Source organism: Streptomyces sp. NPDC002884 (assembly GCF_040295245.1).
GTDB lineage: Bacteria > Actinomycetota > Actinomycetes > Streptomycetales > Streptomycetaceae > Streptomyces.
On the sequence record NZ_JBEOVB010000001.1, the window covers coordinates 400,020 to 513,174 of the forward strand.

A 113,155-nucleotide genomic window follows, 5' to 3' on the forward strand; every position below is an offset into this window, starting at 1 on the left:
GGCCCGTGTCCAGGCGCTGCGCGGGGTGGATCTCACCGTCGTGCCCGGCGAGACCGTCGCCCTCATGGGCCGCAACGGCGCCGGCAAGTCGACGCTGCTCAACACGTTCGTAGGCCTCGTCGAGCCGTCGGCGGGGACGGTCCACGTGGGCGGTCTCGTGCCGCACCGCACCCCGCCCCGGGACCTGGTCCGGCGCGCCGGTCTGGTCCCGCAGGAGCCGCGCGACCTGCTGTACGCCGACACGGTCGCCGCCGAGTGCGCGGCCGCCGACCGGGACGCGGGGGCCGCCCCCGGCACCTGCCGGGCCCTGGTCTCGGACCTCCTCCCCGGCATCACGGACGACATCCACCCCCGCGACCTCTCCGAGGGCCAGCGCCTCACCCTCGCGCTGGCGGTCGTCCTCACCGCCCGCCCGCCTCTGCTCCTCCTGGACGAGCCGACCCGCGGCCTGGACTACGCGGCGAAGGCGCGCCTGGTCGCCGTCCTGCGCGGGCTGGCCGCCGCCGGGCACGCGATCGTCCTGGCCACCCACGATGTGGAGCTGGCCGCGGAACTGGCCCACCGGGTGGTGCTGCTCGCGGAGGGCGAGGTGATCGCCGACGGCCCGACGGCGGAGGTGGTGGTCTCCTCCCCCTCCTTCGCCCCACAGGTGACGAAGATCCTCGCCCCGCAGGAGTGGCTCACGGTCGCGCAGGTGCGCGAGGCCTTGCGGGAGGCGCTGCGATGACGAGGCCCAGGTGGCGCCCCGTACCTCTGGGTCCCCGTTCGCTCGCCGCGTTGGCGCTGGTCAGCGCGGTGGGCGTGATCGCGTTCGGCTGGCCTTTCCTCGCCCCGCCCACCTCCGCGCTGAACGCGCACGCCCAGGACGCTCCCTGGCTGTTCGCGGGCCTGCTGGTGCTGCTGGTCGCGGTCGTGGCGGCGACGATCTCCGAGTCGGGGCTCGGCGCGAAGGCGGTGGCGATGCTGGGCGTGCTGGCGGCGACGGGCGCGGCCCTGCGTCCGATCGGCGCGGGGACGGCGGGCATCGAGCCGATGTTCTTCCTGATGGTGCTGAGCGGCCGGGTGCTCGGTCCGGGCTTCGGCTTCGTCCTCGGCTCGGTCACGATGTTCGCGTCCGCGCTGCTGACGGGCGGGGTGGGCCCGTGGATGCCGTTCCAGATGCTGGCCATGGGCTGGTTCACGATGGGCGCGGGCCTGCTGCCGGGCGCCGACCGGCTGCGCGGCCGCGCCGAACCGGCCCTCCTCGCGGCCTACGGCTTCGCGGCCTCCTTCGCGTACGGGACGGCGATGAACATGGCCGGGTGGCCCTTCATGGGCGCGCTGGCCTCGGGGGTCGCCTTCGATCCGGACGGGACGGTGCCCGCGAACCTGGCCCGCTTCGCCGCGTACTGCGTGGCGACCTCGCTGGGCTGGGACCTCGGGCGGGCGGTGGTCACGGTCCTGCTGACCCTGACGCTCGGCCCGGCGGTGCTCAAGGCACTACGCAGAGCCACCCGCCGCGCGGCTTTCGAGACCGCGGTCACATTCGAGGCCCCGCCGAAGGCCCCCGAAGGCCGTTGACCGGTGAACCACCCCACATGACTCACATCACCTACTACCCGACCTAGTCGGACAAAACGGACGCCATGCCCATGCCATTATGAGCTCTGACCTGGGCATTGAGAGCCAGCTCACACGAAGCGCCGACTCCCCGAATACGACCACAACTAGCAAAAGGGGTCTTTGCGGACGGCGCTCGATCCTGTTTCTCTGGATGACGTCGCAGGGTGCCGACGAGCCCACGGGCCTCGGCACCACGGCATGCAGCCACCCACCGCAACCACACGGTGCGGCCACGCACCGCGTGACTCCGGCATGCAAGCGACCGCCATCGTCCCCGAAGAAAAAAGGTTCTCCGTGTCCGTCTCCGTCATCCGTCGCATCGCTTCCCCGAAGAAGGCCCTCACCGGCATCGCCGTCGCCGCCGCCACCGCGGGGATGGCGCTGTCCGCCGCCCCCGCCCACGCCGCGACGACGTCCTCCGCCTCCCAGGCCCAGGCGATCGCGCACAAGATGATCCCGGACGCGGCTCAGTACAAGGCCTTCTCCAACATCGTGAAGCACGAGAGCGGCTGGAACGTCAGCGCCACCAACGCCTCCTCCGGCGCCTACGGCCTCGTCCAGGCCCTGCCCGCCTCCAAGATGGCCTCGGCCGGTTCCGACTGGAAGAGCAACGCCAAGACCCAGATCAAGTGGGGTCTGGACTACATGAACTCCCGCTACGGCAGCCCGGTCGCCGCGTGGAACTTCTGGCAGGCCAACGGCTGGTACTGAGCCACGCCACCGCGCTGAACAAGCGCCCCCGTACCGTCGAAGGCGGCGGCCCCCGATCCCCGGGGCCGCCGCCTTCGGCGTTTCCTCACCTCGCCGTGCTCCACTGAGCGGATGACCGGCACCGACCGCCCGACCGAGCCCCCGGAGCCCCCGGAGCGCCCGGAACCCCCAAAACCCTCGGAGCCCTCGGAGCCCTCAGAACCCTCCCGGGCCCCGGAGGCACGCGGGGTCCGCCTGGTCCCCGTCCTCCTCGTACTGACCGCCATGAGCGGCCTGATCGACGCGGTCACCTATCTCGGCCTGGGGCATGTCTTCACCGCCAACATGACCGGCAACGTCGTCGTCCTCGGTTTCGCCGCCGCCGGCGCCCCGGGTTTCTCGGTCCCCCACACAGCGACCTCGCTCGCCTGCTTCCTGGTGGGCGCGGCCACCGGCGGCCGGATCGCACGGCGGACGGGCGACACCTCACCGCGTACACCGGCCCGCGTCATGCTGACCGCCGAGGCGCTCCTCCTGGCCGTAGCCGCGGCCGTGGCGTCCGTCACCGCGGACGACGCCCCGGCCACGGTCTACACGATCATCGCCCTGACCGCTTTCGCGATGGGCCTGCGCAACGCGACCGTCCGCAGACTGGCGGTGCGCGACCTCACCACGACCACCGTCGTGACGATGACCCTGACCGGCCTGGCCTCCGACTCCCGGGCGGGCGGCGGCACGGGCCGGCGCTCGCCACGCCGTACGGCGGCCGTGGCCGCGATGTTCTCGGGCGCGGTGCTGGGCGCGGTCCTGGTCCTCCACAACGACCTGGCGATCCCGCTGCTGCTGGCCGCGACGACATCGGCGGTCCTGGCCCTGACGGTGTCCGGCAAGGAGTGATCAGAGTGATCAGGCGGCCGGCGGAGTGATCGGGTGCGGCGCTACTCGCTGTAGTTCTTCCCGATGGGCCTCCCGGGGATCGGCTTGGCGATGAGCGCGACCGGGACGAACAGGCTGAAGTGGCCGATCGCCATGGTGAGCGTCCAGAGCTGCTCCTCGTCGTAGAGTGCGGACGCCTTGGCGAACAGCTCGTCGGAAACGCGTTCCGCGTACGGGTTCGGGGTGAGGACCGCCTCCACGAGCTCCAGTGCGATCCGTTCGGCGTCGGTGAAGTAGGGGGCGCCCTGCCAGGTGGCCACCGCGGTGATGCGTTGCTCGGTCTCCCCCGCCTTACGGAGTTGGCCGGTCAACGCCACTGCGTGGTAGGTGCTGCCGACGATCTGCGCGGCGCGGTACAGCATCAGGCCGATGGTGGTCTTCGGAACCGGCCCGTTCCAGACGGCGCCGCGCACGGCTCCGGAGAGCTTGGACAGCTCGGGGAAGAGGTGGGTGAGGTCGGGCAGCCGCGACCGGATGCCGCCCTGCTCCCCCGCCGCACCGTCCGTCGTCGCGTCGGTCGGCGTCGCGTCACTCGTCGAGTCGGTCGGCGTCGCGGCCGTCGTCGCGTCGGTCGCCGTCGCGGCACCCACCGCATCGGTCGGCGCGCCGGTCGTCGGGTCGGTCGTCGTCGGGTCGGTCGTCGTCGTGTCGGTCGTCGTAGACGTGGACATGGCGAGGTCGTCCTTCCTTCGTCCTGATGGATGTCTCACCGGTCCGACAACGCAGGCGCTCGGAATGTGAGGTGGGGTGCCGATGTCACGTTCGGGGGCGCTGTCTTGTCTTAGTGGTGAGGACAGACGCGACCGAGGGAGCCGGCGACACCATGACCACACCGCCCCAGCCGGAAGACGGCCGGTCCGACCCGTGCCTGAGCGCGATCACGGGCGAGCGGCGGCAGCTGATCAACCTCGCCTACCGGCTCCTCGGCTCCCTCGCCGAAGCCGAGGACGCCGTGCAGGAGACCTACGTCCGCTGGTACACCCTGTCCCCGCGGCAGCAGCGAGCCATCGAATCCCCCGGCGCCTGGCTGACCAGGGTCACCGGCCGCATCTGCCTCAACCTGCTCAACTCGGCACGGGCCCGACGCGAGAACTACGTCGGCCACTGGCTCCCCGAGCCCCTGCCCGAACCCACGGAGTGGTCAGGCGGCCGGTCGGGCGGCACGACCGTCGACCCGGCCGACCGCGTCACCCTCGACGAGTCGATCGACATGGCCTTCCTCGTCGTACTCGAATCCATGACCCCGGCCGAGCGCGTCGCGTTCGTCCTGCACGACGTCTTCCGCTACCCGTTCGCCGAAGTCGCCGACATCGTCGGCCGCACACCGGCGGCCTGCCGTCAGCTGGCCTCCTCGGCCCGCCGGCGCATCCGCGCCGCGCAGCCGCCCACACCTCCGACCGGCCGGCAGGCCGGCATCGTCAGGAACTTCAAGCGGGCCTGGGAAGCCAAGGACATCGAGGCCCTCATCGGCCTCCTCGACCCGGACGTCATGGCGACCGGCGACGGCGGGGGCCTCGCCACCACCGTGCGCCGCCCGCTCGAAGACGCCGGGCAGCTCGCGCGCGGCCTCGTCGATCTCGTCGACAGGCTGGCCGACCTGACGATCCTGGAGCGGACCGTCAACGGCCGGCCCGGCCTGGTCGCCCGGCAGGACGGCGTCGTCGTGACCGTCTACGCGTTCGACATCGCGGACGACCGGATCACGCACATCTGGGCCGTACGCAACCCCGAGAAGCTCCGCCCGTGGAGGTGAGCCGTGGCGTCGGGACCGATCGAGCCGCGACCCACCTCCCCCGGCGGCTCTCACCCCGCGCTGACCCGCAGCTCCTTCACCCCGTTGATCCAGGCCGACCGCAGCCGCCGGGGATCGCTCACGAGCCTCAGGTCGGGCAGGGCGTCGGCGATGGCGTTGAAGATGAGGTTGATCTCGAGCACGGCGAGTGACTTGCCGAGGCAGAAGTGGGGCCCGCCGCCGCCGAACCCGAGGTGCGGATTCGGATCCCGGGTGACGTCGAACTCGTCGGGCCGCTCGAACACCTCGGGGTCGCGGTTGGCGGAGGAGTAGAAGAGCCCGACCCGGTCACCCTTCCTGATCAGCTTCCCGCCGAGTTCGGTGTCCTGGGTGGCGGTCCGCTGGAAGGCGATGACGGGCGTGGCCCAGCGCACGATCTCCTCGGCGGCGGTGTCCGGCCGCTCCCGCTTGTACAACTCCCACTGCTCGGGATGGGTGAGGAAGGCGTGCATCCCGTGGGTGGTGGCGTTCCGGGTGGTCTCGTTCCCGGCCACGGCCAGCATCAGCACGAAGAACCCGAACTCGTCGGAGTTGAGGTTGCCCTCGTTCTCGGCGGCCACGAGCGTGGAGACGATGTCGTGAGCGGGGCACTGCTTCCGCTCGGCGGCCATGTTCATGGCGTACGCGAGAATCTCGGCGGCGGACTGCTGCCCGACCTCCGCCGTGATGGCGAACTCGGGATCGTCGTACCCGATCATCTTGTTGGACCAGTCGAAGATCTTGGAACGGTCGTCCTGGGGTACGCCGATCAGCTCGGCGATGGCCTGCAGGGGCAGCTCCGAGGCGATGGACGTGACGAAGTCGAAGGAGCCGTCCTGCGCACGGGCGCGGTCGACGATCGCCGTGGCCCGGTCGCGCAGCCGCTCCTCCAGCGCCCGGATGGCCCGGGGTGTGAACCCGCGCTGCACGATCTGCCGCACCCGCGTGTGCTCGGGCGGATCCATGTTCAACAGGATGAGCCGCTGAGCGTCTATCGAATCCCGCTCGATGTGCTCGTTGAACCGGATGATCGCGGTGTTGAGGTAGGAGGAGAAGATCTCGGGGTGGGTCGATACGTACCGGACGTCGGCGTGCCGGGTCACCGCCCAGTAGCCGTCGTCCTGGAAACCGGCCACATTGCCCGTCTGAGGGATCCAGCGGACCGGTTCTGCGAGCCGCGACTCGGCGAACTCCGGCAGCGGCACATGGTGTTGCAGCAGGTCGGGATCGGTGAAGTCGAACCCGTCGGGAAGCGCTGGACAGGGCATCGGCGGCTCCAGCCATCTGACGATGCGATCTGACGGTTCATCAGAAATAGATGCGGTGAAGGTAGTTCAGGACCCTCGAGCCTGCAAGACCCTTGCGGTGACGCACATCACGTAAGCAGACTGCACACAGCGAAGAACTAGAACACGTACTAGTTCCGAAGGGATCCGCACCCATGGCCGCCGAACCCGTGATCGTGGAAGCAGTCCGCACACCCATCGGCAAGCGCGGCGGCGCGCTCGCCAACCTGCACCCCGCCTACCTCCTGGGCGAGACCTACCGCGAACTCCTCGGCCGCACCGGCATCCCCGCCGACGCGGTCGAGCAAATCGTCGGCGGCACGGTGACCCACGCCGGCGAACAGTCCATGAACCCCGCCCGCACCGCCTGGCTGACCGTGGGCCTCCCGTACGAGACGGCCGCGACGACGGTCGACTGCCAGTGCGGCTCCTCGCAGCAGGCCTCGCACATGACAGCGAACATGATCGCGGCCGGTGCCATCGACGTGGGCATCAGCTGCGGAGTCGAAGCGATGTCCCGCGTCCCCCTCGGCTCGGGCTCGAAGCACGGCCCCGGCAAACCGTTCCCGGACGAGTGGAACGTGGACCTCCCGAACCAGTTCGAGGCGGCGGAACGCATCGCGCGCCACCGGGGGCTGAGCCGGTCGGACGTAGACGACCTGGGCGTGCTGTCACAGTCTCGGGCGGCGACAGCCTGGTCGGAGGAACGCTTCAAGCGCGAGACGTTCGCCGTCCAGGTCCCGACGACGGAGGAGGAACAGGCGGCCGGCCAGGGCATGTGGCGCCTGGTCGACCGCGACGAGGGCCTGCGCGACACCTCGCTCGACGCCCTGTCCCGCCTGAAGCCGGTCATGCCGACGGCGATCCACACGGCCGGCAACTCGTCCCAGATATCGGACGGCGCGGCGGCGATCATGTGGGCGTCGAAACGCATGGCCCGCGCGCTGAAACTGAAGCCGAGGGCGAGGATCGTCGCCCAGGCCCTGGTGGGCGCGAACCCGCACTTCCACCTCGACGGCCCCATCGACGCGACCCGCGCCGTCCTCGGCAAGGCGAGCATGTCCCTGAAGGACATCGACATCGTCGAGATCAACGAGGCCTTCGCGTCCGTGGTGTTGAGCTGGACCAAGGTCTTCGACCAGGACCTGTCGAAAGTCAACGTCAACGGCGGAGCGATAGCCCTCGGCCACCCCGTCGGCGCGACGGGCGCCCGCCTCATCACGACGGCCCTCCACGAACTGGAGCGCACGGACAAGGAGTTCGCCCTAATCACCATGTGCGCAGGCGGCGCACTGGCAACCGGCACGATCATTCAGCGCCTGTAGCGCCACCACCGGCCCAGGCAAGGAACGTCGAGAACGCGGCGGGCTCGATCGTGAAGATCGGGCCCGCCGGGGTCTTGGAGTCGCGGACGGCGACGGTGGCGAGGGTCCCGGCGAGTGTGGTTCGAGTGCGCTGCTCCGCACTTCAGGGCAACAACCCCCGACAACTGCGAGCAAGTTCCTCGCCGATCTCCCTGACCTCCGCATCGTCGCTCCGACCGGCCTGGGCGATCAGTTCACCGAGAGCCGGCCAAGCTTCGATGTGGGTCAGCGAGAAAGTTTCTGTATCAGCCAGGAAGTCGCGCAGGTAATCGCCAGGAGCCCGGCCCCGAAAGCGGGAGACCACAGCCAGCCCCTTGGAATGTCCTGAAGAGGAGCTATCAGCCAGAACATCCCCGAGGTGACCACCCACGCGCCGAGCATCCGCAGACTCATCGCGCGCCGCGAGAGAGGCTTTGCCTGTTGCGCCTTCTGCCGTACCTCCTCGTACCTGCCCGTCCTCGCGTAATGGGCATGCAGCCATCGGGCATTACGGCACACCGCCCATCCGAGCAGCCCCAGCCCCGCACCGATCAGGGCCGCCTGAGACAGAATCACGGGATCGTCGAAGCCGGACAAGGCCGCAGCGATCACCAGCGCCATCAGAGTTCCGCTCGCTGCCCCGACGCGCACGGGATGGCGAGCCGCCGCCACTTCCAGCCGGGAAGGAGGCTCACCTGTCCCCAAGACCCGGTCGACCGTCAGTAACGCCTTCTCCCAGCGACGCATGTCCACCCCCATGGAATCCCGTGGAATCCCGCAGCATCCATCAGGAGGACGGCCCGGCTGATGTGCGAGAACCTCAGCCTTCGTTGATACGCGGCGACCCGCAGCCCACGAACCCGTCCCCCGCCCCGTCCGTGACGACCAGCTTGGCTTACCTGGACCCGTGATGTCCCGGGATCCCCACGACCGACCCTCGCCCCGCCCCGGACGGCTCAGCGCAGCGGAGTCGGGCGGGCGCCTGAGCGGTAGCGGGTGATCGCCCTCAGGGCAGCGGCGGTCAGCAGGCACACGCCGGCGATCAGGGAGCCCACGGCGAGGAGCGCCAGAACGACCAGGGTGGGGTTGATCCAGGCCGGAACGAGGTCGTACGAGGCGTTGCACTTGTTGTGCAGCGGGAAGACCTGTGACGGCTCGCGCCAGTGCTCCGTGCGGTAGGCGTCGTCGTACTTCTGGCCCTTCAGGAGCGCGCAGGTCTCGGCCACGTCCAGGCCGCCGGACCACGCTCCCCAGAACCACGTGAGGAACAGCCCCACGCACGACAGTGCCGAGAGCGTCAGCCAGAAGACCGGCGTCCGCCGCATGATCCACGTCTTCGCGTTCCCGAACCTCGCGTTCCCGATCATCGTGTTCCCGGCCCTCGTACTCTCGGTCCTCGTACTCTCGGTCCTCGTACTCCCGGCCGTCGTGCTCCCGAGCCTCGTGTTGCCGAACCTCGTGTTGCCGCCCATCCTGTGATTCTCCCCTCCCGGTGATCAGAACGCTCCGTTGCCCCCAACTGCCGTCTGTACCATGCGTTTTGTCCCGTGCGCGCACTCAGCGGGCCGGGGTGGCGGTGGCCACGGGGAGGGGACGGAACATGCTGAGCGAGGCGTTGACCGCGGCTGCGGCCGGTGGGGGGATGGCCGTCGTGCAGTCGGCCGGGTCGGACGGCTGGACCTGGTTCAGGGCTCGGTGCGCCCGGCTCGTCGGACGGGGGAACGTCGACGCCGAGCGGGAGACGATCGAGCGGCTCGACCGGACCGCCGCCGCGCTGGACGCCGTCGCCGAGGGCGACCGGGAACGGGTGCGGGCGGTGCACGCGGTGTTGTGGCAAGGGGAGTTCGCCTCGCTGCTCGAAGCCCTGGCGCAGGAGGAGCGGGACCAGCTGGTCGAGCAACTCGTCCAGCTGACCCGGGAGTTCGGCGCCGGTGACGGGGCCAAGGGCGGATCCGTGGGCGGGAACACCTTCCACGGGCCCACCGCTGTCCAGACCGGCGATCACAACCGGCAGGAGAACCATTTCGGGTCCGGCGGATGACCGACCCCGATCCCGGCGGCGTCGCGCCGGGCCCCGGCGACAGAGATGCACGTGACACGGATTCCCGTGGCACGAGTTCCGGTGACGGGGAATCCGGCCACAGACACTCCGTCTCCGGCAACGTCTTCCATGGGCCCACCGCCTTTCAGGTCGGCGACCACAACACCCAGCACATTCATCACCACCTCGCTCCGGCCGCCCCCGAGGACGCCCTCGACACCACAGCCGACGAACTCGCCCGTGTCGTCGGCGCCCAGTGGCAGGAGGAGGCCGGGCTGCGGCGACTGCTCGAACCCGCGCCGCTGCCCGTGCGGTGGCGGGTGAGTGAGCGGAAGGTGGCGGGTCGGGTCGTCGGGGCGACGGGTGAGGGAGCGGGGCGGGCGCGGTTCGAGCCGTTGCCGGGGCTCGGGACGGCCACCCGGGACCGGATTCGTGGGGGTGGCGGGCTGCCCGAACTGCATGCCGTCTACGGCGGGTTGGCTTCGGGTCGACTGCTGCTCGTCGGGCCGCCGGCCGCCGGGAAGACCGCCGCCGCCGTGCTGCTGCTCCTCGACGCGCTCGCCCATCGGGCCGCGCGGGCCGCACCCGCGGACCGGGCCCGCGTGCCCGTCCCCGTGCTGCTCTCCCTCGACGGGTGGAACCCGGGCGAGGACACCGCCGCCGACTGGGCCGCCGACCGGCTCAGCCGCGAGTACACGCTGTTCCACGGGAAGGGCGGACGCGCCCGTGCCCGGCAGCTGCTCGAACAGGGGCGTATCTCCCTCTTCCTCGACGGCCTCGACGAGGTCACCGGGAGACTGCGCGGGGCCATGGTCGGCGCGCTGGAGACGGCGCCCTTCCGGCTGGTGCTGGTGTCGCGGGCCAGGGAAGCGGTGCTCACCGCGAAGAAGGCGCGGCTGGGCGGCGCCCTCGCGGTGGAGATCCAGCCGGTCCGGCCCGCCGACGCGGCCGGATATCTGCTGAACCGGCTGCCCTCCGCTCCGTCCCCGGCCTGGCAGGAGCTCACCGGGCGGCTCCTCACGGAGACCGGACCGCTCGCCGCCGCCCTCGCCGGACCGCTCGCCATCGCCCTGCTCCGCGACGTCTACGGCGACGACGACCCCGTCGACGAACTGCTCGACACCGCCCGCTTCCCCACCGCCGCGGCCGTCGAGAACCATCTCCTGGACCACGCGGTCGTCGCCGCCTACACCCGGCGCCCGGGGCACCCCCGTCCGCGCTACTCCGTCAGGACGGCCGAACGCACGCTCCGGTACATCGCCGCCCGGCTCACCCTGGAGGGGACGCGCGATCTGCGCTGGTGGCACATTCCCGGGTGGACGGGCCACCGGCCGCGGATGATCGCCGTGTGGATCGTCTCCACGGTGGTGTGCGGGCCACCAGGCGTGATCATGGCCTGGAGCCTGACTCCGTCCCTCCCGACAGTGCTGCTCGGTGCCGCCGCGGCAATCGTGGGCGGCTACATGATGGCCGTCCAGTTCGTCGCGCGCAGTGTCCCGCAACCGCTGTCGAGCGCCGGCTGGCGCGACATCTTCACCCGGAGGACGGTCAGGGCGGGCATCACCCAGTGGCTGTTCGTGGGCACCGGTCTCGTCTGGGTGATACCACTGGTGGTCGACAACGCCCCGCCGTACTGGTTCTGGTATCTGGTCACGCTGCCGCTCGGCTTCAGCGAGGTGCTGGTCACGGGGCGGGGCTACGAGATCATCGCCTTCACGCCTTTCCTCTCCGCGGGCGCGGGACTCTACGACAAGGTGCGTGAGGACTTCGCCCGGCCTCCGGTCGTGGACACCCGGTCGGTGAGCCCACGTGACGTGTGGCGGCACCACATAGGGCTGCGCCTCTTCCTCGGGCTGCTCACCGGCCTCGCCCTCGCGCTGTACATCGGCCCCATGGTGGCCTGGTCCACATTCTGGCTGCGGGGGGCGGAGTTCGGGCTGACGGCCTTCCTGTGGACCGGCGCGACCTCGGCCATGGTCGGCAACCTCGCCGTCGCCACCGCCCTCACCGCCGTACAGCTCCACCACGAGGAGGGCACCCCCGTACGGCTGATGCACTTCCTGGAGGACGCCCGTCGCCGCAATCTGCTGCGGGCGACGGGCCCCGTCTACCAGTTCCGGCACGCGCGGCTCCAGGAGCGGCTGGCCGCGAGAAGCACGCCGGAGTGATCCGCTCCTACCGGCCGGGCGCCGGCATGGGAACGGTCTCGCTCCATCGGAACGTCATCGACAACGGTTTCTGGCCGCCGGGGAAGACCGCGCGGGCGGCGTTGGAGATGCCCGACGCCATCGGGTCCTTCGCTCCGCTCTCGTACCCTTCCTTCGACACGCCACGGGTCAGTGACTCGACGGTCATCTTCTGTGTGATCTCGAACTGCACCGTTCCGCGCCGGTTCAGCCTGTTGTAGCCGGTCACGGTCGCCTTCATGTTGAAGGAGCCGAGCACCGCGCGGGTGGCGCCCGCCGCCGTGTCCGGGTCGTTGTCACCGGCGAGCTGCATGAGGGCGTCGGACACTTCGCCCACCATCATTCCCTTGAGGGGAAGGTCGTTCATGGCCGCGCCGTACTTGGTCTTGTAGTCGAGCCCCTTGATGGTCTGCCCTATCTTCGTGTTCTTGCGGTGCGAGAGGAACGTGCGCACGACCTGCATCCAGATGTGATCCTGGACGGCCCGGGTCATCTTGTCGTTCTCGTCGAAGTAGTAGGCGGACGGCGTGACGCCCATGAACCACATGGCCGTGAGCTGGGTGGCGTTGGGGTTGAGGATGACCTCCGGGTTGAGAACCAGCTGCTCGCGGTAGGCGGCCGCGGCCCGACGGCCCAACTCGTCCTGTCGCGTCCACGTGTCGCCGTTGGCCGTGCCGCAGTTGCTGTTGCACGGGTGGGGAGTCTGCGGCTTGGAATAGTCGACGGCTTCGTTGGGGCGCCCGTTGCCGGGGGTGCCGTCGGGGCGGGTCGGGCAGGGCGTGTCGTCGCCGTTGCCGCCGCAGGCGAGGCCCAGGCCGGTGGGGTCGCTGTGGGTGAGCGGGTTCTGCACCGCGTACGTGTAGCCGTTCATGGCTTGGAGTTCGCCGGCTTCCAGGAGCGGGTCGACGCTGATGAACTGGCCGATGGACGTGTCGTACTCACGGGCGCCGATGTGGGTCAGGCCCGAGGTGGCGTCCCGTGTCTTGCCCAGGAAGCCCTTGTCGTCCGGCCAGGGTCCGTTCGACGTCGTGCCGCGGTCGGCGCCGAAGGGGGTCGTGTAGCGCTTGGTGAAGGTCTGGCCGGTGTCCGGGTTGAGCGCCAGCGTCGAGGTCTGGTGCTGGTCACCCGTGAGGTAGGTGAGCTTGTTGGTGCCCGACTGGTTGGAGCGGACGGCGACCGTCAGTTCCTCGGCACCGTAGTAACGCTGGGACCAGGTCGTGCCGTTGGCGCGGAGGTGGAGTTCGGTGGCGCCTGTGTACAGAACGCGTTCTCCGTTCTGCGTGCTGCGGATCAGCAGGGTTCCGTCCGTGGTGTAGAGGTAGTCGGTCGCCACCCCGCCCTCGGTGAGCTTGCTCAGCTTGCCGTCGGCCGACCACTCCAGGGTCTGGGTCCCGCTCGCGCCGGGCCGGTGCCATGTGTTGCCGGACTTGTCGTAGTTGTAGGAACGCTCCGGGGTGGCGCAGTCCGTCTTGGTCGTGGTGCCGGTCAGGGTGTGCGGCTGGGCGGTGAGGGTGGTGGGGTAGCAGTACGTCGTCCTGGTGTCGCCGGTGCTCTTGTGGACCGTCTCACTGGTCCGCTGGCCCGCGTTGTTGTACTCGTAGGTCGACCAGTACGGGGCCGGCCCCGACAGGCTCGACGCGCTCTTGGTGTCGGTGCACTTCTGCGAGGCGGGCGTCCAGGCCTCGGTCAGGCGCTGGTGGCCGTCGTAGGTGAAGCACTGGGTGTCCGCGGAGCCCGTGCCGCCCAGGAGGGTCGGGTCGCTGATCGCGGTGACGTTGCCGGTCTGGTCGTAGGTGTAAGTGAGGTCCTGCAACATGTAGCCGTGGGTCTGGTCGGTGACATGGCTGCCGGTCAGGCGGCCCGTGCCCTCCTCATAGGTGTTCGCCACGTAGACGTTCTTGTTGCCGGTGCCGCCGGTCCCCAGGGTGAACTGCTGCGGCTGTGCCAGCGCCGAGTAGTCCGCGTCCAGCAGGTACCCGGTCGCGCCGCCGACCGAGGTCACGTCGCCCACGTCGTCGTACCCGTAGTCGACGATCTCGGACGACAGTCCGCCCACGGCCGGCTCACGGCTGAACTTCTTGCTGCCGTCGACGTTGTAGCCCGTCTCGTACTCCAGCGTGGCGGGTGCGCCCGCCTTCACGAACGGGTCGCTGTCCGGCAGCTGCAGCTGGGTGCCCGTGGGGCGGTTCAGGCTGTCGTAGGCGGTGACGGCCTGTGTGTAGGACGCGCCCGCCTTGCCGTCGACGTAGCGGGTGGAGGAGGTGAGCTGACCCTTGAGGAGGGTGTCGTAGACGAAACCGGTGAGCTGGTTGGCATCGGTCTTGGAGCTCTTCCAGGTACCGGTGATGCGGCCCAGAACGTCGTACTCGGTCACGACGGCCGTGCCGCGCGCGTCCGTCGTCCTGACCGGACGGTCGAGGGCGTCGAACTCGGTGAGCGTCACGCCCTTGTCCGGGTCCGTGCTGATGCCCTCACGGCCGAACAGATCGTAGACGTAGGACCACTTGGCGCCGTCGGGACCGGTGAGCGTCAGCTTCTTGCCGTCCAGGGCGAAGTCCGTCTTCGTGGACGTGTACGAGGCGCCGGCGCTGCCGCCGTAGGAGGCGTCGGCCGGGCTCGTGCTCGCGTACTCGCGGGTCTCCGTCGCCTGGCCGCGGACGTCGGTGATCGTACGCTGCGCCGAACCGCCCTCCAGGGCCGTGGTCGCGACCGAGTCACCCGTGTAACTCGTTCCCGTGGCCCACTTCTTGATGCCGTAGATGTACAGGGTGCTCGTCGCCACGCGGCCCGCCCCGTCGAACACCGTCCCCGTCTGCTGAGGCGCCTCGCCGTACTCGGCCCGCGTGTACGTGCCGTTGGGCGTGCTGGTGGTGTCGAAGATGTCGGCGTACGTCTCGTAGGCCAGGCCCCGTGTGTCGTAGCGCGTGTCCGTCAGCAGCCGGCCGCCCTCGGGTGTGGGCGACTGGGTCTGCAGGGGGCGCAGGAGCGCGTCGTAGATCGTGTAGGTGGTCTTGTAGGTCTCGCCGTCCTTCTTCAGCGTCGAGGTCGACACCCAGGACGGCTTGGCGTCGTCCGTGTGGTACGCGTACTTCTGGTTGGGGGTCTGGCTGCCGCTCGTCCGGTTCGGCAGCCACACGTCGGTGAGCCGGCCGAGGGCGTCGTAGGCCATCTCGGTCTTCTTCAGACCGACGTCATAGGTGCGCAGTGGCACCGCGCGACGCGGGTCGAGGAAGGTGACCGTGTTGTACGTCTTGGCGTCCGTGGTGATGGTCTTGGTCAGCGGTCCCGCGTCCACGGGCGTGTAGGCGGTGCTGGTGGGGTTCCCCACCGAGTCGATGACCTTGAGGGTGCGGCCCAGGGTGTCGTACGTCGTGGTGGTGGCCGTCTGCCAGCCGGACGGGATCCGGTCGCCGGCCGCGTCGGCGGTGGCGGTGTAGCCGGTGGGGCGGCCGGTCCAGGTCGCCAGGCCCCTGGTGGGCTTCTGGGTCGCCGACCAGGTGGTGGCGTTCGCGGTGTCGTAGACGGTGCCCACGTCGGAGAGCACGCTGCCCCGCTCGGGGGCGGCCGGGTTCATCGTCGCGGGCAGGGCGAGGGAGGCGTCCGCGGTCGCGCAGCCGCGGGCCACCGTGCGGGTGCGGGAGGTCAGGCCGGTGAGGCCGATGTCGGCGTTGCGGGCGTACCAGGTGCGGGTGCAGGTCTCGTCCGAGGCCTTGCCGACCTGCCCGGAGTCGTCGACCGTGACGGGCATGCCGTAGCTGTCGTAGGAGGTGTTCGTCAGCCGCTCGCGCCACGTCTGCGAGGCCGTCAGGTAGGTGTAGGTGTGCACCTTCTGCGGGCGGACGAAGCGGGCGACGTGGTCACCGGCGCCGGGCACGCTCTGGCGGGCGGTCTCCTGCGACCAGGGGTCGTTCACCGTCGCCGAGATCGCCGTGGATCCGTCATAGGTGACCTGCTCGCGCAACTGCCCCGAGTACGGGTCGCTGTCGGTGATGGCGGGGGCCCCGAGAGCGGGCGTCGACAGGGGGGCGACGGAGACGGACTTGTGGGTGCCGTCGCTCTTCTCGTCACCGTCCATGCCCTGGAGGTAGAGGGAGACCGTCCGGGAACGGGTCACGCCCGTCGCACCGGTCCACGCGGTCACCTGGGCGTAGCCGCGCCACTCCGACCAGGTCCGCTCGGCCTTCGGAGCGAACGGGTCGTCGCTGTGGTGCCAGGCGGCACCGCTGTAGGAGTAGGCGTGCTCGACCGCCTCGTTGTTGCCTGTCGGGTCGGACACGCCGACGGCCAGCACCCGGTACTTCTGGAACCAGTCGATCGAGGCGTCCTCGCCACCGTTGATGTGCCAGAACTGGGGATAGCACGAGCGGGTGTTGCTGTCCGGGGCGGCGCCCAGCACCTGGCTGCGCACGCACTCCGCCGCCGACAGCGTCACCGTGGTGATCGCACCGGTCTCCGAGACGAGGGTGGAGATCCGCGGCCGGGTCAGGGGCAGGATGTCGTCCGTGCCGTCGACGCGGTTCGGCCGCATCTGGTAGGTGAACGCCACCGGGTTCAGCGCGACGCTCGTGGCACCCGCCTTCGCTGTCCGCTTGAGCGACTTCAGGGTCAGCACCTGGTCGGAGCTGTCGCCGATGTCTCCGCCGTCCAGGTACTGCCCGACCATGTCCCAGGAGTCCACCGCGTCGTACGCGGCGGAGGTGGCGTTGTAGGAGAAGGTGTCGATCCCGGTCAGCCGCTTGCGGGAGAAGAAGGCCGGGCCGACCGCCTTGCACTCGTCGTCGTCCTTGGCGCAGATCGCGTCGAACGGCACGTCCGGCCAGTTGTCGGCGGTGTCCTTGGTCAGGCTGGAGCAGTCAGCGGCGGTGCAGCGCTCGGCGTAGCCGAAGGTGACCTTCGCGTCCGCCTTGTCGGTGAACAGGGCGCCCTTGCGCAGGCCGTACTCGATCCGGCCCAGGTAACCGCCGCGAATGTAGGAGGCGTTGGCGGTCTCGGCCTTGTTCTTCTTGTAGTAGTTCGATTCCTTCGTGTACCAGTAGGTGGCCGCGTTGCCGCGCAGGTCCTCGACGTAGTCGAGGCTCCACCGCCAGCCCTGGGTGAGCGCGCGGTCCCCGAAGGCGTCGCCCTTGTCGTAGCCCGGCTCACCCGAGTCGTCGCCGAACACCGGGACCGTCGCCACGGAGTCGGTGCGCTGCGTGTCCGCGCCGTCCAGCTTGTTCTGACCGAACACGTACTTCGTGCCGTCGCCGGTGACGACGGTCCAGTACTCGCCGTTGTCGTCGCCGTTGTCCGCGCCGGTGGACCGCGTCACCTTCGAGGCGTCGTCGCCCTCCAGCCGCCACTGACCGTCGTCGTCGTCCTTGACCAGCCGCGTCGACCTGCCGTTCAGCACCAGCCGCGCGTTGTCGTACTTCCAGCAGAGGTCCGAGATGTCCTCGTGGCCGTCCTCGTCGCACGAGCCGTAGGTGCGCTCGATGTAGGACTCGGTGAGCGAGAACCCCTCACCGACCGACGTGCCCTGGTTGTTGGACGTGGCCGTGCGGCCGTCGACGCTGCCCGAGTCGTACGACAGCGACAGCGGTGGCAGCGGACCCGCCGCCGCGGGCGGCAGCGTGAAGTCGTACGACCAGGTGAACGCGCCCGAACTGCCGCCCCCTTCCCAGGACGAGGAATCCGACAACGGGGTGGCCGAGTAGTTGCCGGTGCCCTTGGGCGACTCCCCCGACCCGGCCGCGGTGGCGGTGACGGCCAGTACGGTGGCGGCCGGGGCCGCACTGCCCGCGGCCTTCATGAGCTGGGTCGACGCACCGTCCGCGGACTCGGTGATGCTGACCTTCGCCGAGACCGACCGGTGCGCGAGGTCGTTTTCCGACACGAGCGGACGCTGGGTGCGGCACTCGCTCTTCCCAGGGGTCGTCAGGGCGCACGCGGGAAGCTGCACCAGACGCAGCCGCTGCGACCAGCCGCCGCCCAGGGCCGAGGCGAAACCGCTGTAGTCCACGCTTACTTCGGCCTTGCCTGCGGTGTCCGCCCCGGCCGTCAGCAGCACACCCGTGACGCCTGCCGCGCGAGCGGCCTTCTGATCCAGCACGGTGACGCGCGCGGTGCCCGCCACGGCGGGCTTGTCCCCGGACGACGGCGCCAACGTGACCGGGACTCCGCCCGGTTCGGCCTTCCCCGGCTTGCCGCCCGTGAGGACGAGCTTCGCCTCGCCCCGGCCGGGCCAGGCCGCCTTCCGCTCCGTGAGGGCCCGGTCGGCCTGCGCCTTGTTGGCCTTGTTTTCCTGGGCGACCCGCTTCCGGGCTTCCTTCGCGCCGAGGCCGTCGACCGTCTCGACCTTGCTCACCCGGGACTTGGGCACGTCGGGCCGCCCCAGGCCGGAGGTCTCCGCGGCCTGGGCCAGCTGCGCCGCGCCCAGCGGTGCGACGAGCGCGAGGGCCAGCGACTGCATCAGCAGCCGACCGGCGTGGTGCCGGCCGGCACCACCCCCTCGCCAATATGAGGTGCCCCTGCCAAAGATCATCGTTTTTCCCCGGTCCTGTCGAAAAAGGTCTCGAAAGAGGTCTCAAGAAAGGTCTTGAGGAAGATGTCGAGAAGGGTTCGGAGCCGTGCGCAGACGTCGGGGCAGGGGCAGCCCGTCGAGCGAGCTGCCCCTGCCCCTCCTCGTCAGTCGCCTACGGTCTCCTCGATCTGCTCGGATCCGGCCATCGCGCCCGCCCACAGCCGAACGTCCGCGACACGGCCGGGCAGGTAGTGCCCCCATGCGTTGCCGGCGAAGTCCTTGCCGACCGCGAAGTCGCCCGAGCCGATCTTGGCCGTGAACGCCTCGTCGTCGCCGTTCTGGACGGCTCCCAGGTAGAGGCCGATCGTGCCGTCCTGGGCGTTGAAGACGCCGGTCATCCTGACCGTGCCGTCCACCATGGCGGCCTCGTCGGACGCCACCGCGCTGAACGTGCCGTTGGCGTCGAGCCGGCCGAAGCGCCAGAAGCCCACCGGAACGGTCTTCTCCTCCAGCGTCTCCTCGTCCAGCACGGTCTGCTTGTCCGTCAGCTCGTACCAGAAGCCCCAGGCGGACCCGTCGGCCGTCCGCTGTCCCACCACCTGGCCGGTGTAGCCGACGCTCTTGCCGACCAGCGCGGTGGCGTCCAGGGACGCCAGCGTCGTGACCGTGAACGACCCCGTGTCGTCCACCACCGGACCGGCCGTGGTGGCCGCGTCGTCCACCCCGTCCAGGACGATCGACTCACCGTTCAGCGAGGCCCCGCCGCCGAGGGTCAGCGACCGGCCGTAGCCCGACGTGGTGTCGGCGACCGTGGTGTCGACGCCCCGGTCGGCCGACCAGTCGGCGACCAGCTCCACCCCGGCGTACCCCTGCGACGTCAGCGTCCGCGCGTCGTCCTCGATCTCCTCGGCGGACAGGGCCCGCTGCCAGGCCGTGGGCTCGTCGATGCTGCCCTTGAAGTGGTCCACGTAGTTGTCCGCGTACAGCAGGCGGCCGATCTGGAAGGCGCCGTCCGCGTGCCAGGCGGGGCCCGCGTCGACCGAGGCCTGCAGCTTGCCGTTCACATAGAGGTGGACCTTCTTGGCGACGGCGTCATGGACACCGGCCACATACGTCCACACTCCCTTGGGCGACGTGTTCGGCGCCGCCGCCTCGTGGAAGGCGCCGTCCGTGCCCAGCACGCGCATGCTCCACCGGCCGCCGTACGAGATGATGAACGGGCTGTACTTCGCGGTGAACGGGCTCGTCGTCGCCGTGGACTGGCTGAGGACCGTGACGGTCTTCGTGGAGGCCGGGTCGACCCGTACCCAGGCGGCGACCGTGTACGACCCCGCCGTGTCCAGCACCGTGCCGGCCGTGGCCGCATAGCCGGTGCTGCCGTCGAGGGCCAGCCCCTTGTCCGTCACCGGCGTCGCCAGCGGCACGCCGGAGGCGTCACGCGTGATCAGTCCGCGACGGCCGCGGTCGTCGCGGAGCGCACCGGCGCTGAGGGTCGCGTTGTCCGCGCCGTCCCAGGTCGCGGAGTCCACCGCCGCTCCGTCGGCCTCGGCGAACTGCCACTGGCCGACCGGCTTCTCACCGTCGGCGACCACGAAGTCGACGACGGACTGCGCACCGTAGCGGCCGATGGTGTCCTTGGCCCGCACGTACAGGCGGTACGTGCCGGCCTTCGAGGGCGTGATGCCGACCGACACCGAAGCTCCCTTCTGGTCCGGCGACCACGCGGCCGTCGAGGAGAGCTTGTACTGGTAGGCGACGTTGGTGTCGCCGGTGGCGGGCGCGAACTTGAACGTGCCCTTCACCGCGGGCCCGCCGTGAGCGGTGCAGTCGTTGGCCGTGCACGCCGTGTAGGGGCTGCCGACGGTGATGCCGGGCGCCTTGGGCGCGCTGGAGTCCACCTTGAAGTAGCACCAGCCGGTGGTGGTGGCGTTCGACGGGCCGGGCAGATTGCTGGCACCGCCGTTGTAGTACGACCGCACCCAGGCCCGGTACCGGTAGAGCGTGCCGTCCGTGAGGGTGGACCAGGTCAGCGTCACCTTGGTGTTGTCGCCGACGTAGCCGGTCGACGGACGTGCGTCGCCGTTGCCCGGCGTGGTGTCCACCCAGGTGCTGCCGCTCTTGCTGTCGAGGTCGTAGGCGATCCGCAGCTGGGCGTCCTTCTCGCCACCGGCCTTGGTCTGCGCGGTCGCGGCCAGCGCCGGGGTGGGGTCGGAGACGACAGCCGGGTCGCTCTCGGCGGTCTCGCAGACCGTGCCGGAGCCGGTGACGAGGCCGACGGCGCTCGGCTTGTCGGGCAGGCCGACGAAGTTCACGGCGAGCACGGCGTCGTTCTTGAACCGCTTCCAGGCCGACGGGTCGGACTCGTCGTGCGCCTTGATCTCCAGCGTCAGCCGGGAGAACTTGCCCGCCGCGAAGTTCGCCATCGTCGAGGTGAGGTTCTCGTTCGTCTCCTCCGCGTTGTCGTTGAACTCGATCGGCGCGTCCGGAGAGTCCGGGTCGCACAACGAGCCACGCCCGGCCGAGACGTTCCGGTCCACCATCAGGTCCAGCTCCGCGGGCCGCGAGGACCACGTGGTCGCGGACGAGATGTTGTTCGTACGGACGAGGTCCACCCAGCGCGGATCGCACTGGAACGCCCAGGGCTCGGTCACCCGGAACGTCGCGTCCAGGACCTTCTTGCCCTTCAGGCTCGCCGGTGAGAACTCGAAGTACAGCTTCTGCACATAGCCCGGGCCGCAGTAATAGCCGTTCCAGGTACCGCACTTCCCGGCACCCTTGCCCTGGTCGTCATCGCCGTTGCCCCAGCCGTACGACTCGTAGCCGTCACTGCGCAGCAGGGTCCGCTCCGACTCGCCCCAGGTCACCGTCGGGTCGATGAAGAGCGGGAACGCCGAGGCGTCGGTCTTCGTGAGCATCGCCGGGTCCGGCACGACCGACAGGGAGTCCTTGGTGACGGCCACGTCCATCCTGGCGACCTTGTCGCCCTGGCCGGGCTCCAGCCCCGAACCGGACGGCGCCACCTCGGCGGGGTCGGCGGGCTCCACCGGCCCCTCACCCAGCGCCTGCACCCGCACCGACTGCGGCTGAGCCCCGGCGGTCTCGGAGGCCCCGGCGGTCTCTGAGGCCGCGACGGTCTCGGAGGCCGCGACGGTCTCTGAAGCCTCCGGTGTCACGGCCGCCTTGGACGTCTCCGGCGTCTCCGGCGTCTCTGGTGTTTCCGGCGTCTCGGCTGCCCCCGGCGTCCCGGCAGTCTCGCCGGCCGAGTCCCACATCCGTGCCGGCGGGGCCTTGAACACCGTGCGTCCGCTGCCGTCGACGGCCACGAGATTGCCCGCCGCACCCTCGCGAACGTCCAGCCCCTGAGCCTTCAGCCCGAAGGTGAGCTTCTTCAGCTCCTCGTTCGCCGCCGCTTCGGCCGTCTTCACCACGAACACCGGCTGGAAACTCTCCGGTGTGGCCGTCACCTGAAGGTCGACGCCCGGCAGCACATCCGCGTACACGGCGCTCGGGCCGTCCAGCCGCGGGGCCGGAAGACTGCCCGGCCACTCCAGTTCCAGTGAGTTGCCCTGGTTCTCGATCCGCGCCAGCGGCGCCTTTTCGCCCCCCGCGGAGAACGCGATCGACACAGCGGCGGCCTTCGGCCCCACCGAACCATCAGAGCGTTTCTCCAGAGTCGCGTCGGGCGCCTGCCAGCCGCCGTCCGGCTTGGCCACGCGCACCGGAACGACCGACTGCTCCAGCGTGAAAGTGAACCCGTCGGGGTTGGCGTAGACCGTGGTCCGGTCCGTACGCTCCCCCAGCACCTCCACCCGCCGGCCGGACTCCTCGGCCTTCGCCAGCGCCTGCTGCCCCTCCGTCAGGGGCGCGGAATCCTCCGCCGGAGCAGCGGAAGCCTGCTGCACGGGCAGCACCAGCATGCCCAGCAACACGGCCAACGCGGCCGTCGTCGCTCCCGTCCCCCCGCCTCTGCCGCGTCTACGACGTCCGAACGCGCCTGAACCACCCCGTGCCGAAAGCACTGAACTCCGCCCCCCAGAGTCAGAAGACCTCGAAAAAGTAAGCGAATTCAAACCTCTCTCTCACCCAGCGTCAAGGAACTATCGCTTTACGCAATGGCCACTTGACGCACCAAAGCCGGTCAACTGCCTCGTGGGAATTGCGCTCTCGACGGAGAGAAGTCCGCACGGAGCAGGAAATGAAAGAAGGGTGAAAGAAGGATGAAAGAAAAGGGAAAGAGGAAAGGGGAAAGAGAACGACAGCCTTTAGCCGTTGACGGCCATCACCATATAGAGGCCCGCGATGACCGCGACCACGCAGACGACGGCCAGGACGATCAGCACGAGGCCGATCAGGCCGGTCGTGCCGACGATCGCCATCCACCCGGCGCGTTCCGCGCGTTCGGCCTTCTGGACCGCGTCGCGGTAACCGCTGTCGTCGTTCCAGTCACGATCCGTCATGATGCCCCCGTGTCCACCCGCTGATTGTCCCACTGCTCCGGTCGAGCCCGGGCCGGAACGAGTGATCACCTCGGTGCCGGATTCCTCTCCGGCACCTCGGGCACCGCGGGCTCGGCGGCCCTCGTCACCGCCGTCACCGCGGCGAACCGCGCCCGCGGGCCCATGAGCAGGTACGACAGGCCGAAGCCGCCGCCCACCACGAGCGCACCGCCGGCCGCGTCCAGCACCCAGTGGTTGCCGGTCGCCACGATCGCCGACACCGTGAAGAACGGATGCAGCAGGCCCAGCGCCTTCATCCACCACTTGGGGGCGACGATCGCGATGACCAGCCCGCACCACAGGGACCAGCCGAAGTGCAGGGACGGCATCGCCGCGTACTGGTTGGTCAGCGCCGTCAGCGTCCCGTAGTCCGGCTTGGAGAAGTCCTGGACGCCGTGGACCGTGTCGATGACGCCCAGGTTCGGCATCAGGCGGGGCGGGGCCAGCGGGTAGAGCCAGAAGCCGACCAGGGCCAGCAGGGTCGCGAAGCCCAGGGAGGAGCGGGCCCAGCGGTAGTCGACCGGGCGGCGCCAGTACAGGAGGGCGAGGACCGACAGCGGGACCACGAAGTGGAAGGACTCGTAATAGAAATCGAAGAAATCCCGCAGCCAACCGACCTTCACCACCGCGTGGTTGGCCCAGTGCTCGATGTCGATGTGCAGGAACCGCTCGATGTCGAGGATCTGCCGGCCGTGGTCCTCCGCGCGGGCCCGTCCGGCGGAGTTCGTGCCGCCGGTCGCCCCCAGCCGGACCTGCTGGTACGCCGCGTACGTCACGCGGATCAACAGCAGTTCGAGGAGGAGGTTCGGGCGGGTCAGGACGCGCTTCAGGAAGGGGAGCAGCGGTACGTGCTTCCAGCGCGTGGGGACCGGCCGCGCGTACTCCGTCGGAACGGGCGTGCGGTAGTACGGGGACGTGCGCGGCAGGAACGGGACGACCGTGGCCGCCGCGACCGCCGCCAGCAGCACCGCGTTGTCGCGCAGGGGGTACAGGACCGCCATGTTCGGCAGCATCATCTTCGCCGGGAGGGTCATCACCAGGATCACCGCCACCGGCCACACATAGCGGTCGGAGGCGCGCTTGCCGACCCGCCCCACCACGGCCGGCAGGACCCACAGCAGCTGGTGCTGCCAGGTCGTGGGCGAGACGACGATCGCCGCGCAGCCCGTGACGGCGACCGCCAGCAGCAGCTGACCGTCGCGGGCGTAGCGGACCGACCGGCGGACGCCCAGGGCGGCGACGGCCGCGCCGAGCGACAGGAACAGGCCGATTTCCAGCGGGCCGGAGAGACCGAGGCGGAGCAGGGCGCCGTGCAGGGACTGGTTGGCGAGCGCGTCGGCCTCGCCGCCGAGTCCGACGCCCGCCATGTGGTGCACCCAGTAGGTGTACGAGTCGTGCGGCATCGCCGCCCAGGCGAGCGCGGTGACCGCGGCGAACGTGGCGCCGGTGGCGGCCGCGGCGCGACGGCGGCCGGTGAACCACAGCAGCGCGGCGAAGAGCAGGACGGTGGGCTGGAGGGCCGCCGCCAGGCCGATCAGGACACCGGCCGCCCGCCAGTCCCGTACGACGAAGCAGCCGAGCAGGACCAGCAGCACCGGGATGATGCTGGTCTGGCCGAGCCAGAGGGTGTTGCGCACCGGCAGCGACAGCATCAGCAGGCTGATCACGACGGGCGCGGCCAGCAGCGCCGTCCGTCTGCTGACCGGCTGGGGCAGCGCACGCGCCACGACCAGGCCGAGGGCGGCCACCAGCAGCAGCGTGCCGAAGGTCCAGCCCCAGCCCAGGGCCTGTTCGGCCGCCCGGGTGAGGGGTTTGAGGACGAGCCCGCCGAAGGGGGTTCCCGTGAAGCGCGTGGAGTCGTAGAGCGAACCGTTGACGTGCAGTACGCCGTTCGGTCCGACCCAGGTCTCCAGGTCCGTCAGCCGTTCTCCGCGCGGGGTGCCGAGGACGACGGCCACCTGGCGCACGGCGAGGACCGCCGCCACCAGCCAGAGACCGAGGCGGGCCACGCGCAGCCGCGTCCTCGCCGTGTCGGCCGCCGTGGACCCGAAGGCCTCCGTCGGCCGCCCGCTGTGCTCCGCATTCGCCACGCCTCGTCGGCCTCCCGCCGCGTTCGTCCCACGCGTCCCGTGCACGAAGTGTCCTACCGAACCCTATGAGGCTCGAACCGCCCCACGGACAGAGACGCAGGCCACCCCCGCTTCACCTGACGTCCGCTCTCCTTTTGTCCGGAAGACGATAGTGGTCCCGGGGCCCCGCCGTTTCCACGGGCCGGGATGCGAGACGGGACACGGGCCGGGATGCCGGACGGTCAGCGGCCGGTCGGGGGGCGGGATTTGGATCAGGCCGCGAACGGAACAGGGGCTTCAGCCGTACCGTCGTTGCCACCACAATGCGCGCTGGCGGGTACGGAGAGTGCTGGAGGGGATACGAGGCATGGTCGGTTTCCTGCGGGGACGGCAGGCGCGGCGCAGACGGTCACGCGGGCGGGTCGTGGCCGTGCTGCTCGCTCTGCTGGCGATCCAGCTCGGTTCGCTCGTCGCGCCGGCCTACGCCTGCGGCTGCGGCGCGCTGCTCCCGGCGGACCAGCGGCAGATCGTGGTCGGCCGGGAGGTCTCCGTCGTGCGCTGGGACGGCGCGCAGGAACAGATCGTGATGCGGCTGACGGTCGACGGGGACGCCGACCGGGCCGCCTGGATCATGCCCGTGCCACACCGGGCGACGGTCGGACTCGGCGACCCGGAGCTGTTCGACCAACTGGCCGCGGCCACGGCACCCGTGCACCGCACCCGCCACCACTTCTGGCCGCAGGACGGCGACTGGCCGCTGACCACCGGCGGCGACACCGGGGGCCCGCCGCCGCCCGGGGCGGGACCCGGCGTCGGCGTGATCGGACGCGAGCGGCTCGGCCCGTTCGACGTGGCCCGGCTCACCGCCACCGATCCGGGCGACCTCGACGACTGGCTGCGCGCCAACGACTTCACCCTCCCGGGTCCCCTGGAGAGCGCGCTCCAGCCGTACGTCGACCGGCGCTGGGAGTACGTGGCGGTCCGGTTGGCCCCCGAGAGCACCGGGACCGTGCTGCGCGGCGAGCTCGAGCCGCTGCACCTCAGCTTCGCCGCCGACAGCCTCGTCTACCCGATGCGGCTGTCCCGGCTGGCTGCCACCCCGCAGTCGCTCGGCCTGTACGTCCTCGCCGCCCACCGCATGGAACCGGCCTCGGCGATCGGCGGTGAGCGGCCCCGGGTGACGTTCGCCGGGCCGCTCGGCGGGGCGACGGGGCCACTGGCCGAGCTGGCGGCGGGCACCCCGTTCCTGACGGCCGTCGCCCACGAGTTCCCGCGGCCCTCGGAGATCTCCGGGGACATCGAGCTGCGCCGGGCGGCGGCGGACACCGCGTACCGGCAGGTGATCTACGAGGACCGGCTGCTCGCGCTGGCCGGGATCCCGGTGTGGCTGCTGACGGTCGTCGGCGGACTGGCCGTCCTGAACACGGTCGCGGTCGTGCTGGGCGTCCGCTGGGGCCGGGCCCGCCGGGCGACCCTCCCCCGCCCCCGACACGCCTCGGGCTTCCACCCGACGCCCACCACCGAAACCTGGGCCGCGCCGACGCCCGCGATGCCGGGAACGGCGCCCGCGATGCCGGGCCCGGCCTTCCGGGGGCCGGGGACGCTGCCGGCGCCAGCGGCGGGGTCGGCGGCGGCGAGAGCGGCAGGGCCGGAGGCGGGGGCAGCGGCGGCGCCGGTGCCGGGGGCGGGGGCGGCTGTCGCCGGCCCCACGGCGTCGCCCGCGCCTGCCGGTGTGTCCTCGGCGCCCCCCGTGCCCCCGCGGCCGCCGTCCCTCCCCCGTACTCCTCCTCGGCCCGCGCGGCCGCCCGTCCCCGCTCCTCCCGTTCCCCCTGCTCCTCCCTCTCCTCGCACCCCTCCCGCGCCTGTCCCCGCGCCTGCCCCCGCCCCTGCTCGCGTGCCGCCCAAGCCGCCCGCGCCACCCCGGACGCCGCCCGTGCCTTCCGCGCGCCCCGCTCCGCCCGCTTCACCCGCGCCGCCCACGCCCCGCACCGCGCCTTCCGCGTCCTTCGCGCCTCCCGCCGCGCCCCCTGCGCCGAACGGCTGAAACCCCCGGCCGGGGATCCGGGGGGCTCGACTTAGCATTCGGGACGAGACATACCGCCGGATATGTCAGGTACACGAGAGGCAGAGCGCATGAGCGAGTCGCAGGCCTGGGACGCCGTCGACGCCTACTTCACCGACCATCTCGCCCCGGACGACGAGGTGACGACGGCCGCGTTGCGCGACAGCGAGGCCGCCGAGCTGCCGCACATCAACGTCACGGCGAACCAGGGCAAGCTGCTCCAGCTGCTCGCCGAGATCCAGGGGGCCCGGACGGTCCTGGAGATCGGCACGCTCGGCGGCTACAGCACGATCTGGCTGGCCCGCGCGCTCCCGGCCGACGGCCGGCTGATCTCGCTGGAGTACGACCCCCGGCACGCGGAGGTCGCCACCCGCAACATCGCCCGCGCGGGCCTCGACAAGCTGGTCGAGGTGCGGGTCGGGCCGGCCCTGGAGTCACTGCCGCTGCTGGCCGACGAGAACCCGCCGCCGTTCGACCTCGTCTTCATCGACGCGGACAAGGTCAACAACGCGCACTACCTGGAGTGGGCGCTGAAGCTCACGAGTGTGGGCAGTCTGATCGTCGTCGACAACGTCGTACGGGGCGGCCGGGTCGTGGAAGCGGACAGCGACGCGGGGGACGTGGTCGGCACCCGCGCCGCGATCGAACTGATCGGCTCGCACCCGAGGCTGAGCGGCACGGCCATCCAGACGGTGGGGGCGAAGGGCTACGACGGCTTCGCGCTGGCGCGCGTGCTGGCCTAGCCGCCCGGCCCTCCCCCCGCTCCCCCGGAAGCTGTCACGCCTCGTGATAGAAGCCCACGTTGACGCTGCGCGGCCCGGTGCGGTCGAGGACGATGATCTCGCCGGAGCCGCCGCGCGCCAGCGGCATGGTGCCGCCGTAGGCGAGCGGCTGCGCGTACTGGCCGCTCACCAGCCGCACCTCGGAGGACGGCTCGTCCTGCGAGCCGCGCAGCCACGAGACCTGCCAGGTGCCCTCGGGGCCGCACAGGAACTCCAGGTGCACCCGGGAGACGAACAGCCAGTCGTCGGGGGTCGCGAGGCGGCACACCGTCTTGTCCCGGCCCACCCGGAGCACGGCACCCGGGTCGCTGGGCGAGTCGGCCATGAGCATGCCGGCCGTGGCGCCCTCTTCCGTCCCGGAGACGGTGGCCATGGTGAGTTCGAGCACGTGCGCTCCCCTTGAAATGTCTTTGACATGCCTGTCGGCGTCCTGGGTCCTCAGTGTGCTTGTACAGCGGCCGCATGATAAATCGCCCGGCCCCACCGCGTCCGGCAGAATGGACGCATGACCGAGCGAAAGCCACCGGGTGTCCCGTTCGAGTCCTGGGTCGACAAGCAGATCCGTGACGCGGAGCGGCGCGGCGAGTTCGCCCAACTTCCGGGCGCGGGAAAGCCGTTGCCGACGGGTGCGGACATCGCGTACGACGAACTCTGGTGGATCAAGCGCAAGATGGCCCGCGAGGGTCTTTCCGTCCTGCCACCGACGCTCGCCCTGCGCAAGGAGGCGGAGGACGCGCTCGCGGCGGCGTACGCGGCGCCTTCGGAACGCCTCGTCCGGAAGATCATCACGGACGTCAACGTCAAACTGCGCGACATGATGTTCAAGCCGCCGCCCGGCCCCCCGCTGGGCATGAAGCCGTACGACGTCGAAACGGTCGTACGGGAGTGGCGGGAGCGCCGGGCGGCGGCAGGCGGGTCGGCCGCGAGGGCCGAAGGAGCCGAGGGCTCAGAGGTGTAGCAGCCGCTCGGTCAGCTCGCGGTAGTCCCGCAGGGCCAGCCGGAGCTGTTCGGTGTCGGTGGCCGTCGCGGCCTGCGCGGAGCGGTCCTTGCCCCCCTCCGCCGGCTGCCACGACCCGCGCAGGGTACGGCGTCGCCGGTCCACGGCGTCCGTGAAGCGCGCGGCGAGGTCCTCCAGCACCTGGTCGGCCTCCGCGACGGCGTCGCGCGGACCGTCGACGAACCCGACGACCGCGTGCCGCATGCGGGAGGCGATCCGGTCGCACTCGTCGTCCGGCAGGAGCGACTCGCCGTGAGCGGCGTGACCGGCGTGGCTGCCGTGCTCGGTGGCGGCGGTCGTCGGTTCGCGGCCCGTGGCGGTGTCCGTCGCGCCCGTGTCCCGGTGCCGGGGCGGCGCCCCTTCGCCGGAGGTGCTGAGCGGGCCCGCGTCCCGGCCGGCGCCGGCCGCCCGGCCGCGTGCCGCCGCGCCCGGACCGATGTCGGAGCCGAGCGGCGTCGGCTCGGCCACGGCCGCCGTACCGCGCGGCTCCGCGGACGTCCGTCCCCTCTCCCCCGGCAGGACGGCCTCGCCCGGCAGAGCGGTCGCACCCTGCGGGGCGGCCTCCCCGGTGCGTGCGGTGTCACCGGTGCGCGCGGTGTCACCGGTGCGTGCGGCCTCGCCGGGCCGTACGGCTTCGGCGGTGCGTGCGGCCTCGCCCGTGTGTGCGGCTTCCGCGGCCCGTGCGGTCTCGGCGGCCCGTGCCGTGTCGTCGGCCCGTGCGGTGTCGTCGGCCCGTGCGGTGTCGTCGGACTTCGCCGCTCGGGTTCGGTCGGCGGCCGGTCGGCGGTTCTCCGGTTTCACGCCCGGGATCGCGTCCGGGTTCGCACCCGTGTCCCGCGCGGTGTCCCGCGTCGTGTTCGGTGTCGTGTTCGGTGTCAGGTCGGGCATGGTGGTCAGCTCTCCTTCGCCTGGTGACGGTGGAAGCCCCGCGGCAGGTGGCGGGCGGAGCCGGAGCCGTCCTGGCTCACGCGCTCCTGCGTCCGACGGCGGCCGGCGTCGTGGGAGGCATCGCCGAGCAGGTCCTCGAAGAGGTCGCGGGCCTCGACCATGGCGGCCCGCAGGTCCTCCGTGCCGGGCGCGCCGGACGTGCCGGTCGCGCTCGCGTCGTGCGTGCCGACGCCGTTGGCGCGTACACGTGCGACACGGTGGACGCGTCGGTAGCCGTGGACACGGTGCGCGTGGTGGACGGAGAGTGCGGCGAGCTGCTCCTCGTACTGGTCGCCGTCCGGGAAGCCCCGGGCGCCGGCCACTTCGGCGAGCAGCCGGTCGGCCTCGGTGACCGCCTGCTGGGGCGAGTCGACGAACCGCTCCTGCGCGGCCGTCCACCGAGCCTCGAACCTCTCACGCTCCGCGGGCTCCAGCGGGCGCTCGCGCAGCCCGCCGTGCCGCTCCACCAGGGCGTCGAGCTCGCGCTCGGCGGCCTTGACGTCCCCGTCGTGCCGGGCCACGGCACGGTCGTACTCGGGCCCGAAGCGACGCTTCAGACCGTGTCCGCCGTGCGAGCCGCGGGCCCGCACGGCCAGAACGGCCGCGACGGCGACGATGGCCGCCACGATCACGATCAGAGCGATGATCACTCCTGTGGACATGCCTTGCCTTCCGATGTGTCGGCCCCACGGGCCGGTTCACAGCTCGGGTTGCCCGGACCGCCTCTCATAAACGGCCTCCGGACCGCCCCGCCCGAACGGCCCGGGGAATTCCCGGGACGCGGTCGGCGCATATTCGGTTGCCGACCCGCCGGGTCGCCTCCGGAGAATGTCCCCATGACGACGTCGCCGACCTGGACCATCACTCCCGAACCCTTCGACGCCCCGGCCGCCAGCGCCCTCTGGCGGGCGTACTACACCGAGGTCAGCGACCGCTACTACCTGCTGCACGAGGGGCGCACGACCGACCCGGTCGAGCTGGAGCGGGAGATCGCCGCCCACCCCGGCGCCGAACTCGCCCCGCCCGACGGGCGGTTGCTCGTGGGACGGTACGGCGGTGAGCCGGCCGGCACCGCGGGGGTACGGCTGCGGGGCGCCGGAACCGCCGAGCTCACCCGGGTGTTCGTGCGGGCGGAGCTGCGCGGCCGGGGCGGCGCGGCGCTCCTCGTCCGGGGCGCCGAGGACGCCGCCCGCGCGCTCGGCGCCACCCGGATGATCCTCGACACCCGCGGCGACCTCGTCGAGGCCCGTGCCCTGTACGCCCGGCTGGGCTACGCGGAGACCGAGCCGCACAACGAGGACCCGTACGCCGACCACTGGTTCGGCAAGTCGCTCGGCCGGGACGTCAGGTGAGCCGGTGGTCGGGCACCACCCGCCCGCCGTACGGCTGTTCCCGGTCCGAGCCGCACAGCTCGCTGTTCAGCTCCCTGACGAGCTGGACCAGGTCGGTGGGCCGGTCCGGGCCCCACCAGTCGCCGAGCAGCTCGGCAAGGGACTCCTCGCGGACCTCGGCGAGCCGGTCGGCGACCGCGCGGCCCTCGTCGGTCAGCACCATGTCGAGGCCCTCGCGCACGGCGAGCCCGCCCCCCTCGACCTGACGGACGGCCTCGATGATCGCCGGCAGCGGGACGGTCGTGCGCTCGGCCAGCATCGCCGGCTCGACGCTGCCGTGGCGTTTGATCCGCAGCAGCAGCCAGCTCGACGCCGGAAGGAGGTCCTGGCCGGCCCGTGCGGTGATCTTCCGGTAGATCTCACGGCGGCCCTCGCGGGTGCCGAGGACGGACAGCGCACGGCACACCTCGTCGTACGAGGACCGTTCCACCGGGTTGCTGGCGAGGGTCTCCGTCACATCGGGCGCCGTGACCGAGCCGCGCAACGGGTCCTCCTTGAGGAACCAGGCCAGGACGAAGCCGACGAGGGCGACGGGGGCGGCGTACAGGAAGACGTCGGTGATCGCGGACGCGTACGCGTCCAGGGCCTGCGGCCGCAGGGCCGACGGCAGCTCGGCGATGCCGCGCGGGTCGGACTCGAGTCCGTCCACCGAGACCCCGGACGGGAGTTGCACGCCCCGGAAGGCGTCCGTGAGCTTGTCGCCGAGGCGGCCGGAGAAGACCGTACCGAAGATCGCGACGCCGAAGGAGGCGCCGATCGAGCGGAAGAAGGTCGCGCCGGAGGTGGCGACGCCGAGGTCCTCGTACGCGACGGCGTTCTGCACGATCAGCACCAGGACCTGCATGACCAGGCCGAGGCCGAGACCGAACACGAAGAAGCAGGCGCTCATCGCGCCCGTGGAGCTGTGCTCGTCGAGCCGGTGCAGGAGGAGCAGGCCGAGCGTGGTGACGCCGGTTCCGGCGACCGGGAACACCTTCCAGCGGCCGGTGCGGCTGACGATCTGCCCGGAGACGGTGGACGCCAGCAGCAGGCCCGCCACCATCGGCAGCATGTGCACGCCGGACAGGGTCGGCGAGACGCCCTGCACCACCTGGAGGAAGGTCGGCAGGTAGGTCATCGCGCCGAACATCGCGAACCCGACGATGAAGCTGATCACCGCGGACAGGGTGAAGGTGCGGATGCGGAACAGTTTCAGGGGGAGCACCGGTTCGGCCGCCCGCCGTTCCGCGGCCACGAACGCCACGGTCAGGAGCACGCCCAGCACCGCCAGGCCGACGATCTGCGGCGAGGCCCAGTCCCAGGTGGTGCCGCCGAGCGACGCCACCAGGACCAGGCAGGTGGCGACCGCGGCGATGAGGAAGGTGCCGAGGTAGTCGATGACGTGCTTCGTCGACTTCCGCGGGATGTGCAGGACGGCCGCGATGACGGCGAGGGCGACGACTCCGACGGGCAGGTTGACGTAGAACACCCAGCGCCAGCTCAGATGCTCGGTGAACAGGCCGCCCAGCAGCGGGCCGAGGACGCTCGTGGCGCCGAACACCGCGCCGAACAGGCCTTGGTAGCGGCCGCGGTCGCGCGGCGGGACGAGGTCGCCGACGATCGCCATCGACAGCACCATCAGGCCGCCGCCGCCCAGGCCCTGGAGCCCGCGGAAGGCGATCAGCTGCGGCATGTTTTGCGCCATTCCGCACAGCGCCGAACCGATCAGGAAGATGACGATCGCGATCTGGAACAGCCTCTTGCGCCCGTACTGGTCACCGAGTTTGCCCCACAGCGGGGTCGCGGCCGTCGACGCCAGCAGATACGCGGTGACCACCCACGACAGGTGCTCCATACCACCGAGCTCGCTGACGATGGTGGGGAGGGCGGTCGACACGATCGTCTGGTCCAGGGCGGCGAGCAGCATGCCGAGCAGGAGGGCGCCGATGGAGACGAGCACGTTTCCGGACACGTGTTCCTCGCGCGGATCCGCCGCCCTGCTGTGCGCGTCCAAGACCATGGATGCCTCCCGAGGCTCTGGTGACCCCCTCCATCGTGATCGGTGTGACCCGTTATGGCCTCTCGAGTCCTCTTGCGCCCTGACGGAATACGACATTCCGGGGGTCGCGGGCTGCGGGACGTGTGGAGGATCTGCATAATCTCTGGAGTTTGAATGGGGAGGGACGAACACGTGATCGATCCGACGGGGCACCAGGGGCGCTCGGGGCGGCAAGGGCTGCCGTGCCCGGAGTGCGGAGCGCTCCGGGCGATCGACAACACCCCGTCCTGCGCCTGCGCCCGGCGCGCCTCCGATGCCCAGCGCGACACGCGCACGACGGAGGCGGCCGCCGCGGAGGACTTCGATCCGTTGCGCATACGGCCCTACGTCGAGTTGGGCACCGAGGCCGGAAGCGAGCCCGCGGGCACGTCCGGGGACGAGGCCGGGGGCACGTTCGGGGGCGTTCCCGGGGGCGGGGCGAGGGGCCCCGTCGGCGCGGCCGACGTGACCATGCCACTGCCGACCGTGCCGACCGCAGCGGGCGTTCCGGCCGACGCGACGATGCCGCTGCGCACCGTGCACCCCGCCGGCCCGGCGGGCCCGGCGCCGGACATGACGGCGGCGCTGCCCACTCCTCTGGCGTCGTCCGCCTCCGAGCCCAGCACGACCGATCTGAGCCTGTTCGAGGCGGCGGACGTCGGCGCCGCGCACCCCGACGACGAGGAACCGCACCGCCCGCGCCGTCGTCGCACGCTGCTGATCGCGACGACCGCGGCCGTCGTGGCCGTCGTGGCGGCGGCCGGGTTCGCCTCAGGACTGTTCACCTACGAGAAGCCGACACGGGACGGGGCCACTCCCGAGGACGTGCGGGCGGCCGTGCCGGACGCCTCGACCAGCGCCGCCTCGGCATCGGCGTCGCCGAGTCGCTCCGCGTCCCCTTCGGCCTCCGAGGCCTCGCCGTCGCCTTCCGAGAGCGAGAGTCCGTCGCCCTCCGCGTCGGAGTCGAGCGCCTCGCCCTCGGCGTCCCCGTCGGCCGAGGCCGGGCAGGCCACGCCGACCGCCCGCGCGACCGGCTCCCTGGCGCCCGGGAACGGGGCCGACAACGAGGACGACCCCACCGAGGCGGTCGTCCTGCGGCGCGGCGACAAGGGCGCCGAGGTGACCGAACTCCAGCTGCGGCTGCGCCAGCTGTTCCTCTACAACGGCGAGGCCGACGGCACGTTCACCGGCGAGGTCGAGGACGCCCTGCGCAACTACCAGTGGTCCCGGGGCACGACGGAGGACGGCATGGGCGTCTACGGAGCGCTGACCCGGACCCGCCTGGAAGCGGAGACGACGGAACCGTAGCCCCCGCGGAACCACAGGCCCCGCGCGGCACACGACATTGCTCCGCACCCCGGAGCCCCAGAACCCCGGAACCCCTGGGCCCCTGGGCCTCGGAGCCAGTGCCCCCGCGCGCCCCACGCGCAGTGGATCCGCACACCAGAACCCGGAATCGGAACCGGAACCGGAACCGGAACCACCGACCCCGCCTCACGCCGCGCGCCCCACACCTCACGCCAAGTGGATCCGCACCCGGAGCCCGGAACCGGAGTCACGGACCCCGCCGCGCCTCACGCGCAGTGGATCCGCACCCCGGACTCGTCCGATTCCACCCGCACCTGCCGCAGGTCGCGGACCAGCACGTCGGGTCCGTGCGCGGCCGCTCGCGGCCCCACTCCCACGACCCGCATCCCGGCGGCCCGGCCGGCCGCGATGCCCGCCCCGGAGTCCTCGAACACCACGCAGTCGGCCGGGGCGATCCCCAGCTCGGCCGCGCCCTTCAGGAAGCCCTCGGGGTCCGGCTTGCTCGCGCCCACCGACTCCGCGGTGACGCGCACGTCCGGGAGCGCCAGTCGGGCCGCGGCCATCCGGGCCGTCGACAGCGGGACGTCCGCCGAGGTGACCAGCGCGTGCGGGACGCCCGTCAGGGAGGCGAGGAACTCCGGCGCGCCGGGCACCGGTACGACGCCGTCCATGTCGGCGGTCTCCTCCGCCAGCATCCGCGTGTTGTCCGCGTGGTTCAGGTGCATCGGCCGACCGGGCAGCAGTACGGCCATCGAGGCGTACCCCTGCCGGCCGTGGACGACCTTCATGACCTCGTCGCCGTCGAGCCCGTGCGCGTCTGCCCAGCGCCGCCAGACGCGCTCCACGACGGCGTCGGAGTTCACGAGGGTGCCGTCCATGTCGAGCAGGAGGGCGCGGGCGGTCAGGACCGGCATCAGCAGCTCCAGGTAGGAAGAGACAAGGCGGCCCCGCCCGCCGGTCAGGGAAAACGGACGGGAGCCACTTTGTTTCTCTACGGTACAAAACAATCGGGGTCCACCGCCACCCCGGCCCCGAGGTGCCGGTGAGCGTTCACCCGCCGTTCAGCTCGGCCCCGGCCGTCAGCCGGCGATCGCCTCCCACAGGCTCCACACCCCGAGGGCCAGCATCAGCAGCGCCGCAATCTGCGTGATCAGCTTCAGCGGCACCCGCTTCATCAGCGCCTTTCCGCCGACGATGCCGAGTCCGGCCACCGCCCACAGCGCCAGCACCGCACCCAGCCCGACGGAGAGCGGATCGTCGTAGCGGGCGGCGAGGTTCGCCGTCATGATCTGGGTGAGATCGCCGAACTCGGCGACGAGGATCAGCATGAAGCCCGCGCCCGCGACCTTCCAGAAGGACTGGTCCTCCGGCCGCCGGACCTCCTCCTCGCCCTCGTCCTTCTTCAGCAGCAGCACCGCCGCGCCGCCCAGGAACAGGACGCCGGTCAGCGCGTGCACGAGCTGCTGCGGGAGCAGGGTCAGCACGCTGCCCGCCGCGACGGCCAGCACGACGTGCAGCGTGAAGGCGGCGGCGACCCCGGCGAAGACGTACGAGGCGCGGTAGCGGGTGCCGAGGACGAGGCCGGCGAGCGCGGTCTTGTCCGGCAGCTCGGCCAGGAAGACGACGCCGAAGACGAGCGCCGTCACGGTGATGCTGATCAAGGTTCCTCAATCGGTCGGGGGCCGCCCCGCCGAGAGTCCTGACACTTCAGGAGAAAAAGACACCTCGGCACGGCAGCACACATGTCATCCGCGCCATGAGGCACGGATGTGCACTGCTTGCCGAAGGTCTCGCTGGCCGACCCCGGTGACGGGCCTGCCTCCGGGCGCCGGCTCAGACGAGCTGAGCAGTATGTCGACGGTCCGGCGAAGAGCTACTCCCCTTCTGCGTTCCCCATTGTACGAGATCGTTCTGCCATAAACCTTGTCGTGTCATGTACGTGTCACTAGCTTCTAACCGGACGCACATCTCCCCGCAATGTGCGGCCGCGAGCATTCCCTCGCTCGCGCTCCAACACCCCGCCTCCCCCATGGAGTTCGCATGTCGAAGTTCTACGCGCGTGGACGGCTGAGCATACTCGCCGCCCTCACCGGCCTCATAGCCTCGGTCGGGCTGCTCAACTCCCCGACCGCCTCCGCCGCTCTCCCCACCCCGGTGAGCGCCGCCACCGCCCGCACCTACCTCGCCTCGCTCACCGTGGCGACCGAGGTCCGCACCGGCTACAGCCGCGACCTCTTCCCGCACTGGATCACCATCTCCGGCACCTGCAACACCCGGGAGACGGTCCTCAAGCGGGACGGCACGAACGTCGTCACCAGCTCCGCCTGCGCCGCCACCAGCGGCAGCTGGTACTCCCCCTACGACGGCGCCACCTGGACCGCCGCCGCCGACGTCGACATCGATCACATGGTCCCGCTCGCCGAGGCCTGGGACTCCGGCGCCCGCAACTGGACCACCGCCCAGCGTCAGGCCTTCGCCAACGACCTGACCCGCCCGCAGCTCATCGCCGTCACGGACAACGTGAACCAGTCCAAGAGCGATCAGGACCCCGCCGAGTGGATGCCGTCGGTCACCTCGTACCGCTGCACCTACGTCCGGGCCTGGGTCCAGGTGAAGTACTACTACGGCCTCTCGGTGGACTCCGCCGAGAAGAGCGCGCTCACCAGCTACCTCGCGAGCTGCTGATCGACTCGTGACCGCACGGATCTCCCCACTCCCCTCCGTCGTTCCGTACCGTACGGGGCGACGGAGGAGGGCGATCGCGTGGCCGAACTGCGGCTGGGACCACTACTGAGATACGCCGACGGCTCTACGGCGACCGTATGGGTCGAGGCGAGCCGCCCGTGCGCCGCCGAGGTGCGGTGCGCGGACGGCGCGGCCGGCACCGCCCACACCTTCCAGGTGGCGGGCCACCACTACGCCCTCGTCCAGGTGACGGGCCTGACGGCGGGCACGGCCACGGCGTACGAGGTGTTCCTCGACGGCGGCCGCGTGTGGCCGCTGCCCGACTCCCGCTTCCCGCCGTCGGAGATCCGCACCCCCGCCGCAACCGAAGCCGACGGTGGCGGTGGCGGGGTCCGGGTGGCGTTCGGCTCCTGCCGGTGGGCGGCGCCCCCGGCCGGCGGGCACGACCCCGTGGGCCCCGACGCCCTGGACAGCCTGGCCGCGCGTCTCGCCGCCGATCCGGCGGCCGAACGGCCCGACGTACTCCTGCTCCTCGGCGACCAGGTCTACGCCGACGAGGTCTCCGACGCGACCCGGGAGCGGATCGCGGCCCGCCGCGGACTCACCGACGCACCCGGCGCCGAGGTCGCGGACTTCGAGGAGTACACCTGGCTCTACTACGAGTCCTGGCTCGACCCCGAGGTGCGCTGGCTGCTGTCCACCGTGCCCAGCTGCATGGTCTTCGACGACCATGACGTCATCGACGACTGGAACACCTCCGCCTCCTGGCTGGCCGACATGCGGGCCACCCCCTGGTGGCGCGAGCGGCTGCTGAGCGGCCTGATGTCGTACTGGGTGCACCAGCACCTCGGGAACCTCTCCCCGGCCGAGCTGGCCGCCGACCCGCTCTACGCCGCCGTCCGCGAGGCCCCCGACGCCACCGACGCGCTGCGCGCCTTCGCCTGCCGCGCCGACGCGGACCCGGCGTCCGTGCGGTGGAGCTACCGGCGCGACTTCGGGCGCGTGCGGCTGCTGATGGTCGACAGCAGGGCGGCGCGGGTCCTCGACGAGGACGGGCGCTCGATGCTCCACCCGGGAGAGTGGACCTGGCTGCGCGAACAGACCCTCGACGGCCCCGGCTCCTACGACCACCTCCTCATCGGCACCTCGCTGCCCTGGCTGCTCCCGCATCTGGTGCACGACGCCGAGGAGTGGGACGCGGCGCTGAGCCGGGGCGAGCGCGGGGCGCGCTGGGCCCGAATCGGGGAGAAGGTGCGGCGGGGGGCGGATCTGGAGCACTGGGCGGCCTTCCCGCAGTCCTTCGCCGCGCTGGCGGAACTGATCGCCGAGACGGGAACGGGGACGGAGGCCCCGGCGAGCGTGCTCGTGCTCTCCGGGGACGTGCACCACGCGTACGTGGCCGAGCCGTACTGGCACGAGGGCGACGGCCCGGACGCGCGGGTGCTCCAGCTCACCTGTTCCCCCGTGCACAACTCGGTCCCCCTGTCGATCCGGGTGGGCTTCCGCTTCGGCTGGAGCGCCGTGGCCCGGGCGCTCGGCCGCCGGCTGCGTCGCCACGGCCGCTGTGCCCGGCCGCCGGTCGGCTGGCGCAAGAAGGGCGGGCCGTGGTTCGGCAACCAGCTCATGTTCCTGACCCTGCGCGGGCGTTCGGCCCGGCTGCGGCTGGAGCAGGCGCAGGCCGACGGGTCGTTGAGGACGGTGCGGGAGTCCGACCTGACCCCCTGAGGCGGGACGGCCGGACAACCGGGGCGCCCGGGGCCCGCGTTGGCTTCCGTGACGGCCGACGGCATGATGAGGCGGACCGTCCGCTTCCACCGCGGTCCGGCGGACGGGTCTGCTCCATCGCGCCCCACACGCCCGGGAGTCACCCTCTTGCCCCCCTCAGTGAACGCAGACCGAGCCGGCGTCGGCGAGCCCGCGCCGGACGCGAACGCGACACCGCCGGTCACCGTCTCCGTCGCCCTCGTCGGCGCCGGACCGCGCGGCACCAGCGTCCTGGAACGCCTCTGCGCCTCCGCGCCCGGCCTCCTTCCGCCCGGGACGCGGCTGACGGTCCACGTCGTCGATCCCGCACCGCCCGGACCGGGTCGCGTATGGCGCACCGCGCAGTCGCGGGAGCTGCTGATGAACACGGTGGCCTCGCAGGTGACCCTGTTCACCGACGACAGCGTGGACTGCGCGGGCCCGGTCCGCCCGGGCCCGAGTCTGCACGCGTGGGCGGCCGGCGAGCTGGGCCCCGACGAGTACCCGACCCGCGCGCACTACGGCCGCTACCTGGAGTGGGTGTTCGCCCGGACCGTGCGCCGGGCCCCGCCGTCGGTGCGCGTCGAGACGCACGCGGCCCGCGCGGTACGGCTCGACGACGCCGCCGACGGCCGCCAGGTCCTCACCCTGGACGACGGCCGGATCCTGTTCGGCCTGTCCGCCGTCGTCCTCGCCCAGGGGCATCTGCCGGTGGTCGCCGACTCCGCCCAGCGACACCACACCGCCTACGCGCGACGGCACGGCCTGCGGCACGTCCCGCCCGCCAACCCCGCCGACGTCGACCTCGCCGCCCTCGCCCCCGGCGAACCGGTGCTGCTGCGCGGTCTGGGCCTGAACTTCTTCGACCACCTGGCCCTGCTGACCAGCGGCCGCGGCGGCCGCTTCGTCCCCGCCCCCGCCCCCACTCATACCGGCGCTCATTCCGGCGCTCATTCCGGCGCCCGGGCCGGCGCCGGGCGGACGGCTCTGCGCTATCTGCCCTCCGGTCACGAGCCGCGCCTGTACGCCGGCTCCCGGCGCGGCATCCCGTACCAGGCGCGCGGCGACAACGCCAAGGGACCGTACGGCCGTCACCGTCCGCTCGTGCTGACCCCGCAGGTGATCGCCGGTTTCCGCGAACGCGCGGACTGCGGCGAGGCGCCTGACTTCCTGGCCGAGATATGGCCGTTGGTGGCCAAGGAAGTGGAGACGGTCTACTACGCGGCCCTGCTGCGGGAGCCGGCGCGGCCCGGCCCCGCGGAGAGCCGCCCGGAAAGCGGCGCGGAAAGCCGCGCGGAAAGCCGCGCGGAGCGCTTCGTGCGGGAGTTCTCGGCCGTCCCGCACCGCGACGCCCAGGAGGCCGCGGTACTCGACGGTTTCGGGGTACCGCGGGCCGACCGCTGGAACTGGGACCGGATCTCCCGGCCGTACACGGGACGGCGGTTCGCGCATCCGGGGCAGTGGCGGGACTGGCTGCTCGGGTATCTGCGCCGGGACGCGGAGGACGCCGCCCGGGGCAATGTGGACGGCCCCGCGAAGGCGGCCCTGGACGTCCTGCGCGACCTGCGCAACGAGCTGCGGCTGATCGTCGACCACGCCGGTCTGGCCGGCGCCTCCCGCCGGGACCACCTGGACCGCTGGTACACCCCGCTCAACGCCTTCCTGTCCATCGGCCCGCCGCGCCGCCGCGTGGAGGAACTGGCCGCCCTGGTGGAGGCGGGGGTGGTGGAGGTGCTCGGGCCCCGGCTGGAGGTGCGGGAGGAGGACGGGGCCTGGCGGGCGCACGCGCCGGAGGTGCCGGGGTCGGCCGTCCGGGTGACGACGATCGTCGAGGCGCGGCTTCCGGAACCGGATCTGCGAAGCACCGCCGACGATCTGCTGGCGCGGCTGATGAAGACCGGGCAGTGCCGTCCCCACACGGTGGACGGCTATGTGACCGGGGGCCTGGACGTGACCCCGCGCCCCTACCACCTGATCGACCGTCAAGGTCGGCCGCACACAAGGCGGTTGGCCTTCGGAGTGCCCACGGAAGGGGTGCACTGGGTCACCGCGGCGGGCGCCCGCCCGGGGGTGGATTCGGTCACACTTTCGGATGCCGACGCGGTGGCGAGAGCCGCTCTGCGCACGGCGGCCCGCGAGGCCGGACCCCTGGCGGGACCTCGGCCGGAACCACAAACGGAACCCCGAGCGGAACCCCGCACAGGGCCCCCCGCGGAACCCGGGCCGTGGCTAAAAGTTGAACTTGCAAGCATCGATTAGGTACGCCTAACGTGTGTCGCTCATTCGGTACCGCCGCCCCCACCGACCGGTCCTTCCCCCATCCGGGACCGGCCCGACCGACACCGAAGGAGCACCCCCCACCATGTCCGCTCGCCTCAACACCGCACAGCCGTACGCGGTCGGCCTCTTCCGCATCGTCGTAGGCCTGCTCTTCGCCTGCCACGGCGCGGCCTCGCTCTTCGGCGTCCTCGGCGGTGCCGCGGGCACCGACGGCGGCACGCTCGACGCCGGAGCCTGGCCCGGCTGGTACGCGGCCGTCATCCAGCTGGTCTGCGGCAGCCTGGTGCTGCTCGGCCTCGGCACCCGGGCCGCCGCGTTCCTGGCCTCGGGCTCCATGGCGTACGCCTACTTCGACGTGCACCAGCCGAGCGCCCTGTGGCCGGTCCAGAACGGCGGCGAGGCCTCCGCGATGTTCTGCTGGGCCTTCCTGCTGCTGGTGTTCACCGGTTCCGGCGCCCTCGGCCTGGACCGCCTGTTCGCCGGCCGCCCGGCCACCGAACGGGAGCCCGCGGCACGGAAGGCCACGGTTTCCGCCTGACCTCGTGCTGACGGCACCGTGATCCGCGGTCACCCGGGCCTTCCGACGCCCGGGTGACCGCGGATCAGCACGCGCGCCCCGGGTGAACGTCTCGTGCCGAACACACGAGCCCCCCGTGAATCCCCTGTCACACCCCAGGCGTACGCTGTATGGCTGGCATTGGCCGCACCTGCCGCTCCCCCGCGACACAGCGGCACGGTCGGCCGTCACGGGGGAGACACGGGGAGTCAGTGGTGTTCGAAAGTGTGGGGGCTTTGCTCGGCAGCCCATGGATCTACGCGGTGGTGGGCCTGTCGGTCCTCCTCGACGTGTTCCTGCCGGTACTGCCCAGCGGAGTGCTCGTCATCACGGCGGCCACGGCCGCTGCGGCGGGCTCGGGCGCGGCGACCGGCCAGGTCCCGCACGACGTACCGGACATCATGGTCCTGATCCTCTCCGCGACGACCGCCTCGGTGCTGGGCGACCTGGTGGCCTACCGGCTGGCCTGGCGCGGCGGTGAACGCCTGGACCGGGCGATCTCCCGCTCGCGTCGGCTGACCACCGCGCAGGAACGTCTCGGCGAGGCGCTGGCCCGGGGCGGCGGCGCCCTGGTGGTGCTGGCCCGCTTCGCCCCCGCCGGCCGTTCCGTCGTCTCCCTCATCGCGGGCGCCGCCCATCGGCGCCCCCGCGAGTTCCTCCCCTGGTCCGCCCTCGCCGGCCTCTCCTGGGCGGGCTACAGCGCCGCCCTCGGCTACTTCGGCGCGCACTGGCTGGGCACGACGTGGCTGGCGACCGGGGTGTCGCTGCTCGCGCTGTTCGGCGCGGGGGCCGGTGCGGCGTACGTCATGCGACGGCAGCCGGCGGCGTAGGACCCGGGCGGCCGGGCGCTAGGTGCGGGCCGCCTCGCCCCGGTGGGCCCCGCGCACCTCCAGCCCGTCCAGCAACTCCGCCGTGGCCGCGGCGATGACCTCGACCGCTCGCTCGAACACCTCCCGGTTGTGCTCGGCCGGTGCCCGGAAGCCGGACACCTTACGGACGTACTGAAGGGCTGCGGCGCGCACATCGTCCTCCGTCGCCTTCTCGGGCAGGGCGGGGGGACGCAGCGTCTTGATGCTCCGGCACATGTCTCCCAGTCTCCCCCGGCACCCCGCCCTCGTGCCATGATCACCTCCGAGGCGGCCACCGCACCCGCGGGGCCGACCGACGAGAGGGACAACAGCACATGACGAAGGACATACTCAGCGTCGCCGTTCTCGGCCCCGGCGGGGTGGGCGGCCTGCTCGCGGCCCTGCTCTCCCGCGCCGGCCACCGGGTGACCTGCCTGGCCGGCGAGGAGACGTCCGCGTCCCTGCGCACCGGCGGCATCCGGGTCCGCAGCACCCCGTTCGGCGACTTCACGGCCCAGGTCGCGGCGGACACCGAGCTGCGCGCACCCGTCGACGCGGTGCTGATCACCGTCAAGCACACCGCCCTCGACGCGGCCCTGGCCCGGGTCCCGGCCCCGGCACTCGGCGCGGACACCCTCCTCGTGCCGTTCCTGAACGGCGTCGAGCACCCGGCGGTCCTGCGCGCCCGGTACCGTCCCGACCGTGTCGCCCCGGCCGTCGTCCGGGTCGAGTCGACCCGGGTCGCGCCGGGTGTGATCGAGCACGGGAGCGACTTCGCGGAGATCGACCTGGCGGGCGACGCCGTGCCGCGCCCTCGCCTGGACGCGCTCGCGCGGGCGCTGGGGGCGGCCGGTCCGACCGTCCGCGTCGTGCCGGACGAGACGGCCGTCCTGTGGGCGAAGATGGCCTTCCTCGCGCCCTTCGCCCTGCTCACCACCCGGCACGGTCTGCCGCTGGGCGAGATCCGCACCCGGCACCGTGAGGAACTGACCGCCCTGGTCGAGGAGACCGCCGCCGTCAGCCGCGCCTGCGGCGCCCCCGCCGACCCGGCCCGGGCACTCGCCCGCTACGACTCCTTCGCCCCCGGCACGAAGTCCTCCATGCAGCGCGACGCCGAGGCCGGACGGGCCCTCGAACTCGACGCGATCGGCGGGGCGTTGCTGCGCGCGGCCGAGCGGCACGGGGTCGCGGTGCCGGTGGCCGCGCGCCTGGTGCGGGAGTTGGCGGACGCTACCCGTTAGCGGCGGCGGGCCCGGTGCGCAGGTCGACGTACCAGTCGTTGGATCTGATCGGATTCCCCTTCGGGTACTCGAAGTCGGCCTGCCCCAGCAGGGTGAACCCGGCCTTGCGGCACACCCCGTTGGACGCGGCGTGCTCCACCTTGGGGAACGCGTGCAGGGCCGGGTGGCCGCCGTGTCCGGCCCGCTGCCGAACGACGTCGACGAGCGCCCGGGCCGCCGTCGCGGCGAGCCCTCTGCCCTGGAACTCGGGCAGGATCCCCCAGCCCGTCTCCCACACCGTCTCGCCCCGCCAGTCGCGCTCCCAGTACCCGATCGAGCCGACGGTCTCCCCGGTGTCCGCGAGCGTGACCCGGTACATGAGCCCGGCGAACGGCTCGACATAGCGCCGGTGCCGGTCGGCGAGCTTCTCCTCGCTCTCCGGCCCGCCCAGATGCTCCGTCATCTCGGGGCTGTTGGTCCGCCGCAGCAGCCAGAAGTCGCCCTGCGACCAGGGCACCAACCGCACCTGTTCCACTCTCACGGTCTGTTCGTCCATGCCCGTCACCCTAGGACCGGGGTCCGACACCGGCGGTGGCCCGCCGCCGTGCGACGCTGCGGGGAGGAACCAGTCAGCGCCCCCACCGAGGGTGGGGGTGAAGGGAGACCAGTGATCAGCCCCGCTCCGCACGGCCCCCGCTCCGCGCCCCCGGTACTCGCCTACGACGGGGACTGCGGCTTCTGCCAGACGTCCGTCGACCGCATCCGCGGCCTCGCCGCACCGACGCTGGAAGCGGTTCCGTGGCAGTTCCTGCCCGCGGAGTCGACCGCGCCGCATCTCGAACGCCTGGACCGGGAGGTGTTGTTGCTGCGCGGCGGCACGGTCCTCGCGGGCGGGTCCGACGCGCTGGCCCGCTGGCTCGGCACCTCGCCGTCCGCCGGGTACCGCGCCCTCTCCGCCGTCCTGCGGCTGCCCGGCGTCCGGGACTGCGCCCGTCCGGTCTACCGCTGGGTGTCGCGCAACCGCCACCGCCTGCCCGGCGCCACCGCGGCGTGCGCGGTCCCGCCCCGCGGCCAGTAAGCCTCCTCGCGCGTCACCACATCCCGACCTGCGCCCCTATCCGCTCGAACATACGTTCACAGGAACACCCCTGAGGAGCTCGCCACTCAAATTCGAACAGGCGTACCATTGCCGCGTGGCTACGACCTATGACTTTCCCAGCGACCTGCGCGCCGGTCAGGAGGAGCTGCATCAGGTCAGGGCCGAGCTGTCGGCCCTGCTGAAGCGGCTTCCCTGGTCGGTCGAGCCCCTGGACGGCTTCAGTGACGACGCGGGCTGGCGCAAGACCGAACGCCCCGCGTCCCCCGGCTGGACGGCCGACGAGCAGGCCGAGGTGGAGAAGCTCCGGCAGCAGGAGCACGAGCTCGCGGTGTTCGTGACCTGCCACCGCTTCTGGGCGGAGATCGCGGCCCCGGACCGCGTGGCGGCCCGCATGAGCCTCAAGCACACCCACGAGCCCTCACCGGGGGACGGCGGCTAGTCCTGCGGAGGAGGTCCCGGACGGCGTTGCCCCCACAGGAGAACGGCTGGCCACGGACCGGTCGACGATCACGGGCATGCCCGTCGCGGTCCGCGCGCCGGCGGCCACCGGTGCGGCCCGTCGGCCCGGCACTCGCCAAGAGGCCCCCGATCACCGTGCCGGAGAGTGCGAGCCGCTGGTGTCGGGGCGGTGGTTGGGACAGCATGCGGCGCATGGACTGGATGCCCCTGCTCTCCACGCTGACAGGTGCCGCCATCGGCATCGCCGCCACCCTGATCGCCGATCGCAACAGGTGGCGGCGCGAGGAAGCACGACACGCCCTGGAAGTGCGACGCGCCGTGTACACCGAGTACGCCTCCGCCCTCAAAGACGCGGGGGAGGAGATACGGGCTGTCGCCCTGGGCGATCACATGTCCGAGTCGGCGCGTGATGCGGCGGTGCGCGAAGCCTTCCGTGGGACCGGACTGCACACGGCGAGCGAACGGCTCTGGCTCGTGGGTCCGCCGCTCGTTGTCGCGGCCGGGAACGACGCGTTTCACAGCCTGCGCCGGATGCGCGACGCCTATGCCCGCGGGGTGGCCGTCGGCTCCGCCGAGGACACGGCCTTCATCCGACAGCGCCGCACGGCCATGGCCGAGATGCGCCGCCGCATGCGCGAGGATCTGGGCATCGGCCCCCTCGGCATCGAATGACCACCGACCACAGGCTCGCAGACAGCTGGACTCCACGTGGGCCCCGGACACAGGAGCGGCCTCCCGGGGTTTCTCCCGGAAGGCCGCTGACCTGCTGTCCAACCCTGGTGGGCGCGGACGGTTTCGAACCGCCGACATCCTGCTTGTAAGGCAGGCGCTCTACCCCTGAGCTACGCACCCGGGACGAGTCGACAGCCTACATTGCCCTGGGCGGTGCCCCGCAAACCCGTATCCGGGGGTTAGCCCCACCCCGGATCCGGGAGCATGCCGGATCCTCCGGAGGCCGACGGCTCCCTAGTGTCGTCAGGGCAACGCCAAGCAGCCCAGGGGGAGATCACCATGGCACGTACGTCACTTCCGGCCCGCGCGGTCCTCGTCACCGGGGCCGTCGTGGCCCTGGCCGCCGGCACGACCGCCTGTGGTGCCTCCGCCGCCGACGACGAGCATCCCGATCACCGGTCCTTCGCCCTCCAGGGCCGCACGCTCACCATCGACTCCGACGACTCGGCGCTCGAGATCGTCGCGTCCGACACGGCCGAGGCGGGCAAGGTCGACGTCACCCGCTGGTTCCAGGGGTCGGTCACCGTCGGCAAGGAGCCGAAGGTGACCTGGTCGATGAAGGACGACCGGCTGACGCTGCGGCTGCGCTGCTCCGGCCTCGTCGCCGACTGCGCCGCCAAGCACCGTATCGAGGTGCCCCGGGGTGTCGCCGTGAAGGTCGAGGACGACGACGGCAGCGTCCGGGCGCGGGGCTTCCGGGACGCGCTGAGCGTGCACGCCGAGGACGGCTCCGTGCAGGTCACCGACTCCAGCGGGCCGCTGGAGCTGCGCACCGAGGACGGTTCCGTCCGCGCCGAGGTCTCCTCGCGCACGGTGGACACCCGTACCGAGGACGGCTCGGTCCACCTCATCCTGGCCGCCGTACCGGACCGGGTGGAGTCCGTCAGCCAGGACGGCTCGGTGACGATCACACTGCCCGAGGGCACCTACCGGGTGACCACGAAGACCGACGACGGCGGGGTGGACGTGTCCGTGCCGCGGGACGAGTCCAGCGCACATGTGGTCAGCGCGCACACCACCGACGGCAAAGTCACTGTCAGGAACGCGAACTAACCGACCCGTGTGTTCGTCCTTAACCGGTGGGAGAATGACACCGGGCAGGGCGGATCACAGCACGGGAGAGGGATGTGACGGCGACACCAGCGCAGCCGTATTCGCCGTTGGTGCCGCGCGCACAGCGCCGCCGTGCGCGCCGGGCGCCGCACGCGCTCCGGGACACCCTCACCCTCGTCGCCCTCCCCCTCGTGGCCGCCCTCGCGCTGCCCGCCGCGTTCGCCGGAGGCGGCACGCGGCGCTGGTTCGGCGGGCGGGCGGAGGGACAGCGGGCCGAGGCCCAGGCCGCCAAGGACGCGGCGGCGGCCGCCTTCTACGAGCTGGACAGCGCCCAGCGCGACCTGCGCATCTCGATCGAGACGATCAGGGCCGTGGACGACACGCCGGCCGCCCGGCGGGCCGTCTCCGACTTCGAGGCCGTCGGCAGGCGCATCGACGAGGCCAGCCACCAGTACATCGACGCCGTCGACGCCCATGACCTCGACCGGGACGACCTGGAGGCCTCGGCGGCCGCCCAGGCGCGCACCGAGCTGACCCGCGCCAAGGACGAGCTGGGCCGCGTCAAGCAGGAGCTGGACCGGTTCGCCGACGGGCTGGGTCCGCTGCTCGGCAAGGCCGAGACCCAGCTGGCCCGCCTAGCGCCCGCCGTGGAACGGGCCCGGCAGGCCCTGCTGGCCGCCTCGAACGCGCTGGACGCCGTACGGGAGAGCGGGCTGCGGGCGGACGGTCTCGCGGCGCGGCTGGCGGCGCTGGCGCCCGAGCTGACGAAGCTGAACCAGGGCGCGGGCCAGCACGGCGTGCCGCAGACGCTGGAGCGGGCCGAGCGGGTGGCGCGGGAGGCCGAGGCGGTCCGGGTGGAGGCGGAGCGGCTGCCGGAGCGGGCCGCCGAGATCGACCACCGGCTCGTCTCGCTGCGTACCCGCGCCCAGGCGCTGACGACCCGCTCGGGGCAGGTGGAGCCGATCCTGAGCGAGCTGCGGCGGCGGTTCTCGGCCGCCTGCTGGCAGGACCTCCAGCACGTCCCCGACCAGGCCGGGGAGAACGTCCGGCAGGCCGAGGCGAAGCTCGAGGAGGCGCGCGTCGCGCGGGAGCAGCAGCGCTGGCCGGACGCCACCGCGCTGCTGTCGACGGTGCGCGCCCTGCTGAACAGCACGGACGAGGCGGTCTCGGCCGCCGGTGACCGGCTGACCAGGCTGAACGCGGTGCAGAAGGATCCGCAGGCGGAGATCGACCGGACCCGGTTCGCGATCCGGGACGCCCAGCGGCTGGCGATGGCGGGGCGCAACACCCCCGACCCCCGGCACGCGCGTCCGCTGGACGACTCGGTGGCCCGGCTGGAGCGGGCGATCGGCACGCTGGAGGGCCGGCACCCCGACTACTGGCACTTCCTGACCGAGACGGAGGCCGTCCGGCACGCGGTGGCGGACGTGGTGGCCGGGATCCGTGAGGAGCGCGGCACGGGGCACTGACATTGCCCCGGACGCCCGGCGGGCGGATATTGAAGGTACGTACGGCCTCCATCGGCGCATCCACCCTCAGGGAGGCGGAGATGGCCACACACGCACTGCACGGCCGGTCCAGGCGGCGGATCAGGTTCGACGAGCATCTGCCGGTCGACCACCGTCTGAATCTGGTCTACCGGATCGGCGCCGGGCTGATGGGCCTGGGTCTGATCGTCTTCGGGATCTTCGGCATCCTCGACAACATCGGCTTCTTCGACACCGGCGGGGACGAGGTGTGGAGCCTCAACACCAACGGGGCCCTCAGCTGGCTGTCGATCGCCGTCGGGCTGCTGCTGCTCGTGGGCATGGTGATCGGCGGGAACTTCGCGTCCACGCTGAACATGACCCTCGGCGTCCTCTTCGTCCTCAGCGGCTTCCTGAACATGGCCCTGCTGGAGACGGACTACAACTTCCTGGCGTTCAAGATCCAGAACTGCATGCTCAGCTTCGTGATCGGGATCCTGCTGCTCGTCTTCGGGATGTACGGCAGGGTGGGGTCCGCCCTGCCGCACGACAACCCGTACTGGCGGGCCCGCCACCCCGAGGAGTGACGGGCCGGCCGGATCAGGTGCGGTACGCGTAGAAGTACGCGGTCGGGTACGACGAGACGAGGCTCGCCACCGACCTGCGCAGGGTGTTGTTCGAGTGGTACGTCACGTACGGCACGCCGCCGCTCTTGGCGGTGACGATCATCGTGTGGTCCTTGGACCCGTCCCGGTCGAAGTCCATCTGGAGGACGTCGCCGACCTCGAGCTGGTAGACGTTGGCGAGCGCGGTGGTCCGCTTGGAGTTCTGGGCGAACCAGGACCACTCGTTGACGCCGACGAACGAGTCGGACTGGATGTCGGCGTTGCCGAACCACTTGGTGTAGTCGTACACGTAGCCGGGGACGTGCTTCCAGCCGCCGGCCTTCAGGGACTGGCTGACGAAGTTGGTGCAGTCGCCGCCGGCGCCGTGGCCGTTGTAGTCCGGATAGTCCTTGTTGTAGACGTTCCAGTACTTCTCGGCGTAGGTCGCCATCGCCTTGTAGTCGAAGGCGGTGCCGGTCTTCGGGACGGCGACCGGGTTGCGGGTGGTCGCCGCGCGCGCGGCGTTCGGCATGGTGTCGTCCGCCGTCGTGGCCGTCTTGACGGACACCGGCTTGGTGAGCGCGTTCACCGCGAGACCGCCCTGGTCGGTGTCGCGGATGTCCGTCAGCTGCCAGTTGCCCTGCCGGTCGGCCTTGAACGTCAGCTCGTGCCGGGCCTCGAAGCCGGTGCTCTTCGGCTCGTTGCCGCGGACCTTCGCGTAGGTCAGCGTGGTGCTCTCGGTGACCGCGGCCTTGGCGGTGCGGCCGGTCACCCGCGTGGCGTTCAGGGTGACGGTGGTGCTGGCCTTGCTGTACTTCTCGCCGGCCTTCGCCAGCTTGTCCTTGCGGTCGCCCAGCGTGGACAGGGCGGCGTCCTCGGTGCGGGCCGTGCCGGAGGACAGCTTGACGTCACCGGAGAAGCCGTCGGTCAGCGGCTTCGTCCGGTCGCCCTGCTTGCCGGCGACCAGGGCGTCGGTGCGGTCGGTGAAGACCGCGTCCGCGAGCCGCTGGAAGGTGGCCTTGGTAGCGGAGTCGACCTTGGGGTCGTCGACGACGGCGGCACCGGCGGACCAGTTGGGCAGCAGAGCCACTCCGGCGACGACCGAGGTGGCGGCTGCCCCGAGTATCGCGACGCGGCGGCGGGTCGCCCTCAATTTCCTTGACTTCACTGATGTTTCCCCTCTTGCCCCGGCGGAGGGATGCCGGGAAGGGCATCTTTGCATGGCGTGTGTGGCTGTTGTGAAGAGGGGACCGGGTTGAGGTTTGGTTACTTCACGACCGTCGACCAGTCCGGGTTCTGCGCCGGATCCAGGGTGCGCAGCCGCTCGAGCGTCGTCGGCGTCTGCACGTCCATCCAGTCGGCCAACTCCTGGAAGGACACGCACTTGACGTCCTTCTTGGTGCACACGTTCTCGATGACCTGGTCGACGGACTTCATGTAGATGCCGCCGTTCCACTCCTCGAAGTGGTTGCCGATGAAGAGGGGGGCCCGGCTGCCGTAGTACACGCGGTTGAAGCCGGCCATGTAGGCGTCGACGGTCTCCTGCTCCCACGTCGGGTACTGCGCCGGGTCGCCGTCGACCTCGCCGTCGGACTGGTTGTAGAGGAAGTTGAAGTCCATGGACAGGCCCTGGTACTTGCCGCCGTCGTAGGGGAGCAGCTGCAGCGGGAAGTCCCAGAGGCCGTTCTTCTTGGTCGGCCAGATCTGGAAGTCACCGGTGGAGCTGGCGTCGTAGCGCCAGCCGTAGCTCTTGGCGGCCTTCAGCAGGTTGGCCTGGCCCTCCAGGCAGGGCGCGCGGCCGCCGACGACCGCCTTCTTGAAGTCGAAGGGCAGCGGGTCGATGTCCTTGTAGCCGGTGTTGGTCTTCCAGTTCTCCACGAAGGAGTAGAACTGGTCGATCTCGCTCTTCCACTCCTCGACGCTCCAGTCTCCGCCGCCCTTGGCGCCGCAGAAGTGGCCGTTGAAGTGGGTGCCGATCTCGTTCCCCTCCTTCCACGCCTCGCCGAGCTGCTCCAGCGTGGTGCGGATGTGTTCGTCGGTGGGGAAGCTGATGGCCGCCGTGCCCTTGGGGTGCTGGGGCGGGGAGTACAGGTCCTCCTTGCTCTTGGGCAGCAGGTAGATGCCCGTGAGGAAGAAGGTCATGTGGGCGTTGTACTCCTCGGCCATCTTCCGGTAGTGCTCGAAGAGGCCGTCGTCGCCCATGAGCGCGCCGTCCCAGGAGAAGACCACGAACTGGGGCGGCTTCTCCCCCGGCTTGAGCGGTACCGCTTTCAGCTGCCCCGTCTGCGGTCCGGTGTACGAGGTGGAGCCGTCCCCCAGGACGTGCGTCTTGCCGTCCCACTTCGGCTCCTTGGTGGCCCCCGCCGACGCCTTCTTGTTCTCCCCCGAGGACGCGGTCGGCGCGGTGTTCGTCGTGCTGTTCAGCACCAGGTAGCCGGCCACCAGGGACGCGACGACGAGGAGCGCCGCCAGCGTCAGGAACCCCGGATGCGTGGTGGCGGGGTGGCGCGTTGCCGGAGCCTTGCGGCGGCGGCCCGACGGTGACTTCATGTGCGGATCATTCTCCGGATTTCGGGGATGCGGGTGCCCGTTTCGGTGGTCAGCCGAGCGGGCTCATGGCACCTGACCAGATGCCGTAGGGAACGCTGTCGTCGGTCGTGCCGGCGATGCCCTTCAGTGGAAGCGGTTGGAGACTCTTGCCGAGGTCGATGCGGTAGACGACGACCGCCGTGGACACGGCCTTGGCCGTGCCGACGTACCAGGCCGCGGTGTCGTCCTGGGTGGTGCCGGCCTTCCCGGCCACCTGCCCGAGCGAGCCGGCCCGGGCGGCCTGCTGCGAGGAGGGCACGTCGTCGGGGTGGGCGGTGCGGAAGGAGTCCGCGAGCGCGGAGTTGACCTCCTCGGCCACGTCGGCGCCGAACGCCCGGTCGACGGCCGGGGTGTCCAGGACGAGCTTGGTGCCGTTCTTGGTGATCAGTCGCACCGAGTACGGCTCGGTGTGCTTGCCGCCCGCGGCGAAGGTGGAGTAGCCGCTCGCCATCCGGATCGCGCTGGGCGTGGAGCTGCCCATGGACAGCGCGGGCACCTGCGCCCCGATGCTGGAGGAGAGCAGCCCGGACTTCTCGGCGGTGGCGCGCACCGTGTCGAGCCCGGTGTCCATGCCGAGCTGCATGAACGGCGTGTTCACCGACAGCTCCATCGCCCGGTGCAGGGAGATCTGCCCGTACGACTCGCCGTCGTCGTTCTTCGCGGCCACCACCTTGCCGCTGCGGTCCCAGTACGGCCCCTCGGGCGTCGTCACCGGCACCTTGTCGTCGCCGTCGTACAGCGTCTCCCCGGTGACCGGCGTGGTGTCCCCGTCGCGGGTCTTGTGGACCCCGTTCTCCAGGCCGGCGGCGTACACGAACGGCAGGAACGCGCTGCCGGCCGAGACGGTGGTGGCGTTGGACTCGTTGTAGCCCTGCGTACGGTGGTCGGGGCCGCCGTAGACGGCGAGGATCCGCCCGTCGGAGGCCACCGAGGAGGCGCCGTAGTGGGCGGTCTTCGCACCCTTGGGGTCGTCCTTCAGGGCGTCCTTGCGGGCCTTGGTGACGGCGTCGGTGAGCTGGGTCTCGCGCTTCTTGTCGAAGGTCGTGTAGATCTGGTAGCCGCCCAGGTCGAAGTCCTTGTCGGAGATCTTCCCGGCCTTCTTGGCGTACTGGGAGGCGAGTTCCACCAGGTAGTCGCTCTGCTCACCGGTGTCGTACAGCGGGTTGGACTTGAGCGGCTCGGGGAACTTCGTGTACTTGGCGCGCTCGGCCTTCGACAGTTTGCCGATGTCGACCATCCGGTCCAGGGTCCACGACCAGCGTTCCACGGCCCGGGCGCGGTTGGCCGTGTTCAGGGTCGGGTCGTACAGGCCGGCGCCCTTGAGCAGGGAGGCGAGAAACGCGGCCTCGCTGGCGTTGAGTTCGCCGACGTCCTTGCCGTAGTAGGCCTGGGCGGCGCGCTGGATGCCGTAGGTGCCGCGGCCGAACCAGCTGGTGTTGAGGTAGCCCTCGAGGATGTCGTCCTTGCTCATCTGGTTGTCGAGCTTGAGGGCGATCATGGCCTCGGTGAACTTGCGGCTGACCGTCTGGTTCTGGTTCAGGTAGACGTTCTTCACGTACTGCTGGGTGATCGTGGAGCCGCCCTGGGTGTCACCCTGGCCGATGGTGCGGAACAGGGCGCGGCTGATGCCCTTGAAGGAGATGCCGGGGTCGCTGTAGAAGCTGGCGTTCTCGGCGGCCAGCACCGCCCAGCGGACGTCCTCGGGGATGTCCTTCAGCGGCATCGCCTGCCGTTGCACCCAGCCGGTGCGGGCCATCGGTGTCCCGTCGGCCCAGAAGTACACGTTGTCCTGCTGGGTGGCGTACGAGTTGATGTTGTCCGGGACGTCGGTGGCCGCGTAGGCGACGACCAGGAGCATGCTGCTCAGGCCTATGGACGTGAGGACGCCGCCGAGGCACTGCCGCCAGGAGGGTATCCAGCGCCGCCAGTCGGTACGGCCCGGGCGCGGGTACTGCGGGCGCAGCTTGCGGACGTAGGGCGTGACACGAGCCACATACGGAGCCAGTACGGCAAGGAGCGGGGCGAGTCGAGGACCGAGAAACGAAGAAATTTGGGCAAAAGTTGAAGGGCGGGGGGCTTTTCGTCGGTTCTTCGACGAACGCGGCTTTTCTTCGTCGCCCTCCTCGGATATGTCCGGCATTACCGGTATATCCGAGACCCGCAGTTGCATGGTCTCGTCCGGCCGAAAAGATGCAGGAAGCTTCAACTGCATGGTTTCGTCCGGCTGTTGGGGCTTGTCCCCCGGCCCCGCCTCGCTCACGACGCGTCTCCCTCCGCACTCCGTATTGCTCGCAGGCAGACGTACAGACTGACGAGGGCCTGACATGGTTGCCGTTGACGCGGCCGCAAACCTGAACCCTCCCGACCATGGAGTTCAATGCGGCGCTCTCAAATTACCAGCGCTCTTCGCAAATTCTCCACAGAAGAAATCGACAGAAGTGAACAGAGGTGAAACTGCTGACACCACGTCCGAGCATAGGGGCTTAGTCTGACGCCATGCCTCGCTACGAGTACCGCTGCCGGACCTGCGGCGACACCTTCGAACTGAGCCGCCCGATGGCTCGGTCCGCGGACCCCGCCGACTGCCCCGCAGGTCACGACGACACCGTCAAGCTGCTCTCCACGGTGGCCGTGGGCGGCACGAAGTCCGCCCCCGCGCCCAAGGCGGGCGGCGGAGGCGGCGGCGGATGCTGCGGCGGCGGTTGCTGCGGCTGACCGCCGCCCGCCGACTTCTCAGGAACTCTTCAGGAACTCCCGCAGGATGCGCTCCCCGGCCAGCACGCCCCGCTCGGGCAGGGCGGTGATCGCCGGGGCCGTCCAGGCGGCGTCGGCCAGCTCGCCGTGCCCGGGACGCCAGCCCCGGTCGGCGGCCAGCAGCAGGTCGGCGTCGAGCAGCGAGTCGCCCGCCGCCAGCGTCAGTTCGGCGCCGGTGCGGCGGGCCACCTCACGCACGGCCGCGCTCTTGGTCAGCGGCTTCGGCACCGCGTAGATCTTGCGGCCCTGGAGCGACACGGTCCAGCCGCGGTTCTCCGCCCACACCGCGAGCTCCTTCACCCACTCCTCGGGCAGCAGCTCCCGCTCCACGACGAGATAGGCGAACAGGTCCTCGGCGACCCGCTGCTTGCGCAGCCACAACGGGTCCGCCGTCCTCGCCAGGTACTCCTCCACCTCCGCGAGCGGCGCGCACTCGTCGGCCAGCCTGGCCAGCACGCGCCCGTGCCAGTCCTGATCGGTCACGCCGTCGACCAGCAGATGGCCGCCGTTCGCGCAGATCACGTACTTCGGCGCCGGGCCCGGCAGGTTGATGCGCTGGTACTGCTTGCGCGTCCGGGTGGTCGTCGGCACGAACACCGCCCGGTCACCGAGCTCGCTCAGCAGCTGCGCCGACGTCTCCGTCATGAACGACAGCGGCCTCGCCTCGTGCACCTCGACGCACAGCAGCCGCGGCGCCCGCGCGTCCGGCATGGTCAGCGCCAGGGCGGCCGCCGAGTAGATGAGCGTACGGTCGAGATCACTCGCCACCAGAACCGGCATCAGACCGTCACCGACTTGCCGTCGGCGCCGGTCGCGCCCCGGGTGAACTGCGGGTGGATCAGCCCCACGCAGGTGTACGGCAGTTCGCCGACCTCCTCGACGGGCACCCCTCGCTGTCCGGCGAGCAGCCGTACGTGGTCCAGGTCGGCGCCCGCCCCGGCCCGCGCCAGGATCTTCCACGGCACCCGGCGCAGCAGCACCCGGGTGGTCTCGCCGACCCCGGGCTTGACCAGGTTCACATCGTGGATGCCGTACTCCTCGCTGATCCGCTCGACCGCCGCCCAGCCCTCCCAGCTCGGCGTGCGGTCGCTGGCGAGCAGTTCCTTCACCGCGCCGCCGACCGCGTCCGCGACCTCGGGGAAGCGGGCGGCGATCGCGTCCAGGAAGGCCACCGAGACGTCCGTGCCGGCGAGCTCGCGGTAGAACTTCGCGCCGTGGAAGTCGTTCGGCCCGACCAGGTCGGCCCGCAGCACGGTCCGCGAGATGAGCCCCGAGACGGTCGAGTTCAGGCAGGCGGACGGGATGAGGAAGTCGTCACGGGTGCCGTACGTCCGCACGCACGAGCCCGGGTCGGCCAGCACCGCGATCTCCGCGTCGAAACCGGCCGCACCGCCGCCCGCCTCGAACTCCTCGATCGCCGCGGCCAGTTCCCGGGTGATCGCGCCCTTGCCGGTCCAGCCGTCGACGAAGACGACGTCACGCGGGTCGTGATGGGCGGCCAGCCAGCGCAGCGCGTTGGCGTCGATGCCCCGGCCGCGCACGATCGACACGGCGTAGTGCGGCAGGTCGAGGCCGTGCCGGAACTGCGCCCAGCGGCGCATCAGCACACCGACCGGGGTGCCGGCCCGGGCGAGCGAGACGAGCACCGGCCGGGGGGACCGCTCGGCGATCACCGTCTCCGTGACCACGCCCACGGCCTGCGCGATGCGCGCCGCCGAGGTCTCCAGCGCCGCCTGGAACAGCTCCTGGTACTGCTCGCTGGGCTGGTACTCGACGGGCAGCGACTCGGCGTAGTGCGCGCCGCCGCTCTGGATGGCCTCTTCCCGCTCCTCGGTCGGCGCCTCCAGCGTCACGTCCGAGAGGTCCTGGAGCAGCCAGCCGACCTCCTCGGGCGGGTACGACGAGAAGGCGGGGCCGCGGAGGGGCTCGGGCAGCATGGCGGGTCTCTCTTCCGACAAGGCGGCTGCGTACAGCGGCTCGGGGACGTACGACGGCACGACCGCGAGGACGACGTGCGGGGTGTGCGCGGCGAGCTGGGACAGGAGACCGTCGGGGGCGTGCAGCTCCCGGGTGTCGGCCACGGAGTCCACGACGGCGACGACGGCGTCGAAGCCGCCACCCGCGACGTTATAGGCATAGCGCTCGCCGGGGCCGTCGGCCGGTTCATCGTGCGCGGGGAAAACGATTCGGCTGCGTATCGCGTAGCCGGGGTCGTCCACCGCGAGGACGGGCGAGCGGGTGGTGGTCGAGTAGCGGACCTCGGCGGCCACCACCTGCTCCAGCTCACGGGCCAGCCTGAGCGGCGCGTACATCAGCTCTTCGAAACCGAGGACGAGGACGCGCGAGGCGTCCTCGGGTATCGCCTCGGCGAGGCGGGCGGTCATGGCGGGGAGGGCGGTCTCCAGCCGGACCCGGTGCCGGGGAGTGAACCCGTGCCGGCCGCCGTCCGGGAGGCCTCGGGGCCAGTGCAGGTCGACACGGGTGATGTGGCCCGCGGGGCGCGTCCGGCGGGTGCGGTCGCCTTCCGGGTGCGGGTCCGCCACGGCCGACGGCGCCGCGGACGGCTGACGGCCCGACGTGGCGCCCTCGTACCGGGCGACCAGTTCCTGCCCCTTCTCCAGCACCCCCGGAGGGAGCCGCACCGTGCCGGAGGCGGCGGCGACCAGGTCCACGCGGGCGCCGATCTCGCGGGCGAAGTCGTCCAGCCGGCCCGCGTCGGCGGCCGACCGCATGTCGACCAGCGCCACCACGACGTACCGCTGCCGTGGATACCGCTCGTGAAGATCACGAATGGTGTTCAGGACCGTGTTGCCGGTCGAGAACTCGTCGTCGACCAGGACCAGCGGCCCGTCCCCGACCAGCAGCGCCGGGTCCTCCGGCAGCAGCAGGTGCGAGGTCGCGTGCGAGTGGGACTCCTCGAAGCCGCCCGCCTGCGCGACCCCGGCGACCGGGCGGCGGGTGGAGTGCAGATAGGGGGCGCTGCCGAGGCCGTCGGCGACGGAGTGGCCGAGGCCGGTGGCGGTCTCCGCGTAGCCCAGGACGACCGCCCCGGCCGCCTCCTGGGCGCCCAGCAGCTCACGCACCCGGCGGCCCAGGGCGAACCCGTGCCCGTGCACCACGGACGGCGACTGCGGGACGTGCTTGCCCAGGACGTTGGAGACCAGCAGATGGGCCCGCTTGGGGTTGCGGCGCAGGGCCAGCCCCAGCAGGCCCGTCAGCGTGTCGTCGCCGACGAGCTCGACACCGAGCCGCTCGGCGACCCACGTCCCGGACCAGATCCCGTCGTCCCCGTTGTTCACTGCGTTGTTCATGCGTCCCTTGTGAGTGAGGTGGTTCTTCAGCCGGGTATACCGGCGGCGAGCAGGTCGACGAAGCTGACGTCCTCGTGCGCGACACCGAAGACCTCGGCGCGGAGCATGGTGCGCTCGGCCCAGGCGCGGTGCGGCTTCACCTCGTTCATCTTGTTCGTGTACTGAGACCGCAGTACACCCCCGCCGCCGCGTTCCGGCCGCAGGATGTCCGCCGCGTCGCTGTACTCCTCGTGGCTGACCACGGACAGCGCGTGCACGGCCGGCACGTGCGAGGGGTGGATGCAGGTCTTGCCCAGCAGACCGTTGGCATGGTCCAGGGAGATCTCGCGCAGCAGTCCGTCCATCGCGTGCTCTATCAGTTTCTCGCGCAGCTCGACGGCCTGCCCCTCCAGGAAGGGGCTGTGCCGCAACATCGGCTTGAACATGCGCTCGGGGACCCGGAAGTACTCCCACACCGGCCCGGTCACCGTGAACCCGGTGCCGTCGGCCCGGCCCAGCATGTTCACCACGTCGGCGATCACGGAGGCGACGATCTGGACGTCGTAGGCGGTCATGTCGGGCGCTCTGCGCAGCCCGTACGAGGAGCAGAAGTCGGTCACGCCGAGGCGCAGCGCGAGGACCCGGCTGCGGTACTTGTCGACGGCCCGGGCGATGCCCTCCAGGGCGTCCACCCGCGACTCGCGGTACATCAGCTCGGGCGTCTCCAGGACGGGCATGCCGAACAGCCGCCGCCCGCTCGCCGTCTCGGCGCCCGCCAGCGCCTCCAGGAAGGGGATGCCCCGCTCCTCGGTGAACTTCGGGAAGACGAACCCGCTCAGCAGCTCCACGGTGGCCCCGAGCCGCCGGACCAGGTCGGGGATCTGCTCGGGCGTCCGTACCCGGATGAAGAGCAGCGGCGGCTCCACCCCGTCCGCGGCCCTGCGCCCCGCCAGGTCGGCGAACTGCCGGACCAGGTTCTCCTCGCCGGCCTCGACGTCCTCGTCGCCGATGGAGTCCTCCAGGCACAGCACCATCGACACCACGCCGCGCCCGGTCTGCTTGACGATGTCGTCCGCCAGCCGGGGCCGGGTGGCCGGGCTGTACAGCGTGGCGCCCAGGGCCGCCGAGAGCAGCCTGGCCGGGGAGTCCGCGTCGAAGACGCACGGCTCCCGGTAGAACAAGCGCTGTCGCACCTCAGGGGCGAGGTGCCCGAAATGACGCATAAATCTCCCCCGTGGTGCAAGGTAAGTCTGTGGATTCGGCATGAGGTGGCCGGTAATAGTACGTAGGGATCCATGTCAGAGGTTCCCACCCGGCATGAATTTCAGGTAACTCGCGGATGAGACTTGCCGTGTACCCCGCGTTGTCGTGAGCAGGCCCGAGAAGGCAGGATGACCGCATGACGCACGCGATGCTGAAGGGGTCGAACGTCCCGCTGAAAGCCACCACGGTACGCGCCGTGCTGCGCTGGACCCCCGGGCAGGGGGTCCCGGACGTCGACGCCTCGGCGCTGCTCCTGGGCCTCGACGGCCGTGTGCGCTCCGACGAGGACTTCGTTTTCTACAACCAGCCCCGGCACCCTTCCGGGAAGGTGTGGCGGCTCGGCAAGAAACGTGTCGCCGAGGGCCTCACCGACACCATCCAGACAGATCTGTCCGGTGTCGAGTCCGGCGTCGGCCAGATTCTGCTGGTCGCTTCGGCGGACGGCGTGACGTTCGACCGCGTACGTTCCCTCACCATCGTGCTGTACGACGCGGCAGCCGACGGCGAGCCGCTGGCCACGTTCGACATCCGCCCCGAGACGGGCGAGGAGACGGCACTGATCTGCGGCGAGCTGTACCGGCGCGGTGAGGGCTGGAAGTTCCGTGCCCTGGGCGAGGGCTACTCCAACGGCCTCAAGGGCCTGGCCACGGACTTCGGCATCTCGGTGGACGAGTCGGAGGAGGCGGCGGCCACGGCCCCCGAGCCGGCCCTCCAGACGCCCAGCCTGTCCCAGCCCCTGCCGCCCGAGCAGCCGGCCTCGCCCGTCCCCCAGCAGCCGGCGTACGGCTACCCGGCCAGTCTCCCGACCTACGGCTACGGCTATCCGGACGGCTCCTTCCGGCTCCCTCCGCAGGGCCCCCAGTTCGTCGGACGGTGAGCCGCCGGGGGCCGGCGGCCCGGGTGGCGCCCGGGCGCTACTTCTCGGCCTTGGTCTTGTAGCCCCGGCCCCAGGACAGGCCCCAGCCGTACAGACGGTCCAGCTCCGCCTGGAACCCGTACACGAACCGCACCTCGCGCCGCACCATGAGCTCGTTCTTCACGTTCTCGATCATCACCACCGCGCAGGACCGGGCCTGCGGATGCCGCTCGTCGAGGCCTATCTCGATCCGCGGTCCGTTGCTCGGGTAGAGCGTGACGATCGCGTGCGTGCGGTCGAAGGCCGGCGTCTGGTCGTAGATGTAGACGAAGACGAGCAGCCGTTTGATCTGCTCCCGGTGGTCGAGGTTGACGTACATCGTCTCGCCGGACGCCGATCCGAACCTGTCGTCCCCGCTCAGCTTCACGTAGGGTGCCGCGTTCACGTCGCCCAGCAGGCCGCCCAGCGGCTGTACGACCCCCTTCGTGCCGTCGGCCAGCTCGTACAGGCAGCCGAGGTCGAGGTCGACGTTCACCATGCTCTGGCTGTGTCCGATGACCTCCGGCGGCCGCAGCGCCTTGAAGGGGTGCCGCAGCAGGCTCTCCCGCTGCGGTCCGCCGATGTCGGACGTCCGCATCCGCCAGGTCAGGTTGACGCGCAGGTTGCCGGTCGCGGCGCCCTGCTTGGTCAGCGAGACCTGATGATGCCGCTTGGTGAGCTCTATCGCGTTGGTGGCCGCGTTGCCCGAGTCGAAGTCCGCCGCCCGGCTGCCCAGGAGCCCGTCGAAGATGCCCATTCCCGCCCCCACGTCCACTGATGAAAACCGGCGGGGCGGCCGGTGGAGGACTCGTCCTCACCGGCCGCCCCGCTCAGAGCGTTCCTCGCTCCCCAGGTGATCACACCCCGGACGAGACCTCAGTCTTCTCGTCCGAGCCCTGGGCTTTTCCCTCGGCCGCCGCCAATGCGCGGTTGCGGCGGACGGAGGACCAGAAGGACCAGGCGATCAGGACCACGCCGACGAGACCGGTGATGACCTCGTTGATCTGGTACTGGATGGTGACCATGAGGATCACGGCCAGCGCGCCGATCGCGTAGTGCGCGCCGTGCTCCAGGTAGACGTAGTCGTCGAGGGTCCCCTGCCGGACCAGGTACACGGTGAGCGACCGGACGTACATGGCGCCGACACCGAGGCCGAGGGCCATCAGGACGATGTCGTTGGTGATGGCGAAGGCGCCGATCACCCCGTCGAAGGAGAAGGACGCGTCGAGGACCTCGAGGTAGAGGAACATGAAGAACGCGGCCTGACCGGCCAGGACGACCGCCGGGCGCTGCTTCCCGCTGCGCGCGGCCTCTTCCTCCTCCTCGTGTTCGCGCTCTTCCTCTTCCTCGAGCTTGTCCTCGAAGTAGCCGGAGAGACCGCCGACGACCATGTACGTGATCAGACCGGCGATGCCGGAGATCAGGACCGTCTGCGCCTTGTCGACGTGGGCGCCGCCGTGCTGGTGGGCGTGGGTCGCGAAGGTGAAGGCGGTGATCAGCAGGACGATCAGCGCGATGCAGACCGACAGCATGTCGACCTTGCCGAGCTTGGCGAGCGGGCGCTCGATCCAGCGCAGCCACTGGATGTCCCGGTCCTCGAAGATGAAGTCCAGGAAGATCATCAGCAGGAACATGCCACCGAAGGCGGCGATCGACGGGTGGGCGTCGGTGACCAGCTGCTGGTACTGGTCCTTGTCGTTGAGCGCGAGGTCGACCGCGTCGATCGGACCGATCTTGGCACTGATGGCGACGATGACGACGGGAAAGACCAGCCGCATGCCGAAGACGGCGATCAGCACACCGATCGTGAGGAAGATCTTCTGCCAGAAGGCACTCATCTTCTTCAGGATTCCGGCGTTGACCACCGCGTTGTCGAACGACAGCGAGATCTCGAGGACGCAGAGGATCGCCACGATGCCGAGGGCCTCCCACCCCCCGTAGAAGACCGCTGCGACCAGGCCGAGCGCGGTGACCGCGAACGACCAGCCGAAGGTTTTCAGAAGCACTGGCTACCCAATCGTGTCTGGGGGTCCCCCCAAGCGAAGCTCGGGGAGGGTTTCCCCCGCGCCGTACTCGGCTTTTTACGAAACGTTGACTCCGAAGTCTAGAGCGATGCCCCGCAGTCCCGACGCGTACCCCTGCCCCACGGCCCGGAACTTCCATTCGCCCTGGTAGCGATAGAGCTCGCCGAAGATCATCGCGGTCTCCGTGCTGGCGTCCTCGCTCAGGTCGTAGCGGGCGAGCTCCTGGCCGTCGGCCTGGTTGACGACGCGGATGAACGCGTTGGAGACCTGACCGAAGGTCTGGCCCCGCTCGTCGGCCATGTGGATGGAGACCGGGAAGACGATCTTGTCGCACTGGGGTGGCACCTTGGAGAGGTCCACCAGCAACGACTCGTCGTCGCCTTCGCCCTCACCGGTGAGGTTGTCGCCGGTGTGCTCCACCGAGCCGTCCGGGCTCTTGAGCTGGTTGTAGAAGACGAACCACTCGTCCCCCATCACCCGGCCGCTGTTGCACAGCAGCGCGCTGGCGTCGAGGTCGAAGGGGGCCCCGGTGGTGGAGCGTGCGTCCCAGCCGAGTCCGATCATCACCTGAGTGAGGTTCGGCGCGGCCTTGGAGAGGGAGACATTGCCTCCCTTGGCGAGCGTGACGCCCATGATTGCTGGTCCTCCCCTAGGTGGTGCTCAGGTGCTTCCTCTTCGGTTGTCCTGCACGTCCGGCGCCGCCCGTAAACGGTGCGGCGCCGGACGGTCGGACCTTCGGACCCTGCGGGTGACTCAGACGTTGACGCCGAAGTCCTGCGCGATACCGCGCAGACCCGACGCGTAGCCCTGGCCGATGGCCCGGAACTTCCACTCCGCGCCGTGCCGGTACAGCTCGCCGAAGACCATCGCGGTCTCGGTCGACGCGTCCTCGCTCAGGTCGTAGCGGGCGATCTCGGCGCCGCCGGCCTGGTTCACGACGCGGATGAACGCGTTGCGGACCTGGCCGAAGGACTGCTGCCGGTTCTCCGCGTCGTAGATCGACACCGGGAAGACGATCTTCTCGATGTCGGCCGGGACCCCGGCGAGGTTGACCTTGATCGCCTCGTCGTCGCCCTCGCCCTCACCGGTGGTGTTGTCACCGGTGTGCTCGACCGAGCCGTCGGGGCTCTTGAGGTTGTTGAAGAAGACGAAGTTGGCGTCGCTGCCGACCTTGCCGGAGCTGTCCAGCAGCAGCGCGCTGGCGTCCAGGTCGAAGTCGGTGCCGGTCGTGGTGCGGACGTCCCACCCCAGACCGACGATGACCGCGGTCAGGCCCGGGGCCTCCTTGGTCAGCGATACGTTGCCGCCCTTGCTGAGGCTGACTCCCACAAGTCCTCCATTGGTGTCCTGGGGCGGGGAGCCCCTGGTGCGTCGGATATCGGATCAACGAGTCGATCCTAGTAACGGGTTCCCGCCCCACGCAGGCCCTGGAGCGGAAGAATCACAGGGTGTCGAGCGCGGCGACGTACTCACCGAGGTCGCGGGCGTCCGGCAGCGCGTTGACGACGGTCCAGCGCACCAGGCCCTCCTGGTCGATGACGAAGGTGCCGCGCACCGCGCAGCCCTTGTCCTCGGCGAAGACGCCGTAGGCGCGGCTGACCTCGCCGTGCGGCCAGAAGTCGCTCAGCAGCGGGTACTCCAGGCCCTCCTGCTCGGCGAAGACGCGCAGGGTGTGGATGGAGTCGTTGGAGACGGCGAGCACCTGGGTGTCGCGGTCGGCGAACTTCGGCAGGTTGTCGCGCACCTCGCACAGCTCACCGGTGCAGACGCCGGTGAAGGCGAAGGGGTAGAAGAGCAGGACGACGTTCTTGCTGCCCCGGAAGTCGGAGAGCCGCACGGTGCGACCGTGGTTGTCCTTGAGCTCGAAGTCGGGGGCCTTGTCGCCGACCTGGATCGCCATCGCGTGGATGTCCCTTCGGTGGGGCTGTCTGGGTGAGTCCACCCTACGCAGCGAGCGCCGAAGGCCGCCGGACGGGCTGAGCACGAGAGCCCGGCCCGTCCGGCGTCACTTCACATCACTTCTTCGGACGTCACTCCCTGGACGTCACTTCTTGGACTTCGCGGCCTTGGGCGTCACCAGCCGGCTGCCACTCCAGTCCTTGCCCACGCTGACGCTCTTGCTGGCCGACAGACCCGCAGTCGTCGAGGCTTCGGAGATGTCGCTCGGCTCCACGTATCCCGTACGGCCGGTCTTCGGCGTCAGGAGGAGGATCGACCCGCCTTCTTCGATGTACGTGGTGGCGTCCACCAGCGCATCCGTCAGGTCTCCGTCATCGTCGCGGAACCAGAGCACCACGGCGTCGGCGACGTCGTCGTAGTCCTCGTCCACCAGATCGCTGCCGATGACTTCCTCAATGGACTCGCGGAGCTCCTGGTCGACGTCATCGTCGTAGCCGATCTCCTGGACCACCTGCTCGGGCTGGAAACCCAGCCTGACGGCAGGGCTGGTCCGCTCCTCCGCGTGGTCCGCGGTCGCGCTCACGGGTTGCCTCCTGATCATGATTCGGGAATAACTCAGCCACGCGCGGGCGCGAGGCATTGGCCGTAGTCCACACGGGCGGGACGGATCGCGCAAGTACCCGGCGGTTCGGACCGCCGAAACGGTGACGATCCTGGCCGTGTCGACGCAACTCCAGGCACGCGATTCGGACGGATGGTGACGTACACCACACCTATCTGCCCTGTTTGCGTATTTGAGAACCATCCAAGGGTACGAGATTCGAACGAGTGCCGGTTACCTCGGGGTAGAGATGACGTTTGCGGCCCCTAGGTACACGATGGGGGCGGTGCAGGCACGGGAGAGTCGGCGAGACACCCCCGCGAGGCGCCCGCGAGGCGCGAACGAGAAACACCGTCCCACACAGCCCTCTGACAGGTAAGGAACAGCGTGGCTTCCGGATCCGATCGCAACCCGATCATCATTGGCGGCCTTCCGAGTCAGGTTCCTGACTTCGACCCCGAGGAAACCCAGGAGTGGCTCGACTCCCTCGACGCCGCGATCGACGAGCGCGGCCGGGAGCGGGCCCGCTACCTGATGCTCCGGCTGATCGAACGGGCCCGCGAGAAGCGCGTGGCCGTGCCCGAGATGCGCAGCACGGACTACGTCAACACCATCCCCACCAGGGCCGAGCCCTTCTTCCCGGGGAACGAGGAGATCGAGCGCCGGATCCTCAACGCGACCCGCTGGAACGCGGCCGTGATGGTGTCCAGGGCCCAGCGGCCGGGCATCGGGGTCGGCGGCCACATCGCCACCTTCGCCTCCTCCGCGTCCCTCTACGACGTCGGCTTCAACCACTTCTTCCGCGGCAAGGACGAGGGCGACGGCGGCGACCAGGTCTTCTTCCAGGGCCACGCCTCCCCGGGCATCTACGCGCGCGCGTTCCTGCTCGACCGGCTGAGCGAACAGAACATGGACGCGTTCCGCCAGGAGAAGTCGAAGGCGCCGCACGGGCTGTCCTCGTACCCGCACCCGCGTCTGATGCCGGACTTCTGGGAGTTCCCGACCGTGTCGATGGGCCTCGGCCCGATCGGCGCGATCTACCAGGCGCGGATGAACCGCTACATGCACGCGCGCGACATCGCCGACACGTCGAAGTCGCATGTGTGGGCGTTCCTCGGCGACGGCGAGATGGACGAGCCGGAGTCGCTCGGCCAGCTGACCATCGCCGCACGTGAGGGCCTGGACAACCTGACCTTCGTCGTCAACTGCAACCTCCAGCGCCTCGACGGCCCGGTGCGCGGCAACGGCAAGGTCATCCAGGAGCTGGAGTCGGTCTTCCGCGGCGCCGGCTGGAACGTGATCAAGCTGATCTGGGACCGCTCCTGGGACCCGCTGCTCGCGCAGGACCGCGACGGCACCCTCGTCAACCGGATGAACACGACGCCGGACGGCCAGTACCAGACCTACGCCACCGAGTCGGGCTCCTACATCCGCGACCACTTCTTCGGCGACGACCAGCGGCTGCGCGCCATGGTCGAGGGCATGACCGACGACCAGATCCTGCACCTGGGCCGCGGCGGTCACGACCACCGGAAGATCTACGCGGCGTTCAAGGCGGCCGTGGAGCACACCGGCCAGCCGACGGTCATCCTCGCCAAGACGGTCAAGGGCTGGACGCTGGGGCCGAACTTCGAGGGCCGCAACGCCACCCACCAGATGAAGAAGCTGACGGTCTCCGACCTCAAGGGCTTCCGCGACCGGCTGCACCTGCCGATCTCCGACAAGGAGCTGGAGAGCGGCCTCCCGCCGTACTTCCACCCCGGGCGGAACTCGGAGGAGATCCAGTACATGCACGACCGCCGCAAGGGTCTCGGCGGCTATGTCCCGACCCGGGTCGTGCGCTCGAAGCCTCTCGCGCTGCCGGACGATAAGACGTACGCGAGTGTGAAGAAGGGCTCGGGCCAGCAGTCCATCGCGACGACCATGGCCTTTGTGCGGCTCCTCAAGGACCTCATGCGGGACAAGGAGCTCGGCAAGCGCTTCGTACTGATCGCGCCGGACGAGTACCGCACGTTCGGCATGGACTCCTTCTTCCCGAGTGCGAAGATCTACAACCCGCTCGGCCAGCAGTACGAGGCGGTGGACCGCGATCTGCTGCTCGCCTACAAGGAGTCGCCGACCGGGCAGATGCTGCACGACGGCATCTCGGAGGCCGGCTGCACGGCGTCCCTGATCGCGGCGGGCTCGGCGTACGCCACCCACGGCGAGCCGCTGATCCCGGTCTACGTCTTCTACTCGATGTTCGGTTTCCAGCGGACCGGCGACCAGTTCTGGCAGATGTCGGACCAGCTGGCGCGCGGTTTCGTACTGGGCGCGACCGCCGGCCGTACGACCCTGACCGGTGAGGGACTCCAGCACGCGGACGGCCACTCGCAGCTGCTCGCCTCCACGAACCCGGGCTGTGTCGCCTACGACCCGGCGTTCGGTTTCGAGATCGCGCACATCGTGCGGGACGGTCTGCGCAGGATGTACGGCGGTTCCGACGAGCACCCGCACGGCGAGGACGTCTTCTACTACCTGACCGTCTACAACGAGCCGATCCAGCACCCGGCCGAGCCGGACGACGTGGACGTCGAGGGCATCCTCAAGGGCGTCCACCGCTTCAGCGCGGGCACCTCGGGGTCGATCCCGGCACAGATCCTCGCGTCCGGTGTGGCCGTCCCCTGGGCGGTCGAGGCGCAGAAGATCCTCGCCGAGGAGTGGAACGTCAAGGCGGACGTCTGGTCCGCGACCTCCTGGAACGAGCTGCGGCGCGAGGCCGTCGAGGTCGAGCGGCACAACCTGCTGCACCCGGAGGAGGAGCAGCGGGTGCCGTACGTGACGCGGAAGCTGGCCGGGGCCGAGGGGCCGTTCGTGGCCGTCTCGGACTGGATGCGGTCGGTACCGGACCAGATCGCGCGCTGGGTGCCCGGCAGCTACCAGTCGCTGGGCGCGGACGGCTTCGGCTTCGCGGACACCCGGGGAGCGGCCCGCCGCTTCTTCCACATCGACGCCCAGTCGATCGTCGTGGGGGTGCTCACGGAGCTGGCGAAGGAGGGCAAGGTCGACCGGTCGCTGCTGAAGCAGGCCATCGACCGGTACCAGCTGCTGGACGTGTCGGCGGCGGACCCGGGCGCGGCGGGCGGCGACGCGTAGTCGCGCCGCCGGGAGGCCGGTGAGTGTCGGCGGGGCGCGGGGGGGGCTTGTCGCCCAGTCCCCGCGCCCCTGACGGGGCTCACCGGCCCCTCGTTTTCATACGATGCGGGCATGCAAGAACAATCGGCGCAGAGCCGGTGGGAGCTCTGGACGCAGCGGCCGTTGCTGGCCCTCGCCGTGGTGTTCGCCGTCGCCTACGCCGTGCCGATCGTGGACACCTCGGCCGACCACGCGCTGACCACCGCCTGCACCGCGGTGGAGTGGGTGGTGTGGGGGGCGTTCGCCGCGGACTACGTGGTCCGGCTGGCGCTGACGTCCGACCGGCGGCGGTTCGTGCGGACGCACTGGCTGGACCTGTGCGCGGTGGTGCTGCCGCTGGCACAGCAGCTCAAGCTGCTGCGGCTGGTCTCGACGCTGCTGCTGGTGGGGCGGCGGGCGCGGATGGCCTCGCAGATCCGGATGACGACGTATGTCGTGGGGGCGGTCGTCGGGCTGCTGATGTTCGGATCGCTCGCCGTGCTGTCGGTCGAACGGGAGTCGCCGGACGGGAACATCCGCACGCTGGGTGACGCGCTGTGGTGGTCGTTCACGACGATGACGACCGTGGGGTACGGGGACCACGCGCCGACCACCGGACTGGGGCGGATCATCGCCGTCGGGCTGATGCTCTCCGGGATCGCGCTGCTCGGTGTCGTGACCGCGAACATCGCCGCGTGGTTCATCGCCCGGTTCGACAAGGACGACGTCGAGGAGCGCGCTCAGACCGAGGCGATCCTGGCCCTGACGCAGGAGGTACGGGCCCTGCGGGCGGAAGTGGCGGCGCTGCGGGACGGGCCCCGGGGGGCGCTGCCCCCCGGACCCGCGCCCGTGCCCACCCACCACCCGTCCCGGTAGCCCGGTGGGCCGGAAGCGAGACGCCGACGGGCGAGCGAGGCGCCGACGGGCGCTCTACAGCAGCCCGTTGCCCGTTCCTGCCGCTCCTGCCAGCCAGACGATCGCCAGCAGGGTGTCGATCGCGCCGAGGGCGACGGCGACCAGGGCCGGCACGGGACGGGGACCCGCCCAGCTGCGGCCCATGGCCAGCCAGCCGCAGACGATCGCCGCCGGGCCGAGGACGATTCCCAGCGCGAAGAATCCGGCGACCGCGCAGACGAGGCCGACGATGCCTAGCGTCGCGCTGTCCGGCCCGGTCCGTGACCCCATGCGGCCACGTGAGCGGGGGTACCTGCGCGTGCCGTTTCCGAAGCCGGCCATCGAACAACTCCCTGGATTCCGGGGATGTGTTGTTCTTCGGGTACCCGCGACACGCGGAACATTCCCCGCAGTTGCCGGGCAGTCGGCGCGCTGTCCCCCTCCGGCAGCGCGCCGCGGCCCTGGCCGCCCTCCCATCCGGAGGGCTTGACCCACTGTGACCTGTGGCGCGCCCCGGAGGCGAGGAACCTTTAGCGTTGTCACCCTGATAGGGGAAACTTGTTGAAGTTCCGTCAGATGTGACCCACGCCCGCGCCCGCCTCCGCGTTCTCGCCCCGCTTGGTCAGCAGCGCGACGAACACGGCGACGACCGCCACCCCGGCGGCGACCAGGGAGGCGAGGCTCATCCCGGAGATGAACGTGTCGTGGGCGACTTCCGTGATCTTCGCGGCGATCGCTTCGGGGGTGCCCTTCGCCACCGGCGCGACGCCGACCTGAACCGCCTCGGAGGCCTGGTCCAGCTGGGCGGGGGTGAGCTCGGGCAGGCCCGCGCCCGTCCAGTTGCCGGGCAGGTCGCCGTCGACCTTGGAAGCCATCACGGCACCCAGCACGGCCGTACCGAGGCTGCCGCCGATCTGCATGGCCGCCTGCTGGAGTCCGCCCGCGACGCCGGACAGCTCCATGGGGGCGTTGCCGACGATGACCTCCGTCGCGCCGACCATGACCGGGGCGAGGCCGAAGCCCAGCAGGGCGAACCAGATCGACATGAGACCGCTGCCGGTGTCCGTCTCCAGCGTGGACATGCCGTACATGGCGATCGCGGTGGCTGCCATGCCGCCCGCCAGCGGGATCCGCGGGCCCAGCTTGGTGATCGCCGCGCCCGCGAGCGGGGAGCCGACGATCATCATGCCGGTCAGCGGGAGCAGGTGCAGGCCCGCGTCGATCGGGCTCATGCCGTGCACGTTCTGGAGGTAGAACGTCACGAAGAACAGGCCGCCCATGAAGGCGATCGCCATGAGCACCATGAGGACCACACCCGCCGACAGCGGGACCGAGCGGAACAGCGCCAGCGGGATGAGCGGTTCCTTGACCTTGGTCTCCCAGAAGGCGAAGGCCGCGAAGAGCACCGCGGAGCCGACCAGGAACGCCCAGGTCAGGCCGTCGGCCCAGCCCCAGGTCGGCGCCTTGATCAGGGCCCAGACCAGGCAGAACATCGCGCCGGAGAGGAAGGCGATGCCGAGCAGGTCGAAGGAGCGCGGGGCGTTCTCGGCGCGGTGGTCGAGCAGGATCACCACGCCGAGGACCAGGGCGAGGGCGCCGACCGGCACGTTGATGAAGAAGACCGACTGCCAGTTGACGTGCTCGACGAGCACACCGCCGAGGATCGGGCCGCCGGCGGTGGACGCGCCGATGACCATGCCCCACAGGCCGATGGCCATGTTGAGCTTCTCGGCCGGGAAGGTCGCGCGCAGCAGTCCGAGGGCGGCCGGCATCAGCAGGGCGCCGAACAGGCCCTGGAGCGCCCGGAAGGCGACGACCGCGCCGATGCTGCCGGACAGGCCGATCGCGCCGGAGGCGGCGGCGAAGCCGACGACGCCTATCAGGAACGTCTGGCGGTGGCCGAAGCGGTCACCGAGCTTGCCCGCGGTGATCAGGGAGACCGCGAGGGCGAGGAAGTAGGCGTTGGTGATCCACTGGACCTCGGCGAAGGTGGCGCCCAGGTCGCTGGCGATGGCCGGGTTGGCGATGGCCACGATGGTGCCGTCGAGGGCCACCATCATGACGCCGACGGCGACGGTGATGAGGGTGAACCACGGGTGGCCGCGCAGCCCCTTGGCGGGCCGGCCGTCCGACGGGTCCGCCGGTGCCTTGCCGCCCGGTCCCGTCGCGTCGATGGTGGTCTGACTGGTCATGCGTTCGAGGTTAGTGACAGCCGCTGACAATTGACAAACGAGTTCATAAGTCGGTAACTGACACATCATGGAAACTCTGCGTGAGCGCAAGAAGCAGCGCACCCGGGACGCGCTGCTGCGCGCCGCGGTGGAACTGTTCACCTCGCAGGGATACGAGCGGACCACGGTCGACGAGATCGCCGCCGCCGTCGACGTCTCGCAGCGCACCTTCTTCCGCTACTTCGCGGGCAAGGACGAGGCCGCGCTCGCCCTGGTGGAGATGACGGTGGAGCGGTTCGTCGAGGCGGTGCGCGAACGCCCGCCGCACGAGCCGCCGATGGAGGCGCTGCGCCAGGCGGTGCTGGACGGCTGGCACTCGATCAACGAGGTCGTCGAGTCCGTCGTACCCGTGGAGCTGTATCTGCGCATGTACCGGGTGATCGAGTCGACGCCGGTGCTGCTCGCCGCGCATCTGCGGCGCTCGGTGGAGGTGGAGGAGGTCCTCGCGCGGGTGATCGCCGAGCGCGAGGGGCTCGACGTGGACGCCGATCCGCGGCCACGGCTCGCGGTGGCCGTGTTCAGCGGGGTGATGCGGGTGACGGAACGGCAGTGGACCACGGGCGCGGACTTCAGCCTGGACGGGATCCGCGCGCTGACGTCCCTCTATCTCGACGGGGTGGGTCCCGCCCTGCTGGGAGACTGGCGCGAGGCCTGAGGAAGGGACGCCCGACGTACGGGAACACCTGACGGACATAGAGGCGTAAAGACGTTTATGACCCATGCCACGCCCGCTGAAACGTGATCCCCGTCACTTGCGTCACCCGAGACCCTCTCGTTCTCCTAGTGTGTCCTTTCAGTGACTTCCTTCGACACCTCCCCGCAACTCAACGTCTGGCGCGCACTGGCCGCCCTGGCCGTGGTGTTCGTGATGCTGGCGACCACCGGCTGGACGGCCCTGCGCCACCAGCGGGAGACCACCGCCCTGCAGACCTCGCGCTCGGAGTGGGAGCACGGCCGGCTGGCCGGGCACCGGTTGCCGGACCCCGACTCCGCCCCCGCCCGGCTCACCCGCTTCTTCGCCTCGCTGACCGCCCCGCAGCGGACCGTGCTCGCGCACGACTATCCGCTCGCGGTGGGCAACATGAACGGCGCCCCCACCGAGCTGCGCTACCGCGCCAACCGGGTGGCGCTGCTCCAGCAGATCCGGCTCGAGCGCACCCGCATGCACGACAAGCGGCTCACGCCCTCGGGGCAGCAGCTGGCCGGCCGGCGCATGCACCGCTACGAGTCGATGAGCACCGCCGACCGGCAGATCCTCGCCTTCGACCCGGAGGGCTCCGGCCGGGTCGCCGAGGTGTTCGGCAGCCTGGACGAGGCCGAGCGGATCTCCGTCGTCGTCCCCGGCGTCGACACCGATCTGCTCACCTTCCAGCGCACGAACCGCAAGTACTCGGCGCCGGTCGGCATGGCCCAGGCCCTCTGGTCGGCCGAGCGCGAGGCGAGTCCCTCGACGCGTACGGCCGTGATCGCCTGGGCCGACTACACCTCCCCCGACGGCCTCGGCATCGACTCGGCCACCGCGATGCGCGCCGAGAGCGGCGCCGTCCGGCTGAACGCCCTGCTGACGGCTCTGCCGGGCAGTGCGCCCGTCTCGATGTTCTGCCACAGCTACGGCTCGGTGGTGTGCGGGGTCGCCGCGCACGCGATGCCGGACCGGGTGGCCGACATCGCGGTGGCCGGCAGCCCCGGGATGCGGGTGGAGAACGCGGCCCAGCTGGACACCGAAGCCCGGGTGTGGGCGATGCGGGACGCCGACGACTGGGTGCAGGACGTGCCGCACCTGGAGGTCGGCGGCCTCGGGCACGGCGAGGATCCGATGGCGCGGGAGTTCGGCGCGCGGGTGCTGTCGGCGCGGGAGGCCAAGGGCCACGGCGGCTACTTCGAACCGGGTACGGACAGCCTGCGCAACTTCGCCGAGATCGGCACTGGCGCGTACCACTTGGTGGAGTGCGCCCACGATGATGCCGCCTGCACAGTGGGTTTGTCCGATACGACAGAGGCCGGACGCGCGTAGAGACGCAGGAATTGCGGGGCGCGCGGGGAGGGGACGAAGAATGGGTGTCCCGCATACGATGAGCCGCATGGGTGACGTACTGGCCGGAATTCATGCCGCCTGGGAGTTCGATTCCGACTCCGTCCTCATCCGCTACGAGCGGGGGCTGCGCACGCCCAAGCTGCTGTCGGCACTGGGCGAACGCCGGATTCCACTGGCGGCCATCGGCCGGGTGACGCTGACCGCCGGCAAGCGTGGGACGGTCGTGCTCCAGGCGGAGCCGAGGCCGGGAGCCGATCCGCTGATGGAGGCGGCCGCGGGACAGCTCAAGGAAGGGTGCGACCCCTACCGGCTGGTGCTGCCCGCCGAACGGGAGACGCTCGCCGAGTACTACGCCGACGAGCTGCGGTCGCGGTTGACCGACTCCGGGCCGGCGGAACGGTTCCTGGTGGACGCGCCCGAGGCGCCGCTGTCGTTCAAGGCGTACGACGGCAAGGCCTCGTTCGACGGGCGCACCGTGCGGTTCCGGTGGTTCTGGACGGGAGCCTCGTCCGCGAAGTGGAAGGCCGGCGACCAGAGTTTCGCCGTGTCCACGCTGAGCGGGGTCGAGTGGCGCTCGCCCGAGGTGTTCGAGGGCCATCTGCGGCTGCTGCGCGGCGAGGCCGCTCCGGCCCAGGCCGACCAGGATCCGGCGGCCGTCGTCTTCGGGCTGGGGTACGGGCCGGTGCACGAGTCACTGCCGTTCGCGGCGGCGGTCCTCGCTGCGGTCCGCGGCCGCGGATCCGCGGCGGCGGTCCAGGCGGCGGCCGTCCCGGCAGCGACCGTGGTCGCGCCGCGCCGGGACCCCGCCGACATCGCCGAGCGGATCCGCCACCTCGGGGAGCTGCACCTGGCCGGGCTGGTCACCGACGAGGAGTTCTCCGCGAAGAAGGCCGAACTGCTGGCCGAGCTCTAGCCCTCGTCCCGGCCCCGGAGCTCACTCGCGGCCGGCGGAGGTGAACCTCATGTCCGGGTAGCGGTCGCCCGCCACCTTGCCGGCGATGGACTCCAGCAACGCCAGGTCGTCGGGCGTCAGTTCGATGGTCGTCGCCGCCGCGTTCTCCTCGACCCGGGTGGGCCTGCGGGTGCCCGGGATCGGGACCACCGACAGGCCGTGGACCTGGGACTGCCGCTGGACCCAGGCCAGGGCGATCTGGCCGGGCGTCGCCCCGTGGGCCTCGGCGACCGCCCGGATCGGTTCCAGGAGTGCCCCGTTGGCGACGGCGTTGTCGCCGGTGAAGCGGGGCTGCCGACGGCGGAAGTCGTCGGCGGTGAGGTCCTGGTCGGCGTCGGCGAAGGAGCCGGTGAGGAAGCCCCGGCCGAGCGGGGAGTACGCGACCAGGGTCACGCCCAGTTCGCGGGCCGCCGGGACCACCTGGGCCTCGATGTCACGGCTGAACAGCGACCACTCCGACTGCACCGCGGCGATGGGGTGGACCTCCTGGGCCGCGCGCAGTTCGGCGGCCGTCACCTCGCTCAGGCCCAGCTGCTCGACCTTGCCCTCGCGCACCAGTTCGGCCATCACGCCGACGGTGTCCTCGATCGGCACGTTCACATCGCGCCGGTGCATGTAGTAGAGGTCGATGACGTCGACGTCCAGCCGCTTCAGGCTCGCCTCGACGGACTGGCGGATGTAGGGCGCGTCGTTGCGGATGATCCGCCGGGTCGGGTCGTCCGGCGGGACCGCCAGGGCGAACTTGGTCGCGATCACGACCTCGTCGCGGTGGGCCTTGAAGAACGGGGAGAGGAACCTCTCGTTCTCGCCCGCGCCGTACGCGTCGGCCGTGTCGTACATCGTGACGCCCAGCTCCAGGGCGCGTTCCAGGGTGGCCCGGGACTCCTTCGCGTCGGTGGGGCCGTAGGCGAAGCTCATGCCCATGCAGCCGAGACCCTGGACGCCGGTCTCGGGGCCCTGCCCGCCGAGTCGTGCCGTCGGGATCCTGTGGTCGGTCATCGGGCGGTCCCTTCCGCTTCGTGGTACTGGACACCGGTGGCGTCCGCGTAGAACGTGATCTTCCGGTCGAGCACGGCGAGGGTGTCCTGGAGTTCGGCGATCCGGGCCCGGACGTCCCGCCGGGTCGCCTCCAGCAGCTCGTACCGCTCGCGGAACGTGTTCTCGCCCTCCCGCACCAGCTCGGCGTACCGCACCATGTCGGCGACCGGCATGCCGGTGAGCCGCAGCTTCCCGACGAGGTCGAGCCAGTCCAGGTCACGGTTGCTGTAGCGGCGCTGTCCGGTGTGCGAGCGGTCGATGTGGGACATCAGCCCGATCCGCTCGTACCAGCGCAGGGTGTGGGCGGTGAGGCCGGTGAAGGCGACGACCTCGCTGATCGTGTAGCTGTCCTGTCCGTCCGGACGGGGGTGCCGCGGGGGTGGCGCGGAGCAGACGTCCGGGGGGTTCGGGGTTTGTTCGATGGTCACGGGCGTGGTCTGCAACACCGTCATGGCCTCCACGCTATGGCCTTGGAGTGCGCTCCAAGCAAGCGGAAACGGTAAGAAAACCGGGGGACGCGGCCAGATCACGCTGGTGAGCGTGCGGGACACGGGCCGGCCGGGCCGGCGACCCGCGGGGGATCACCGGGTCCGTCTTCAGTAGGGTCGACGGCATGTCGCTCAAGAGCCTCGCGTCGATCGAGAACTGGCCGGTTCCCTCCGCCTCGGCGGGTGTCGTACGGGCCGACGGTACGGTCCTGGGGACCCACGGCCCGGCCGGCCGGCGTTTCCCGCTGGCCTCGGTCACCAAGCCGCTCGCCGCGTACGCCGCCCTCGTCGCGTACGAGGAGGGGGCGATCGAGCTGGACGAACCGGCCGGGCCGCCCGGGGCCACGGTCCGCCACCTCCTCGCGCACACCTCCGGGCTGGCCTTCGACGAGCACCGGGTGACGGCGCCTCCCGGCGAGCGGCGGCTGTACTCCAACGCCGGGTTCGAGCAGCTCGGCGACCATCTGGCGAAGGCGACGGAGATCCCGTTCGCGGAGTATCTGCGGCAGGCGGTGCTGGAGCCGCTGGGGATGACCGGCACCTCCCTGGAGGGCTCCCCAGCGAAGGACGGCGTCTCCACGGTCGAGGACCTGCTGCGGTTCGCGGCGGAGGTGCAGGCGCCCCGGCTGCTGGATCCGCGGACGGTGGCGGCGGCGATGACCGTGCAGTACCCGGGGACGAAGGGCGTGCTGCCGGGGTACGGGCACCAGAACCCCAACGACTGGGGGCTCGGCTTCGAGATCCGCGACTCCAAGTCGCCGCACTGGACGGGGAGTTCCTCCTCGCCGCGCACCTTCGGGCACTTCGGTCAGTCCGGTACGTTCCTGTGGGTCGATCCGGCGGCGGGCGTCGCCGGGGTCGCCCTCACCGACCGGGCGTTCGGGCCGTGGGCGGTCGAGGCGTGGCCCGCGTTCACGGACGCGGTGCTGGCCGAGCTGCGGGGCTGAGGGCTCCCGCCCCCGGCCCCGGGGCCGCCGCGCCCGGCGGATCCCCCCTGTCGGCGGATCCCCGCCGGCGACGGACGCCCGCTGTCGGCCTGAACGGCCTCGCCCTCAGACGCCGGACGGGCTGAAGATCCAGGCCAGCAGTTCGGCGCCCGTCACCCCTTCCGCCTCCAGGTCCTTCGCGTCCGTGATGCGGGCCGCGTCGCCCCGGCCCAACCGCTCGCCGTCCAGCAGGACTTCGCCGCGTACGACATGGACGTAGACGTGCGGCGCGTCCGGCACCGCCGTCCGCTCCCCCGCGCCCAGCCGCCGTACGTGCAGCATCGCGCCCGCCTCGGGGACGGCGTACGGGGTGGAGTCGGCGATGCCGCGGACCGTCTCGTAGGACGGGTCGCCGCCGGGTTCGAAGGGGGCCAGCCACATCTGGACGAAGGCCAGGGGCACGTCGGCGTCGTTGCGCTCCACGTGCCGTACGCCGCCCGCGGAGCTGAGCCGCTGCACGTCCCCGGGCCGGACCACGCTCTCGTGGCCGGCCGAGTCACGGTGGGTGAGCTCGCCCTCGACGACCCAGGTCACGATCTCGGTGTGGCTGTGGGGGTGTTCGTCGAAGCCGGCGCCGGGCGCGAGGCGCTCCTCGTTGCAGGCGATCAGCGGGCCGAAGCGGAGGTTGCCGGGGTCGTAGTGGGAGCCGAAGGAGAAAGCGTGCCGGGTGTCGATCCCGGCGGCCGGGTCCCCGCCTCGGTAGCGCTCGTCGGCGCGCCGTACGTCCATCACGCGTCCACGGTAGACCCGCCGCCGCCCGGGCGACGACCGTGGGACGACCGCGCGCCGCTCCCACCCGCGACCCGGCGGCGCACGCCCCCGTCCCGATAAGGCAGTCTTGTCCCGTGCCCGAACCCGAAACCAGTCACCCCGATCCCGCGGCGCACGCCGTCCACCCCCACCCCGCGACGCTGAAGCGGCTGGAGAAGTCCTCCGGAAGTCTCGCCGTCCAGGCCATCGCGCGGATGGACGAGACACTGTCGTGGTACCGGGCGATGCCCCCGGAGAACCGTTCCTGGATCGGGCTGGTCGCCCAGGCGGGCATCGCCGCCTTCACCGAGTGGTTCCGGCATCCCGACGCCCCGCAGGCCATCTCCACGGATGTGTTCGGGACCGCGCCGCGTGAACTGACCCGGGCCATCACGCTGCGGCAGACCGTCGAGATGGTGCGCACCACCATCGAGGTCATGGAGTCCGCGATCGACGAGGTCGCGGCCCCCGGCGACGAGAACGTGCTGCGCGAGGCGCTCCTCGTGTACGCCCGGGAGATCGCCTTCGCCACCGCCCAGGTCTACGCCCAGGCCGCCGAGGCACGCGGCGCCTGGGACGCCCGGCTGGAGTCGCTCGTCGTGAACGCCGTGCTGAGCGGTGAGGCCGACGAGGGGGCGGTGAGCCGGGCCGCCGCCCTGGGGTGGAACGCGCCCGAGCATGTGTGTGTGGTCCTCGGGACCGCGCCCGACGGTGACTCCGAGCTGACCGTCGAGGCGATCCGGCGGGCCGCGCGACACGCCAAGCTCCAGGTCCTCACCGGGGTGCTCGGCTCCCGGCTGGTAGTGATCGCCGGTGGCAGCGACAACCCGCTCGCCGTCGCCAGGTCGCTGATCGGGCCGTTCGCCGCGGGATCCGTGGTGGCCGGGCCCGTCGTACCCGACCTGCTCGCCGCGACCCGGTCCGCACAGGCCGCCGCGGCCGGGCTCAAGGCCGGTTCTGCCTGGCAGGACGCCCCCCGGCCGGTGCTGGCGGACGATCTGCTGCCGGAGCGCGCGATCGCCGGTGATCCCGGTGCGCGTGAGCAGTTGGTGGAGGAGATCTACAGACCGCTCGAAGAGGCCGGGTCCGCGCTGCTGGAGACGCTCGCCGTCTATCTCGAACAGGCGTCCAGCCTCGAAGGGGCCGCACGGATGCTCTTCGTTCATCCGAACACCGTGCGCTACCGGCTTCGACGTGTGACTGACGTCACCGGTTGGTCACCCTCGGATGTACGCTCCGCGTTCACGCTCCGGATCGCGCTGATCCTGGGGCGCCTGGTCGACGGCGATCCCCAGACCTAGGCTTTTGTCGGGGCTCCACAAAACCCCCTGCCGTTCTTCGTCCCTGTCCCCACGGGCGGCTTTGGCCGTCCACAAGAGAGAGTGTGAGAGTGCTCGTACTCGTCGCTCCCGGCCAGGGCGCCCAGACGCCCGGCTTCCTGACCCCCTGGCTCGAACTCCCCGGTGCCGCCGCCCGCGTCGCCGCGTGGTCGGACGCCATCGGCCTGGACCTCGCCCACTACGGCACCCACGCCGACGCGGACGAGATCCGTGACACCTCGGTGGCCCAGCCGCTGCTGGTGGCCGCCGGAATCCTGTCCGCCGCGGCGCTCGGCGACATCTCCGCCGTCGCGCCCGGCGCCGTCGCCGGCCACAGCGTCGGCGAGATCACCGCCGCCACCTTCGCCGGAGTCCTCGACGACACCGCCGCGCTGACCCTCGTACGCAAGCGCGGCCTGGCCATGGCGGACGCCGCCGCGATCACCGAGACCGGGATGTCCGCGCTGCTCGGCGGCGACCCCGAGGTCTCCGTCGCGCACCTGGAGAAGCTGGGGCTCACCCCGGCGAACATCAACGGCGCGGGCCAGATCGTCGCGGCGGGCACGCTGGAGCAGCTCGCCGCGCTGAACGAGGACAAGCCCGAGGGCGTCCGCAAGGTCGTCCCGCTGAAGGTCGCGGGCGCTTTCCACACGCGCCACATGGCCCCCGCGGTCGAGACCCTCGCCAAGGCCGCCGTGGAGCTCACGCCGGCCGACCCGAAGATCCGTTACGTCTCCAACCGGGACGGGCAGTCCGTCGCCACCGGCGCCGAGATCCTCGAGCGGCTGGTCGGCCAGGTCGCCAACCCGGTCCGCTGGGACCTGTGCATGGAGACCTTCAAGGAGCTCGGCGCGACCGCGCTGATCGAGGTCTCCCCCGGCGGCACGCTGGTCGGCCTCGCCAAGCGCGCCCTGCCCGGTGTGAAGACGCTGGCGCTGAAGACCCCCGACGACCTCGACGCCGCTCGCGAGCTCATCGCCGAGCACGGCGTCGCCTGAGGAGCCCTGATGGCGAAGATCAAGCCCAGCAAGGGCTCCCCGTACGCACGCATCCTCGGAGTCGGCGGCTACCGGCCCGTCCGGGTCGTCCCCAACGAGGTGATCCTCGAGACGATCGACTCGTCCGACGAGTGGATCCGCTCGCGCTCCGGCATCGAGACCCGGCACTGGGCGAACGACGAGGAGACCGTCGCCGCCATGTCGGTCGAGGCGTCCGGCAAGGCCATCGCCGACGCCGGGATCACCGCCCAGCAGATCGGCGCGGTGGTCGTGTCGACCGTCTCGCACTTCAAGCAGACGCCGGCCGTCGCCACCGAGATCGCCGACAAGCTCGGCACGAACAAGGCCGCCGCCTTCGACATCTCGGCCGGCTGCGCGGGCTTCGGCTACGGCCTGACCCTCGCCAAGGGCATGGTGGTGGAAGGTTCCGCCGAGTACGTGCTCGTGATCGGCGTCGAGCGGCTGTCCGACCTGACCGACCTGGAGGACCGCGCGACGGCCTTCCTGTTCGGCGACGGCGCGGGCGCGGTCGTGGTCGGCCCTTCCAAGGAGCCGGCGATCGGCCCGACGGTCTGGGGCTCCGAGGGCGACAAGTCGGAGACCATCAAGCAGACCGTGCCGTGGACGGACTACCGCGACGGCGAGGTCGCCAAGTTCCCCGCGATCACGCAGGAGGGCCAGGCGGTCTTCCGCTGGGCCGTCTTCGAGATGGCGAAGGTCGCCAAGGAGGCGCTGGACGCCGCCGGCATCACCGCCGAAGAACTCGACGTCTTCATCCCGCACCAGGCCAACGAGCGGATCATCGACTCGATGGTGAAGACTCTCAAGCTGCCGGAGTCCGTCATGGTCGCCCGTGACGTACGCACCACCGGCAACACCTCGGCCGCCTCGATCCCGCTCGCCATGGAGCGGCTTCTGGCGACCGGCGAGGCGAAGAGCGGCGACACCGCGCTCGTCATCGGATTCGGGGCGGGTCTCGTCTACGCCGCCACTGTCGTTACCCTCCCCTAGGCACTCCGTGCCGGATCATCCGGTCCGGTGCGGGAGACACCCCATGCCACACCCTCTGGAATATCAAAGAAGGAGCGCCAAATGGCCGCCACTCAGGAAGAGATCGTCGCCGGTCTCGCCGACATCGTGAACGAGATCGCCGGCATCCCGGTTGAGGACGTCCAGCTGGACAAGTCCTTCACCGACGACCTGGACGTCGACTCGCTGTCCATGGTCGAGGTCGTCGTCGCCGCCGAGGAGCGCTTCGAGGTCAAGATCCCGGACGAGGACGTCAAGAACCTCAAGACCGTCGGTGACGCGACGAGCTACATCCTCAAGAACCAGGCCTGATCCATCGGTCCCCTGGGCTGAACTGCCCCGCCACCCGGCGGTGGCGCCGCTGAATCCTCGCAACGTTGGAGAAAGAATCCGTGAGCCCGACCAATCGCACCGTGGTCGTCACCGGTATCGGCGCAACCACACCGCTGGGTGGCGACGCAGCCTCTACCTGGGAGGGTCTGGTCGCCGGCAAGTCCGGTGTCAAGGTCCTGGAGCAGGAGTGGGCGGCCGAGCAGGCCGTCCGCATCGCGGCCCCGGTCGCGGTGGAACCCCTCGAAGTCATCCCGCGGCCGCAGGCCCGCAAGCTGGACCGCTCGGCGCAGTTCGCGCTGATCGCGGCCAAGGAAGCCTGGAAGGACGCCGGTTTCTCCGGCAAGGCCGGTGAGGACGGCAGCGAGGGCGATGTCGACCCCGACCGGCTCGGCGCGGTCATCGCCTCCGGCATCGGCGGCGTGACCACCCTGCTCGACCAGTACGACGTGCTGAAGGAGAAGGGCGTCCGCCGCGTCTCCCCGCACACCGTGCCCATGCTGATGCCGAACAGCCCCTCCGCCAACGTGGGTCTGCTCGTGGGCGCCCGCGCGGGCGTGCACACGCCGGTCTCGGCGTGCGCGTCGGGCGCGGAGGCCATCGGCTACGCCATCGAGATGATCCGTACGGGCCGCGCCGACATCGTGGTCGCCGGCGGTACGGAGGCGGCGATCCACCCGCTGCCCATCGCCGCGTTCGGCAACATGATGGCGATGTCCAAGAACAACGACGACCCGCAGGGCGCCTCGCGTCCCTACGACGTCGCCCGCGACGGCTTCGTCATGGGCGAGGGCGCGGGCGTGATCGTCCTGGAGTCCGCCGAGCACGCCGCGCAGCGCGGGGCCCGGGTGTACGCGGAGGCGGTCGGCCAGGGCATCTCCTCCGACGCCCACGACATCGTGCAGCCGGAGCCCGAGGGCCGCGGTATCGCGCACGCCCTGCAGAACCTGCTGGACAGCACCGACCTGAACCCGGCGGAGATCGTGCACGTCAACGCGCACGCCACCTCGACGCCGGCCGGTGACGTGGCCGAACTGAAGGCACTGCGCAAGGTGTTCGGCGACGACGCCGACCACATGGCGATCTCCGCGACCAAGTCGATGACCGGTCATCTGCTGGGCGGCGCGGGCGGCGTGGAGTCCGTCGCGACGGTCCTCGCGCTGTACAACCGGATCGCCCCGCCGACCATCAACGTCGAGAACCTCGACCCCGAGGCCGAGGCCAACGCGGACATCGTGCGCGGCGAGGCGCGCAAGCTGCCCGTCGAGGGCCGTATCGCCGCCCTCAACGACTCGTTCGGGTTCGGTGGGCACAACGTGGTGCTGGCGTTCCGCACGGTCTGAGAAGCGCCGCTGCCGGTCTGAACGCCGATGGCCCGAACCCTCCGGGGGTTCGGGCCATCGGCGTTCAGTGTTCAGTGGTCTGTCGTCGGCCGGGTGCGGGCCGGTGGGGGCCTGTCGCGCGGTTCCCCGCGCCCCCGGGTCGGCTCACACGACCTGGTGCAGCCAGCGCACCGGGGCGCCCTCGCCCGCGTATCTGAAGGGCTCCAGCTCGTCGTCCCACGGCTTGCCGAGCAGTTTGGAGAGCTCGGCCTCCAGGTCCGTCTCGCCGCGCTGGCTGCGCAGCAGGGCGGCGCGCAGCCGGTCCTCGGGGATGAGGATGTCGCCGTGGATGCCGGTGACGGCGTGGAAGATGCCCAGGTCGGGCGTGCAGCTGTAGCGCTCGCCCTCGGCGGTGGCGCAGGGCTCGGCGGTGACCTCGAAGCGCAGCAGGTGCCAGCCGCGCAGCGCGGAGGCCAGCTTGGACGCCGTGCCGGCCTCGCCCTTCCAGGAGAACTCCGAGCGCCAGGTGCCGGGCGCGGCGGGCTGCCGGATCCAGTCGAGGTTGACGCGCGTGCCGAGCACCCCGGCGACGGCCCACTCGACGTGTGGGCACAGCGCGCGCGGCGCGGAGTGCACGTACAGAACTCCACGTGTCGTCACCGGGACCTCCGGGCAGAGCGGGACAGTCTTGCAGGCCGGCATGGCTGCGGTGGCAGGCAGCCGCGTTGATGGCGAGGCTACCGTGCGGCGGCGCAAGGAGTGTGACGTACCGTCGGTCCCAGTGCCGTGAAACCTCCGCCATTCACTCGGCAGGACGCCTGTACGGGCGTGAGGCGTTCCATCTTGTGGGTGTGATTCGCCGGGAACTCCCGCGCGTTGTCATAGGGGGGCGTTGTTCGAGGAGCGAGGGGAACACGAGCGGATGCGGAAACGGAACCGGCACGCGCGGGCCGTGCTCGCGGGCACGACGGCGGCCGTCCTGGGCCTGGCCGGCTGTGACGCACTGGGGGGCGGCGATGCCGAGGGGTCCTCGGGCACCCGGGCCCGGCAGACCGCGCCGTCGCCCTCGCCGACCCCGTTGTGGGACTCCAGCCCGTCCTCGATGGCGGCGGTGGGCGACTCCATCACGCGCGGCTTCGACGCGTGTACGGTGCTCGCGGACTGCCCCGAGGTGTCCTGGGCGACCGGCGACAGCGCCGAGGTGAACAGTCTCGCCGTCCGGCTGCTGGGCGCGGCCGAGGCGGCCACGCACAGTTGGAACTACGCGGCGACCGGGGCGCGGATGGCGGACCTGCCGGCCCAGATGACCCAGGCGGTGGCCGAGAAACCGCAGTTGGTGACGGTGATGGCGGGGGCGAACGACGCCTGCCGGGAGTCGCCGGCGGCGATGACGTCGGTGGCCGACTTCCGGACGGAGTTCCAGGACGCGCTGAGCACGCTGCGCCGGGCGCTGCCGAAGACGCAGGTGTACGTGACGAGCGTGCCGAACCTGAAGCGGCTGTGGTCGCAGGGGCGGACGAACGTACTGGGCAAGCAGGTGTGGAAGCTGGGCCTGTGCCCGTCGATGCTGGGCGACGCGGACGCGCTGGACGCGGCGGCGACCACGCGGCGGGAGACCGTGCAGAAGCGGGTGGAGGACTACAACTCGGTGCTGGCGGAGGTCTGCGCGAAGGACCTGCGGTGCCGGTTCGACGGCGGGGCGGTGTACGACTTCAGGTTCGGTACCGACCAGTTGAGCCACTGGGACTGGTTCCACCCGAGCAAGAACGGTCAGGCGCACCTCGCTGAGCTGGCCTATCGAGGGGTCACCGCGAAGGCGTCGTGATTTAGGGTTTCGCTCATGAGCGAACACTTCGGAACACTTTCCGACGGCACTGAGGTGCACCGCTGGACTCTGGAGCGGGCGGGCACGCGGGTGCGGGTCCTTTCGTACGGCGGGATCGTGCAGTCCGTCGAGGTCCCGGACCGGGACGGGCGCCCGGCGAACGTGGTGCTGGGGTTCGCGGACCTGGAGGGCTATCTCGCACATCCGGAGCCCTTCCTCGGCGCGCTGATCGGGCGGTACGCCAACCGGATCGCGCACGCCCGCTTCCCGCTGGACGGCGTGACGTACGCGCTGGAGCCGAACAACGCGCCGAACTCGCTGCACGGCGGCCCGCACGGCTTCGACAAGCGGGTGTGGGACGTCGCGCCGGTCGAGCACGGGCTGCGGCTCAGCCGGGTCGCCCCGCACGGCGAGGAGGGCTTCCCCGGCCGTCTCGAGGTGACGGCGACGTACACGCTCGACGCGTCGGGGGCGCTGCGGTTCGTGTACGAGGCGGTCACGGACGCGCCGACGGTGGTGAACCTGACCAACCACAGCTACTTCAACCTGGGCGGTCCGGGGAGCGGCGGCGCGGGCGGCCACGAACTGCGGCTGGCCGCCTCGCGGTACACGCCGGTGGACGCCGACCTGATCCCGACGGGTGAGCTCGCGCAGGTGGCGGACGGCCGCTTCGACTTCCGTTCGGCCCGCAAGGTCGGCGCCGGCTACGACCACAACTTCGCGCTCGACAAGGGCGTCACGGACGCCCCGGTCGAGGTGGCCGAGCTGCACGATCCGGCGTCCGGGCGGGTGCTGACGGTGGCGACCACCGAGCCGGGGCTCCAGCTGTACACCGCCGACCACCTGGGCGAGCCCTTCGAGCCGGGCGAGGGCATCGCGCTGGAGACCCAGCACTTCCCCGACTCGCCGAACCGCCCGGAGTTCCCGAGCACCGTGCTGCGGCCGGGGGCGGCCTACCGGTCGGAGACGGTGTACGGCTTCTCGGTCCGGTAGGGGCCGCGGACGGCCGGCGAGGCGCGCGGCCGAAGGCTGCCGAAGGGCCGCCGAAGAGCCGCCGAAAAGATGTTGCCCCGGTCCAGGGGTCAGGTCCCGGACCGGGGCTGTCGGTGGGGCGACGGGCGCCGGGTCACACGTTAATCGTCGCGGTGATCCTGCGGTCCGCGATCGAGCGCCCCACCTGGATTTCGTACGAACCTTTCACAAAGGACCACCGGTGGTCCGCCTCGTCCCACACCTCGAAGGCACGGTCCGGGATCTCCACGGTGACCTCGACGCTCTCCCCGGGGCCCGCCTCGGCGCCGGCGAAGCCGGCCAGCCAGCGGGCCGGGCGTTCGGGGGCCGGGGCCGTCCCGGCGGGGGCGAGATAGAGCTGCACGATCTCGCGCCCCGGCCGCGCGCCGCTGTTGCGGATCCGCACGGTGACCGTGGAGCCGGTGACGTCGGCCGACTCGTACGTCCAGTCGGTGTAGCCCAGGCCGTGGCCGAAGGGATGGGCCGGGGTGCGGCCCGCCTTCTCCCAGGCGCGGTAGCCGATGAAGACACCCTCGGCGTAGACGAGCTCGCCGTCGGTGGGGGTGACCTCGGTGACGGGGGCGTCGTCGAGGGACCCCCAGGTGGTGGGGAGCCGCCCACCGGGTTCGTGGGCGCCCGTCAGGACGTCCGCCAGGGCAGCTCCGCCCTCCTGGCCGGGGAACCAGGTGAGCAGGACGGCCGCCACCTCCTCGCGCCACGGCAGCTCCACCGGGGAGCCCGCGTTGACGACCACGACGGTGTTCGGGTTGGCGGCGGCGACGGCACGGACCAGGTCGTCCTGCCGGCCGGGGAGGCGGAGATCCCTGCGGTCGAAACCCTCGGACTCGACGCGTTCGGTGGTGGCGACCACGACCACGGCCGTGTCGGCGGCCCGCGCCGCCTCGGCCGCCTCGGCGATCAGCTCGTCGGGGTCGCGCTGCGGATCCTGGTGGGCCAGGACGAAGGCGATGGCCTTGAAGGGGGTGTCTTCGGGGAGCGCGAAGACATGGGTGAGGGAGACCTCGACCGGTTCGCCGGCGGTCAGTCGGACCTCGGCGCGGGGCACCGGGGCGCCGAAGAACGCCTCGAAGGGGTCGGTGTCGTCGGCGGGCAGCTGGACGTCGTCGTAGTACGTGGTCCCGGCGACGGCGAGGGTGAAGCCGCCCGTGCCCTTGATGCCGAAGGTGTGCGGGCCGCTCTCCCCCGGGGTGAAGGTGCCGGTCAGCTCGACCGTGTGGAGGGCGTCGAGGGTGACGCCCTCGGGCAGGTCGGAGCCCATCCACTGGATCCGGCCGTTCGGCGCGGACCGGGTGCCGATGACGGTCCCGGCGGCGTCGCGGCAGACCGCCCGCAGCGCGAAGCCCTTGTCGGCGACGGCGAGTTCGGTGGTGGGGTCGGCGCCGACGGTGTAGCTGAGGGTGCCTTCGGGGAGCGCGGCGGTGAGGCCGTCGAGCGGGGAGACCGTGCGGGCCGGGAAGACGGTCGCGGAGCCGCCGCCGAGGATCCGGGCGTCGCGCGCGGCCGCGCCGATGAGGGCGACGGTGCCGGACCCGAGCGGCAGCGCGTCGTCCTCGTTGCGGACCAGGACGAAGGAGCGGCGGGCCAGTTCGCGGGCCAGAGCCTCGCCGTCGACGGGGGCGGGCGGCCGGGTGACGGCGGGTTCGACCCCCGCGAGGGCGCCGACGCGGGCGGCCAGACGCAGGACGCGGCGTACGGCCTCGTCGACCTCGGCCTCGTCGAGCCGCCCGTCGCGCACCGCCCGCGCGAGGGCCTCGCCGTAGACGGTCCGCGGGCCGGGCATGGCGACGTCGAGCCCGCCCCGCAGCGCGCCCACGGTGTCGCGGGCGGCCATCCAGTCGGAGACGTTGAAACCGTCGAAGCCCCACGCGTCGCGCAGGACCTCGTTCACGAGGTGGTGGTGCTCGGTCATCGTCACGCCGTTGACCGTGTTGTAGGCGGTCATGACGCCCCAGGGGCGGGCCTTCTCGACGATGGCCTCGAAGGGGGCCAGGTACAGCTCGCGCAGGGCGCGTTCGCCGACCAGGTTGTTCACGGTGAAGCGGTCGGTCTCGGCGTCGTTGGCGACGAAGTGCTTGACGGTGGTGCCGACACCGCCGGACTGGACGCCGTTCACATAGCCCGCGCCGATCACCCCCGTCAGGTAGGGGTCCTCGCTGTAGGCCTCGAAGTGACGGCCGCCGAGCGGGGAGCGGTGCAGGTTGACCGTGGGGGCGAGCAGCACGTGGACGCCCTTGCGGCGGGCTTCCTGGGCGAGCAGGACGCCGGCGCGGTGGGCGAGCTCCGGGTCCCAGGTGGCCGCGAGGGCGGTCGGGGAGGGCAGCGCGACGGACGGGTCGTCGGCGGTCCAGCGCACGCCCCGGACCCCGATCGGGCCGTCGGACATGACGAGGGACTTCAGTCCGATCTCCGGCAGCTCGGGCAGCGACCACGTGTCCTGCCCGGCCAGCAGCCGGGTCTTGGCGTCCAGGTCGAGTCTGCCGAGGGCCGTCTCGACGGCCGTCTCCACTTCCGCCATGTGCGGCGCCTCCTCGTTGCGGTGCACGGACACCTCCATCCTGCCCGCGGCGGCCCACGAGTGAATCAGGAACGCGCCTGCGGCTGCCGGGCGAGGCCGGAAGCCGACCGGCCGGCCTCGGCCGCGGGCACCGCCGCCACCACCTCCACCTCGATCAGCGCCTCGGGGCGGAACAGCCGGGACACCTCGAAGGTCATGCTGGTCGGCGGGGTACCGGTGAGGAACTCCCTTCGTACGGCGCCGTATTCGGCGAGCCGGCCGATGTCGGTGAGATACGTACGGATGTTGATGACGTCCGCCAGGCCCGCCCCGTGCGCCCTCAGCAGGGCGTCGATCGTCTCGAAGACGCCCCGGCTCTGCTCGGCGAGTGTGGCGCCCTCGGCGATCTGCCCGGAGAGGAACAACAGGGCGCTGCCGTCCGCCTGTCGGACACGGGCGACCTGGGAGTAGTAGGGGCTCAGGGGCTGGGGGGCGCCGGCGGGGTTGTCGAGGGTGATCTCCATGTCCCGACGCTAGGACGGGACTTGCGATGCGACAAGCGAATGTCCAGCATGGTCGTCATGCCGGATCCGCATCGCATGGCCCTGCCCGAACTCTCCACCGTCTGGCTGAGGGCGTTTCTGGAGGTCGTCCGGCACGGCTCGTTCACCGTCGCCGCGCGGACCCTGGGGTGGACCCAGTCCGCGGTGTCCCGGCAGATCTCCTCGCTGGAGGCGGCCCTGGGCGGGGGTCCGCTCTTCGACCGGCTGCCGCGCGGGGTGCGGTTGACGGAGGCCGGGCGGGCGCTGGTGCCGTACGCGGAGTCCGTCGCCGAGGCCCTGCACGGCGCCCGGCGCGAGCTGGCCGCGCTGCGGGAGGGCGCCGACGGGCGGCTGCGGTTCGGGGCGTTCGCGACGGCGGACGCGGCGCTGGTACCGCGTGCCCTTGCCGCGTTCCGGGACCGCTGTCCGGGTGTGCGCGTCACGCGGGAGGAGGGGCTCACCCCGGCCCTGCTGGAGCGGCTGGGCGCCGGACATCTCGACCTGGCGGTGGTGTCCACGACGGGCCGCGCGGCGCTGGAGTCGTACGCGCTGCGTCATCTCCTGGACGAGTCGCTGTACGTCGCCGTCCCGGCCGGGCATCCCCTCTCGGGTCGCGGTGGACCGGTGCGGCTGGGCGAACTCGCCGACGCCGACTGGGTGTCCGGATCCGCCCGGCCCGAGGGCACCCTCCTCGACGCGGCACTGCGGGAGGGCTTCCGGCCGCGGGTGGCGCACGTCGTCGCCGAGTGGACCGCCAAGCAGGGCTATGTCGCCGCGGGCCTCGGCGTCGCGCTGGTCCCGGCGCTCGCCGCCTCGTCCGTACGGCCGGACGTCGTGCTGCTGCCGGTGCGCGACGAGGACGCCCCCGCGCGGGCGGTGTACGCGGCGACGGAACGGGGGCGGTCGCTCACTCCGGCGGCGGAGGCGTTCGTCACCGCGCTGCGGGAGGCGGCGACGGCGATCCCCGGCGCCATGGCGTAGACCACTTCCGTCACGGGATACTTCCGCCGTCCCACCCCACGCTCTCCCCCACAGCGACGGAAGGACCTCCACCACGTGCATCTCGCATCCTCCGCGTACTCCGCCTGCTCGACGCGTTCCCGGCGCGTGCGCGTCGGCGTTCTCGGTCTGGCCCTGTCGGCCGGGCTCGTCCTCCCCCACGCCACCGCCACCGCCGCCGCCGCGACCGGTGCCGAAGCGGCGCCCGGCCTCACGGTCGAGGAACAGCGCCTGACGCAGGCCGTTCCCCAGGAGATCCTCACCCGGTCCGGGTTCGACGCGGTGGCTCCGCGTTTCGCCCGGCTGCTGGAGGCCTCGCACTCCTACGCCCAGGCCCGTCGGGTCGTCACCCGCGAGGGCGCTGCCCTGTGGCGGCGGGCGGTGGACCGGGTCCAGGGCCGCGGGTCCGCCGGCGGGGACCTCAGCCGGGACGACGACCGCCCGCTGTACTGGGCGCGGCTCGGCATGACGAGCGAAGTGCGCACCTGGCAGCCCGGCTTCGCCGTCACCGACGGCCAACGCACCGCTCTGCTCGACACCTTGGAACGCACCTCGCGCGGACAGACCGACCTGCACCACCTCCGGCACACCAAGGGGCTCAAGCGCGTTCTGGTCACCGGCTTCGACCCGTTCACCCTGGACCGGGACATCCGCATCTCCAACCCGTCAGGGGCGACCGCGCTCGCACTCGACGGCACGGTGATCCAGACCGCGGACGGCCCGGCGCGGGTGGAGACCGCCGTGTTCCCGGTGCGCTGGCAGGACTTCGCGGACCGGACGGTGGAGCGCGCCCTGCGGCCGTATCTGCCGTACGTCGACCTGTTCGCCACCGTCAGCCAGGGCCGCGTCGGCCGCTTCGACGTGGAGCGCACCAACGGGGCCTGGCGCGGGGGCTTCCCCGACAACGAGAACATCGGCCGGACGGAGACGGTCCCGGTCGCCGATCCCGCCTCGCAGCCGCAGTGGACGACCACGACGCTGCCGTACGCCGCGATCGTGGCGGCGGACACGGGCCGGTTCCCGGTCTACGACAACACGGGCGTCACCGAGATACCGGCGGGAGGCGGCGAGCCCGTCGCACGGCCGGACGGGCCGACGGCGGGGTCGACCGCACGGGCCGGGGGCGGCGGGAACTACCTCTCCAACGAGATCGCCTACCGGGCCACCCTGCTGCGCGACCGGCTCGGGCTGCACGACAGCCTGCCGGGCGGGCATGTGCACACGCCGGTCCTCCAGTTCGCGGCGGGCAACACCCAGGACGTCACCGATCCGGAGTTCGTGCGGAACCGGCTGGACATCGTCGCCCAGGTCCGGGCGATCCTGGCGGTGGCCGTGGCGGCCGGGCGGTAGACCCCGCGGGACCGCCGGCGCCGGGTCCCCGGAGCCGGCGGTCCCGGAGCCGGGTCAGTGCGAGGGCGCCAGCGCCAGGCTGACGCCCAGACCCGCCAGGACCGAGCCGATGACCTTGTTGAGGACCCGCTGGCCGCGCAGCATCAGCGTGCGCATGCGGTCGTGGGAGAAGAAGACGGCGACCACGCCGAACCACAGCAGATGCGCCAGCGACATGAACAGGCCGTAGCCGATCTGCTGCCGGACCGGTGTGCCGGGGCTGACGACCTGGGAGAACGTGGAGACGACGAAGAGGGTCGTCTTCGGGTTGAGGACGTTGGTCAGGAACCCCGCGCGCAGGGCGGCGAGCGGGGTCAGTTCCGTCTTGCCCGTGAGGTCGACCTCGACCTCGCCCTTGGTGCGGAAGGTACGGACGCCGATGTAGATCAGGTACGCCGCGCCGATCAGCTTGATGACCGTGAAGAGGAACGTGGACGAGGCGATCAGCAGGCCCACGCCGAGCATCGTGTACGTGACATGGACGAGGACGCCCGCGGCGACTCCGGTCGCCGCGAGCAGCCCCGTACGGCGGCCGTAGAGATAGCTGTTGCGGACGATCATCGCGAAGTCGGCGCCGGGGGCGATGACGGCCAGCACGGTGATGAGGGCGACGGCGAGCAGCTCGGTCATGAGGTGGCGTTCTCCTCTTTCGGGGTGCCCGCCCCGTCCTCCTCGGCGATCTCCTCGCCGAGCAGCTCACGGGCCAGCAGGGTGGCGCCCGCGACCGCGCCCGGCATCAGGAACACCGCGACGACCGGCACCAGGAAGGCCAGCCCCAGGGGGGTGCCGAAGCCCCAGATCAGGGCCTTGCGGGAGCGGAGCAGGGCGAGCCGGGCCCGCAGGTCGACGCCCCGGCGCTGGAGGGCGACGGAGGCGAGTTCCTGGGTGAGGAAGAAGCCGGTGACGAAGAAGCCGATCACCGGGACCACCGTCTGCCCGACGACCGGGACGAACCCGAGGGCGAACAGCAGCACGGCCCACAGCAGCGCGCGGCAGAGGATGCGCAGGCTGTCGCGGCCGGAGATCCACAGTTCGCGCCAGAGCGGCAGCCCGGACTCGGGGGCCGTGCCGTCGGGCGAGACGTCCCGGTCGACCCTCTCGGAGAGGCTCTCGTAGAACGGCTGCCCGATGAGCAGGGTGACCGCGGTGAAGGTGAGGACGGCGAGCAGCAGACCGAGGGCGAACAGCACGGCGACGAGGAAGCCGCGGAACAGTCCGCGCCAGGGGCTCGTCCAGTCGTCGGCGAACGGTGTCGACCACCCGACGAAGTCCTCGCCCCACACCGCGAGCGCCACCAGGGCCGCCGCGTAGAGGACGAGGGTGATCAGGCCGGGAACGAGCCCGAACCCGTACTGCTTGCCGTGCCGGGCCACCCACCGCTGGCCCTTCAGGAGGTACGTGAACCCCACCCCAAGATCGCGCATGGCCGAACTCTATCGGTCGTGCACATTTCACGGCCGACGGCCGTACACCCCGTGCCGCACGCCCGCGGCGGCCCTCGTAGGCCATCCGGGGCATCGGTGACACCAACACCTGCCCGCCGCAGTTGAGTCGAACAGGTACGCCTCGCCGTACCGATCTGCAGAGGCAACGGTCTCGGCAGGTCCGGAGAGGTATTTCGGCTCGACGGCGTGGCACGGGGAGAAGCCGAGCTCGAGGGACGTGTCGGCACACGCGAGCAGTGGGCTGGTTGAGGAGAGCGGATGACTCGATTGACTGGGACTGAGACGGGGACCACGAGGGCGATCCACGGCACGGTCGCCGACGGATTCGAAGCGGTGCGGGAGGCGTTCGCCGCGTTCGTCGCGGCGGAGAGGCCCGACTACGAGGGCCAGCTGTGCGCCCATGTGCACGGTCGGCGGGTGGTCGACCTGTGGGCGCCCGGCGAGGGCGCCGGCCCCGACTCGCTCTACGGCGTGTACTCGTCGACCAAGGGCGCAGCCCACCTGGTCGTCGCCCTCCTCGTCCAGGAGGGCACGCTGGAGCTGGACCGCAAAGTCACCTACTACTGGCCGGAGTTCGCGGCCGAGGGCAAGGGCGCGCTGACCCTGCGCGAGCTGCTCGCGCACCGGGCCGGGGTGATCGGCACGGACAGCGGGTTCTCGCCGCAGGAACTGGCCGACGACCGGCAGATCGCCGAACGCCTCGCCGACCAGCGGCCGTTCTGGCGGCCGGGCACCGCCTTCGGCTACCACGGGCTGGTCATCGGGGCGCTCACCGGCGAGGTCGTACGGCGGGCCACCGGCCGTACGCTCCAGGAGGTGTACGAGGAGCGGGTGCGCGTCCCCTACGGGCTGGACTTCTTCCTGGGGCTGCCCGCGGCGCACGAGCCGCGGTTCCGCAGCGCGCAGCCGATGGCGCCGACCGCCGAGCAGCGGGCGCTGCTGGACTCCCTGCCGGGCGGGCCGCACACGCTCGCCGCCATCGCCTTCAACCGGCACACCGCCGAGCCGACCGATCTGGAACTCCTGCCGAACGATCCCCTGATCCGGGCCAAGGGCCCGGCCTCGGTCGGCGGGGTGGCCTCGGCGCGCGGGCTGGCCGGGCTCTACGCGGCGGCGATCAGCGAGGTCGGCGGGAAGGCGCCGCTGCTCAAGGAGGACACGGCGGCGGAGTTCGGGCAGCTGCACTCGGTGGGCTACGACGTGGTGGCGCGCTCGCACAAGTCGTACGGGCTGGGCTTCCAGGCGACCGCCGACGCCTGGCACCCGTTCCTGGGCGCCGGGGCGTTCGGGCACAGCGGGGCGGGCGGCTGCCAGGCCTTCGCGGATCCGCGCAGCGGGCTCGCCTACGGCTACACACGCCGCCGGTTCGCCTTCCCGGGCGGATCCGCCCCGGAGAACGACCGTCTGGCGGCGGTGGTACACGAAGCCGCCCTGGCCACCGGCTGACGGCCCCGCCCCGACGCACCCGCCCACCGGGCAGGCCCGGACGCCGGGCAGGTCGGTGGCCCGGTCGGCCGGTGGCCCGGTCGGCGAGGTGGTCGGAGGCTGCCGGAGGCGGGCCGGCGGCACGGCTGCGGCGGGGCACGCGGCGCGTGTGCCGACGGGAGAGCGAAGGCCGCACCCCACGTCCCGGGGTGCGGCCTTCGCCGTACGCGACGACCGGTCAGGGCGGTGTCACGGACCGGAGGTCAGAGCTTGACGATCATCTTTCCGGTGTTGTCGCCGCGCAGCACCCCGAGGAACGCCTCCAGGTTGTTCTCGATGCCCTCGACGACCGTCTCGCGGTACTTCAGCTCGCCGGAACGGACCCAGCCGCCGACCTCCTGGACGAACTCCGGCTGAAGGTCGTAGTGGTCGCCGACCAGGAAGCCCTCGATGCGGCCGCGGGTCGCGATGAGACGGGCGAGGTTCTTCGGGCCGGGGGCCGGCTCGGTGTTGTTGTAGACGGAGATCATGCCGCAGATCACGATGCGGCCCTTCTCGTTGAGCGAGCCGATGGCCGCCTCGAGGTGGTCGCCGCCGACGTTGTCGAAGTAGACGTCGACGCCGTCGGGAGCGGCCTCGCGGAGCTGCGCGGCCACGGATCCGTTCTTGTAGTTGAAGGCGGCGTCGAAGCCGTACTCCTCGACGAGCAGCTTGACCTTCTCGTCGGAGCCGGCCGAGCCGATGACCCGGGAGGCGCCCTTCAGCCTGGCGATCTGGCCGACCTGGCTGCCGACGGCGCCGGCCGCGCCCGACACGAAGACGGAGTCGCCCTCCTTGAAGGAGCCGGTGCGCAGCAGGCCCGCGTAGGCGGTGAGGCCGGTCATCCCGAGGACGCCGAGGTAGGTGGACAGGGGTGCGGCCTCGGGGTCGACCTTGACGGCCTGCTTGGCGTCGAAGGTGGCGTACTCGCGCCAGCCGCCGAAGTGCAGGACGTGGTCGCCGACGGAGACGCCCTCGACGGCGGAGGCGACGACCTCGCCGACCGCCCCGCCCTGCATGGCCTTGCCCAGCTCGAAGGGGGCCACGTACGACTTGGCCGCGCTCATCCGGCCGCGCATGTAGGGGTCGACGGAGACGTACGCGTTGCGGACCAGCACTTCACCCGGGCCGGGCTGCCGGATCTCCGCGTCGGCCAGCTCGAAGTCCTCGGGCTTCGGCCAGCCGACGGGACGGCTGAGCAGACGCCATTCGCGGCTGGTGGTGGGGAGGGCCGACTCGGTCATGGGGGGCTGCCTTTCCTGCGTTCAAATCCTACGCTCAAAATGCTTCACTACCTGAAACAACCATGCTCCTGAATATTTCAGGATGTCAAGTAACGGGGTACCCTGCATCCATGCCCACCCCACAGCCGACCCCTCTCCCCGACGCCCTGACCATGGAGGTCGTCGGCCTGATCGGCGAGGTCGTGGCCCGCTACTACGAGGACTACGAGGAAGCCGCCGCAGGTCACGCCCTCACCGGCGCGCAGGCCCGGCTGCTGAGCCTGCTCTCGCTGGAGCCGCTGCCGATGCGGAAGCTGGCGCAGAAACTGAAGTGTGAGCCGTCCAACGTGACGGGCATCGTCGACCGGCTGGAGTCCCGCGGTCTGGTCGAGCGGCGCCCCGATCCGGCCGACCGCCGGGTGAAGCTGGCGGCGGCCACGGTCGAGGGCCGGAAGATCGCCAAGGGGCTGCGCGAGTCGCTGCGGTTCGCGCGGGAGCCGCTGGCGGGACTGGCGGAACAGGAGCGGGTGGTGCTGCGGGGGCTGCTGCGGCGGATGCTGGGCACGCAGGACGACCTGGTCTGACGGCGAGCGTCCCCGGTCCTACGGCGAGCACCCCGACCCGACGGCGAGCGTCCCCGGTCCTACGGCGGGCGCCCCGGCTCTACGGCGAGCGCCCCCGGCCCGGCGGCGAGTGACCGGGCCCCGCTCGGCCACCCGGACCCGCTCCAGCCGCCCGGGGTCGGGGCCCGGGGCCCGTCGCAGCTGTTCAGGCCCGTCCCGGTCCGCGCCCGGACCGGTCGTACGGGCCCGGTCCGGTCGTCCCGGCGCGGGTCAGTCGTCCGAGCCCGACCTCCCGCTCGTGCGGTCCGTGCGGTTCGCTCCGCGGACCAGTTCGCCTGCCGCAAGGGTGACGACCGCCACGGCGCGAGTCCAGCGCGGGCCGCCTCGCGCCGCCCACCAGACACAGGCACAGCCGCCGAGGACGAGCACCAGGATCCCCGTCAGGGCGAGCACGATCATGCTCCTCCCGCTCCTTCCCCCGTGAACTCGTACTGCAATTCGTACAGATGGCCCGCCTTCACCATCACGGTGGCCTCGACGGGACGGTCGCCGTCGCTGTGGATCACGCGCAGGGTGCGCAGGACCGGCATGCAGCTGGTGAGACGGAGGGCCTGGTACTGGGCCTGGGTGGGGACCCGGGCGGAGACCCGGTCCGTGCTGCGGCGGGGCGGGTGGCCGAGCTCGCTCAGCAGGGCGGGGGTGCCGCCCCTGATCCTGCGCCGCTCGGCCAGCGGCGTGCCCCGGGCGATGTCCAGCGGGTAGTAGGACTCGACGAGTTCGGCGGGCTCGTCGTCGACGAGGAGTATCTGGCCGCGGAGCAGCGCGACGCCGTCCGCCGGGAGGTCGAGGGCGGCGCGGACGTCGGCGGGCGGGCGGCTCTCGCCCACCTCGAGAAGTCTTATGCGGGCGTGTGTGCCGTGCTTGGCCGCCTCGGCGAGCCAGCGGTAGGGCGCTCCGGGGCTGCCCGGCCTCATGAGCGCGGCGGGCCGGACGGTGCGCCGGCGGTGCTCGCGGACGGTGACGGCCGCGCCCGCCCTGCCGATCACCAGGCGCTCCTCCTTGAGGAGCTGCAGGGCCTTCTGGACCGTGGCGCTCGACGCCTCGAAGCGTTCCTTGAGCTGGGCGGTGGTGGGCAGGTTGGCGCCGGGGGCGAGCTCTCCGCCCATGATGTCGTCGCGCAGATCGGCCGCGATCCGCTCGTGCAGGGAGCGGCGGTCGACGGCTTCCGGGTCTGCCTTGGGCACGGTCATCCGATCCTGATCTGGTAGCGCAGCCTCTGCCGTAGGGCAGGCATCACCATACGGTCGACCTGGATCGGCCGGTCGGCGTGGTCCAGCGTGAGCCGGACGAGCCGCAAAACCGGTTCCTCGGGGGCGGTCCGCAGCGCCAGGCGCTCCCCCTCGTCCGGGATCCCGGCCGTCACATCCTCCCGTACGAGGGCGCCGACGTGACCGAGCTCGGCGAGCAGGGTGAGGGCTCCGCCGGGGATCTTGGCGGTCCCGGCGAGGCGGGTGCCCGCGGCTATGGCCGTCGGGTAGTACGTGTCGGTGAGCTCGCTGGGCTCCTCGTCGAGGAGGATCAGCCGCCTGCGTACGACGACCGGCTCGCCCTCGGGGACGCCGAGCAGCGCCGCCACGTCGGCGGGGGCGGGCACCTCACCGGCGTACAGGATGCGCTGGGTGCCGCGCCGCCCCTGCGCCGCCGCCTCGGCCGCCCAGGCGTCGCCCCGCCCGGTGCCCCGTGGCGTCAGATACGGCAACGATGTGCTGATCCATCCGCTCGCACCCACGACTCCTCCTGTACGGCCGACCGTTCTTTCGACCCTGCCGCCCTACACGGTAGGCGACTTGGCTCATCCGCCAACCGCCACCCTCAGCCACCCTCAGCCACCCTTCACTACCTTGTTACCTTTCGCGAATAACAGTAAGGTTTCGCCGCAGGACGCCCCAGAACCACCGGAGGTGCCCCCGTGCCCCTGTCACGGCAACGTCGTTTCCCCCGCTCGCGCGCCTCCGTGCGGGCCGCCCGGGTCTTCGTCCACCAGGTACTGAGCGACTGGGGCCGCGTCGACCGGCTGGACGACATAGAGCTGTGCGTGTCGGAACTCGCCACGAACGCCCTGCTGCACGGGGTGCCCCCCGGCCGGCAGTACTGCGTGACCCTGACGCTCGACGGCCCCCTGGTCCGCCTCGCCGTACGCGACACCGGAGACCGCCCCGCGCCCGCGGGCCCGCCGACCACCGACGCCTGCTCGGGCCGGGGTCTCTATCTGGCCCGTGAGCTGGCGGACGATCTGGGCATCACCGAACACCCCGTCGGCAAGACGGTGTGGGTGACCTTCAAGACGGAGAGCCGGCCCGGCACACCCTGACGACGGCTCCCGGCCCCCGGGCCGGGATCGTCGCATCGGCTCAGGTCTTCTTGCGGGTCGTCATGAAGCGCTGGACCAGGATGAACGCGCACAGCAGCACACCGGTGGCGATCTTCGTCCACCAGGAGCTGAGCGTGCCCTCGAACTGGATGATGCTCTTGATCAGGCCCAGCACGAGCACACCGAACAGGGTGCCCAGCACATATCCGGAGCCGCCCGTCAGCAGCGTGCCGCCGATGACCACCGCGGCGATCGCGTCGAGTTCCATGCCGGTCGCGTGCAACGGGTCGCCGGACTGGATGTACAGGGTGAAGAGCAGTCCGGCCAGCGCCGAGCAGAACCCGCTCACGGTGTACACGGCGATCTTCGTGCCGCCCTGCGGCAGGCCCATCAGCATGGCCGACTGCTCGTTGCCGCCGATGGCGTACACCCGGCGCCCGAAGCGGGTGTAGTGCAGGACGTAGAACGCCACGGCGAGGACGACCAGCGAGACGATCGCGCCGATCGACAGGAAGCCCATCCCCAGCGACACCTGGGCCTGGGCCATGCTGCTCACCGAGGAGTCGCTGATGGAGATCGACTCCTTGCTGATGACCAGGCACAGGCCGCGGAAGAGGAAGAGGCCGGCGAGGGTCACGATGAAGGGCTGGATCTCGAAGTTGTGGATCACGTAGCCCATCAGGAACCCGCCGAGCGCGCCCACGCCCAGCGCCATGGGGATCACCAGCAGCAGCGGCAGCCCCTGGCGCTCCACCAGCCAGGCCGTGAACATCGTCGTGAAGCCGATCATCGAGCCCACGGACAGGTCGATGCCGCCGGACAGGATGACGAACGTGACACCGACCGCGGCGACCAGCAGATAGCCGTTGTCGATGAACAGGTTCAGGAAGACCTGCGGCTCGCCGAACCCGTAGTTCTGGTACCGGCTCAGGCCCACGACGTACATCAGCAGGAAGAGCAGCGCCGTCACCGCGACGGGCAGCCGCCGGTCGCCGAGCAGACGCGCGGCCTTGGACGGGGTACGGCTGTCGGAGGCCGTGGGGCTCTGGGTGGTCGCGCTCATCACGACACCTCCATCTTGGGGGCGGCCTCGGACGCCGCGGCGGGGTCCGCCGGGGCCGCGGCCTGCTTGCCGCTTCCCTTCGCGCCGGATCCGGCGCCGAACTTGGCACCGAACACCTTGGCGCGGAACTTCGGGGACTGGAGCAGGCAGACGACGATGACGACGGCGGCCTTGAAGACCAGGTTGGTCTGGGTCGGCACGCCGATGGTGTAGATCGTGGTGGTCAGGGTCTGGATGACGAGGGCGCCGACGACCGTGCCGCCGACGGAGAACCGGCCGCCCAGGAGCGAGGTGCCGCCGATCACCACGGCGAGGATCGCGTCGAGTTCGATCCACAGGCCGGCGTTGTTGCCGTCGGCGGCCGAGGTGTTGGAGCTGATCATCAGGCCGGCGATGCCGGCGCAGAGCGCGCAGAACGCGTACACCATGATCTTGATGCGCCGGGACCTGATGCCCACCAGGCGGCTGGCCTCCGCGTTGCCGCCGACCGCCTCGACCAGCAGGCCGAGCGCCGTGCGGCGGGTCAGCACCACGGTGACGGCCACGACCGCGGCCACCACGAAGATCGAGAACGGCAGGGTCAGCCAGTAGCCGCCGCCGATCAGCTTGTACGGCTCGCTGTTGATGGTGATGATCTGGCCGTCGGTGATCAGCTGGGCGACACCGCGCCCGGCGACCATGATGATCAGGGTGGCGATGATCGGCTGGATGCCCATCCGGGCGACCAGGAAGCCGTTCCACAGACCGCAGACGACCGCGGCCAGCAGCCCCAGGCCCATGGCGAGCAGCACCCCGGAGAGGGCGCCCTGGTCGCTCTGGTCACTGATGTACGAGCAGGCCAGTGCTCCGGTGATGGCGACCACGGCGCCGACGGAGAGGTCGATGCCGCCGGTGGCGATGACCAGGGTCATACCGACCGCCACCAGGATGAGGGGCGATCCGAACAGCACGATCGAGACGAGGCTGCCGTAGAGGTGGCCGTCCGCCATCTTGATCGAGAAGAAGTCGGGGGTGAAGGGGACGTTGACGAGCAGCAGGAGGACCAGGACCGCTACCGGCCAGAACAGGTGGTGGTGGGTCAGCGCCCGCCACCGGGAAGAGGTGGTCGACGACGTGGTCACTGGTGCTCTCCGCTCGCGATGGTCTCCAGGATCCGGCTCGTGGTGATCTCGGGTCCGTTGGTGATCTGCGCCACCAGCCGGCGGTCGCGCAGCACTCCGATGGTGTGACTGAGCCGGAGGACCTCCTCCAGCTCGGCCGCGATGTAGAGCACCGACATGCCGTCCTCGGAGAGCGACACGACGAGCTTCTGGATCTCCGCCTTGGCTCCGATGTCGATGCCGCGCGTCGGCTCGTCCAGGATCAGCAGCTTCGGCTGGGTGATCAGCCAGCGGGCGAGCAGCACCTTCTGCTGGTTGCCGCCGCTGAGCTGGCCGACCCTGGCCTCGGGGTTGGCGGGGCGGATGTCCAGCGCCTTGATGTACTTGGCGACGAGTTCGTCGCGCTGGGCGACCGGGATGGGCCTGGTCCAGCCGCGCGCGGCCTGCAGGGCCAGGATGATGTTCTCCCGCACCGTCAGGTCGGGCACCAGGCCCTCGCTCTTGCGGTTCTCGGAGCAGAAGGCGACCCCGGCGTTGATCGCGTCGTTCGGGGCGCTCATCGAGACCTGCTTGCCGCCGATGGACACCTTGCCGGTGTCCGGCTGGTCGGCGCCGAAGAGCAGCCGGGCGAGTTCGGTCCGGCCCGATCCGAGCAGGCCGGCGAGCCCGATCACCTCGCCCTTCTTGATCTCCATGTCGAACGGGGCGATGCCGCCGGTCCGGCCGAGGCCGTCCGCCACGAGCAGCGTCTCGCCCGCGTCGGAGTGCAGCTGGTGTTCGTGCAGCTCGTCCAGCTGGCCCATGGCCTTGCCGAGCATGAGCTGGACGAGGCCGACCTGGTCGAGGTCGCTCACCATGTGCTCACCGACGAGGGTGCCGTTGCGCAGTACGGTCATCCGGTCGCAGACCTCGTAGATCTGGTCCAGGAAGTGCGAGACGAACAGGATCGCGACGCCCTCGTCCTTCAACCGCCGCATCAGCGCGAAGAGTTGGAGCACCTCGTCGCGGTCGAGGCTGGAGGTCGGCTCGTCGAGGATCAGCACCTTGGTGCCCGGCCCCTCACCGCCGCCCACGCCGTCTCCGGTGCCCAACGACCGCACGATCGCGACCAGTTGCTGTACGGCCAGCGGGTACGAGGACAGGGGGGCGGTGACGTCTATGTCGAGTCCGAGCCGGTCCACCAGCTCGGCCGCCTCCCGGCGCAGCCGCTTCCACTGGATGCGGCCCATGCGGGTCGGCTCACGCCCGATGAAGATGTTCTCCGCCACCGACAGGTTCGGGCAGAGGTTGACCTCCTGGTAGACCGTGCTGATGCCGGCCTGCTGCGCCTGGAGCGGGCTGGCGATGTGCACGGCCGCGCCGTCCAGCGTGATCGTCCCGCCGTCGAGGGAGTAGACCCCCGTGAGCACCTTGATGAGGGTGGACTTGCCCGCGCCGTTCTCGCCCATCAGCGCGTGGATCTCGCCGGGGAAGAGCCGGAAGTCGACGTCCGACAGAGCCCGTACCCCCGGAAACTCCTTGACTATGCCCGTCATTTCCAGGACGGGCCGTGGCTCTGCCATGGCAGCGCTCCTCGTGAGTTCTGTTCAGGCCCGCAGGGAGCCCCGGGACCGACGGCTCGGTCGGCCGGAGGCTCCCTGCCGGTGGGTGCGGTCGGTCAGTACTTGCGGCTCGGGAGCGCGGCCGCGGCCTGGTCCTGCATGAAGTCGCCCTCCTCGGTCTTGATCCAGCGCTCGACCGTCTCGCCGTCCTTGACCTTCTTCACGACGTCCATCAGCTGCGGGCCGAGCAGCGGGTTGCACTCGACGATGGCGTTGATCTTGCCCTCGGACATGGCCACGAAGCCGTCCTTCACGCCGTCGATCGAGACGATCAGGATGTCCTTGCCGGGCTTCTTGCCGGCCGCCTCGATGGACTGGATGGCGCCGATGGCCATGTCGTCGTTGTGCGCGAAGAGGACGTTGATGTCCGGGTTGGACTGGAGGAAGGCCGCCATGACCTGCTTGCCGCCGGCGCGGGTGAAGTCGCCGGTCTGGCTGACGACGACGGACCAGTCGTCCTTGTGGTCCGCGTCCATGACCTCCTTGAAGCCCTTGGCCCGCTCGATCGCCGGGGCGGCGCCGGTGGTGCCCTCCAGCTGGGCGATCTTCACCGCGCCCTTGAGGCCGGCCTTCGTGATGACCTTCTCGAGGATCTTGGCGGCGCGGCGGCCCTCGTCGGTGAAGTCGGAGCCGACCAGGGTCACGTACAGGGACTCGTCGGAGGTCTCGACGGAGCGGTCGGTGAGGACCACCGGGATCTTCTTGGCCTTGGCCTCCTTCAGCACCGCGTCCCAGCCGGTGACGACCACCGGCGAGAAGGCGATGACGTCCACGCCCTGGGTGATGTAGCTGCGGATCGCGGAGATCTGGTTCTCCTGCTTCTGCTGGGCGTCGGAGAACTTGAGGGTGTAGCCCGCCTCCTTGGCCGCCGCCTTCACCGAGTCCGTGTTGGCGCTGCGCCAGCCGCTCTCCGAGCCGACCTGGGAGAAGCCGAGGGTGATCGCCTTGCCGCCGTCCCCGGACGAGCTGCCGGACGCGTTGTCGTCCTCCTTGGCGCAGGCCGCCAGGCCACCGGCCGCCGCCACGCCGACCGCCGCGGTGAGGAAGTTTCTTCTGCTGAGCATGTTCTTCTCCTTTGAAGAGCCGGCCCGGGGATGGACCTGCTGGTACTCGGTGAACCGGCCGTACTGCGTCCAGCCTGTCGATCACTGTTCGGCATTTCGGCCACACTGCTGGTCAGGGGGATCCGACGGGGTCCGTCAGAGGGGTACGCCCTCCGGTTGAGCGGCGCTCGGGAAAGTGCTTGCGCGTACGACGAGTTGGGGTTCGATCGCGATCCGGGGCGTGTCGGCGGCCGGCCGGCCCTCGATCTGCTCCAGGAGCAGCGCGATGCCTCGCTGGCCCACCCTCGAGAAGTCCTGCCGGACGGTGGTGAGGGGCGGAGCGAAGAACTCCGACTCCGGGATGTCGTCGAAGCCGACCACCGCGACGTCCTGCGGGGTCCGGACGCCCGCCTCCCGCAGGGCCCGCAGCACCCCCAGCGCCATCTGGTCGTTGGCGACGAAGACGGCGGTCAGTCCGCGGCCCACCCAGCCGGCCAGTTCCTGGCCCGCGCGGTAGCCCGACAGCGGACTCCAGTCCCCCCGCAGCAGCATCGGCGGCTCGACGCCCGCCGCTTCGAGGGTCGCCCGCCAGCCGGCGGCCCGGTCGGCCGCCTCCTGCCAGTCCTCGGGTCCGGCGAGGTGCCAGACCGTGCGGTGGCCGGCGGCCAGCAGGTGACCGGTCGCCAGCCGCGCCCCCAGGTGCTGGTCCACCCCGACGCGGGGGATGTCCATGCCCGGCTCACCGCCCACGACCACCACCGGGAAGGGGTGGCGCAGTTCGGCCAGGGCGTCCACCGCCGACCGCTGCGGGGCGATGGCGACCACGCCCTCCACCCCGCCCTCGCTGAGGTGTTCCAGGGCCTCGGAGAGTTTCTCCATGGTCAGTTCGCGCAGGCTGACCGTCGAGACGAGATACCCCTCGGCGCGCGCGGCCTCCTCGAGCGCGAACAGCGTGCTGGCCGGCCCGTAGAGGGTGGTGTCGGAGGCGACCACACCGAGCGTCCGGGTGCGCCGGGTGGCCAGGGCCCGTGCGGAGAAGTTGCGGCGGTAGCCCATCTCCTCGATCGCCCGCAGCACCCTGGCCCGGGTCTCGTCCCGCACGTTGGGGTGCTCCCCCAGCACGCGGGACACGGTCTGGTGGGACACGCCGGCCATGCGCGCCACGTCGGCCATGGTGGGCGGCCGGAGCCGGGTGTGTGTCACGGCCGCACCTCCTTGGCGCTCGTCTGCCGACACGTGCGGTAAGTCCTGCGGGGTGGGCGGTCGGTTCCGCGCCGCCGGCTTCACCGAGGGACCTCGGTGGGCCCGACGACACCGGCGGGTAGGGCGAGTTGGGACGCTGCGGGCACGACCGCTCGTACCTCCCCGTGTTGACGTCGTCGCCGACTGGTGAATGCGGAGGTCATTGTGAGCGCTAACAATTCACGGCGGTCAAGGGGGTTGCACGGGAACGTCGTCACGGTTCCATAACGCGCATCCAGGGGACGGCACATCGTCCCTGGTCACAGGCCGGAAGCCCGGCCGAGGCCGCGCACCGGGCAGTGGCCCGGGGACGGGCCGTGCGGCCGGATCATGCCCAACCCGCTTCAGTACACGTCGATTTCGGCCAAACCGGGGCGTCCGGCGCGCAGCCGTGGACGGCCCACATGACGACCGCTCAGCGGGATCGGCCGGGGAGCGGTCCGCTCCGGCGGTGCCCTACGAGCACCACCACAGGAAGCGTGTGCACGTCTGCGAGGGCGACGGGTCCGGGGACGCGTCCGGCGCCGAGGGGTCGGCGGTCGGGGTGGAGTCCGAGCCCGAGTCCGGGTCGGACGGGGTCGATCCGGAGGCCGACCCGGAGGAGCCGGGGAGGGTGGCCGACTGGGCCTCCTTGTCCGGGCTCGGCGTGGCCGACTCGTCCTTCGCGGACTCCGACGCCGACGGGGAGGCGGAGGCGCTCGGGGAGGCCGAGGCCTTGTCCCCGCCCGTGTCGGTCCTGTCGTCCAGGGGCTGCGCGGACGCGCTCGGCCCGGACGACCCGTCCACCTCGGACGCCTCTCCCCCGGCCGCCGCCGGGTTCCCGGGCGAGGTGAACCCCGGTGCGTCCACGCCGAGTTCGGCCAGGCTCAGACCGCCGGCGGCGAGCGCGAAGCCGACGGTGATCAGTACGATGCGCTTGCGGCGCCGGCGATGGGCCGAGGCCTTGCGGTCGCGGCGGCTCGCGTCCGGCGCGGCGACCGCGCCCTGGGGGCCGCGGCGGCCACCCCGGCCCTGCTCACGGCGGCGCGCGGCCCGGCCCTGCGGCTCACCGCTCCCGGCTCCGTGACCGTCGAAGGCGTCCCGAGGCTCGTGACCGTCCTGAGCCCCGTGACCGTCCCGGTCGTCGTGAGCGCGGCGGTCGTCCGGGGCGTCCCGGGCGTCGTGAGCGCCGTGATCGTCCGCGTCGCCGGGCGCAGGGGGCGCCGAGGTGTCCTGCGCGTACGGCTCCGGCCCGGGCGGGCCGGGCGGATACGCGCGTAGCTGTGGAGCAGGTGCGCCGCACCCCGGGCAGGCGAGGGCGCCGTTGAGGTGCCGTCGGCACGGGTGGCAGTAGTCCATGACGCGGGAAGACTAAGTTCCCGGACAGGCGCGTTCCCGGCTTCACCTGTGAAAGTTGTGTGGGAACCGGCCATACCGGCGCGACAGTCGGAGTGACCTGGACCACGCCGCGACAGGCCGACTTTCGAAAGGGGTAGCGAAACTATCGAAACCGTTACCTGTTCGACCCATTGACACTCACCTCGCGCAATCCTTACTGTCTGCCCAGCATTTCGAACATGTGACGAAATCTCGAACAGCCGAAGGGTAACTTCCGTGCGCATCACCGGAATCAGCACGCACGTGGTCGGGACGCCGTGGCGCAACCTGACCTACGTCCTGGTGCACACCGACGAGGGCATCACGGGTGTCGGAGAGACCCGCATGCTGGGTCACACCGACGCGCTGCTCGGCTACCTGAAGGAGGCCGAGGCCAACCACATTCTCGGTTCCGACCCATTCGCTGTCGAGGACCTCGTGCGCCGGATGAAGTACGGCGACTACGGGCGGGCCGGCGAGATCGTGATGTCGGGCATCGCCGTCGTCGAGATGGCCTGCTGGGACATCAAGGGCAAGGCCCTGGGCGTGCCCGTCTGGCAGCTCCTCGGCGGCAAGGTCACCGACAAGGTCAAGGCCTACGCCAACGGCTGGTACACCACCGAGCGGACCCCGGAGGCCTACCACAAGGCGGCCCAGGGAGTCATGGAGCGCGGCTACAAGGCGCTCAAGATCGACCCCTTCGGCACCGGCCAGTTCGAGCTGGACCACCAGCAGACCCTGTACGCGGTGTCCCTCATCGAGGCCGTGCGCGACGCCATCGGGCCGGACGCCGAGCTGATGCTGGAGATGCACGGCCGCTTCTCCCCCTCCACCGCCGTGCGGCTCGCCAACGAGCTCGCGCCCTTCAAGCCCGCGTGGCTGGAGGAGCCGTGCCCGCCCGAGAACCTGAAGGCTCTCGAGAAGGTCGCCGCCAAGGTCGACATCCCCGTCGCCACCGGTGAGCGCATCCACGACCGGGTCGAGTTCCGTGAGCTCTTCGAGAGCCAGGCCGTGGACATCATCCAGCCGGACGTCGGCCACATCGGCGGTATCTGGGAGACCAGGAAGCTGGCCGCCACCGCCGAGGCGCACTACGTGCTCGTCGCCCCGCACAACGTCGGCGGCCCGGTCCTCACCGCGGCCTCGCTCCAGGTCGGGTTCACCTCCCCGAACTTCAAGATCCTCGAGCACTTCAACGACTTCGCCGACTCGGAGATCAAGAAGGTCGTCAAGGGCGCTCCCCAGGTCGTCGACGGCTACTTCCACCTGTCCGACGCGCCCGGTCTCGGTGTCGAGCTCGATGTGGACGCCGCCGCCGAGTTCCCGCAGCAGCAGGCCCGTTTCGACCTCTGGGCCGAGGGCTGGGAGCAGCGCAAGCCGAAGGGCAGCGACAAGTGAGCACAGCCGTCGTCGTCGAGGCGCCGGGCGAGCACCGGCTCGTCCCGCACGAGCCGCGGCTGCCGGAACCCGGCGAGGCGCTCGTCCGCGTCCACGCCACCGGCATCTGCGGCAGCGACCGCGAGGTGTACCAGGGCAACCGGCCCGAGGGATACGTCCGCTACCCGCTGACCCCCGGCCACGAGTGGTCCGGGACGGTCGAGGCGGTCGGCGCAGGGGTTCCCGCGTCGCTCGTCGGCCGCAAGGTCGTCGGTGAGGGCTTCCGCAACTGCCAGGTCTGCGACCGCTGCCACGCGGGCGAGACAACGTTGTGCACCGACGGGTACGAGGAGACCGGCTTCACCCAGCCGGGGGCCATGGCCGCCACCCTCACCCTCCCGGCGCGGCTGCTGCACGTCCTCCCGGACGACGCCGACCTCACCGCCGCCGCCCTGCTGGAGCCCGCCGCCTGTATCGCGGCCGCCGCGATCAAGGCGCACGCGCTGCCGGGCGAGAAGGTGGCCGTGGTCGGCACCGGGACGCTGGGCATGTTCGCCGTTCAGTTCCTGAAGGCGGGATCGCCCGCCGAGCTGCTGGTCGTGGGCACCCGGAACGACCGGGAGGGCCTCTCCCGGCAGTTCGGGGCCAGCGACTTCCGGACCAGGGACCAGGAGCTCCCGGACGACTTCGACGTCGTCATCGAGACCGCCGGGTCCGCGTCCGCCGCGCGGACCGCCGCCTCGCTGCTGCGACGCGGTGGCCGGCTGGTCCTCACCGGGATCCCGGCGCCGGGCGCCGACGGGCTCGACCCGACGGACCTGGTCGTACGGCAGCTGGAGGTGCACACCGTCTTCGGGGCGCCGCCGGACGCCTGGTCGCACACCGTCCGGGTGTTCGGGGCCGGGCTGCTGGATCCGCTGCCGCTGGTCACGCACGAACTGCCGCTCGCCGAGTTCGCCGCGGCCATCGACCTGGTGGGATCGGGCGATCCGAAGGTGGGCAAGGTGCTGCTCAAGCCGTAGAACCCAGAGCCGTACGCCGGTGCGGGGGCTACCTGACCGCCCCCGCACCGGCGTACACCCACACCACGTACGACCTGAGCCGCGAACCTTGACCGAAATATCGAACACGAAGGACGGCATGTGACCACCGACGCTTCCGCCACGGCAGCCCGTCGACCTGGTGAGCAGGCGCTCACCGCGCTCGGCCTGGGTGCACCCGCCCTCGACCCCGCCGACGCCTCCGCCCACACGTTTCCGGGCGGCGGCCGCTGGCGCACCGAGGTCCCTTCGTGCGAGGGTCCCGAAGCGCTGGCCGTCATCCTCAAGGAAGCCTCGCGGCTCGACGTGCCGATCCACCGGATCAGCCAGGGCAGCGGCATCTGGATGCTGACCGACGCCGAGATCACCGAGATGGTCGACGCCACCGGCGAGCGTGACATCGAGCTCTGCCTGTTCACCGGGCCGCGCGGCACCTGGGACATCGGCGGCTCGACCCGGACCGACTCCCGGGGCGGCGGGCTGCGCGCCCGCGGTCACGACGCCGTCGCCGGATGCGTCGAGGACGCCGTCCGGGCGACGGAGCTGGGCGTCAAGTGCCTGCTCGTCGCCGACGAGGGCGTGCTGTGGACGCTGCACCGCGCCCGTGGCGCCGGCATCATCCCGGCCGACACCACGCTGAAGGTGTCGGCGCTCATCGGCCCCGTCAACCCGGCGGCCTACGCGGTGTACGAGCAGCTCGGCGCCGACTCGGTCAACGTGCCCAGTGACCTCACCCTGGACCACCTCACCGAGATCCGCCGGGTGTCCGGCGCCCCCATGGACATGTACATCGAGGCCCCCGACGATCTCGGCGGTTACATCCGGATGTACGAGGTCGCCGAGCTGATCCGGCGCGGCGCACCGCTGTATCTGAAGTTCGGCCTGTCCAAGGCCCCGGGGATCTACCCGTACGGCCATCACCTGCGGGACCTGGCGCTCTCCACCGCCCGGGAACGGGTGCGGCGCGGACGGCTCGCCCTCGACCTGCTCGCCCGTCACGGCGCGGACGGCGACATGGCTCCGATCGGCTCGCGGCTGCCGGGTGAACTCAAGCGGTTTGACATCCAGTCATAACGTTCCGGAAACCCCGCTTCACAGAAGCCGACACAGGCGCGCAGAATCCCACACACCGTTTCTCTACTTCTTCACTTCGTCCCGGCGTCGCTCCGGGCACGTCCTTCGCACCGCGATACCGACCCCTGCACACACATCAAGGATGATGATCATGCGCAACCGTAGAGTCTCCCTCGCCGCCATAGCCGGAGCCGCCTCTCTCGCCCTGACCCTGTCCGCCTGCGGCCAGAGCGGCGACGGCGGCAGCAAGGACGAGGGCTCGGACAGCGCCAAGGGCGGGACCATCGGTATCGCGATGCCGACCAAGTCCTCCGAGCGCTGGATCTCCGACGGCGCCAACGTCGTCAAGGACCTCGAGGCCAAGGGCTACAAGACCAAGCTGGTCTACGGCGAGGACGACCCCGACCAGCAGGTCTCCCAGATCGAGAACCTGATCACGCAGGGCGTCAAGGCGCTGATCGTCGCGGCCATCGACAACAAGTCGCTGAACAACGTCCTCCAGCAGGCCGCCGACGCCAAGATCCCGGTCATCTCCTACGACCGGCTGATCCTCGGCACGAAGAACGTCGACTACTACGCGTCCTTCGACAACAGCAAGGTCGGCGAGCTCCAGGCCAACTACATCGTCGACAAGCTCGGCCTGAAGTCCGGCAAGGGCCCGTTCAACATCGAGCTGTTCGCCGGCTCCAACGACGACAACAACACCAAGTACTTCTTCAACGGCGCGATGAGCGTGCTCCAGCCGTACATCGACAGCAAGAAGCTCGTCGTCCAGTCCGGCCAGACCGGCCTCACCCAGGTCACCACCCTGCGCTGGGACGGCGCGACCGCCCAGAAGCGCATGGACGACATCCTCACCAAGTCGTACGGCAGCAAGAAGGTCGACGCGGTCCTCTCGCCGTACGACGGCATCTCGATCGGCATCCTGTCGGCGCTGAAGTCGGACGACTACGGCTCCGCGAGCAAGCCGCTGCCGGTCCTCACCGGCCAGGACGCCGAGCTGGCCTCGGTGAAGTCGATCATCGCGGGCGGCCAGACCCAGACCGTCTACAAGGACCTCCGTGAGCTGGCCAAGGTCGCCACGACCATGGTCGACGACGTCCTCAACGACAAGAAGCCCGAGACGAACGACACCAAGACGTACGACAACGGCACCAAGGTCGTCCCCGCCTACCTGCTCCAGCCGGTGAGCGTGGACAAGACCAACTACGAGAAGGTCCTCGTCGAGGGCGGCTACTACACGGCCGACCAGCTCAAGTAAGCGTCGACCCTCAAGGATTGGAAGGCACGACCATGGCGGGACCCGTCCTGGAAATGCGCTCGATCGTCAAGACCTTTCCCGGTGTGAAAGCGCTGTCGGACGTCACTCTGACCGTCCGCCAGGGCGAGGTCCATGCCATCTGCGGTGAGAACGGCGCCGGAAAGTCCACCTTGATGAAGGTGCTCTCCGGCGTCCATCCGCACGGCACGTACGAGGGCGAGATCCTGTTCGAGGGAGAGACCGTCTCCTTCAAGGACATCCGGGCCAGCGAGCAGCGCGGCATCGTCATCATCCACCAGGAGCTGGCGCTGGTGCCGTACCTCTCCCTCGCGGAGAACATCTTCCTCGGCAACGAGCACGCCACGCGTGGACTGATCAACTGGAACGACACCCTGCGGCACGCCTCCGAGCTGCTGCGCCGGGTCGGTCTGAGCGATCACCCCGAGACCCGTGTCGCCGACATCGGCGTGGGCAAGCAGCAGCTCGTGGAGATCGCCAAGGCGCTCTCGAAGAAGGTGAAGCTGCTCATCCTGGATGAGCCGACCGCGGCCCTCAACGACGAGGACAGCGACAAACTCCTGGATCTCATCCTGGAGTTGAAGAAGCAGGGCATCACCGCGATCATCATCTCCCACAAGCTCAACGAGATCCGCAAGGTCGCGGACTCGGTGACGATCATTCGCGACGGGCAGTCCATCGAGACGCTCGACGTGAAGTCGGCGGAGACGACCGAGGACCGGATCATCAGCGGCATGGTCGGCCGCGACCTCGACAACCGCTTCCCCGAGCGCACCCCGCACGAGGCGGAGTCGGGCGCGGCTCCGGCCCTGGAGATCCGCAACTGGACCGTGCACCACCCGATCGACCAGCAGCGCAAGGTCGTCGACGACGTGTCGGTCCAGGTGCGGCGCGGGGAGATCGTCGGCATCGCGGGCCTGATGGGCGCCGGCCGCACCGAGCTCGCGATGAGCGTCTTCGGACGCTCCTACGGCCGGCACGCGGGCGGCACCGTCCTCAAGGACGGCAAGGAGATCCGTACGAAGACCGTCGCGGAGGCGGTCGGCCACGGGATCGCCTACGTCACGGAGGACCGCAAGCACTACGGCCTCAACCTCATCGACACGATCAACCGCAACATCTCGCTGACCGCGCTGGACAAGGTGGCCAAGCGGGGGATCGTCGACGAGCACGAGGAGCGGAAGGTCTCCGAGGGCTACCGCAAGTCCATGAACATCAAGGCGCCGACCGTCTTCGAGCCGGTGGGCAAGCTGTCCGGCGGCAACCAGCAGAAGGTCGTCCTCAGCAAGTGGATCTTCGCGGGTCCCGACGTGCTGATCCTGGACGAGCCCACGCGCGGTATCGACGTCGGCGCCAAGTACGAGATCTACACGGTCATCGACCAACTGGCGGCCCAGGGCAAGGCGGTCGTCTTCATCTCCTCCGAGCTGCCCGAACTGCTCGGTATGTGCGACCGCATCTACACCATGGCCGCCGGGCGGCTCACGGGTGAGTTCCCGCGGGCCGAGGCCACGCAGGAAGTGCTGATGCGTCAGATGACGAAGGACAAAGAGGTATCGCGATGAGCACCGACGTGACCAAGAGCCCGGCAGCCGCGCCGCCCGGCAAGAGCGGCGGGCCGGCGGCCGACGGCGGCCTGCTCCGGCTGGTGCTGGACGGCCTGCGCCGCAACATGCGCCAGTACGGCATGCTGATCGCCCTCGGCCTGATCGTCGCGCTCTTCGCGGTCTGGACCGACGGTGACCTGCTGCTGCCGCGCAACGTCTCCAACCTGGTCCTCCAGAACAGCTATGTGCTGATCCTCGCGATCGGCATGATGCTGGTGATCATCGCGGGCCACATCGACCTGTCGGTCGGTTCGCTGACGGCGTTCATCGGCGCGTTCGCGGCCGTACTGACGGTCCAGCACGACGTCTCGTGGCCCGTCGCGGTGGTGCTGTGCCTGATCGTGGGCGCCATCGCGGGCTCGGTGCAGGGCTTCTTCATCGCGTATCTCGGCATACCGTCGTTCATCGTCACCCTCGCCGGCATGCTGATCTTCCGCGGTATGACGGAGATCTTCCTGGAGGGCCAGACCCTCGGCCCGTTCCCGGACGGTCTGCAGAAGATGGGCAACGGCTTCCTCCCGGAGGTCGGCCCGACCACGAACTACCACAACATCACACTGCTGCTGGGCCTCGCCGTGATCGTCATGGTGGTGCTCCAGGAGGTGCGCGACCGCAAGCGCCAGCAGGAGTTCTCGCTGGACGTCGTACCGCGCAATCTGTTCCTGCTCAAGCTCGTCGCCATCGTCGCCGCGGTGCTCACCGTCACGATGCTGCTCGCCAGCTACAAGGGCGCGCCGATCATCCTGCTGGTCCTGGGCGCGCTGGTGGTCGGCTACGGCTACGTCATGCGCAACGCCGTCTTCGGCCGTCACATCTACGCGATCGGCGGCAACCTGCCGGCCGCGAAGCTGTCCGGCGTCAAGGACAAGAAGGTCACCTTCCTCGTCTTCCTGAACATGGGCGCGCTCGCGGCCCTGGCGGGTCTGGTGGTCGCGGCCCGGCTGAACGCGGCCGGTCCCAAGGCGGGTCTGAACTTCGAACTCGAGGCGATCGCCTCGGCGTTCATCGGCGGCGCGTCCATGAGCGGCGGTGTCGGCACCGTCCTCGGCGCGATCATCGGTGGTCTCGTCCTCGGTGTCCTGAACAACGGCATGAACCTGCTCGGCGTCGGCAGCGACTGGCAGCAGGTCATCAAGGGCCTGGCGCTGCTCGCCGCGGTCGGTTTCGACGTCTGGAACAAGCGCAAGTCCGGTTCCTGACCGGTTCCCGGCCCGGGGCGGGTTCCCTGCCCGGGACGGGTTCCCTGCCCGGGACGGGTTCGCAGCGCAGAACAGGATGGGCCCCGCCGGCAACGGCGGGGCCCTTTCCGCTGCCCCCGGGCTCCCACGGTCACGACTGCTTCACAGGTGACCCACAAGTTCTTACCGATTCCTCAGCGATTGAACAGCGCCACCCAAACCTTCGTATGTAAGAGCGGCCCGCGCTCCCCCGCGCGGGCCACCCAATGACGACGGGCCCGGTCGTCCCCGCCGGGCCCGCCCCATACGGAGGTTCCATGGCCGACAACGTCTCCTCGTTGTTCCGCAACACCGCGGCGCACAGCCCGTCGATGGCGGCGCTGACGCGGGAGGGCGGCGAGGGTGTCGGCCCGGTGGACTTCTGTATCCCCTGCAACCCCTACTTCCCCACTCCGGCCATGATGGACACCATGGCCGCGCGACTGCGGGACATCATCACGTTCTACCCGAGCGGCGCCGACACGATCACGGCCGAACTGTGCAACCTGCTCCAACTCCCGCCGCAGGCCGTGGCGATGGGCAACGGCTCGACCGAGCTGATCACGTGGATCGACCATCTGCTGGTCCGTGAGTCCCTCGCCGTCCCCGTCCCCACCTTCGGCCGCTGGACCGACCAGCCCATGGAGACCGGCAAGCGGGTCGACATGTTCCCGCTCCAGGAGTCCAGCGGCTTCGCCCTGGACCTCGCGCAGTACGCCGAGTTCATCCGGACCCGCGGCACCAAGGTCGCCGTCATCTGCAACCCGAACAACCCCGACGGCGGCTTCCTGCACAAGCACGCGCTCGTGCAGTTCATGGA

101 protein-coding genes, 1 tRNA gene and 1 pseudogene (2 of these 103 only partly in view) are annotated in these 113,155 nt (G+C 71.0%); 53 read left to right on the plus strand and 50 right to left on the minus strand.

Features of this window, described 5'->3' with window-relative positions; translation table 11 throughout:
* The 4 genes from ABT070_RS01780 to ABT070_RS01795 all read left to right on the plus strand — a co-directional run.
* Positions 1 to 727 carry the end of an ABC transporter ATP-binding protein gene (locus ABT070_RS01780; protein WP_351753196.1) on the plus strand. The gene continues 1,235 nt to the left of window position 1, outside the view, so only the last 727 of its 1,962 coding nucleotides appear in the window; its start codon lies off the left edge, out of view; its stop codon occupies positions 725 to 727.
* A complete protein-coding gene (locus ABT070_RS01785) occupies positions 724 to 1,560 on the plus strand; it encodes an ECF transporter S component (RefSeq protein ID WP_351753199.1) in 837 nt (278 codons plus the stop codon). Before ABT070_RS01780 ends, ABT070_RS01785 begins: the two co-directional genes overlap by 4 nt.
* A gap of 336 nt (positions 1,561 to 1,896) precedes the next feature.
* Complete coding sequence (locus ABT070_RS01790) at positions 1,897 to 2,313, plus strand: aggregation-promoting factor C-terminal-like domain-containing protein (RefSeq protein WP_351753201.1); 417 nt, start codon at positions 1,897 to 1,899, stop codon at positions 2,311 to 2,313.
* 111 nt (positions 2,314 to 2,424) lie between these two features.
* Positions 2,425 to 3,189 (plus strand): YoaK family protein, encoded by a 765-nt coding sequence (locus ABT070_RS01795; protein ID WP_351753204.1) that lies wholly within the window; start codon positions 2,425 to 2,427, stop codon positions 3,187 to 3,189.
* Between the two features lie 41 nt (positions 3,190 to 3,230).
* On the opposite strand, the gene ABT070_RS01800 is transcribed toward ABT070_RS01795, so the two are convergent.
* Positions 3,231 to 3,899, minus strand: coding sequence for a carboxymuconolactone decarboxylase family protein (locus ABT070_RS01800; protein ID WP_351753207.1), 669 nt, complete (start codon positions 3,897 to 3,899; stop codon positions 3,231 to 3,233).
* A 152-nt stretch (positions 3,900 to 4,051) separates the two neighbouring features.
* Between ABT070_RS01800 and sigJ the strand changes: the two genes are divergently transcribed.
* A complete protein-coding gene (sigJ, locus tag ABT070_RS01805) occupies positions 4,052 to 4,981 on the plus strand; it encodes an RNA polymerase sigma factor SigJ (protein WP_351753209.1) in 930 nt (309 codons plus the stop codon).
* Positions 4,982 to 5,031: 50 nt separating this feature from the next.
* On the opposite strand, the gene ABT070_RS01810 is transcribed toward sigJ, so the two are convergent.
* On the minus strand, positions 5,032 to 6,267 hold the full coding sequence (locus tag ABT070_RS01810) for a cytochrome P450 (RefSeq protein WP_351753212.1): 1,236 nt from the start codon (positions 6,265 to 6,267) through the stop codon (positions 5,032 to 5,034).
* 173 nt (positions 6,268 to 6,440) lie between these two features.
* On the opposite strand from ABT070_RS01810, the gene ABT070_RS01815 reads away from it, so the two are divergent.
* Entirely contained in the window at positions 6,441 to 7,610 is a 1,170-nt protein-coding gene (locus ABT070_RS01815) for a steroid 3-ketoacyl-CoA thiolase (RefSeq protein WP_351753216.1), read from the plus strand.
* On the opposite strand, the pseudogene ABT070_RS01820 reads toward ABT070_RS01815, so the two are convergent.
* The 3 genes and pseudogenes from ABT070_RS01820 to ABT070_RS01830 all read right to left on the minus strand — a co-directional run.
* Positions 7,594 to 7,710 (minus strand): annotated as a pseudogene (locus ABT070_RS01820) (DUF397 domain-containing protein); the annotation flags it as partial. The gene ABT070_RS01815 and the pseudogene ABT070_RS01820 sit on opposite strands and share 17 nt — an antisense overlap.
* A 164-nt stretch (positions 7,711 to 7,874) precedes the next feature.
* Positions 7,875 to 8,375 carry a hypothetical protein gene (locus ABT070_RS01825; RefSeq protein ID WP_351753219.1) on the minus strand — a complete coding sequence of 167 codons (501 nt, stop codon included), beginning with the start codon at positions 8,373 to 8,375 and terminating at the stop codon, positions 7,875 to 7,877.
* A 209-nt stretch (positions 8,376 to 8,584) separates the two neighbouring features.
* Positions 8,585 to 8,953, minus strand: coding sequence for a PH domain-containing protein (locus ABT070_RS01830; protein ID WP_351753222.1), 369 nt, complete (start codon positions 8,951 to 8,953; stop codon positions 8,585 to 8,587).
* Between ABT070_RS01830 and ABT070_RS01835 the strand changes: the two genes are divergently transcribed.
* The 3 genes from ABT070_RS01835 to ABT070_RS01845 all read left to right on the plus strand — a co-directional run bounded on the left by ABT070_RS01835 (position 8,952) and on the right by ABT070_RS01845 (position 11,837).
* A complete protein-coding gene (locus ABT070_RS01835) occupies positions 8,952 to 9,107 on the plus strand; it encodes a hypothetical protein (RefSeq protein ID WP_351753224.1) in 156 nt (51 codons plus the stop codon). The two genes, ABT070_RS01830 and ABT070_RS01835, sit on opposite strands and share 2 nt — an antisense overlap.
* Positions 9,108 to 9,228: 121 nt before the next feature.
* Positions 9,229 to 9,669 (plus strand): hypothetical protein, encoded by a 441-nt coding sequence (locus tag ABT070_RS01840; RefSeq protein ID WP_351753226.1) that lies wholly within the window; start codon positions 9,229 to 9,231, stop codon positions 9,667 to 9,669.
* Entirely contained in the window at positions 9,666 to 11,837 is a 2,172-nt protein-coding gene (locus tag ABT070_RS01845; protein ID WP_351753227.1) for a hypothetical protein, read from the plus strand. The genes ABT070_RS01840 and ABT070_RS01845 overlap by 4 nt, the downstream gene beginning before the upstream one ends.
* A 7-nt stretch (positions 11,838 to 11,844) precedes the next feature.
* On the opposite strand, the gene ABT070_RS01850 is transcribed toward ABT070_RS01845, so the two are convergent.
* The 4 genes from ABT070_RS01850 to ABT070_RS01865 all read right to left on the minus strand — a co-directional run bounded on the left by ABT070_RS01850 (position 11,845) and on the right by ABT070_RS01865 (position 24,940).
* Complete coding sequence (locus tag ABT070_RS01850; RefSeq protein WP_351753229.1) at positions 11,845 to 18,303, minus strand: RHS repeat domain-containing protein; 6,459 nt, start codon at positions 18,301 to 18,303, stop codon at positions 11,845 to 11,847.
* Between the two features lie 215 nt (positions 18,304 to 18,518).
* On the minus strand, positions 18,519 to 22,271 hold the full coding sequence (locus tag ABT070_RS01855; RefSeq protein WP_351754397.1) for a laminin G domain-containing protein: 3,753 nt from the start codon (positions 22,269 to 22,271) through the stop codon (positions 18,519 to 18,521).
* Between the two features lie 345 nt (positions 22,272 to 22,616).
* A complete protein-coding gene (locus ABT070_RS01860) occupies positions 22,617 to 22,811 on the minus strand; it encodes a hypothetical protein (protein WP_351753232.1) in 195 nt (64 codons plus the stop codon).
* Between the two features lie 65 nt (positions 22,812 to 22,876).
* On the minus strand, positions 22,877 to 24,940 hold the full coding sequence (locus tag ABT070_RS01865; RefSeq protein WP_351753234.1) for a bifunctional glycosyltransferase 87/phosphatase PAP2 family protein: 2,064 nt from the start codon (positions 24,938 to 24,940) through the stop codon (positions 22,877 to 22,879).
* A gap of 346 nt (positions 24,941 to 25,286) precedes the next feature.
* On the opposite strand from ABT070_RS01865, the gene ABT070_RS01870 reads away from it, so the two are divergent.
* A complete protein-coding gene (locus ABT070_RS01870) occupies positions 25,287 to 26,963 on the plus strand; it encodes a DUF2330 domain-containing protein (protein ID WP_351753237.1) in 1,677 nt (558 codons plus the stop codon).
* Positions 26,964 to 27,052: 89 nt separating this feature from the next.
* A complete protein-coding gene (locus ABT070_RS01875) occupies positions 27,053 to 27,724 on the plus strand; it encodes an O-methyltransferase (RefSeq protein ID WP_351753239.1) in 672 nt (223 codons plus the stop codon).
* A 34-nt stretch (positions 27,725 to 27,758) separates the two neighbouring features.
* On the opposite strand, the gene ABT070_RS01880 is transcribed toward ABT070_RS01875, so the two are convergent.
* Positions 27,759 to 28,151: a hypothetical protein gene (locus ABT070_RS01880; protein ID WP_351753242.1), complete on the minus strand. Its 393-nt coding sequence runs from the start codon at positions 28,149 to 28,151 to the stop codon at positions 27,759 to 27,761.
* Positions 28,152 to 28,268: 117 nt separating this feature from the next.
* On the opposite strand from ABT070_RS01880, the gene ABT070_RS01885 reads away from it, so the two are divergent.
* Complete coding sequence (locus tag ABT070_RS01885; RefSeq protein ID WP_351753244.1) at positions 28,269 to 28,721, plus strand: DnaJ family domain-containing protein; 453 nt, start codon at positions 28,269 to 28,271, stop codon at positions 28,719 to 28,721.
* Here ABT070_RS01885 and ABT070_RS46230 read toward each other — a convergent pair.
* Together ABT070_RS46230 and ABT070_RS01895 are read right to left on the minus strand one after the other, a co-directional pair.
* Positions 28,710 to 29,648 carry a hypothetical protein gene (locus tag ABT070_RS46230; RefSeq protein WP_451099251.1) on the minus strand — a complete coding sequence of 313 codons (939 nt, stop codon included), beginning with the start codon at positions 29,646 to 29,648 and terminating at the stop codon, positions 28,710 to 28,712. The genes ABT070_RS01885 and ABT070_RS46230 overlap by 12 nt on opposite strands.
* Before the next feature lie 5 nt (positions 29,649 to 29,653).
* Positions 29,654 to 30,349 carry a hypothetical protein gene (locus ABT070_RS01895; RefSeq protein ID WP_351753247.1) on the minus strand — a complete coding sequence of 232 codons (696 nt, stop codon included), beginning with the start codon at positions 30,347 to 30,349 and terminating at the stop codon, positions 29,654 to 29,656.
* Between the two features lie 174 nt (positions 30,350 to 30,523).
* Here ABT070_RS01895 and ABT070_RS01900 point away from each other — a divergent pair, with 174 nt between their 5' ends.
* Positions 30,524 to 31,039 (plus strand): GNAT family N-acetyltransferase, encoded by a 516-nt coding sequence (locus tag ABT070_RS01900; RefSeq protein WP_351753249.1) that lies wholly within the window; start codon positions 30,524 to 30,526, stop codon positions 31,037 to 31,039.
* On the opposite strand, the gene ABT070_RS01905 is transcribed toward ABT070_RS01900, so the two are convergent.
* Positions 31,032 to 33,077 carry an MDR family MFS transporter gene (locus ABT070_RS01905; protein ID WP_351753252.1) on the minus strand — a complete coding sequence of 682 codons (2,046 nt, stop codon included), beginning with the start codon at positions 33,075 to 33,077 and terminating at the stop codon, positions 31,032 to 31,034. The genes ABT070_RS01900 and ABT070_RS01905 overlap by 8 nt on opposite strands.
* A 153-nt stretch (positions 33,078 to 33,230) precedes the next feature.
* Here ABT070_RS01905 and ABT070_RS01910 point away from each other — a divergent pair, with 153 nt between their 5' ends.
* Positions 33,231 to 34,403 carry a peptidoglycan-binding domain-containing protein gene (locus tag ABT070_RS01910; protein WP_451099248.1) on the plus strand — a complete coding sequence of 391 codons (1,173 nt, stop codon included), beginning with the start codon at positions 33,231 to 33,233 and terminating at the stop codon, positions 34,401 to 34,403.
* 266 nt (positions 34,404 to 34,669) lie between these two features.
* Here ABT070_RS01910 and ABT070_RS01915 read toward each other — a convergent pair whose 3' ends face one another.
* Together ABT070_RS01915 and ABT070_RS01920 are read right to left on the minus strand one after the other, a co-directional pair.
* Positions 34,670 to 35,317 (minus strand): HAD-IA family hydrolase, encoded by a 648-nt coding sequence (locus ABT070_RS01915; protein WP_351753257.1) that lies wholly within the window; start codon positions 35,315 to 35,317, stop codon positions 34,670 to 34,672.
* 165 nt (positions 35,318 to 35,482) lie between these two features.
* Positions 35,483 to 36,064, minus strand: a complete 582-nt coding sequence (locus tag ABT070_RS01920) for a TMEM165/GDT1 family protein (RefSeq protein ID WP_351753260.1) — start codon at positions 36,062 to 36,064, stop codon at positions 35,483 to 35,485.
* 379 nt (positions 36,065 to 36,443) lie between these two features.
* On the opposite strand from ABT070_RS01920, the gene ABT070_RS01925 reads away from it, so the two are divergent.
* From ABT070_RS01925 to ABT070_RS01945, 5 genes are all read left to right on the plus strand, one after another.
* Complete coding sequence (locus ABT070_RS01925; RefSeq protein WP_351753262.1) at positions 36,444 to 37,088, plus strand: HNH endonuclease family protein; 645 nt, start codon at positions 36,444 to 36,446, stop codon at positions 37,086 to 37,088.
* Positions 37,089 to 37,166: 78 nt separating this feature from the next.
* Complete coding sequence (locus ABT070_RS01930; RefSeq protein ID WP_351753264.1) at positions 37,167 to 38,813, plus strand: alkaline phosphatase D family protein; 1,647 nt, start codon at positions 37,167 to 37,169, stop codon at positions 38,811 to 38,813.
* Between the two features lie 159 nt (positions 38,814 to 38,972).
* Positions 38,973 to 41,090 (plus strand): FAD/NAD(P)-binding protein, encoded by a 2,118-nt coding sequence (locus ABT070_RS01935; RefSeq protein ID WP_351753267.1) that lies wholly within the window; start codon positions 38,973 to 38,975, stop codon positions 41,088 to 41,090.
* Positions 41,091 to 41,193: 103 nt separating this feature from the next.
* Positions 41,194 to 41,649, plus strand: coding sequence for a DoxX family protein (locus tag ABT070_RS01940; protein ID WP_351753270.1), 456 nt, complete (start codon positions 41,194 to 41,196; stop codon positions 41,647 to 41,649).
* Positions 41,650 to 41,882: 233 nt separating this feature from the next.
* Complete coding sequence (locus ABT070_RS01945) at positions 41,883 to 42,497, plus strand: DedA family protein (protein WP_351753273.1); 615 nt, start codon at positions 41,883 to 41,885, stop codon at positions 42,495 to 42,497.
* A gap of 18 nt (positions 42,498 to 42,515) precedes the next feature.
* On the opposite strand, the gene ABT070_RS01950 is transcribed toward ABT070_RS01945, so the two are convergent.
* Positions 42,516 to 42,752 (minus strand): DUF2277 domain-containing protein, encoded by a 237-nt coding sequence (locus tag ABT070_RS01950; RefSeq protein ID WP_351753275.1) that lies wholly within the window; start codon positions 42,750 to 42,752, stop codon positions 42,516 to 42,518.
* Positions 42,753 to 42,850: 98 nt separating this feature from the next.
* Between ABT070_RS01950 and ABT070_RS01955 the strand changes: the two genes are divergently transcribed.
* Positions 42,851 to 43,756, plus strand: coding sequence for a ketopantoate reductase family protein (locus ABT070_RS01955; RefSeq protein ID WP_351753278.1), 906 nt, complete (start codon positions 42,851 to 42,853; stop codon positions 43,754 to 43,756).
* Here ABT070_RS01955 and ABT070_RS01960 read toward each other — a convergent pair.
* Positions 43,746 to 44,291 (minus strand): GNAT family N-acetyltransferase, encoded by a 546-nt coding sequence (locus ABT070_RS01960; protein WP_351753280.1) that lies wholly within the window; start codon positions 44,289 to 44,291, stop codon positions 43,746 to 43,748. The two genes, ABT070_RS01955 and ABT070_RS01960, sit on opposite strands and share 11 nt — an antisense overlap.
* Positions 44,292 to 44,402: 111 nt before the next feature.
* Between ABT070_RS01960 and ABT070_RS01965 the strand changes: the two genes are divergently transcribed.
* The 3 genes from ABT070_RS01965 to ABT070_RS01975 all read left to right on the plus strand — a co-directional run bounded on the left by ABT070_RS01965 (position 44,403) and on the right by ABT070_RS01975 (position 45,965).
* The gene (locus ABT070_RS01965; RefSeq protein WP_351753282.1) at positions 44,403 to 44,813 is read left to right on the plus strand and encodes a thiol-disulfide oxidoreductase DCC family protein; all 411 of its coding nucleotides are present in this window, start codon (positions 44,403 to 44,405) and stop codon (positions 44,811 to 44,813) included.
* 115 nt (positions 44,814 to 44,928) lie between these two features.
* Positions 44,929 to 45,273 carry a DUF8825 domain-containing protein gene (locus tag ABT070_RS01970; protein WP_351753285.1) on the plus strand — a complete coding sequence of 115 codons (345 nt, stop codon included), beginning with the start codon at positions 44,929 to 44,931 and terminating at the stop codon, positions 45,271 to 45,273.
* Between the two features lie 212 nt (positions 45,274 to 45,485).
* Positions 45,486 to 45,965 carry a hypothetical protein gene (locus ABT070_RS01975; protein WP_351753287.1) on the plus strand — a complete coding sequence of 160 codons (480 nt, stop codon included), beginning with the start codon at positions 45,486 to 45,488 and terminating at the stop codon, positions 45,963 to 45,965.
* A 105-nt stretch (positions 45,966 to 46,070) separates the two neighbouring features.
* Here ABT070_RS01975 and ABT070_RS01980 read toward each other — a convergent pair.
* Positions 46,071 to 46,145, minus strand: a tRNA-Val gene (locus tag ABT070_RS01980).
* 159 nt (positions 46,146 to 46,304) lie between these two features.
* On the opposite strand from ABT070_RS01980, the gene ABT070_RS01985 reads away from it, so the two are divergent.
* The 3 genes from ABT070_RS01985 to ABT070_RS01995 all read left to right on the plus strand — a co-directional run bounded on the left by ABT070_RS01985 (position 46,305) and on the right by ABT070_RS01995 (position 49,131).
* Positions 46,305 to 47,078, plus strand: a complete 774-nt coding sequence (locus ABT070_RS01985; RefSeq protein WP_351753289.1) for a DUF4097 family beta strand repeat-containing protein — start codon at positions 46,305 to 46,307, stop codon at positions 47,076 to 47,078.
* 74 nt (positions 47,079 to 47,152) lie between these two features.
* Positions 47,153 to 48,547 (plus strand): hypothetical protein, encoded by a 1,395-nt coding sequence (locus tag ABT070_RS01990; protein WP_351753291.1) that lies wholly within the window; start codon positions 47,153 to 47,155, stop codon positions 48,545 to 48,547.
* Between the two features lie 80 nt (positions 48,548 to 48,627).
* Positions 48,628 to 49,131, plus strand: a complete 504-nt coding sequence (locus tag ABT070_RS01995) for a DUF4383 domain-containing protein (protein WP_351753294.1) — start codon at positions 48,628 to 48,630, stop codon at positions 49,129 to 49,131.
* Positions 49,132 to 49,144: 13 nt separating this feature from the next.
* Here ABT070_RS01995 and ABT070_RS02000 read toward each other — a convergent pair whose 3' ends face one another.
* From ABT070_RS02000 to ABT070_RS02010, 3 genes are all read right to left on the minus strand, one after another.
* Positions 49,145 to 50,317 carry an amidase domain-containing protein gene (locus ABT070_RS02000; RefSeq protein WP_351753296.1) on the minus strand — a complete coding sequence of 391 codons (1,173 nt, stop codon included), beginning with the start codon at positions 50,315 to 50,317 and terminating at the stop codon, positions 49,145 to 49,147.
* A 98-nt stretch (positions 50,318 to 50,415) separates the two neighbouring features.
* Positions 50,416 to 51,699, minus strand: a complete 1,284-nt coding sequence (locus tag ABT070_RS02005) for a polysaccharide deacetylase family protein (RefSeq protein WP_351753298.1) — start codon at positions 51,697 to 51,699, stop codon at positions 50,416 to 50,418.
* A gap of 49 nt (positions 51,700 to 51,748) precedes the next feature.
* A complete protein-coding gene (locus ABT070_RS02010) occupies positions 51,749 to 53,878 on the minus strand; it encodes a transglycosylase domain-containing protein (RefSeq protein WP_451099403.1) in 2,130 nt (709 codons plus the stop codon).
* A gap of 356 nt (positions 53,879 to 54,234) precedes the next feature.
* Between ABT070_RS02010 and ABT070_RS02015 the strand changes: the two genes are divergently transcribed.
* A complete protein-coding gene (locus tag ABT070_RS02015; protein ID WP_020126904.1) occupies positions 54,235 to 54,453 on the plus strand; it encodes an FmdB family zinc ribbon protein in 219 nt (72 codons plus the stop codon).
* An 18-nt stretch (positions 54,454 to 54,471) separates the two neighbouring features.
* On the opposite strand, the gene ABT070_RS02020 is transcribed toward ABT070_RS02015, so the two are convergent.
* Genes ABT070_RS02020 through ABT070_RS02030 form a run of 3 tightly spaced genes read right to left on the minus strand, consistent with a single transcriptional unit; the run spans position 54,472 to position 59,005 of the window.
* On the minus strand, positions 54,472 to 55,272 hold the full coding sequence (locus ABT070_RS02020; RefSeq protein WP_351753301.1) for an HAD family hydrolase: 801 nt from the start codon (positions 55,270 to 55,272) through the stop codon (positions 54,472 to 54,474).
* The gene (locus ABT070_RS02025; protein WP_351753304.1) at positions 55,272 to 57,803 is read right to left on the minus strand and encodes a phosphoribosyltransferase; all 2,532 of its coding nucleotides are present in this window, start codon (positions 57,801 to 57,803) and stop codon (positions 55,272 to 55,274) included. The genes ABT070_RS02020 and ABT070_RS02025 overlap by 1 nt, the downstream gene beginning before the upstream one ends.
* Positions 57,804 to 57,829: 26 nt before the next feature.
* Entirely contained in the window at positions 57,830 to 59,005 is a 1,176-nt protein-coding gene (locus ABT070_RS02030; RefSeq protein ID WP_351753306.1) for an HpcH/HpaI aldolase/citrate lyase family protein, read from the minus strand.
* A gap of 176 nt (positions 59,006 to 59,181) precedes the next feature.
* On the opposite strand from ABT070_RS02030, the gene ABT070_RS02035 reads away from it, so the two are divergent.
* Positions 59,182 to 59,922, plus strand: coding sequence for a TerD family protein (locus ABT070_RS02035; RefSeq protein ID WP_351753309.1), 741 nt, complete (start codon positions 59,182 to 59,184; stop codon positions 59,920 to 59,922).
* A 37-nt stretch (positions 59,923 to 59,959) separates the two neighbouring features.
* On the opposite strand, the gene ABT070_RS02040 is transcribed toward ABT070_RS02035, so the two are convergent.
* The 6 genes from ABT070_RS02040 to ABT070_RS02065 all read right to left on the minus strand — a co-directional run bounded on the left by ABT070_RS02040 (position 59,960) and on the right by ABT070_RS02065 (position 64,446).
* The gene (locus ABT070_RS02040) at positions 59,960 to 60,697 is read right to left on the minus strand and encodes a TerD family protein (protein WP_351753311.1); all 738 of its coding nucleotides are present in this window, start codon (positions 60,695 to 60,697) and stop codon (positions 59,960 to 59,962) included.
* Between the two features lie 100 nt (positions 60,698 to 60,797).
* Positions 60,798 to 61,946, minus strand: coding sequence for a DUF475 domain-containing protein (locus ABT070_RS02045; protein ID WP_351753314.1), 1,149 nt, complete (start codon positions 61,944 to 61,946; stop codon positions 60,798 to 60,800).
* Between the two features lie 75 nt (positions 61,947 to 62,021).
* Positions 62,022 to 62,597, minus strand: coding sequence for a TerD family protein (locus ABT070_RS02050; protein ID WP_020126912.1), 576 nt, complete (start codon positions 62,595 to 62,597; stop codon positions 62,022 to 62,024).
* A gap of 120 nt (positions 62,598 to 62,717) precedes the next feature.
* Positions 62,718 to 63,293: a calcium homeostasis/redox stress adaptation protein gene (locus tag ABT070_RS02055; RefSeq protein WP_020126913.1), complete on the minus strand. Its 576-nt coding sequence runs from the start codon at positions 63,291 to 63,293 to the stop codon at positions 62,718 to 62,720.
* Between the two features lie 112 nt (positions 63,294 to 63,405).
* Entirely contained in the window at positions 63,406 to 63,864 is a 459-nt protein-coding gene (locus ABT070_RS02060; RefSeq protein WP_351753319.1) for a peroxiredoxin, read from the minus strand.
* A 144-nt stretch (positions 63,865 to 64,008) separates the two neighbouring features.
* On the minus strand, positions 64,009 to 64,446 hold the full coding sequence (locus ABT070_RS02065) for a DUF3052 domain-containing protein (RefSeq protein ID WP_020126915.1): 438 nt from the start codon (positions 64,444 to 64,446) through the stop codon (positions 64,009 to 64,011).
* A gap of 405 nt (positions 64,447 to 64,851) precedes the next feature.
* Here ABT070_RS02065 and aceE point away from each other — a divergent pair, with 405 nt between their 5' ends.
* Together aceE and ABT070_RS02075 are read left to right on the plus strand one after the other, a co-directional pair.
* Entirely contained in the window at positions 64,852 to 67,599 is a 2,748-nt protein-coding gene (gene aceE, locus ABT070_RS02070) for a pyruvate dehydrogenase (acetyl-transferring), homodimeric type (RefSeq protein ID WP_351753321.1), read from the plus strand.
* Between the two features lie 111 nt (positions 67,600 to 67,710).
* Entirely contained in the window at positions 67,711 to 68,493 is a 783-nt protein-coding gene (locus ABT070_RS02075; RefSeq protein WP_351753324.1) for a potassium channel family protein, read from the plus strand.
* A gap of 54 nt (positions 68,494 to 68,547) precedes the next feature.
* On the opposite strand, the gene ABT070_RS02080 is transcribed toward ABT070_RS02075, so the two are convergent.
* Positions 68,548 to 68,853 (minus strand): small hydrophobic protein, encoded by a 306-nt coding sequence (locus tag ABT070_RS02080; RefSeq protein WP_351753326.1) that lies wholly within the window; start codon positions 68,851 to 68,853, stop codon positions 68,548 to 68,550.
* A gap of 230 nt (positions 68,854 to 69,083) precedes the next feature.
* A complete protein-coding gene (locus ABT070_RS02085) occupies positions 69,084 to 70,703 on the minus strand; it encodes an MFS transporter (RefSeq protein ID WP_351753329.1) in 1,620 nt (539 codons plus the stop codon).
* Between the two features lie 67 nt (positions 70,704 to 70,770).
* Between ABT070_RS02085 and ABT070_RS02090 the strand changes: the two genes are divergently transcribed.
* The 3 genes from ABT070_RS02090 to ABT070_RS02100 all read left to right on the plus strand — a co-directional run bounded on the left by ABT070_RS02090 (position 70,771) and on the right by ABT070_RS02100 (position 73,690).
* A complete protein-coding gene (locus ABT070_RS02090) occupies positions 70,771 to 71,397 on the plus strand; it encodes a TetR family transcriptional regulator (protein ID WP_351753332.1) in 627 nt (208 codons plus the stop codon).
* A gap of 141 nt (positions 71,398 to 71,538) precedes the next feature.
* A complete protein-coding gene (locus tag ABT070_RS02095; protein WP_351753335.1) occupies positions 71,539 to 72,756 on the plus strand; it encodes an alpha/beta hydrolase in 1,218 nt (405 codons plus the stop codon).
* A 58-nt stretch (positions 72,757 to 72,814) separates the two neighbouring features.
* Positions 72,815 to 73,690: a DUF4429 domain-containing protein gene (locus ABT070_RS02100; RefSeq protein WP_351754404.1), complete on the plus strand. Its 876-nt coding sequence runs from the start codon at positions 72,815 to 72,817 to the stop codon at positions 73,688 to 73,690.
* A 21-nt stretch (positions 73,691 to 73,711) separates the two neighbouring features.
* Here the strand turns inward: ABT070_RS02100 and ABT070_RS02105 are convergent, their stop codons facing one another.
* The gene (locus tag ABT070_RS02105) at positions 73,712 to 74,728 is read right to left on the minus strand and encodes an aldo/keto reductase (protein WP_351753338.1); all 1,017 of its coding nucleotides are present in this window, start codon (positions 74,726 to 74,728) and stop codon (positions 73,712 to 73,714) included.
* Positions 74,725 to 75,219 carry a MerR family transcriptional regulator gene (locus ABT070_RS02110; protein ID WP_351753341.1) on the minus strand — a complete coding sequence of 165 codons (495 nt, stop codon included), beginning with the start codon at positions 75,217 to 75,219 and terminating at the stop codon, positions 74,725 to 74,727. The genes ABT070_RS02105 and ABT070_RS02110 overlap by 4 nt, the downstream gene beginning before the upstream one ends.
* A gap of 161 nt (positions 75,220 to 75,380) precedes the next feature.
* Between ABT070_RS02110 and ABT070_RS02115 the strand changes: the two genes are divergently transcribed.
* Positions 75,381 to 76,202 (plus strand): serine hydrolase domain-containing protein, encoded by an 822-nt coding sequence (locus ABT070_RS02115; protein ID WP_351753344.1) that lies wholly within the window; start codon positions 75,381 to 75,383, stop codon positions 76,200 to 76,202.
* Between the two features lie 105 nt (positions 76,203 to 76,307).
* Here ABT070_RS02115 and ABT070_RS02120 read toward each other — a convergent pair whose 3' ends face one another.
* Positions 76,308 to 76,970: a pirin family protein gene (locus ABT070_RS02120; RefSeq protein WP_351754407.1), complete on the minus strand. Its 663-nt coding sequence runs from the start codon at positions 76,968 to 76,970 to the stop codon at positions 76,308 to 76,310.
* 116 nt (positions 76,971 to 77,086) lie between these two features.
* Here ABT070_RS02120 and ABT070_RS02125 point away from each other — a divergent pair, with 116 nt between their 5' ends.
* The 5 genes from ABT070_RS02125 to fabF all read left to right on the plus strand — a co-directional run bounded on the left by ABT070_RS02125 (position 77,087) and on the right by fabF (position 82,010).
* Complete coding sequence (locus tag ABT070_RS02125) at positions 77,087 to 78,292, plus strand: PucR family transcriptional regulator (protein ID WP_351753347.1); 1,206 nt, start codon at positions 77,087 to 77,089, stop codon at positions 78,290 to 78,292.
* 89 nt (positions 78,293 to 78,381) lie between these two features.
* Positions 78,382 to 79,308: an ACP S-malonyltransferase gene (locus ABT070_RS02130; RefSeq protein WP_351753350.1), complete on the plus strand. Its 927-nt coding sequence runs from the start codon at positions 78,382 to 78,384 to the stop codon at positions 79,306 to 79,308.
* A gap of 9 nt (positions 79,309 to 79,317) precedes the next feature.
* Positions 79,318 to 80,319, plus strand: a complete 1,002-nt coding sequence (locus ABT070_RS02135; protein WP_351753352.1) for a ketoacyl-ACP synthase III — start codon at positions 79,318 to 79,320, stop codon at positions 80,317 to 80,319.
* 81 nt (positions 80,320 to 80,400) lie between these two features.
* Positions 80,401 to 80,649, plus strand: a complete 249-nt coding sequence (locus ABT070_RS02140) for an acyl carrier protein (RefSeq protein WP_351753355.1) — start codon at positions 80,401 to 80,403, stop codon at positions 80,647 to 80,649.
* Positions 80,650 to 80,729: 80 nt separating this feature from the next.
* The gene (fabF, locus tag ABT070_RS02145) at positions 80,730 to 82,010 is read left to right on the plus strand and encodes a beta-ketoacyl-ACP synthase II (RefSeq protein ID WP_351753357.1); all 1,281 of its coding nucleotides are present in this window, start codon (positions 80,730 to 80,732) and stop codon (positions 82,008 to 82,010) included.
* Between the two features lie 144 nt (positions 82,011 to 82,154).
* Here fabF and ABT070_RS02150 read toward each other — a convergent pair whose 3' ends face one another.
* A complete protein-coding gene (locus tag ABT070_RS02150) occupies positions 82,155 to 82,649 on the minus strand; it encodes a DUF3145 domain-containing protein (RefSeq protein WP_054238125.1) in 495 nt (164 codons plus the stop codon).
* Positions 82,650 to 82,911: 262 nt separating this feature from the next.
* Between ABT070_RS02150 and ABT070_RS02155 the strand changes: the two genes are divergently transcribed.
* The gene (locus ABT070_RS02155; RefSeq protein WP_351753361.1) at positions 82,912 to 83,814 is read left to right on the plus strand and encodes an SGNH/GDSL hydrolase family protein; all 903 of its coding nucleotides are present in this window, start codon (positions 82,912 to 82,914) and stop codon (positions 83,812 to 83,814) included.
* A 15-nt stretch (positions 83,815 to 83,829) separates the two neighbouring features.
* Complete coding sequence (locus tag ABT070_RS02160; RefSeq protein ID WP_351753363.1) at positions 83,830 to 84,807, plus strand: aldose epimerase family protein; 978 nt, start codon at positions 83,830 to 83,832, stop codon at positions 84,805 to 84,807.
* A 133-nt stretch (positions 84,808 to 84,940) separates the two neighbouring features.
* Here the strand turns inward: ABT070_RS02160 and ABT070_RS02165 are convergent, their stop codons facing one another.
* Both ABT070_RS02165 and ABT070_RS02170 read right to left on the minus strand, forming a co-directional pair.
* Positions 84,941 to 87,361, minus strand: coding sequence for a glycoside hydrolase family 3 protein (locus tag ABT070_RS02165; RefSeq protein WP_351754409.1), 2,421 nt, complete (start codon positions 87,359 to 87,361; stop codon positions 84,941 to 84,943).
* 65 nt (positions 87,362 to 87,426) lie between these two features.
* Complete coding sequence (locus tag ABT070_RS02170; RefSeq protein WP_351753366.1) at positions 87,427 to 87,864, minus strand: RidA family protein; 438 nt, start codon at positions 87,862 to 87,864, stop codon at positions 87,427 to 87,429.
* 48 nt (positions 87,865 to 87,912) lie between these two features.
* Here ABT070_RS02170 and ABT070_RS02175 point away from each other — a divergent pair, with 48 nt between their 5' ends.
* Together ABT070_RS02175 and ABT070_RS02180 are read left to right on the plus strand one after the other, a co-directional pair.
* Positions 87,913 to 88,863, plus strand: a complete 951-nt coding sequence (locus ABT070_RS02175) for a LysR family transcriptional regulator (RefSeq protein WP_451099400.1) — start codon at positions 87,913 to 87,915, stop codon at positions 88,861 to 88,863.
* 75 nt (positions 88,864 to 88,938) lie between these two features.
* Positions 88,939 to 90,231, plus strand: coding sequence for a pyroglutamyl-peptidase I (locus ABT070_RS02180; RefSeq protein ID WP_351753371.1), 1,293 nt, complete (start codon positions 88,939 to 88,941; stop codon positions 90,229 to 90,231).
* 54 nt (positions 90,232 to 90,285) lie between these two features.
* Here ABT070_RS02180 and ABT070_RS02185 read toward each other — a convergent pair whose 3' ends face one another.
* Together ABT070_RS02185 and ABT070_RS02190 are read right to left on the minus strand one after the other, a co-directional pair.
* Positions 90,286 to 90,900: a LysE family translocator gene (locus ABT070_RS02185; RefSeq protein WP_351753374.1), complete on the minus strand. Its 615-nt coding sequence runs from the start codon at positions 90,898 to 90,900 to the stop codon at positions 90,286 to 90,288.
* Complete coding sequence (locus ABT070_RS02190; protein ID WP_351753377.1) at positions 90,897 to 91,694, minus strand: EI24 domain-containing protein; 798 nt, start codon at positions 91,692 to 91,694, stop codon at positions 90,897 to 90,899. The genes ABT070_RS02185 and ABT070_RS02190 overlap by 4 nt, the downstream gene beginning before the upstream one ends.
* A 279-nt stretch (positions 91,695 to 91,973) precedes the next feature.
* On the opposite strand from ABT070_RS02190, the gene ABT070_RS02195 reads away from it, so the two are divergent.
* Positions 91,974 to 93,161 (plus strand): serine hydrolase domain-containing protein, encoded by a 1,188-nt coding sequence (locus ABT070_RS02195; RefSeq protein WP_351753380.1) that lies wholly within the window; start codon positions 91,974 to 91,976, stop codon positions 93,159 to 93,161.
* A gap of 242 nt (positions 93,162 to 93,403) precedes the next feature.
* Here the strand turns inward: ABT070_RS02195 and ABT070_RS02200 are convergent, their stop codons facing one another.
* A complete protein-coding gene (locus ABT070_RS02200; RefSeq protein ID WP_351753382.1) occupies positions 93,404 to 94,423 on the minus strand; it encodes an NADP-dependent oxidoreductase in 1,020 nt (339 codons plus the stop codon).
* Positions 94,424 to 94,533: 110 nt separating this feature from the next.
* Between ABT070_RS02200 and ABT070_RS02205 the strand changes: the two genes are divergently transcribed.
* On the plus strand, positions 94,534 to 94,986 hold the full coding sequence (locus ABT070_RS02205) for a MarR family winged helix-turn-helix transcriptional regulator (protein ID WP_351753384.1): 453 nt from the start codon (positions 94,534 to 94,536) through the stop codon (positions 94,984 to 94,986).
* 249 nt (positions 94,987 to 95,235) lie between these two features.
* On the opposite strand, the gene ABT070_RS02210 is transcribed toward ABT070_RS02205, so the two are convergent.
* Genes ABT070_RS02210 through ABT070_RS02220 form a run of 3 tightly spaced genes read right to left on the minus strand, consistent with a single transcriptional unit; the run spans position 95,236 to position 96,754 of the window.
* A complete protein-coding gene (locus tag ABT070_RS02210; RefSeq protein WP_351753387.1) occupies positions 95,236 to 95,424 on the minus strand; it encodes a hypothetical protein in 189 nt (62 codons plus the stop codon).
* Entirely contained in the window at positions 95,421 to 96,215 is a 795-nt protein-coding gene (locus ABT070_RS02215) for a GntR family transcriptional regulator (RefSeq protein WP_351753390.1), read from the minus strand. Before ABT070_RS02215 ends, ABT070_RS02210 begins: the two co-directional genes overlap by 4 nt.
* On the minus strand, positions 96,212 to 96,754 hold the full coding sequence (locus tag ABT070_RS02220; protein WP_351753393.1) for a GntR family transcriptional regulator: 543 nt from the start codon (positions 96,752 to 96,754) through the stop codon (positions 96,212 to 96,214). The genes ABT070_RS02215 and ABT070_RS02220 overlap by 4 nt, the downstream gene beginning before the upstream one ends.
* Positions 96,755 to 96,934: 180 nt before the next feature.
* Between ABT070_RS02220 and ABT070_RS02225 the strand changes: the two genes are divergently transcribed.
* Entirely contained in the window at positions 96,935 to 97,336 is a 402-nt protein-coding gene (locus ABT070_RS02225) for an ATP-binding protein (RefSeq protein WP_351753396.1), read from the plus strand.
* A gap of 40 nt (positions 97,337 to 97,376) precedes the next feature.
* On the opposite strand, the gene yjfF is transcribed toward ABT070_RS02225, so the two are convergent.
* The 6 genes from yjfF to ABT070_RS02255 all read right to left on the minus strand — a co-directional run bounded on the left by yjfF (position 97,377) and on the right by ABT070_RS02255 (position 104,723).
* Positions 97,377 to 98,399 carry a galactofuranose ABC transporter, permease protein YjfF gene (gene yjfF / locus ABT070_RS02230; protein ID WP_351753398.1) on the minus strand — a complete coding sequence of 341 codons (1,023 nt, stop codon included), beginning with the start codon at positions 98,397 to 98,399 and terminating at the stop codon, positions 97,377 to 97,379.
* Positions 98,399 to 99,520 (minus strand): ABC transporter permease, encoded by a 1,122-nt coding sequence (locus tag ABT070_RS02235; protein ID WP_351753400.1) that lies wholly within the window; start codon positions 99,518 to 99,520, stop codon positions 98,399 to 98,401. The genes yjfF and ABT070_RS02235 overlap by 1 nt, the downstream gene beginning before the upstream one ends.
* On the minus strand, positions 99,517 to 101,061 hold the full coding sequence (locus ABT070_RS02240) for a sugar ABC transporter ATP-binding protein (RefSeq protein ID WP_351753402.1): 1,545 nt from the start codon (positions 101,059 to 101,061) through the stop codon (positions 99,517 to 99,519). The genes ABT070_RS02235 and ABT070_RS02240 overlap by 4 nt, the downstream gene beginning before the upstream one ends.
* 95 nt (positions 101,062 to 101,156) lie before the next feature.
* On the minus strand, positions 101,157 to 102,164 hold the full coding sequence (locus ABT070_RS02245; protein ID WP_351753405.1) for an ABC transporter substrate-binding protein: 1,008 nt from the start codon (positions 102,162 to 102,164) through the stop codon (positions 101,157 to 101,159).
* 135 nt (positions 102,165 to 102,299) lie between these two features.
* Positions 102,300 to 103,346 (minus strand): LacI family DNA-binding transcriptional regulator, encoded by a 1,047-nt coding sequence (locus ABT070_RS02250; protein WP_351753408.1) that lies wholly within the window; start codon positions 103,344 to 103,346, stop codon positions 102,300 to 102,302.
* 495 nt (positions 103,347 to 103,841) lie between these two features.
* Positions 103,842 to 104,723, minus strand: coding sequence for an SCO2400 family protein (locus ABT070_RS02255; protein WP_351753411.1), 882 nt, complete (start codon positions 104,721 to 104,723; stop codon positions 103,842 to 103,844).
* 255 nt (positions 104,724 to 104,978) lie between these two features.
* Here ABT070_RS02255 and ABT070_RS02260 point away from each other — a divergent pair, with 255 nt between their 5' ends.
* From ABT070_RS02260 to ABT070_RS02290, 7 genes are all read left to right on the plus strand, one after another.
* On the plus strand, positions 104,979 to 106,139 hold the full coding sequence (locus ABT070_RS02260; protein WP_351753413.1) for a mandelate racemase/muconate lactonizing enzyme family protein: 1,161 nt from the start codon (positions 104,979 to 104,981) through the stop codon (positions 106,137 to 106,139).
* Positions 106,136 to 107,140 (plus strand): zinc-dependent alcohol dehydrogenase, encoded by a 1,005-nt coding sequence (locus tag ABT070_RS02265; protein WP_351753416.1) that lies wholly within the window; start codon positions 106,136 to 106,138, stop codon positions 107,138 to 107,140. The genes ABT070_RS02260 and ABT070_RS02265 overlap by 4 nt, the downstream gene beginning before the upstream one ends.
* Positions 107,141 to 107,260: 120 nt before the next feature.
* A complete protein-coding gene (locus ABT070_RS02270) occupies positions 107,261 to 108,232 on the plus strand; it encodes a hypothetical protein (protein ID WP_351753419.1) in 972 nt (323 codons plus the stop codon).
* Positions 108,233 to 108,383: 151 nt separating this feature from the next.
* A complete protein-coding gene (chvE, locus tag ABT070_RS02275) occupies positions 108,384 to 109,493 on the plus strand; it encodes a multiple monosaccharide ABC transporter substrate-binding protein (protein ID WP_171397026.1) in 1,110 nt (369 codons plus the stop codon).
* 32 nt (positions 109,494 to 109,525) lie between these two features.
* Positions 109,526 to 111,076, plus strand: coding sequence for a multiple monosaccharide ABC transporter ATP-binding protein (gene mmsA, locus ABT070_RS02280; RefSeq protein WP_020126959.1), 1,551 nt, complete (start codon positions 109,526 to 109,528; stop codon positions 111,074 to 111,076).
* Entirely contained in the window at positions 111,073 to 112,317 is a 1,245-nt protein-coding gene (gene mmsB / locus ABT070_RS02285; RefSeq protein ID WP_351753423.1) for a multiple monosaccharide ABC transporter permease, read from the plus strand. Before mmsA ends, mmsB begins: the two co-directional genes overlap by 4 nt.
* A 296-nt stretch (positions 112,318 to 112,613) precedes the next feature.
* Positions 112,614 to 113,155 carry the 5' portion of a pyridoxal phosphate-dependent aminotransferase gene (locus tag ABT070_RS02290; protein ID WP_351753425.1) on the plus strand. 1,156 nt of this gene lie beyond the right edge of the window, so the window shows 542 of its 1,698 coding nt (coding positions 1–542); its start codon is at positions 112,614 to 112,616; its stop codon lies off the right edge, out of view.

Coding starts and splice junctions, on each gene's coding strand:
- ABT070_RS01785 (WP_351753199.1), top strand. CDS start 724: ATGACGAGGCCCAGGTGGCGCCCCGTACCTCTGGGTCCCCGTTCGCTC.
- ABT070_RS01795 (WP_351753204.1), top strand. CDS start 2,425: ATGACCGGCACCGACCGCCCGACCGAGCCCCCGGAGCCCCCGGAGCGC.
- ABT070_RS01800 (WP_351753207.1), bottom strand. CDS start 3,899: ATGTCCACGTCTACGACGACCGACACGACGACGACCGACCCGACGACG.
- sigJ (WP_351753209.1), top strand. CDS start 4,052: ATGACCACACCGCCCCAGCCGGAAGACGGCCGGTCCGACCCGTGCCTG.
- ABT070_RS01810 (WP_351753212.1), bottom strand. CDS start 6,267: ATGCCCTGTCCAGCGCTTCCCGACGGGTTCGACTTCACCGATCCCGAC.
- ABT070_RS01815 (WP_351753216.1), top strand. CDS start 6,441: ATGGCCGCCGAACCCGTGATCGTGGAAGCAGTCCGCACACCCATCGGC.
- ABT070_RS01825 (WP_351753219.1), bottom strand. CDS start 8,375: ATGCGTCGCTGGGAGAAGGCGTTACTGACGGTCGACCGGGTCTTGGGG.
- ABT070_RS01835 (WP_351753224.1), top strand. CDS start 8,952: ATGATCCACGTCTTCGCGTTCCCGAACCTCGCGTTCCCGATCATCGTG.
- ABT070_RS01830 (WP_351753222.1), bottom strand. CDS start 8,953: ATGCGGCGGACGCCGGTCTTCTGGCTGACGCTCTCGGCACTGTCGTGC.
- ABT070_RS01840 (WP_351753226.1), top strand. CDS start 9,229: ATGCTGAGCGAGGCGTTGACCGCGGCTGCGGCCGGTGGGGGGATGGCC.
- ABT070_RS01845 (WP_351753227.1), top strand. CDS start 9,666: ATGACCGACCCCGATCCCGGCGGCGTCGCGCCGGGCCCCGGCGACAGA.
- ABT070_RS01850 (WP_351753229.1), bottom strand. CDS start 18,303: ATGCAGTCGCTGGCCCTCGCGCTCGTCGCACCGCTGGGCGCGGCGCAG.
- ABT070_RS01855 (WP_351754397.1), bottom strand. CDS start 22,271: ATGCTGGTGCTGCCCGTGCAGCAGGCTTCCGCTGCTCCGGCGGAGGAT.
- ABT070_RS01860 (WP_351753232.1), bottom strand. CDS start 22,811: ATGACGGATCGTGACTGGAACGACGACAGCGGTTACCGCGACGCGGTC.
- ABT070_RS01870 (WP_351753237.1), top strand. CDS start 25,287: ATGGTCGGTTTCCTGCGGGGACGGCAGGCGCGGCGCAGACGGTCACGC.
- ABT070_RS01875 (WP_351753239.1), top strand. CDS start 27,053: ATGAGCGAGTCGCAGGCCTGGGACGCCGTCGACGCCTACTTCACCGAC.
- ABT070_RS01885 (WP_351753244.1), top strand. CDS start 28,269: ATGACCGAGCGAAAGCCACCGGGTGTCCCGTTCGAGTCCTGGGTCGAC.
- ABT070_RS46230 (WP_451099251.1), bottom strand. CDS start 29,648: ATGCCCGACCTGACACCGAACACGACACCGAACACGACGCGGGACACC.
- ABT070_RS01895 (WP_351753247.1), bottom strand. CDS start 30,349: ATGTCCACAGGAGTGATCATCGCTCTGATCGTGATCGTGGCGGCCATC.
- ABT070_RS01900 (WP_351753249.1), top strand. CDS start 30,524: ATGACGACGTCGCCGACCTGGACCATCACTCCCGAACCCTTCGACGCC.
- ABT070_RS01905 (WP_351753252.1), bottom strand. CDS start 33,077: ATGGTCTTGGACGCGCACAGCAGGGCGGCGGATCCGCGCGAGGAACAC.
- ABT070_RS01910 (WP_451099248.1), top strand. CDS start 33,231: ATGGGGAGGGACGAACACGTGATCGATCCGACGGGGCACCAGGGGCGC.
- ABT070_RS01915 (WP_351753257.1), bottom strand. CDS start 35,317: ATGCCGGTCCTGACCGCCCGCGCCCTCCTGCTCGACATGGACGGCACC.
- ABT070_RS01925 (WP_351753262.1), top strand. CDS start 36,444: ATGTCGAAGTTCTACGCGCGTGGACGGCTGAGCATACTCGCCGCCCTC.
- ABT070_RS01940 (WP_351753270.1), top strand. CDS start 41,194: ATGTCCGCTCGCCTCAACACCGCACAGCCGTACGCGGTCGGCCTCTTC.
- ABT070_RS01950 (WP_351753275.1), bottom strand. CDS start 42,752: ATGTGCCGGAGCATCAAGACGCTGCGTCCCCCCGCCCTGCCCGAGAAG.
- ABT070_RS01955 (WP_351753278.1), top strand. CDS start 42,851: ATGACGAAGGACATACTCAGCGTCGCCGTTCTCGGCCCCGGCGGGGTG.
- ABT070_RS01960 (WP_351753280.1), bottom strand. CDS start 44,291: ATGGACGAACAGACCGTGAGAGTGGAACAGGTGCGGTTGGTGCCCTGG.
- ABT070_RS01975 (WP_351753287.1), top strand. CDS start 45,486: ATGGACTGGATGCCCCTGCTCTCCACGCTGACAGGTGCCGCCATCGGC.
- ABT070_RS01985 (WP_351753289.1), top strand. CDS start 46,305: ATGGCACGTACGTCACTTCCGGCCCGCGCGGTCCTCGTCACCGGGGCC.
- ABT070_RS01995 (WP_351753294.1), top strand. CDS start 48,628: ATGGCCACACACGCACTGCACGGCCGGTCCAGGCGGCGGATCAGGTTC.
- ABT070_RS02005 (WP_351753298.1), bottom strand. CDS start 51,699: ATGAAGTCACCGTCGGGCCGCCGCCGCAAGGCTCCGGCAACGCGCCAC.
- ABT070_RS02010 (WP_451099403.1), bottom strand. CDS start 53,878: ATGCCGGACATATCCGAGGAGGGCGACGAAGAAAAGCCGCGTTCGTCG.
- ABT070_RS02015 (WP_020126904.1), top strand. CDS start 54,235: ATGCCTCGCTACGAGTACCGCTGCCGGACCTGCGGCGACACCTTCGAA.
- ABT070_RS02020 (WP_351753301.1), bottom strand. CDS start 55,272: ATGCCGGTTCTGGTGGCGAGTGATCTCGACCGTACGCTCATCTACTCG.
- ABT070_RS02025 (WP_351753304.1), bottom strand. CDS start 57,803: ATGAACAACGCAGTGAACAACGGGGACGACGGGATCTGGTCCGGGACG.
- ABT070_RS02030 (WP_351753306.1), bottom strand. CDS start 59,005: ATGCGTCATTTCGGGCACCTCGCCCCTGAGGTGCGACAGCGCTTGTTC.
- ABT070_RS02035 (WP_351753309.1), top strand. CDS start 59,182: ATGACGCACGCGATGCTGAAGGGGTCGAACGTCCCGCTGAAAGCCACC.
- ABT070_RS02040 (WP_351753311.1), bottom strand. CDS start 60,697: ATGGGCATCTTCGACGGGCTCCTGGGCAGCCGGGCGGCGGACTTCGAC.
- ABT070_RS02050 (WP_020126912.1), bottom strand. CDS start 62,597: ATGGGCGTCACGCTCGCCAAGGGAGGCAATGTCTCCCTCTCCAAGGCC.
- ABT070_RS02060 (WP_351753319.1), bottom strand. CDS start 63,864: ATGGCGATCCAGGTCGGCGACAAGGCCCCCGACTTCGAGCTCAAGGAC.
- ABT070_RS02075 (WP_351753324.1), top strand. CDS start 67,711: ATGCAAGAACAATCGGCGCAGAGCCGGTGGGAGCTCTGGACGCAGCGG.
- ABT070_RS02080 (WP_351753326.1), bottom strand. CDS start 68,853: ATGGCCGGCTTCGGAAACGGCACGCGCAGGTACCCCCGCTCACGTGGC.
- ABT070_RS02085 (WP_351753329.1), bottom strand. CDS start 70,703: ATGACCAGTCAGACCACCATCGACGCGACGGGACCGGGCGGCAAGGCA.
- ABT070_RS02090 (WP_351753332.1), top strand. CDS start 70,771: ATGGAAACTCTGCGTGAGCGCAAGAAGCAGCGCACCCGGGACGCGCTG.
- ABT070_RS02100 (WP_351754404.1), top strand. CDS start 72,815: ATGAGCCGCATGGGTGACGTACTGGCCGGAATTCATGCCGCCTGGGAG.
- ABT070_RS02105 (WP_351753338.1), bottom strand. CDS start 74,728: ATGACCGACCACAGGATCCCGACGGCACGACTCGGCGGGCAGGGCCCC.
- ABT070_RS02110 (WP_351753341.1), bottom strand. CDS start 75,219: ATGACGGTGTTGCAGACCACGCCCGTGACCATCGAACAAACCCCGAAC.
- ABT070_RS02115 (WP_351753344.1), top strand. CDS start 75,381: ATGTCGCTCAAGAGCCTCGCGTCGATCGAGAACTGGCCGGTTCCCTCC.
- ABT070_RS02120 (WP_351754407.1), bottom strand. CDS start 76,970: ATGGACGTACGGCGCGCCGACGAGCGCTACCGAGGCGGGGACCCGGCC.
- ABT070_RS02135 (WP_351753352.1), top strand. CDS start 79,318: ATGGCGAAGATCAAGCCCAGCAAGGGCTCCCCGTACGCACGCATCCTC.
- ABT070_RS02140 (WP_351753355.1), top strand. CDS start 80,401: ATGGCCGCCACTCAGGAAGAGATCGTCGCCGGTCTCGCCGACATCGTG.
- ABT070_RS02155 (WP_351753361.1), top strand. CDS start 82,912: ATGCGGAAACGGAACCGGCACGCGCGGGCCGTGCTCGCGGGCACGACG.
- ABT070_RS02160 (WP_351753363.1), top strand. CDS start 83,830: ATGAGCGAACACTTCGGAACACTTTCCGACGGCACTGAGGTGCACCGC.
- ABT070_RS02165 (WP_351754409.1), bottom strand. CDS start 87,361: ATGGCGGAAGTGGAGACGGCCGTCGAGACGGCCCTCGGCAGACTCGAC.
- ABT070_RS02170 (WP_351753366.1), bottom strand. CDS start 87,864: ATGGAGATCACCCTCGACAACCCCGCCGGCGCCCCCCAGCCCCTGAGC.
- ABT070_RS02175 (WP_451099400.1), top strand. CDS start 87,913: ATGGTCGTCATGCCGGATCCGCATCGCATGGCCCTGCCCGAACTCTCC.
- ABT070_RS02185 (WP_351753374.1), bottom strand. CDS start 90,900: ATGACCGAGCTGCTCGCCGTCGCCCTCATCACCGTGCTGGCCGTCATC.
- ABT070_RS02190 (WP_351753377.1), bottom strand. CDS start 91,694: ATGCGCGATCTTGGGGTGGGGTTCACGTACCTCCTGAAGGGCCAGCGG.
- ABT070_RS02195 (WP_351753380.1), top strand. CDS start 91,974: ATGACTCGATTGACTGGGACTGAGACGGGGACCACGAGGGCGATCCAC.
- ABT070_RS02200 (WP_351753382.1), bottom strand. CDS start 94,423: ATGACCGAGTCGGCCCTCCCCACCACCAGCCGCGAATGGCGTCTGCTC.
- ABT070_RS02205 (WP_351753384.1), top strand. CDS start 94,534: ATGCCCACCCCACAGCCGACCCCTCTCCCCGACGCCCTGACCATGGAG.
- ABT070_RS02210 (WP_351753387.1), bottom strand. CDS start 95,424: ATGATCGTGCTCGCCCTGACGGGGATCCTGGTGCTCGTCCTCGGCGGC.
- ABT070_RS02215 (WP_351753390.1), bottom strand. CDS start 96,215: ATGACCGTGCCCAAGGCAGACCCGGAAGCCGTCGACCGCCGCTCCCTG.
- yjfF (WP_351753398.1), bottom strand. CDS start 98,399: ATGAGCGCGACCACCCAGAGCCCCACGGCCTCCGACAGCCGTACCCCG.
- ABT070_RS02240 (WP_351753402.1), bottom strand. CDS start 101,061: ATGGCAGAGCCACGGCCCGTCCTGGAAATGACGGGCATAGTCAAGGAG.
- ABT070_RS02245 (WP_351753405.1), bottom strand. CDS start 102,164: ATGCTCAGCAGAAGAAACTTCCTCACCGCGGCGGTCGGCGTGGCGGCG.
- ABT070_RS02255 (WP_351753411.1), bottom strand. CDS start 104,723: ATGGACTACTGCCACCCGTGCCGACGGCACCTCAACGGCGCCCTCGCC.
- chvE (WP_171397026.1), top strand. CDS start 108,384: ATGCGCAACCGTAGAGTCTCCCTCGCCGCCATAGCCGGAGCCGCCTCT.
- mmsA (WP_020126959.1), top strand. CDS start 109,526: ATGGCGGGACCCGTCCTGGAAATGCGCTCGATCGTCAAGACCTTTCCC.
- mmsB (WP_351753423.1), top strand. CDS start 111,073: ATGAGCACCGACGTGACCAAGAGCCCGGCAGCCGCGCCGCCCGGCAAG.